The 115,343-nt window shown below is 61.3% G+C and carries 95 protein-coding genes and 1 pseudogene (1 of these 96 running past the window's edge); 43 read left to right on the top strand and 53 right to left on the bottom strand.

The features are described from left to right. A protein-coding gene (locus AD666_RS10940) for a carbohydrate kinase (protein ID WP_053151565.1) crosses the window boundary here: on the top strand, nucleotides 1-37 show its 3' end. The gene continues 902 nt to the left of window position 1, outside the view; only the last 37 of its 939 coding nucleotides appear in the window; its start codon lies beyond the left edge, outside the window; the stop codon is at nucleotides 35-37. Between the two features lie 76 nt (nucleotides 38-113). Here the strand turns inward: AD666_RS10940 and AD666_RS10935 are convergent, their stop codons facing one another. From AD666_RS10935 to AD666_RS10925, 3 genes are all read right to left on the bottom strand, one after another. Beyond that, nucleotides 114-392 (bottom strand): DUF1652 domain-containing protein, encoded by a 279-nt coding sequence (locus AD666_RS10935; protein WP_053151562.1) that lies wholly within the window; start codon nucleotides 390-392, stop codon nucleotides 114-116. Nucleotides 393-794: 402 nt separating this feature from the next. Continuing rightward, nucleotides 795-1,943, bottom strand: coding sequence for a PQQ-dependent sugar dehydrogenase (locus tag AD666_RS10930; RefSeq protein ID WP_053151559.1), 1,149 nt, complete (start codon nucleotides 1,941-1,943; stop codon nucleotides 795-797). A 19-nt stretch (nucleotides 1,944-1,962) separates the two neighbouring features. Beyond that, on the bottom strand, nucleotides 1,963-2,301 hold the full coding sequence (locus AD666_RS10925) for a hypothetical protein (protein ID WP_053151555.1): 339 nt from the start codon (nucleotides 2,299-2,301) through the stop codon (nucleotides 1,963-1,965). Nucleotides 2,302-2,522: 221 nt separating this feature from the next. Here AD666_RS10925 and AD666_RS10920 point away from each other — a divergent pair, with 221 nt between their 5' ends. Then, nucleotides 2,523-3,413, top strand: a complete 891-nt coding sequence (locus AD666_RS10920; protein WP_053151552.1) for a Ku protein — start codon at nucleotides 2,523-2,525, stop codon at nucleotides 3,411-3,413. Nucleotides 3,414-3,446: 33 nt separating this feature from the next. Beyond that, entirely contained in the window at nucleotides 3,447-5,441 is a 1,995-nt protein-coding gene (gene ligD / locus AD666_RS10915) for a DNA ligase D (protein ID WP_053151549.1), read from the top strand. 18 nt (nucleotides 5,442-5,459) lie between these two features. Here ligD and lpxO read toward each other — a convergent pair whose 3' ends face one another. After that, nucleotides 5,460-6,359 carry a lipid A hydroxylase LpxO gene (gene lpxO / locus AD666_RS10910; protein ID WP_053151546.1) on the bottom strand — a complete coding sequence of 300 codons (900 nt, stop codon included), beginning with the start codon at nucleotides 6,357-6,359 and terminating at the stop codon, nucleotides 5,460-5,462. 254 nt (nucleotides 6,360-6,613) lie between these two features. Here lpxO and AD666_RS10905 point away from each other — a divergent pair, with 254 nt between their 5' ends. Together AD666_RS10905 and AD666_RS10900 are read left to right on the top strand one after the other, a co-directional pair. Next, complete coding sequence (locus AD666_RS10905) at nucleotides 6,614-8,200, top strand: ABC-F family ATPase (protein WP_053151545.1); 1,587 nt, start codon at nucleotides 6,614-6,616, stop codon at nucleotides 8,198-8,200. Nucleotides 8,201-8,524: 324 nt separating this feature from the next. Beyond that, a complete protein-coding gene (locus AD666_RS10900; RefSeq protein ID WP_053151541.1) occupies nucleotides 8,525-9,718 on the top strand; it encodes an MFS transporter in 1,194 nt (397 codons plus the stop codon). Here the strand turns inward: AD666_RS10900 and AD666_RS10895 are convergent. Both AD666_RS10895 and AD666_RS10890 read right to left on the bottom strand, forming a co-directional pair. Then, nucleotides 9,712-10,749, bottom strand: coding sequence for a dienelactone hydrolase (locus AD666_RS10895; protein ID WP_053151539.1), 1,038 nt, complete (start codon nucleotides 10,747-10,749; stop codon nucleotides 9,712-9,714). The genes AD666_RS10900 and AD666_RS10895 overlap by 7 nt on opposite strands. 179 nt (nucleotides 10,750-10,928) lie before the next feature. After that, nucleotides 10,929-11,537, bottom strand: a complete 609-nt coding sequence (locus AD666_RS10890; protein ID WP_053151536.1) for an FMN-dependent NADH-azoreductase — start codon at nucleotides 11,535-11,537, stop codon at nucleotides 10,929-10,931. A 130-nt stretch (nucleotides 11,538-11,667) separates the two neighbouring features. Here AD666_RS10890 and AD666_RS10885 point away from each other — a divergent pair, with 130 nt between their 5' ends. Beyond that, nucleotides 11,668-12,576, top strand: a complete 909-nt coding sequence (locus tag AD666_RS10885; protein ID WP_053151533.1) for a LysR substrate-binding domain-containing protein — start codon at nucleotides 11,668-11,670, stop codon at nucleotides 12,574-12,576. Next, entirely contained in the window at nucleotides 12,573-12,926 is a 354-nt protein-coding gene (locus tag AD666_RS10880) for an MmcQ/YjbR family DNA-binding protein (protein ID WP_053151531.1), read from the top strand. Before AD666_RS10885 ends, AD666_RS10880 begins: the two co-directional genes overlap by 4 nt. Nucleotide 12,927: 1 nt before the next feature. Here the strand turns inward: AD666_RS10880 and AD666_RS10875 are convergent, their stop codons facing one another. Then, entirely contained in the window at nucleotides 12,928-13,356 is a 429-nt protein-coding gene (locus tag AD666_RS10875; RefSeq protein ID WP_053151528.1) for a DUF1294 domain-containing protein, read from the bottom strand. Continuing rightward, nucleotides 13,353-14,183, bottom strand: a complete 831-nt coding sequence (locus tag AD666_RS10870) for an undecaprenyl-diphosphate phosphatase (RefSeq protein WP_053151525.1) — start codon at nucleotides 14,181-14,183, stop codon at nucleotides 13,353-13,355. The genes AD666_RS10875 and AD666_RS10870 overlap by 4 nt, the downstream gene beginning before the upstream one ends. Before the next feature lie 237 nt (nucleotides 14,184-14,420). Here AD666_RS10870 and AD666_RS10865 point away from each other — a divergent pair, with 237 nt between their 5' ends. The 9 genes from AD666_RS10865 to AD666_RS10825 all read left to right on the top strand — a co-directional run bounded on the left by AD666_RS10865 (nucleotide 14,421) and on the right by AD666_RS10825 (nucleotide 22,606). Further along, nucleotides 14,421-16,055, top strand: a complete 1,635-nt coding sequence (locus AD666_RS10865; protein ID WP_053151522.1) for a methyl-accepting chemotaxis protein — start codon at nucleotides 14,421-14,423, stop codon at nucleotides 16,053-16,055. A gap of 200 nt (nucleotides 16,056-16,255) precedes the next feature. Further along, nucleotides 16,256-16,819 carry a nicotinamide riboside transporter PnuC gene (pnuC, locus tag AD666_RS10860; protein WP_053151519.1) on the top strand — a complete coding sequence of 188 codons (564 nt, stop codon included), beginning with the start codon at nucleotides 16,256-16,258 and terminating at the stop codon, nucleotides 16,817-16,819. Then, on the top strand, nucleotides 16,816-17,340 hold the full coding sequence (locus tag AD666_RS10855) for an AAA family ATPase (RefSeq protein WP_053151516.1): 525 nt from the start codon (nucleotides 16,816-16,818) through the stop codon (nucleotides 17,338-17,340). The genes pnuC and AD666_RS10855 overlap by 4 nt, the downstream gene beginning before the upstream one ends. Nucleotides 17,341-17,684: 344 nt before the next feature. Further along, nucleotides 17,685-18,131 carry a hypothetical protein gene (locus tag AD666_RS10850; RefSeq protein ID WP_053151512.1) on the top strand — a complete coding sequence of 149 codons (447 nt, stop codon included), beginning with the start codon at nucleotides 17,685-17,687 and terminating at the stop codon, nucleotides 18,129-18,131. A 1-nt stretch (nucleotide 18,132) separates the two neighbouring features. Further along, the gene (locus AD666_RS10845; protein WP_053151510.1) at nucleotides 18,133-18,711 is read left to right on the top strand and encodes a hypothetical protein; all 579 of its coding nucleotides are present in this window, start codon (nucleotides 18,133-18,135) and stop codon (nucleotides 18,709-18,711) included. A 63-nt stretch (nucleotides 18,712-18,774) separates the two neighbouring features. Next, the gene (locus AD666_RS10840) at nucleotides 18,775-19,749 is read left to right on the top strand and encodes a hypothetical protein (RefSeq protein WP_053151508.1); all 975 of its coding nucleotides are present in this window, start codon (nucleotides 18,775-18,777) and stop codon (nucleotides 19,747-19,749) included. Nucleotides 19,750-19,814: 65 nt separating this feature from the next. Next, nucleotides 19,815-20,495 (top strand): C39 family peptidase, encoded by a 681-nt coding sequence (locus tag AD666_RS10835; protein ID WP_053151506.1) that lies wholly within the window; start codon nucleotides 19,815-19,817, stop codon nucleotides 20,493-20,495. Nucleotides 20,496-20,553: 58 nt separating this feature from the next. After that, on the top strand, nucleotides 20,554-21,300 hold the full coding sequence (locus AD666_RS10830; protein ID WP_053151632.1) for a hypothetical protein: 747 nt from the start codon (nucleotides 20,554-20,556) through the stop codon (nucleotides 21,298-21,300). Between the two features lie 46 nt (nucleotides 21,301-21,346). Continuing rightward, complete coding sequence (locus tag AD666_RS10825) at nucleotides 21,347-22,606, top strand: hypothetical protein (RefSeq protein WP_053151504.1); 1,260 nt, start codon at nucleotides 21,347-21,349, stop codon at nucleotides 22,604-22,606. Between the two features lie 43 nt (nucleotides 22,607-22,649). On the opposite strand, the gene AD666_RS10820 is transcribed toward AD666_RS10825, so the two are convergent. Then, nucleotides 22,650-23,975: a sigma-54 dependent transcriptional regulator gene (locus AD666_RS10820; RefSeq protein WP_053151502.1), complete on the bottom strand. Its 1,326-nt coding sequence runs from the start codon at nucleotides 23,973-23,975 to the stop codon at nucleotides 22,650-22,652. A gap of 342 nt (nucleotides 23,976-24,317) precedes the next feature. On the opposite strand from AD666_RS10820, the gene AD666_RS10815 reads away from it, so the two are divergent. From AD666_RS10815 to nhaB, 3 genes are all read left to right on the top strand, one after another. Next, entirely contained in the window at nucleotides 24,318-24,584 is a 267-nt protein-coding gene (locus AD666_RS10815; RefSeq protein ID WP_053151501.1) for a hypothetical protein, read from the top strand. A 185-nt stretch (nucleotides 24,585-24,769) separates the two neighbouring features. Beyond that, complete coding sequence (locus tag AD666_RS10810) at nucleotides 24,770-26,059, top strand: delta-60 repeat domain-containing protein (RefSeq protein ID WP_053151498.1); 1,290 nt, start codon at nucleotides 24,770-24,772, stop codon at nucleotides 26,057-26,059. 82 nt (nucleotides 26,060-26,141) lie between these two features. Further along, on the top strand, nucleotides 26,142-27,644 hold the full coding sequence (gene nhaB / locus AD666_RS10805) for a sodium/proton antiporter NhaB (protein WP_053151496.1): 1,503 nt from the start codon (nucleotides 26,142-26,144) through the stop codon (nucleotides 27,642-27,644). Between the two features lie 128 nt (nucleotides 27,645-27,772). Here nhaB and AD666_RS10800 read toward each other — a convergent pair whose 3' ends face one another. The 3 genes from AD666_RS10800 to gnd are packed head-to-tail and all read right to left on the bottom strand — an operon-like array spanning nucleotide 27,773 to nucleotide 31,088. Continuing rightward, complete coding sequence (locus AD666_RS10800) at nucleotides 27,773-28,549, bottom strand: HAD family hydrolase (protein WP_269802834.1); 777 nt, start codon at nucleotides 28,547-28,549, stop codon at nucleotides 27,773-27,775. Nucleotides 28,550-28,590: 41 nt separating this feature from the next. Next, on the bottom strand, nucleotides 28,591-30,111 hold the full coding sequence (gene zwf / locus AD666_RS10795; RefSeq protein ID WP_053151491.1) for a glucose-6-phosphate dehydrogenase: 1,521 nt from the start codon (nucleotides 30,109-30,111) through the stop codon (nucleotides 28,591-28,593). After that, nucleotides 30,108-31,088, bottom strand: coding sequence for a phosphogluconate dehydrogenase (NAD(+)-dependent, decarboxylating) (gene gnd, locus AD666_RS10790; RefSeq protein ID WP_053151488.1), 981 nt, complete (start codon nucleotides 31,086-31,088; stop codon nucleotides 30,108-30,110). The genes zwf and gnd overlap by 4 nt, the downstream gene beginning before the upstream one ends. A gap of 273 nt (nucleotides 31,089-31,361) precedes the next feature. Here gnd and AD666_RS26620 point away from each other — a divergent pair, with 273 nt between their 5' ends. Next, nucleotides 31,362-31,535 (top strand): DUF6026 family protein, encoded by a 174-nt coding sequence (locus AD666_RS26620; RefSeq protein WP_172679619.1) that lies wholly within the window; start codon nucleotides 31,362-31,364, stop codon nucleotides 31,533-31,535. A gap of 253 nt (nucleotides 31,536-31,788) precedes the next feature. Then, complete coding sequence (locus tag AD666_RS10785) at nucleotides 31,789-33,528, top strand: phosphoethanolamine transferase CptA (protein WP_053151486.1); 1,740 nt, start codon at nucleotides 31,789-31,791, stop codon at nucleotides 33,526-33,528. A gap of 114 nt (nucleotides 33,529-33,642) precedes the next feature. Here AD666_RS10785 and AD666_RS10780 read toward each other — a convergent pair whose 3' ends face one another. The 4 genes from AD666_RS10780 to AD666_RS10765 all read right to left on the bottom strand — a co-directional run bounded on the left by AD666_RS10780 (nucleotide 33,643) and on the right by AD666_RS10765 (nucleotide 36,584). Then, nucleotides 33,643-34,137 carry a GNAT family N-acetyltransferase gene (locus AD666_RS10780; protein WP_053151484.1) on the bottom strand — a complete coding sequence of 165 codons (495 nt, stop codon included), beginning with the start codon at nucleotides 34,135-34,137 and terminating at the stop codon, nucleotides 33,643-33,645. 55 nt (nucleotides 34,138-34,192) lie between these two features. Then, nucleotides 34,193-35,314, bottom strand: coding sequence for a cell division protein ZapE (gene zapE / locus AD666_RS10775; RefSeq protein WP_053151482.1), 1,122 nt, complete (start codon nucleotides 35,312-35,314; stop codon nucleotides 34,193-34,195). 160 nt (nucleotides 35,315-35,474) lie between these two features. After that, nucleotides 35,475-35,816, bottom strand: a complete 342-nt coding sequence (locus AD666_RS10770) for a nuclear transport factor 2 family protein (RefSeq protein WP_053151480.1) — start codon at nucleotides 35,814-35,816, stop codon at nucleotides 35,475-35,477. Between the two features lie 51 nt (nucleotides 35,817-35,867). Then, on the bottom strand, nucleotides 35,868-36,584 hold the full coding sequence (locus AD666_RS10765; protein WP_053151478.1) for a YafY family protein: 717 nt from the start codon (nucleotides 36,582-36,584) through the stop codon (nucleotides 35,868-35,870). A gap of 106 nt (nucleotides 36,585-36,690) precedes the next feature. Between AD666_RS10765 and AD666_RS10760 the strand changes: the two genes are divergently transcribed. Then, the gene (locus AD666_RS10760) at nucleotides 36,691-37,161 is read left to right on the top strand and encodes an LEA type 2 family protein (RefSeq protein WP_053151473.1); all 471 of its coding nucleotides are present in this window, start codon (nucleotides 36,691-36,693) and stop codon (nucleotides 37,159-37,161) included. 1 nt (nucleotide 37,162) lies between these two features. On the opposite strand, the gene AD666_RS10755 is transcribed toward AD666_RS10760, so the two are convergent. Further along, nucleotides 37,163-38,086, bottom strand: a complete 924-nt coding sequence (locus tag AD666_RS10755; protein WP_053151470.1) for a carbon-nitrogen hydrolase family protein — start codon at nucleotides 38,084-38,086, stop codon at nucleotides 37,163-37,165. Nucleotides 38,087-38,171: 85 nt separating this feature from the next. Here AD666_RS10755 and AD666_RS10750 point away from each other — a divergent pair, with 85 nt between their 5' ends. Next, on the top strand, nucleotides 38,172-39,080 hold the full coding sequence (locus AD666_RS10750) for a LysR substrate-binding domain-containing protein (protein WP_053151467.1): 909 nt from the start codon (nucleotides 38,172-38,174) through the stop codon (nucleotides 39,078-39,080). 2 nt (nucleotides 39,081-39,082) lie between these two features. Here AD666_RS10750 and AD666_RS10745 read toward each other — a convergent pair whose 3' ends face one another. After that, nucleotides 39,083-39,337: a hypothetical protein gene (locus tag AD666_RS10745; protein WP_053151465.1), complete on the bottom strand. Its 255-nt coding sequence runs from the start codon at nucleotides 39,335-39,337 to the stop codon at nucleotides 39,083-39,085. Nucleotides 39,338-39,495: 158 nt separating this feature from the next. Here AD666_RS10745 and AD666_RS10740 point away from each other — a divergent pair, with 158 nt between their 5' ends. Next, on the top strand, nucleotides 39,496-39,813 hold the full coding sequence (locus AD666_RS10740; RefSeq protein WP_053151462.1) for a YqjD family protein: 318 nt from the start codon (nucleotides 39,496-39,498) through the stop codon (nucleotides 39,811-39,813). A 165-nt stretch (nucleotides 39,814-39,978) separates the two neighbouring features. Here AD666_RS10740 and AD666_RS10735 read toward each other — a convergent pair whose 3' ends face one another. Next, the gene (locus tag AD666_RS10735; RefSeq protein WP_053151459.1) at nucleotides 39,979-41,010 is read right to left on the bottom strand and encodes an Ldh family oxidoreductase; all 1,032 of its coding nucleotides are present in this window, start codon (nucleotides 41,008-41,010) and stop codon (nucleotides 39,979-39,981) included. Between the two features lie 241 nt (nucleotides 41,011-41,251). Here AD666_RS10735 and AD666_RS10730 point away from each other — a divergent pair, with 241 nt between their 5' ends. Together AD666_RS10730 and AD666_RS10725 are read left to right on the top strand one after the other, a co-directional pair. Continuing rightward, nucleotides 41,252-46,081 (top strand): dermonecrotic toxin domain-containing protein, encoded by a 4,830-nt coding sequence (locus AD666_RS10730; RefSeq protein WP_053151457.1) that lies wholly within the window; start codon nucleotides 41,252-41,254, stop codon nucleotides 46,079-46,081. A 181-nt stretch (nucleotides 46,082-46,262) separates the two neighbouring features. Then, nucleotides 46,263-47,264, top strand: a complete 1,002-nt coding sequence (locus AD666_RS10725) for a FecR family protein (protein ID WP_053151455.1) — start codon at nucleotides 46,263-46,265, stop codon at nucleotides 47,262-47,264. A gap of 69 nt (nucleotides 47,265-47,333) precedes the next feature. Here AD666_RS10725 and AD666_RS10720 read toward each other — a convergent pair whose 3' ends face one another. Beyond that, on the bottom strand, nucleotides 47,334-49,631 hold the full coding sequence (locus tag AD666_RS10720) for an acylase (RefSeq protein ID WP_053151446.1): 2,298 nt from the start codon (nucleotides 49,629-49,631) through the stop codon (nucleotides 47,334-47,336). A 351-nt stretch (nucleotides 49,632-49,982) separates the two neighbouring features. Between AD666_RS10720 and AD666_RS10715 the strand changes: the two genes are divergently transcribed. Further along, complete coding sequence (locus AD666_RS10715; RefSeq protein ID WP_053151443.1) at nucleotides 49,983-50,366, top strand: fe2+ zn2+ uptake regulation protein; 384 nt, start codon at nucleotides 49,983-49,985, stop codon at nucleotides 50,364-50,366. 160 nt (nucleotides 50,367-50,526) lie between these two features. Here AD666_RS10715 and AD666_RS10710 read toward each other — a convergent pair whose 3' ends face one another. Continuing rightward, nucleotides 50,527-50,715, bottom strand: coding sequence for a hypothetical protein (locus tag AD666_RS10710; protein ID WP_053151440.1), 189 nt, complete (start codon nucleotides 50,713-50,715; stop codon nucleotides 50,527-50,529). A 335-nt stretch (nucleotides 50,716-51,050) separates the two neighbouring features. On the opposite strand from AD666_RS10710, the gene AD666_RS10705 reads away from it, so the two are divergent. The 5 genes from AD666_RS10705 to AD666_RS10685 are packed head-to-tail and all read left to right on the top strand — an operon-like array spanning nucleotide 51,051 to nucleotide 58,116. Beyond that, complete coding sequence (locus tag AD666_RS10705) at nucleotides 51,051-52,286, top strand: MdfA family multidrug efflux MFS transporter (protein WP_053151437.1); 1,236 nt, start codon at nucleotides 51,051-51,053, stop codon at nucleotides 52,284-52,286. 29 nt (nucleotides 52,287-52,315) lie between these two features. Further along, nucleotides 52,316-53,443: an acyl-protein synthase gene (locus AD666_RS10700; RefSeq protein ID WP_053151435.1), complete on the top strand. Its 1,128-nt coding sequence runs from the start codon at nucleotides 52,316-52,318 to the stop codon at nucleotides 53,441-53,443. Nucleotide 53,444: 1 nt separating this feature from the next. Beyond that, nucleotides 53,445-55,856 (top strand): acyl-CoA reductase, encoded by a 2,412-nt coding sequence (locus AD666_RS10695; protein ID WP_053151432.1) that lies wholly within the window; start codon nucleotides 53,445-53,447, stop codon nucleotides 55,854-55,856. Between the two features lie 50 nt (nucleotides 55,857-55,906). Beyond that, nucleotides 55,907-57,175 (top strand): phenylacetate--CoA ligase family protein, encoded by a 1,269-nt coding sequence (locus tag AD666_RS10690; RefSeq protein ID WP_053151429.1) that lies wholly within the window; start codon nucleotides 55,907-55,909, stop codon nucleotides 57,173-57,175. After that, nucleotides 57,172-58,116, top strand: coding sequence for a GNAT family N-acetyltransferase (locus AD666_RS10685; RefSeq protein WP_053151427.1), 945 nt, complete (start codon nucleotides 57,172-57,174; stop codon nucleotides 58,114-58,116). Before AD666_RS10690 ends, AD666_RS10685 begins: the two co-directional genes overlap by 4 nt. Nucleotides 58,117-58,230: 114 nt before the next feature. On the opposite strand, the gene AD666_RS10680 is transcribed toward AD666_RS10685, so the two are convergent. Continuing rightward, a complete protein-coding gene (locus tag AD666_RS10680) occupies nucleotides 58,231-58,719 on the bottom strand; it encodes a metallophosphoesterase family protein (RefSeq protein ID WP_053151424.1) in 489 nt (162 codons plus the stop codon). A gap of 95 nt (nucleotides 58,720-58,814) precedes the next feature. Here AD666_RS10680 and AD666_RS10675 point away from each other — a divergent pair, with 95 nt between their 5' ends. From AD666_RS10675 to AD666_RS10665, 3 genes are all read left to right on the top strand, one after another. After that, the gene (locus AD666_RS10675; RefSeq protein ID WP_053151421.1) at nucleotides 58,815-60,383 is read left to right on the top strand and encodes a sensor domain-containing diguanylate cyclase; all 1,569 of its coding nucleotides are present in this window, start codon (nucleotides 58,815-58,817) and stop codon (nucleotides 60,381-60,383) included. A gap of 130 nt (nucleotides 60,384-60,513) precedes the next feature. After that, nucleotides 60,514-62,514 carry a U32 family peptidase gene (locus AD666_RS10670; protein WP_053151418.1) on the top strand — a complete coding sequence of 667 codons (2,001 nt, stop codon included), beginning with the start codon at nucleotides 60,514-60,516 and terminating at the stop codon, nucleotides 62,512-62,514. Nucleotides 62,515-62,758: 244 nt separating this feature from the next. After that, nucleotides 62,759-64,498: a dipeptidase gene (locus AD666_RS10665; RefSeq protein ID WP_053151415.1), complete on the top strand. Its 1,740-nt coding sequence runs from the start codon at nucleotides 62,759-62,761 to the stop codon at nucleotides 64,496-64,498. Nucleotides 64,499-64,550: 52 nt separating this feature from the next. Here AD666_RS10665 and AD666_RS10660 read toward each other — a convergent pair whose 3' ends face one another. Next, on the bottom strand, nucleotides 64,551-64,778 hold the full coding sequence (locus AD666_RS10660) for a DUF3079 domain-containing protein (protein WP_053151412.1): 228 nt from the start codon (nucleotides 64,776-64,778) through the stop codon (nucleotides 64,551-64,553). A 196-nt stretch (nucleotides 64,779-64,974) separates the two neighbouring features. Between AD666_RS10660 and AD666_RS10655 the strand changes: the two genes are divergently transcribed. The 4 genes from AD666_RS10655 to AD666_RS10640 are packed head-to-tail and all read left to right on the top strand — an operon-like array spanning nucleotide 64,975 to nucleotide 68,078. Next, entirely contained in the window at nucleotides 64,975-65,505 is a 531-nt protein-coding gene (locus tag AD666_RS10655; RefSeq protein WP_053151409.1) for an iron transporter, read from the top strand. A gap of 2 nt (nucleotides 65,506-65,507) precedes the next feature. After that, the gene (locus AD666_RS10650) at nucleotides 65,508-65,852 is read left to right on the top strand and encodes a cupredoxin domain-containing protein (protein WP_053151406.1); all 345 of its coding nucleotides are present in this window, start codon (nucleotides 65,508-65,510) and stop codon (nucleotides 65,850-65,852) included. A gap of 22 nt (nucleotides 65,853-65,874) precedes the next feature. Further along, complete coding sequence (locus tag AD666_RS10645; protein ID WP_053151403.1) at nucleotides 65,875-66,729, top strand: FTR1 family protein; 855 nt, start codon at nucleotides 65,875-65,877, stop codon at nucleotides 66,727-66,729. Next, nucleotides 66,717-68,078 carry a 4Fe-4S binding protein gene (locus tag AD666_RS10640; protein ID WP_053151400.1) on the top strand — a complete coding sequence of 454 codons (1,362 nt, stop codon included), beginning with the start codon at nucleotides 66,717-66,719 and terminating at the stop codon, nucleotides 68,076-68,078. The genes AD666_RS10645 and AD666_RS10640 overlap by 13 nt, the downstream gene beginning before the upstream one ends. Nucleotides 68,079-68,260: 182 nt before the next feature. Here the strand turns inward: AD666_RS10640 and AD666_RS10635 are convergent, their stop codons facing one another. The 12 genes from AD666_RS10635 to AD666_RS10580 form a co-directional block, all read right to left on the bottom strand. Beyond that, nucleotides 68,261-69,880: a methyl-accepting chemotaxis protein gene (locus tag AD666_RS10635; protein ID WP_053151397.1), complete on the bottom strand. Its 1,620-nt coding sequence runs from the start codon at nucleotides 69,878-69,880 to the stop codon at nucleotides 68,261-68,263. A 107-nt stretch (nucleotides 69,881-69,987) separates the two neighbouring features. Next, the gene (locus AD666_RS10630; RefSeq protein ID WP_053151393.1) at nucleotides 69,988-70,683 is read right to left on the bottom strand and encodes an anaerobic ribonucleoside-triphosphate reductase activating protein; all 696 of its coding nucleotides are present in this window, start codon (nucleotides 70,681-70,683) and stop codon (nucleotides 69,988-69,990) included. Continuing rightward, nucleotides 70,680-70,841, bottom strand: coding sequence for an anaerobic ribonucleoside-triphosphate reductase (nrdD, locus tag AD666_RS10625; protein WP_053151391.1), 162 nt, complete (start codon nucleotides 70,839-70,841; stop codon nucleotides 70,680-70,682). The genes AD666_RS10630 and nrdD overlap by 4 nt, the downstream gene beginning before the upstream one ends. Nucleotides 70,842-70,872: 31 nt before the next feature. Continuing rightward, a complete protein-coding gene (locus tag AD666_RS10620) occupies nucleotides 70,873-72,888 on the bottom strand; it encodes a ribonucleoside triphosphate reductase (protein ID WP_053151388.1) in 2,016 nt (671 codons plus the stop codon). 258 nt (nucleotides 72,889-73,146) lie between these two features. Then, on the bottom strand, nucleotides 73,147-74,139 hold the full coding sequence (gene moaA, locus AD666_RS10615; protein WP_053151382.1) for a GTP 3',8-cyclase MoaA: 993 nt from the start codon (nucleotides 74,137-74,139) through the stop codon (nucleotides 73,147-73,149). Between the two features lie 25 nt (nucleotides 74,140-74,164). Further along, complete coding sequence (locus tag AD666_RS10610) at nucleotides 74,165-75,133, bottom strand: peptidylprolyl isomerase (protein ID WP_053151381.1); 969 nt, start codon at nucleotides 75,131-75,133, stop codon at nucleotides 74,165-74,167. Nucleotides 75,134-75,143: 10 nt separating this feature from the next. Further along, entirely contained in the window at nucleotides 75,144-75,824 is a 681-nt protein-coding gene (gene narI, locus AD666_RS10605; RefSeq protein WP_053151376.1) for a respiratory nitrate reductase subunit gamma, read from the bottom strand. Beyond that, complete coding sequence (narJ, locus tag AD666_RS10600; protein ID WP_053151373.1) at nucleotides 75,817-76,572, bottom strand: nitrate reductase molybdenum cofactor assembly chaperone; 756 nt, start codon at nucleotides 76,570-76,572, stop codon at nucleotides 75,817-75,819. Before narJ ends, narI begins: the two co-directional genes overlap by 8 nt. 2 nt (nucleotides 76,573-76,574) lie before the next feature. Then, nucleotides 76,575-78,113 carry a nitrate reductase subunit beta gene (gene narH, locus AD666_RS10595; RefSeq protein ID WP_053151370.1) on the bottom strand — a complete coding sequence of 513 codons (1,539 nt, stop codon included), beginning with the start codon at nucleotides 78,111-78,113 and terminating at the stop codon, nucleotides 76,575-76,577. Nucleotides 78,114-78,123: 10 nt separating this feature from the next. Then, nucleotides 78,124-81,891, bottom strand: coding sequence for a nitrate reductase subunit alpha (locus AD666_RS10590; RefSeq protein WP_053151367.1), 3,768 nt, complete (start codon nucleotides 81,889-81,891; stop codon nucleotides 78,124-78,126). Nucleotides 81,892-81,955: 64 nt separating this feature from the next. Next, nucleotides 81,956-83,353 (bottom strand): NarK family nitrate/nitrite MFS transporter, encoded by a 1,398-nt coding sequence (locus AD666_RS10585; protein WP_053151365.1) that lies wholly within the window; start codon nucleotides 83,351-83,353, stop codon nucleotides 81,956-81,958. Beyond that, the gene (locus AD666_RS10580) at nucleotides 83,331-84,632 is read right to left on the bottom strand and encodes a nitrate/nitrite transporter (protein ID WP_053151355.1); all 1,302 of its coding nucleotides are present in this window, start codon (nucleotides 84,630-84,632) and stop codon (nucleotides 83,331-83,333) included. Before AD666_RS10580 ends, AD666_RS10585 begins: the two co-directional genes overlap by 23 nt. A 307-nt stretch (nucleotides 84,633-84,939) precedes the next feature. Here AD666_RS10580 and AD666_RS10575 point away from each other — a divergent pair, with 307 nt between their 5' ends. Continuing rightward, nucleotides 84,940-86,739 (top strand): HAMP domain-containing protein, encoded by a 1,800-nt coding sequence (locus AD666_RS10575; RefSeq protein WP_053151354.1) that lies wholly within the window; start codon nucleotides 84,940-84,942, stop codon nucleotides 86,737-86,739. Then, the gene (narL, locus tag AD666_RS10570) at nucleotides 86,736-87,383 is read left to right on the top strand and encodes a two-component system response regulator NarL (protein WP_053151353.1); all 648 of its coding nucleotides are present in this window, start codon (nucleotides 86,736-86,738) and stop codon (nucleotides 87,381-87,383) included. The genes AD666_RS10575 and narL overlap by 4 nt, the downstream gene beginning before the upstream one ends. Nucleotides 87,384-87,400: 17 nt before the next feature. Here the strand turns inward: narL and AD666_RS10565 are convergent, their stop codons facing one another. The 16 genes from AD666_RS10565 to AD666_RS10490 all read right to left on the bottom strand — a co-directional run bounded on the left by AD666_RS10565 (nucleotide 87,401) and on the right by AD666_RS10490 (nucleotide 109,605). Continuing rightward, on the bottom strand, nucleotides 87,401-88,195 hold the full coding sequence (locus AD666_RS10565) for a transglutaminase family protein (RefSeq protein ID WP_053151352.1): 795 nt from the start codon (nucleotides 88,193-88,195) through the stop codon (nucleotides 87,401-87,403). Then, nucleotides 88,192-89,142 (bottom strand): alpha-E domain-containing protein, encoded by a 951-nt coding sequence (locus AD666_RS10560; protein ID WP_053151351.1) that lies wholly within the window; start codon nucleotides 89,140-89,142, stop codon nucleotides 88,192-88,194. The genes AD666_RS10565 and AD666_RS10560 overlap by 4 nt, the downstream gene beginning before the upstream one ends. 3 nt (nucleotides 89,143-89,145) lie before the next feature. After that, the gene (locus AD666_RS10555) at nucleotides 89,146-90,555 is read right to left on the bottom strand and encodes a circularly permuted type 2 ATP-grasp protein (RefSeq protein ID WP_053151348.1); all 1,410 of its coding nucleotides are present in this window, start codon (nucleotides 90,553-90,555) and stop codon (nucleotides 89,146-89,148) included. A 483-nt stretch (nucleotides 90,556-91,038) separates the two neighbouring features. After that, the gene (locus AD666_RS10550; RefSeq protein WP_053151344.1) at nucleotides 91,039-92,121 is read right to left on the bottom strand and encodes a hypothetical protein; all 1,083 of its coding nucleotides are present in this window, start codon (nucleotides 92,119-92,121) and stop codon (nucleotides 91,039-91,041) included. Beyond that, a complete protein-coding gene (locus tag AD666_RS10545; RefSeq protein ID WP_053151341.1) occupies nucleotides 92,118-93,323 on the bottom strand; it encodes an MFS transporter in 1,206 nt (401 codons plus the stop codon). Before AD666_RS10545 ends, AD666_RS10550 begins: the two co-directional genes overlap by 4 nt. After that, nucleotides 93,320-94,528: an acyl-CoA dehydrogenase family protein gene (locus AD666_RS10540; protein WP_256222590.1), complete on the bottom strand. Its 1,209-nt coding sequence runs from the start codon at nucleotides 94,526-94,528 to the stop codon at nucleotides 93,320-93,322. The genes AD666_RS10545 and AD666_RS10540 overlap by 4 nt, the downstream gene beginning before the upstream one ends. A gap of 5 nt (nucleotides 94,529-94,533) precedes the next feature. Further along, nucleotides 94,534-96,183, bottom strand: coding sequence for a class I adenylate-forming enzyme family protein (locus AD666_RS10535; protein ID WP_053151337.1), 1,650 nt, complete (start codon nucleotides 96,181-96,183; stop codon nucleotides 94,534-94,536). Beyond that, complete coding sequence (locus AD666_RS10530; RefSeq protein WP_053151334.1) at nucleotides 96,180-98,033, bottom strand: CoA transferase; 1,854 nt, start codon at nucleotides 98,031-98,033, stop codon at nucleotides 96,180-96,182. Before AD666_RS10530 ends, AD666_RS10535 begins: the two co-directional genes overlap by 4 nt. 84 nt (nucleotides 98,034-98,117) lie before the next feature. Then, entirely contained in the window at nucleotides 98,118-98,390 is a 273-nt protein-coding gene (locus AD666_RS10525; RefSeq protein ID WP_053151332.1) for a MoaD family protein, read from the bottom strand. 70 nt (nucleotides 98,391-98,460) lie between these two features. After that, nucleotides 98,461-98,868 carry a Mov34/MPN/PAD-1 family protein gene (locus AD666_RS10520; protein ID WP_053151330.1) on the bottom strand — a complete coding sequence of 136 codons (408 nt, stop codon included), beginning with the start codon at nucleotides 98,866-98,868 and terminating at the stop codon, nucleotides 98,461-98,463. Between the two features lie 20 nt (nucleotides 98,869-98,888). Next, entirely contained in the window at nucleotides 98,889-100,061 is a 1,173-nt protein-coding gene (gene moeB / locus AD666_RS10515) for a molybdopterin-synthase adenylyltransferase MoeB (protein WP_053151327.1), read from the bottom strand. Nucleotides 100,062-100,277: 216 nt separating this feature from the next. Then, a complete protein-coding gene (locus tag AD666_RS10510) occupies nucleotides 100,278-102,800 on the bottom strand; it encodes an aminotransferase class III-fold pyridoxal phosphate-dependent enzyme (RefSeq protein ID WP_053151324.1) in 2,523 nt (840 codons plus the stop codon). A gap of 23 nt (nucleotides 102,801-102,823) precedes the next feature. After that, nucleotides 102,824-105,238, bottom strand: a complete 2,415-nt coding sequence (locus tag AD666_RS10505) for a decarboxylase (RefSeq protein ID WP_053151321.1) — start codon at nucleotides 105,236-105,238, stop codon at nucleotides 102,824-102,826. An 11-nt stretch (nucleotides 105,239-105,249) separates the two neighbouring features. Continuing rightward, nucleotides 105,250-106,566, bottom strand: a complete 1,317-nt coding sequence (locus AD666_RS10500; RefSeq protein ID WP_053151318.1) for an MFS transporter — start codon at nucleotides 106,564-106,566, stop codon at nucleotides 105,250-105,252. Beyond that, on the bottom strand, nucleotides 106,563-107,603 hold the full coding sequence (locus AD666_RS10495; protein ID WP_053151628.1) for a methyltransferase: 1,041 nt from the start codon (nucleotides 107,601-107,603) through the stop codon (nucleotides 106,563-106,565). The genes AD666_RS10500 and AD666_RS10495 overlap by 4 nt, the downstream gene beginning before the upstream one ends. Nucleotides 107,604-107,613: 10 nt before the next feature. Beyond that, the gene (locus AD666_RS10490) at nucleotides 107,614-109,605 is read right to left on the bottom strand and encodes a TonB-dependent receptor (protein ID WP_053151627.1); all 1,992 of its coding nucleotides are present in this window, start codon (nucleotides 109,603-109,605) and stop codon (nucleotides 107,614-107,616) included. 157 nt (nucleotides 109,606-109,762) lie between these two features. On the opposite strand from AD666_RS10490, the gene AD666_RS10485 reads away from it, so the two are divergent. Next, nucleotides 109,763-110,731 (top strand): AraC family transcriptional regulator, encoded by a 969-nt coding sequence (locus AD666_RS10485; protein WP_053151315.1) that lies wholly within the window; start codon nucleotides 109,763-109,765, stop codon nucleotides 110,729-110,731. Nucleotides 110,732-110,862: 131 nt separating this feature from the next. On the opposite strand, the gene AD666_RS10480 is transcribed toward AD666_RS10485, so the two are convergent. After that, the gene (locus AD666_RS10480) at nucleotides 110,863-112,983 is read right to left on the bottom strand and encodes a TonB-dependent siderophore receptor (protein WP_053151312.1); all 2,121 of its coding nucleotides are present in this window, start codon (nucleotides 112,981-112,983) and stop codon (nucleotides 110,863-110,865) included. Nucleotides 112,984-113,196: 213 nt separating this feature from the next. Between AD666_RS10480 and AD666_RS10475 the strand changes: the two genes are divergently transcribed. Beyond that, nucleotides 113,197-114,993 carry a methyl-accepting chemotaxis protein gene (locus AD666_RS10475; RefSeq protein WP_053151309.1) on the top strand — a complete coding sequence of 599 codons (1,797 nt, stop codon included), beginning with the start codon at nucleotides 113,197-113,199 and terminating at the stop codon, nucleotides 114,991-114,993. Between the two features lie 104 nt (nucleotides 114,994-115,097). Here AD666_RS10475 and AD666_RS26705 read toward each other — a convergent pair. Beyond that, a pseudogene (locus tag AD666_RS26705) lies at nucleotides 115,098-115,343 on the bottom strand (IS481 family transposase); the annotation flags it as partial.

Genomic DNA, 115,343 nt, shown 5'->3' with positions numbered 1-115,343 from the left:
AGGACCGGACCTGCCGTACCGCCAGCAGCTCGTCTGAGGGATAAAATGAGGAAACGGGACGCTGGGTCTGGGCATGAGCCCAGCCCAACGTCAACGTCACTGACCGGCGTGGCTTAACGTCCGGTCATCCGGTGCTGCTGATGGAAGTAATTACCGGCTCCGTGATTATGCTGGAGTTCGGTGCGTAATTCGGCGATAAGGTCGTTGATTGCCCGGCAGCTGGTGAGCTTGTTGGCATCGATATCGGTCTTGAGCAAAGCCACACGGTCCGTTTCATGGTCGTCGAAGACCTTGATGGTCATCGACAGGTCCGGTGACAAGGTGCATTGCGAGCGCTTGGGCAACAAGCTGCTTTCAATGATGCTTCGCATTTCGAGGGCAGATAAAAACATGGCGACTCTCTCCTGTTGAGGCGTCCAACTTATTTTTTACGGCGACGATACTTCTTCTCCGTTCCTTCCCTGCGGATCTGGGACTACGAAATGTCGTGCCGTTCGTTTTTAGCGTTTCAATCAATAAGTTCTTCAAGTGAACTCTTGGATCATCCCGCAAAAAATATGCCTGCAATTGCCACGTTTCTGCTTGATATAAATCAATCACTTGGCGTGTCAACGCGTAGGCTTCCTCGGGCAAAATGCAAGGAAGCGGCGCGTTTCTCTTGCAAACTGCAACAACGCTGATGCGTCGCAAACTAGAGTAGCCCTAATTGCCACTATGGAAACGGGCATCCGTCGGCTGGCATGAAAAAAGCGATGACAGGTCACCTTTCCGGTGACTTTTCCTACAAACCCTGGTCACTTGAGCCCCACTTTATAGAGCGCTCCCTCGTCTTCGTCCGTCAGCACATACAGGTAGCCATCCGGCCCCTGGCGGACATCGCGGATTCGCTCCTTGAGTTCGCCCAGCAAACGCTCCTCGTGAACGACCTTGTCGCCCTCGAATTCCAGGCGGATCAGGTTCTTCGAAACCAGTGCCCCGATGAACGCGTTGCGCTGCCAGGGAGTGAAACGATCGTTGTCGTAGAACGCCATGCCACTGAGCCCCGGTGAAACCTGCCAGACATGGTGGGGGCCACGTGTTCCTTCGACAGTCTTGCCCTGAGCTTCGGGAATCGGCGCACCAGAGTAGTTGATGCCATGGGTCGCCAGCGGCCAGCCATAGTTCTGGCCGCGCTCGATGATGTTCAGTTCATCACCGCCCCTGGGGCCGTGTTCGTTCTCCCACAACGTACCATTCCAGGGATTGAGTGCAGCGCCCTGGGGATTGCGAATACCGTAGGCCCAAATCTCCGGCCGGACGTCTTTCTGACCGACGAAGGGGTTATCGTCCGGCACCTTGCCGTCAGGGTAGAGACGCACCACCTTGCCCTGCAGCTTGTCCAGGTCCTGGGCCGTCGGGCGGTCGTTGTTTTCTCCCAGGGTGATGAACAGGTAGCCATCACGGTCAAATACCAATCGCGAGCCGAAGTGGTTGCCCGTGGACAGCTTGGGCTGCTGGCGGAAAATCACGTCGAAATTCTCCAGGCGCTTCAGGTCCTCGGACAATTGCCCCCGCCCTACCGCAGTGCCGGCCTTGCCGTCCTCGCCACCCTCGGCATAGGACAGATACACCGTACGATCCTGGTTGAAATCCGGCGACAGCACCACGTCCAGCAAACCGCCCTGGCCATTGGCCCAGACCTCCGGTACGCCGCCCAACGGTGTCGACACCTGCCCGTCGGGGCTGATCAGGCGGAGGTTGCCCGGCCGCTCGGTCACCAGCATGCCACGCTGCCCCGGCAAGAACGCCACCGACCAGGGGTGCTCCAGCCCCTTGGCCACGGTGGTCACCTCCACGGTGCCCTCTTCGCTTTTGAATAACTGGGTCGGGGCGGCAAAGGCCGGCATGGCAAGTGTCAGGACAGCGCTGGCGCCGAGCGCCGTCAGGTATGTTTTACGCAACATGCACATTTCCTTCTGTGGTCTACCGATTGTCGTTCGGGCCCCTGGGAGGCGTATTGGATTCAATGGTCGGCCTGGGCGAACCCGGCGCAGGCCCCGAGCGAGGATAACCGTTGCCGATACCACCGTTTTCCAGGGTGGGCGGCCGGGGCACGGGGACTGTCGGGTTGTTGCGAATCGTCGGTACGTTGGGCTGGGTGCCCTGCATGCTGTTGGGGTTCGCCCGGCGTATCGGATTGCTGTAGGGGTTGTTGTTGCCTGGCAGGTTCTGGGCAACGACCACAGCCCCAGGATCTGGCGCGGCGGCGTGGACGGCGCTGGCCAGCAATAGCGTGAAGATGGCGAGCATCAGCCTGTGCATCGGGTACCTCCTGCGTCACGAAATCGCTCCGATATATCGAAAGCACGCTACGCCGCAGGTTCGCGGTTGTTAAGTAAATGTTAGGCAAATTGTCGGACGCAAATGTTACGAGGCATCTCCGGACCAGCCAGCGCTACCCGCCGGCAGCGTTTTCCACGGAAACTTTTGCCAAGGCGCAAAGGTCACCAGAGAGACTCTTCATCGGTAAGGAAAACCCCACCATGGCACGGGCAATCTGGAAAGGCGCAATCAGTTTCGGACTGGTCCACATTCCCGTGGCGCTGGTGTCGGCGACGTCCTCCCAGGGGGTGGATTTCGATTGGCTGGATAAGCGCAGCATGGACCCGGTGGGCTACAAGCGGGTCAACAAGGTCACCGGCAAGGAAGTGACCAAGGAAGACATCGTCAAGGGTGTCGAGTACCAAAAAGGCCAATACGTGCTGCTCAGCGAAGAGGAAATCCGCTCCGCCCACCCCAAGTCCACCCAGACCATCGACATTTTTTCCTTCGTAGACAGCGAAGCGATCCCGCTGCAAAACATCGATACACCTTACTTCCTGGCCCCCGACAAACGCGGCGGCAAGGTCTATGCGCTGCTGCGCGAGACCTTGATAAAGACCAACAAGGTAGCCCTGGCCCATGTCGTACTGCATACCCGCCAACACCTGGCGGCGCTGATGCCGTTGGAGTCGGCCCTGGTGCTGGTGATGCTGCGCTGGCCGGCCGAAGTGCGCGACCTCGACATCCTGGAGTTGGGCGATGAGGTGACTCACCCGACCCTGGCCAAGGGTGAGCTGGAAATGGCCAAGCGCCTGGTCGAGGACATGAGTGGCGATTGGGATCCCCAGCAATACCGGGACAGTTTCGAGGACAAGATCATGGAACTGGTGGAGAAAAAGGCCAACGAGGGCCGCCTCGAAGCCGTGGAAACCGACCCGGGCGAAGAGCAACGCAAGACCGCCGATGTCATCGACCTCACCGAACTGCTCAAGCGCAGCCTGGGCAGCAAAGGCAAGGCGGCCGACAAGCCCGGCGGAAAAAACGCCGAGAAACCCGCCAAGCCTCGTAAATCCGCGCCTGCCAAAAAAGCCACCAAGGCTTCCCGGGGCTAGTCCCCCGGCGCCAGCACTGCAAGGGAAACTGTCATGGTCATGGCCGAAAATGAACACGCCCGATTGCCCGATACCGAACCGGACGAAACAATGGCTCGACCCGACAATAGACTGGACCGGATCGCAGTACCCGCTCGCTTACCTGAACGCCTGTCCCCGCAACTGGCCACGCCCGTGGAGGAACCACCGCCTGGCGAATGGCGTTATGAGGTCAAGTTCGATGGCTATCGACTGTTGGCCCGCATCAGGGGCGGCGAAGTCCGACTGTTCAATCGCAATCATCAGGATTGGACCGAACGCCTCCAATTACACGCCGATGCCCTGGCTGCTCTGAATCTGGGGGATAGCTGGCTGGACGGTGACCTGGTGCTGCTGGACGACACCGGTCAATCCGATCTTGCCGCCCTGCGGCAAGCCTTTGAAATCGGTCGCACCGTGGACATGGTGTACTTCCTGTTCGACGCTCCGTTTCTCAACGGCAAGGACCTGCGAATGCTCGCGGTGGAAGAGCGGCGTGCGGCGCTGAAAAAAGCCCTGGCGAACAACGCAAGCAAGCGCCTGCGGTTCTCCGAAGCGTTTTCCGCCAGCCAGGATGAGATTTTCGAGAGCGCCGCCGCCCTTTCGCTGGACCGCGTGATCGGCAAACGCCTGGGCAGTCCTTATGTATCCCGGCGCAGCACCGATTGGATCAAGCTCAAGTGCCGGTTGCGCCAAGCCTTCGTCATTGTCGGTTTCACCCGCCCGAAAGGCACGCGCAGCGGTTTCGGTGCGCTGCTACTGGCAGTCAACGGACCGGCCGGGCTGGTGTATGCCGGCCGGGTAGGCACAGGGCTCACCCGATCGCAGCTCAAGCAGTTACATGAACAACTCCAGCGCCATGAGCGTGACGCCTCCCCCCTGGGAAAACCACTCAATGCCAGCCAGGGTCGCGGCGTACAGTGGGTCGAGCCGACCCTGGTGTGCGAAGTCGAGTTCGCCGAATGGACCCGCGGCGGCCTGGTGCGCCAGGCGGCTTTCCTCGACCTGTTGACCGATACACCGGCCAGCAAAGTCGTTCGCGAGCAAGCCCTGCCGATAAAGGCCACGGCACCTGAATCCAAACGCGGCGGCAGAAAGCGCTCGGTGGAAGTCAGCGGCGTGAAAATCACCCATCCCGAGCGAGTCATCGACAGTGTCAGTGGGGTCGAGAAAGTAGAATTGGCGCAATACTACGCCGACATTGCGCCATGGATCCTGCCCCATCTGAAGCTGCGGCCCGTTGCCTTGCTGCGAGCGCCGGACGGCATCGGCGAAGAGCAGTTCTTCCAGAAACACGCCGACCGCCTGGAAATCCCCCATATCAGGCAACTGGATCCGCAACTGGATCCGGGTCATGCAGCCCTGATGGAAATCGACAGCGCCCAGGCGCTGATCAGCGCGGCGCAGATGGGTACGGTGGAACTGCATACCTGGACCGCGACCCACGACCGGATCGAAACACCCGATCTGTTCGTCCTCGACCTGGACCCCGATCCGTCGCTGCCTTGGAGCGCCATGCTCGACGTGACCCGCATGACACTCTCGCTGCTCGATGAACTGGGGCTGCAAGGGTTCCTCAAGACCAGCGGCGGCAAAGGCATGCACATCATCGTGCCATTGGCACGGAGTGAGGGCTGGGACACCACCAAGGCATTCGCCAAAGCCATTTCCCAGTTCATGACCCGGCAGATGCCACAACGGGTCACGGCGACCATGGGGCCAAAAAACCGCGTCGGAAAAATATTCATCGACTACCTGCGTAACGCCCGGGGCGCCAGCACGGTCGCGGCCTATTCGGTGCGCGCCCGACCGGGCCTGCCCGTGTCAGTGCCCATCGCCCGGGCCGAACTCGATGGGCTGCGCAACGCACAGCAGTGGGACATCCATACGGCACTCGAGCGGGCCAGGGGTCTGGGCGCCGATCCGTGGTCAGGTTACAACCATCGCCAACGGATCACGGCCAGGATGTGGGAACAACTGGAAGCAGAGAAACCCGGGATTGAAACGTAGCGGCACAGCGGGAACGGTTCAGATCCAGACGAAGATCGCCAACAGCCCGCCGAAGAACGCCCACTTTTGCAGGTAATACAAGGTGCGGTTGCGTTTCTTCAGCGCCTTGCCTTGAAGACGGATACTGTAGAGTCTGGAAAATGCCCGGTTCAGCCCGCCGGTCTTGTCGCCGGCATCGTTCGGCGCGCCGGCGGCGGCCATCACGGTGCGACTGAACCAGCGATTGAAGGCAGTGGCCCAGCGGTATTTCAACGGTCGTTCCACGTCGCAAAACAGGATGATGCGATTGTCCGACGTCGTGTTTTCGGCGTAATGAATGAACGTCTCGTCAAACATCACCGCCTCGCCATCGCGCCAATGGTACTGCTCGCCATCGACATTGATGTAACAACCGCTGTCGTTAGGGGTTTCCAGGCCCAAGTGATATCGATAGGAGCCGGCATAAGGATCGCGATGACGCACCAGCTTCGAGCCCGGCGGCAACTCGGCGAACATTGCGGCCTTGATCGATCCGATGCCCTGCACCAGCTCGGTGGTGCGGGGACACAGCTTCATGGCCGAGGGATGGCTGTCGCCGTACCACTTCAGATAGAACCGCTTCCAGCCCGTCTTGAAGAACGAGTTGAAACCCACATCGTCGTATTGATTGGAACGTTTGATCTCGCCGGCTTGCAGCAGGCTCAGGCCTTCGGCGCGGATTTCCTCCCAATGTGCCTGCAACGGGCTCAGGTCCGGGAACTGCGCCGGGCTCAGGAAAGGCTTGTTGGGCAATTTCGAACACAGATAAAGCAGGCAGTTGATGGGGGCAAGAAAGGACGAGTGGTCGCTCAACTGGCGCCCGAGCTTGTGCCGTACGCGTCCGCGCAGGTGCACATAGCCAATGGAAAGAATGTAGATCGCAGCAATGATGAGTTTCACGCGATTCGTCACACAACTGGAGTGAAGGGACTGCTCCTTGCCGATCAGGAACCGGAGGACGTTCCTTGGCCAGCCAAGGGGCAAAAAGGGTGGCATCAACAGAGATGGCATTTTAGCCACAGTTTGTAACTGAAAGTTACCCTCAATTGTGAAAAACTGTCATGCCCAGGCAACACCCTATCGTTAACGCGGCCAGATCAGTACAATCGCCGCCCCAATCATGCGCCCCTTTTTCGCCGATTCCGGATAACCCCTTGATTTCTACAGCTAACATCACCATGCAGTTCGGCGCCAAGCCGTTGTTCGAAAACGTTTCTGTCAAGTTCGGCGCGGGCAACCGCTACGGCTTGATCGGCGCCAACGGTTGCGGCAAGTCGACCTTCATGAAAATCCTCGGCGGCGATCTCGAGCCGTCCGGCGGCCAGGTGATGCTCGAGCCGAACGTGCGCCTGGGCAAGCTGCGCCAGGACCAGTTCGCCTACGAGCAATTCAGCGTGATCGATACCGTGATCATGGGCCACGAGGAGTTGTGGAAGGTCAAGGCCGAGCGCGATCGCATCTACTCGCTGCCGGAAATGACCGAGGAAGACGGCATGGCCGTGGCCGAGCTGGAAACCGAGTTCGCCGAAATGGACGGCTATACCGCCGAATCCCGTGCCGGTGAGCTGTTGCTGGGCCTGGGCATTCCGCTGGCCCAGCATTTCGGTCCGATGACCGAGGTGGCGCCAGGCTGGAAATTGCGAGTGTTGCTCGCCCAGGCCCTGTTCTCCGATCCGGAAGTGCTGTTGCTCGACGAACCGACCAACCACCTGGACATCAACACCATCCGCTGGCTGGAAAACATCCTCACGGCGCGTAACAGCACCATGATCATCATTTCCCACGACCGGCACTTCCTGAACAGCGTCTGCACCCACATGGCCGACCTGGACTACGGTGAACTGCGCCTGTTCCCGGGCAACTACGACGAGTACATGATCGCGGCGACCCAGTCCCGCGAGCAGTTGCTGTCGGACAACGCCAAGAAGAAAGCCCAGATCGCCGAACTGCAGACCTTCGTCAGCCGCTTCTCGGCCAACGCCTCGAAAGCCAAGCAGGCCACTTCCCGCGCCAAGCAGATTGACAAGATCCAGTTGGCCGAGGTCAAGCCGTCGAGTCGCGTGAGCCCGTTCATCCGTTTCGAGCAGACCAAGAAGCTGCATCGCCAGGCAGTCACCGTCGAACGCATGTCCAAGGGCTTCGACGGTAAGACCCTGTTCAAGAACTTCAGCTTCACCGTCGAAGCCGGCGAGCGTGTAGCGATCATCGGCCCCAACGGTATCGGCAAGACCACCCTGCTGCGCACCCTGATGGGCGAACTGGTGCCGGACAGCGGCTCGGTGAAATGGACCGAAAGCGCGGAATTGGGCTACTACGCCCAGGACCATGCCCATGACTTCGAAGACGATGTCAGCCTGTTCGAGTGGATGGGCCAATGGACCCAAGGCGAACAGATGATCCGCGGCACCCTGGGCCGCATGCTGTTTTCCAACGACGAGATCCTCAAATCCGTCAAGGTGATCTCCGGCGGTGAACAAGGCCGCATGCTGTTCGGCAAGCTGATCCTGCAGAAGCCGAACGTGCTGGTGATGGACGAACCGACCAACCACCTGGACATGGAATCCATCGAAGCGCTGAACCTGGCGCTGGAGAACTATCCGGGCACGCTGATTTTCGTCAGCCACGACCGGGAATTCGTGTCGTCCCTGGCGACCCGCATCATCGAACTGAGCGCGGACGGCGTGGTGGACTTCAGTGGCACCTATGATGACTACCTGCGTAGTCAGGGTGTGATGTTCTAAGACGATTCAGCGCTGTAATGAAAAGCCCTGTCCAATGTGACAGGGCTTTTTACATCTCAAGTACACAAGTACTTGTGGGAGCGGGTTTGCTCGCGAAAGCGGTGTTTCAGAGTCAGGGTCAGTGTTGGACGTGCCGCCGTCTTCGCGAGCAAGCCCGCTCCCACTCTGGTTCGGAGTACGCCCGGAATCCATACTCACCGCAGCTCCCCACAGGTAATTGATGTGTCTTCAGTGTCTAGCCGCACGTTTAGTTAGCCTGCTTTCTTTTATTGCCACCTCGCGCCATGATGGAGCTCTCTCCCCCGCTGCCCGCGAACGAGCCCCATGTCAAAGCCTCAAGCCGCCCCCAGCTCCCTGTCGATCACTCTGCAAATCATCTCCATCGTGTTCTACACCTTCATCGCTTTCCTCTGCATCGGCCTGCCGATTGCGGTGCTGCCGGGCTATGTCCACGAGCAGTTGGGCTTCAGTGCGGTGGTGGCCGGGTTGACCATTGGCTCACAATACTTGGCGACGCTGCTCAGCCGGCCCATGGCCGGGCGGCTGTCGGACAGCATAGGGACCAAACGGGCGATCATTTATGGTCTGTCGGGGATTTTGCTCAGTGGTGTGCTGACGTTGATCTCGACCTTGCTGCAAAGCCTGCCTCTGATGAGCCTGATCATCCTGATTGCCGGCCGTTTGTTGCTGGGCGTGGCCCAAGGCTTGATTGGCGTGGGCACCATCAGTTGGTGCATGGGCCAGGTCGGTGTCGAGCACACGGCCCGCTCGATCTCCTGGAACGGCATCGCCTCTTATGGGGCCATCGCCATTGGCGCGCCGCTGGGTGTGATCATGGTGGGTGATCTGGGCTTCGCCAGCCTGGGCATCGCCTTGTCGCTACTGGCGGGGGTTGCGTTGCTGCTGATTCGCAACAAGCCGTCCGTGCCGGTGGTGCGTGGCGAACGCCTGCCGTTCCGGGCGGTGTTCGGTCGTATCGCGCCCTACGGGACGAGCCTGTGCCTGGCGTCGATCGGCTATGGCACTCTCACGACCTTCATTACCTTGTTCTACCTGAGTCGCGGCTGGACCGGCGCGGCCTGGTGCCTGACGGTCTTCGGCGTCTGCTTCATCCTGTCGCGATTGTTGTTCATTTCCAGCATCGGTCGTTTCGGTGGCTTCAACTCGGCCATCGCTTGCATGAGCATCGAAACCCTGGGGTTGGTGCTGCTGTGGCTGGCGCCTTCCACGGCGTTCGCCCTGGTCGGCGCGGGGCTGGCGGGTTTCGGGTTGTCATTGGTCTATCCAGCGTTGGGCGTGGAGGCCATCAAGCAAGTGCCGAATACCAGTCGAGGTGCCGGGCTGAGCGCGTATGCAGTATTTTTCGACCTCGCCCTGGCAATTGCGGGCCCCTTGATGGGCGCGGTGGCGTTGAACCTGGGTTATGCCTGGATTTTCTTCAGCGCAGCGCTGCTGTCGATCCTGGGTTTGGGCTTGACCTTGCTGCTGCGTCAGCGCGCCGGAAAAAACGCTTACTGATCCGCTGTCCGCATGCCGGCGCGGGTCGGCTTACCCAGGGCCTCGCTGAAAAAACGGCCCGCTTCGGAAATCATGGTGCGATGAATGTCCTTGCGGTCGACCCCATCGGCATCGGTGCAAAGTGCGGGCATTGCAGCAATCTGCTCGTCGGTGCACGGCGCCAGGAACACGAAGTGCCCTGCCCCGGCCAACGTTTTGAAGTCCGGCGCGGTGGGCAGCTTGCGGGCCAGGGCAGCGGCGTTCTTGTCGAAAGCCACCAGCTTGTCGCCATCGCCGCTGTACAACAACACCGGCACATGGACATCGGCCAGCGTATGGCGACCGAACTTGAGACTCAACGGCGCCATCAGCAATAAAGCCCGGACCCTGGGATCGGCCACCGGTTGCAGGTCGTCGCGGTCGGCAATCAGTTCGCCCTGGGTATTGCAGGCGTCATGGTCGTCCGGCCGTTCCTGGCAATACCGCCGTAGACGATTGAGGTCCGGCGTGGCCCCGGAAAGGATCAGTGCAGTCTCGCCACCGGCCGAATACCCGATGACGCCCACCTGTCCGGCATTGACGAACGGTGACAAGATCGGATCGTTCAGCGTTGCGGTGATGGCTTCGGAAATCTGGATGGGCCGACCGTATAGATTGCTCAAGGTGCCCAGCCTGCTGTGATCCTGGACGTTGTCGCCTGGATGGATCACCGCCACCACCACGAACCCCTTGCGCGCCAGGGACGTCGCCAGGTCATGCAGGGCCAAAGGCGTACCGGTGTTGCCGTGGGACAGCATCAGCATCGGAAAGCGGCCGATGGCGATCTGGGCGTCCGGGGCGGCGTCGATCTGGTAGCCCCCCAACTGGCTGGTTTGCTCCCTGGCGGTGGACGGATAGAAAGCAATGGCACGCATCGGCTGATGGTCCAGCGGATCGAGAAAGCTCAGCTCATGGAAGCCGGCACTCCAATGGGGATGCAACGCCGGTGCAGCCTGCACCGTCACCAGGCTACCGAGCAAACCAAGCAGTAATCCTGCACCAAGACGTCTCATTGACTCTTCCACCTTCACCAGCGAACAGGAACGCCCTGTCGCTCGCCACTCTGGCGTGCATGTCTCGCGCCAAGCATGACGCCGGAAACACGAAAACCCTGCACCCGACCCTCCTCGAAGGATCAGAATACAGAGTTTTACGAAGGTTGCCCGCAGGGGCAGGATTTTTTACCCAAGCCTCACGCAGCGGCGAACTGCGCGCCGATCTGTGCCTTGGCGTTGGACAGGGCCTTGGTACGCATGTCATCACCGTAAGCCAGGCCCTCGGCGCGGACGATCTCGATGTCGGTAATGCCAAGGAACCCGAACATATGCGTGAGGTACTGTTCATGACCCACGCCACTCGGCTGGCCGGCGTGCAAGCCACCGGCCGTGGACACGATCACCAGCTTCTTGCCGCCGCACAAGCCTTGCGGGCCGGCTTCGGAGTAGGTGAATGTCTTGCCGGCCACCGCGATGCGGTCAATCCAGGCCTTGAGCTGGGTCGGAATGGTGAAATTGTACATCGGTGCGGCCAGGACCACCGCATCCGCCGCCAGGAACTCATCCATTGTCGCGGCGCTGAGGTTCGCCTCATGCTGCAAGGCAGCGTCGCGCAGCTCGGCACTGGTACCGGCAGCGACCAGGGTCTGGGCAGAGAAGTGACTGATGGCGTCGGCGGCCAGGTCGCGGTAGGTCACGACCACATCAGGGTCGGCAGCTTTCCAGGCCTCGACCACTTCGCGGCTCAATTGGCGGGAAGCGGAGTTGTCGCCGAGGATGCTCGAATCGATGTGCAGAAGTTTCATGTGCGTGCTCTCCAATGAGGATCGCTACCAGGCGATCGAATGAGGAGAATCCTACCGATGAAACCAATAGCCGATTAGCCGACATTAATGCGATAGTTCGTTCCACTGACAGGACAATCGAGCCCGCGACATGCAAGACCTCAACGATCTGTACTACTTCGCCAAAGTCGTCGAAGCCGGCGGTTTCGCGGCTGCCGGGCGCACGCTGGGCATTCCCAAATCGAGGTTGTCCCGCCGTATCGCCGAGCTGGAGGAGCGCCTGGACGCTCGCTTGCTGCAACGCACCACCCGCCAGTTGAAATTGACCGCCGTCGGTGAACGTTATCTGCGCCACTGCCAGGCGATGCTATTGGAAGCCGAGATGGCCGACGAAGCGGTGGCGAGTATGTCCAGCGCACCGCGCGGACGGCTACGCGTCTCCAGCCCGGTAGGCCTGGCCCATGAAATGCTGGCGGGACTGGTGGCCGAGTTTCTGGAAAAATTTCCCCAGGTTCAATTGGAGATGATTCTGGTCAATCGTCGCGTGGACCTGGTGAGCGAGGGCATCGACGTGGCGTTGCGCGTGCGCGACCTGGGGGACGAGGACCCATTGCTGATGACCCGACGGTTGCGCCAGGCACGATTGATCATGGTCGCCAGCCCGGCATTCGTCGAAGGGCGACGGATCGAGACTCCCGAGGACCTCAAGCAACTGCCCGTGCTGGGGGCGCTGGAAACCGATCGCCTGGTGCATTTGCGCCTGCTCAACGACGATGAGCAAAGTGTCGAAATGGCTCTGGAAGCACGCCTGGGCATCGACGATTTCATCGTTCGCCGCGCCTGCGCCCTCGCCGGCCTGGGCTTTACTCTGTTGCCGAGCATGTATTGCGAAGAGGAATTAAGGGACGGCAGACTGGTGCAATTGTTACCGGGATGGTCATTGCCCGTCGGCTGGCTCCAGGCAGTCTATCCCCATCGACGTGGCCTGCTGCCGGCCGTGCGTGCCTGGATCGACCACCTCGTGGAAGCGTTCAACCGTTGCGGAGACAGGACACTATGAGTTTGAGCGAAGAGGACGTCGCACGGTTCTGCCTGGGCTTGCCCGGCGCCCGGGAAGATTACAAATGGGGCGGCGTACGGGTGTTTTCCATCGCCGGAAACAAGATGTTCGCCTTGCAGGGCCTGCGCAGCGACTCCCTGGCGTTCAAGGTCGACAAGGATTTGTTCCTCGGGCATTGCGACCGGCCAGGGATACACCCGGCCCCGTACCTGGCACGTGCGCAATGGATCATCATGCACACGCCCTACCCCTTGGGCGCCGAGGAACTGCGCAGCCTGCTGCAACGCTCCCACCAGTTGGTGGTCAGCAAGCTGCCCAAGCGCACGCAAGTGGGCCTGCTGCTGCCCTGACTCAGGTCAGCGTCAGCAGACGGCCGCCCAGCAACAGCTGGTCGATCCAGAAGGTCTGGTGCAGCAGCACGATGAACCAGAACACCACTTGGAACGACACCTTGCGGGTCTTGTGCCGAAATACCTGCTGGGCCAGCAACGCACCGGGCCAGCCGCCCGCCAGTTCCATGGCGTGCAGAACGTTTTCCGGGGTACGCCAGGCCTCGGCGCGGGCCTTGCGCTTGTCATTCCAATAAAGCAGGAAGGTCATCAGGCTGACACCCCCGTAAGCCGCCAGCGGCAGCCACGACGCTTCCTGGAGCAGGAGCAACAGCGAACCCGACAGCGGCAAGGTGCACAGCAGCGCCAACACGATCAGTTTAAGCCGCAGGTGCGGCACGGCGCCCCCAGCGGGACGCGTGGCGGGTTTATGGATGGCCGGGCGGCTCATGGCTGCGCGGTGGTCCAGTCGACCCAACCGAACTGCCAGGTCGCCAGGATCAACAGCCCGAATGCGATCCGGTACCACGCGAACACTGCATAGCTGTGACTGGCGATGAACCGCAGCAGCCCCCTGACCGCGATCATGGCAAAAATGAACGCAGTAACGAAGCCGATGGCAAACACCGGGAAATCCGCTGGAACGAACAGCTCGCGGTACTTGTAGCCCGAGTAGACCGCTGCGCCGACCATCGTCGGCATCGCCAGGAAGAACGAGAACTCGGTCGCGGTCTTGCGCGACAGGCCGAACAACAGCCCGCCGATGATGGTCGAGCCGGAGCGGGAAGTACCGGGAATCATGGCCAGGCATTGGGCCAGACCGACCTTCAACGCGTCCTTCCAGGACATATCGTCGACTGTTTCGACGTGCACTTGATGCTGGCGTTTCTCGGCCCAGAGCATCACGAAACCGCCCACCACCAAGGCCGTGGCAACCGTGATCGGGTTGAAGAGGTAATGGTGGATCAAGTCGGAAAGCAGCACGCCCAGGACCACGGCAGGAAAAAAGGCGATCAGCAGGTTTGCGGTGAACCGACGGGCGCCGGGTTGGGTGGGCAGGCCCACCACCACGTCGAAGATCTTGCGCCGGAACTCCCAGACCACCGCCAGGATCGCCCCCAACTGGATGATGATGTTGAACGCCATGGACCGTTCTCCACCAAACTGGAGCAAGTCGGCCACGACGATCTGGTGCCCCGTGCTGGAAATCGGCAAAAACTCCGTCAACCCTTCAACCACGCCAAGAATCAGTGCCGAAAAGGCAGTCCACAAATCCATTCTTCCCCCAAAAAAGACCTTGCCCTGGCAAGATCCCATCAATATTCAAGTGTCATGCAGCGCAGCACAATAACTGCGGCCTTTCAAAAAAAACCAATGAAAAATCAAAGGAAGGCTCAGGTTTTGCGCCGCGGGGCCGAGATCCTATCAGACAAGCCATGATAACGCCGCCGTGTAATGGCCAAGAGCAGCACGGTCGGCGTGGATGACAAGAATAAGAAACCGGAGTGACAGCGTATGAATAGCTTGCGCAGTGTGTCGATCAGCCGACGCTTGTGGCTCATCCTCGTCGTGGCCATCTTGATGGTATTCACGCTGGGCGCGTTGATGCTCAAGCAGATCCACAGCGACCTTTACCAGGCCAAGGTGCAGAAAACCCAACATGTGGTCCAGACCGCCAGTGGCGTGCTGAACTATTACCATGGCCTGGAAACCGCCGGCACCCTGACCCGCGAAGCCGCCCAGAAGCAGGCCCTCAACGCCGTGCGGGGCCTGCGCTATAACGAAACCGATTACTTCTGGATCAATGACCTGACGCCGGTCATGATCATGCACCCCACCAACCCGAAGCTTGAAGGCCAGAACCTTTCCGCGATCCGCGACCCGAACGGTTTTGCTCTGTTCAACGAGATGGTTTCCATCGCCAAGTCCAAGGGCGCCGGGATGGTGGATTATCTCTGGCCGAAACCGGGCGCCGAGGCACCGGTGGGCAAGACCTCCTACGTCAAACTGTTCGAACCCTGGGGCTGGATCATCGGCTCAGGCGTCTACGTGGATGACGTGCAGGCCGAATTCCGCGCCCAACTGATCAAGGCTTCGCTGATCGGCCTGGTCATCGCGTTGATCATGGGCGTGCTGTTGACACTGATCGTACGCAGCATCGTGCGGCCGCTGCAGGAAACGGTGAACGCCATGGCGAATATCGCCAGCGGAGAAAGCGACCTGACCCGGACCCTCGATACCCACGGGCAAGACGAAGTCACGCAATTGGCACGGCACTTCAATGCTTTTACCGCCAAGCTGCGCCAGGTCGTGAGCCAGTTGCAGGCTTCGGCCGGCGCGCTGGGACAGTCGTCCAATGAGTTGGGTAACGATGCCGCCCAGGCCCAGGAACGCAGCCAACAGCAATCGCAACAGATGGAGCTGGTCGCCACCGCGATCAACGAAGTGACCTATGGCGTGCAGGACGTGGCCAAGAATGCCGAACATGCCGCTAGCGAAATGCGCGACGCCGAATCCCAGGCCCAGCAAGGCCAGGTCAACATCGACGGCAGCCTGCAGCAGATCGACCGTCTCTCGCAGACTATCGACCAGGCCGTCGAAGTGATCCGCACCCTGGCGAGCGAAAGTACCCAGATCGGCAGCGTGCTGGAGGTCATCCGCTCCATTGCCGAGCAGACCAACCTGCTGGCCCTCAACGCCGCGATCGAAGCCGCTCGCGCCGGCGAACAGGGTCGTGGCTTCGCGGTGGTGGCCGATGAAGTGCGGTTACTGGCCCAACGCACGCAGAAGTCCACGGCGGAAATCCAGGCGATGATCGAGCGCCTGCAGAATCATTCCGAAGCCGCGGTGAAAGTCATCAGCGACAGCAGTCGAGCCTCGCAACTGACCATTGAACAGGCCGGCCTGGCCGGCGCCAGCCTCAACGCCATCGGCCAGGCCTTGCGCAACCTCAACAGCCTCAACGCTTCCATCGCCAGCGCCACCCTGCAGCAGGCCCATGTGGTGGAAGACATCAACCAGAACGTCACCCAGGCCGCCGGCCTCTCCCACAGCACCGCCCTTGCGGCGGAGCAGTCGAGCCTGGCGAGCGTCCGGCTCAAGGAACTGAGCGAGCAGTTGAATGGGTTGCTCAAGCAGTTCAGGGTCTAGGGCACCCGCCACCTGCTCGCGATAGCGGCGGAACATTCGGCATCGATGCATGCTGGACCACCGTCATCGCGAGCAGGCTCGCTCCCACAGAAGATTTGTAGTGCCTGTCAGCCCTTGGTCCGCGCCAGAATTGAGATTGGAGCTACCCCCACCCTAGCGTTTACAATCCCCGCCCTCTTCCACTCCTCCAAGGAACCGCCATGTCCGGGCTTGAACTGTTTGCCGCAGCCCTCGGCGTGATCGCTGTCTGGCTGACCGTCAAGCAGAACCCCTGGTGCTGGCCGATCGGCCTGGTCATGGTGCTGCTGTACATCTGGATCTTCTTCGATGTGAAGCTGTACTCGGACATGTTGTTGCAAGTGGTCTATGCCGTGCTGCAACTGTATGGCTGGTGGCAATGGACCCGCGCCGGGCAGCACCATGACGGGCGACAGGTCACGCGCCTGGGCGGGCCTTCGGTGTTGCTTGGGCTGATGATTGGCGCCGTGGGCAGCCTCATGCTCGGCGCTGCCATGGCCCACTGGACCGACGCGGCCCAACCCTGGCTCGATGCGGCACTCACCGGCTTCAGTCTGGTGGCCCAGTGGTGGATGGCGCAAAAACGCGTGCAATGCTGGCCGCTATGGATTGTCCTGGACGTGATTTTCGTCGGTTTGTTCGTCTACAAGGGCTTGTACCTGACCGCTGCGCTTTACGCCCTGTTCACCCTGCTGGCCGTGCAAGGCTGGCGGGAATGGCGCGCCGACCCGGCCTTACGCGCATGAAAGTGGTGGTGCTGACCGGCCCGGAATCCGCTGGCAAGAGCTGGCTGGCGAAGCAGTTGCAGGAACATTTCGGCGGCTTGCGGGTGGATGAGTACGTTCGTCACTTCATGGAACAGAACCCTCGCGAGACCTGCCTGGCGGACATTCCCGACATCGCCTCCGGGCAGTTGGCCTGGGAAGACGCGGCACGCGCCCGACAGCCAGCCCTGCTGGTGCTCGATACCCATCTGCTGAGCAATATCCTCTGGAGCCAGACTCTCTTCGGCGATTGCCCGGACTGGCTGGAACCGGCCCTGCTGGCACGCCATTACGATTTGCACCTGCTGTTGAGTCCCGAGCAGGTGCAATGGACCGGCGACGGCCTGCGCTGTCAACCCGAGCTGAAAGACCGCATGGTTTTCCATGATGCCATCAAGGATTGGCTGGTTCGGCACCAACAGCCATTCCAAGCGATCGAAGGTGACTGGGCGCAACGCCGGGAGCAGGCGTTCAGCGCCGTTCGCCAACTGCTCCAGGCCTGACGACCTCCATGCAGCTTCCAGGGAGATTGCAGGCGGCAGTGTTCCAATCCTGAAACACTCCTGCTGTCTAAAACCCGGATCCAAAGCCGCTTCATCGAATCATCACCGCGCCTGTAAAGTTTTTGGAACACCGTCGGGAAAGCTTGGATCCAGAGCCTTCGGGCGACAAGCAGTCGTTTAAATGCTGCCTGCATCGTCTCAGCGATGAAACATGTTCCGCAGCCTTGATTGCTCTGCTCCAATCAACCCCTTGAATTCAATGGGGTTTTCAGTTCCGGCACGACACCTGCTCTTCCTCCCGCAGCGCTGACCAGGGCCAGCGCACCGAGGAAGGAATCGATACCATGGGGATTGTTGACAGGCGTTTGCTCTGTCTGCTGTTGATCGGGTGCGCCGCGAGCACGACGCTCAGTCCGCCGGTACAGGCCGAAAGCAATGGCCTCATTGTCCTCGACCGCGACGTACAGCCCGTCCACATAGGTCGTAATGGCGGTAAAGACCCCTACCCGACCACCGTCAATGCCAATCCCTCCGATCGGATCAAGCAGGCCACCTCCAGCACTGAACTGAGCGACGGCGAATTCGCCAGCGTCGCCAGCGGCTCGTCGATCCGCAACGCCGTCAATACCAATACCGGCGTACAGGGCCTGAACGTGGTGACCAATCCCAACGGCATGCCCGGCATGAGCGCCGGCCACGGTGGCGGCAGTGGTGGCGCAATCTCCGGCACGATCAACCGCTCGCTGAGTTCCGGCCTGGCCCCGCTGGGTCGGCTAGCCGGAGGCCAGTGACATGAAACCTGCCCTGTTGTTGCTCGCCCTGTTCGGTTCTTGTCCTGTTTTCGCCGACTCGGGCGTGGCGGTGATCAACGATGCCAACCTGCAAGACTCCGGCAGCCGTTACACCGGCAACTTCAATGTCAACCAGGCGGCCGGCGACCAGACCCAGCAAACCAACGTACGGGCCATTGCCATCGGCAGCGAGGCACACGCGAGCACCCGCGTTCATCAACAGTTGGATACGCCGGCGAACCCATCCATGAACGCAACCGCCCGCATCGGCGGCCACTCATTCACCAACGGCAACGGGGTGCTGGGCGTCAACCAGTCCGCCGGTGCCAACAACCAGATGGCCAACGTCATGCGCGTGGGCATCAGTGCCCAACCGCAGGGCATGGACGACAGCGCGCTTTCTCAGCAGAACGTGGCGTTGTCATCGAACTCAGGAGCAACTGGCGCCCCAACCGGAAGCCGCCAGGTCGTCACCAGCGACCAGGCATTCACCGGCAGCCGTGGGGTCATCCAGGTGAACCAGAGCGCCGGGGTGGGAAACCGCATGGCGAACACCCTGAGCATACGGGTCGCTGACTGACCCGGAATAAAAACAAGAAACAAAAAACTGACACTTCACCGACGACAAGCAAGGAGAAACACCATGAAACCTGCAATGGCACTCAAACCGATGGTTTTCGCTCTCGCCGCTGTCATGGCAATGGCCGCACAGGCCGGCGGAAACGGTAATGGCAACGGCAACGGCCATGGTCACCATGGCCCTCAAGGGCCGACGCTGGATCAACTGCTGTCCATCAACGCCGGAGCTGGGGCTACGGTGATGGACGAGCAGAACAGCGACGGCAACGTGGTGACCAACCAGGCCACCCGAAACACCGCGCAAGCCACTGACTCACTCAATGGCAGCAACGGCAACATGGGCGCCAACATCGCCGCTGGCGACGGCAACCAGCAAGATAATGCCGCCGCCCTGGCCACCGCCGACGAAAGCTTCATCTTCGGTTCGGCGGTCGCCGCCTCCAGCGCCACGCAAACCAATAACAACAACTACGTCAAGAACAACTCGACCCATAACACCGCCTCGCTCACCAATGCAGGCAACAACGGCTCCGGCAACATCGGCATCAACGTGACCGCCGGCAACTTCAACCAACAGAAAAACAACCTGGCCATCGCTGTATCAGGGGGGCGCATCGCAGAAGCGTCCGCCTCGGCCGATCAATCTTCCACCGGCCTGCAGGTCGACAACAAAGGTGTGCGCACCTATAAGACCGACACCCTCACCAGCACCTACTCCGCCTCCGGCACCTTCAAGGCCAAGGGCACCGGTACCGCCGAAGACGACCATGGTGGTTGGGACAACAGGGGTGGCTACGGCGGCGGCCACGATGACGACAAGTTCAAATTCTCCGCCGTGGGTACTTTCGAACTGGCCGGCAGCAACACTCAGCAAGTGCTGACCCGCGATGGCTGGAAAACCCCTGTGATCAACAACGCCACCATGAGCAATTCCATGAACGGCTTCTCCGGCAACGGCGGGGCCAACGTGTCGGCAGGCGTGGGTAACCAGCAAAGCAACTCGCTGTCCATCGCTGCCGGCTGCAAGGCCTGCATGTAGTCGCGCATGAAACGAAGCCCCGGCAACGGGGCTTCTGTTCCAGGATTTCCATAGGCGTATCCATCATGCGCGCGACTGTCCTGTCCCTGCTGCTGTGCATGGCCTTCGTGGCCGAAGCTGCGCAGATACCCGTCGCCGCCTTGCCGGGCGGCATGCTGGTGTACAAACCGGTACAGAGCCTGCGTGAGCGCAAGTTCCGCGACATCATCGAGCAGAAAACCGATTTCAGTTGCGGTGCCGCCGCCCTCGCCACGGTGCTGCGCCAGGCCTATTGGCTCGATGTCGATGAAGAGCACGTCATCAAGGGCATGCTGGTCAACGCCGACCAGGACCTGGTCCGCATCCAGGGTTTTTCCATGCTCGACATGAAGCGCTACGTGGAAAGCATCGGCATGCGCGCCCGAGGCTACCGGATACCACCGGAAAAGCTGGAAGCCGTGACGATCCCCGTAGTGGTCTTGATGGAGATACGTGGCTACAAGCACTTCGTGGTATTGCAGCGCGCCGACCGGCAATGGGTCTACATCGGCGATCCGGTGCTGGGACACAAGCGTTACGCCCACGATGACTTCGTCAAAGGCTGGAACGGCATCGTCTTTGCCATCGTCGGTCCCGGCTATGACAAGGCCAATGCACTGCGCAGCCCTCCGCAACCCCTGACGGTGCGCAACCAGCTGGACGGGTTCAACCCGGTCAAGGATGCGGAACTGATGGATTTCGGCTTCATACAGAGCGATTTTTTTTAATCGCCGACCACTGCCAACGATAAGTACAAAAAGGAGCAGGATGCTCCGGGAGCAGTACATGAAAACTTCATACTGGCTGTCGCTTGCCTGCCTGGTCGCGACGGCTTCGGGCTACGCCCACGGCGGATTCAAACCCATCGAAGTCAAGGACCAGGAGCTTGCCGAGCTGCGTGGTCGTTTTGTCATGCCCGGGCGAGTCATCAGCTTCGGCATTGTCATGAGCAGTACCTGGCGCAACGCCAGCGGCGACCTGATCGGCGCCACCAGCTCCATGCAGATCCAGGCCGCCACCGTCAAACCCGAGTTCTATGTCTCCACCCTCAAGCAGACCGGCAACGGCGACGCCCCGGCCCCAGGCAAAGGGACCGTCATCGGCGGCGCGGGCCTCGGCACCGGCCAGGGTGTGACCCAGAGCGTACGGGCCGCCGGCGACGGTAACACGGCCTATAACAACGTCAGCATCAACGTGAAGGAAGGCAGCCAGGCACCCGCGCTGCCCCCCTCCCAGGGTCAACTACTGACCAAGGGCCAGACCATCACCGGCAGTAATGCGGCCGGCAGTGTCGCGGTCACGGCCACCGGCAGCGGCGTACAGATGGCTATCCAGGCGAGCCATAACCAGGGCAGTACCCTGCAGCAAGTGGCCCAGGGTGGTTTGCTGCAAAACACTCGCTTGCTGGGCAACAGCAACCTGGTCAACAACCTGACGCAGCTCAACGTGGTGCTGAACAACAACGGCCCGAGTGCCGGAGCGCTGGACTGCAACCTGACCCAGCTGCGTGGTCTTCGCACCCCGGGTTATTGAATGGCGCTGCCTGCGTCCCCTGGCCATAAAGGGATGGACCTGTCTTATGTATCGATCCGTATCGTTAAGCGCCGTCATGTGTCTGAGCACATTGTTCCCGGCCCCTGTGCTGCAGGCGGCACAGGATGCGCAAATCGAAGCCTTGAAACAGGAACTGCTCGAACTGAGGCAGCGATACGAGGTCCAGCAGAAGGCCCTGGCGATCCTCGAACAACGGGTACGCCAGGTGGAGGAACAACCCGTCGCTGCGCCCCCCAAGCGCCTGGTCAAGTCGCCGGCCGATATGAAAGGCAATCAGACGACCGGTGGCAGCGGCTACGGGCAATCCCTTGCAGAGGACTCCCAGCCAGCCCAGAGCGTTTCCAATCTTTATGACGAGGCCAGCGGTTTTTTTGGTGGCGGCAAGTTCAGCTTCGAGACCGGTGTGACCTATTCGCGCTATGACACGCGACAACTGATCCTCAACGGTTTCCTGGCCCTGGACTCGATTTTCCTGGGCAACATCAACCTGGACCGGATCAAGGCCGACACCTGGACACTGGACCTGACCGGTCGCTATAACTTCGACAATCGTTGGCAGTTCGACCTGAACGTGCCGGTGATCTACCGCGAATCCACCTATCAGTCCGGCGGCGCCAACCAGGGCGCTGCCGGGGTGACGAGCGAAGAAACCGTCACCCGCGACCCGACCATCGGCGACGTGAATTTCGGAATCGCCTACAAGTTCATGGACGAATCCGTCGACACTCCCGATGCGGTGGTGACGCTGCGTGTCAAGGCGCCCACCGGCAAGGACCCCTTCGGCATCAAGCTGCGCCAATCCCAGGCCAACACCAACCTGTTCGTGCCCGAGGACCTGCCCACCGGCAACGGTGTCTGGTCGATCACGCCCGGGATCTCTTTGGTCAAGACGTTCGACCCGGCCGTTCTGTTCGGCACCTTGTCCTACACCCACAACTTCGAGGAGTCGTTCGACGACATCAGTTCCACGGTCAACCAGAAGGTGCCGGGCAAAGTGCGGATCGGCGACAGCTTCCAGCTCGGCGCAGGCATCGCCTTTGCCTTGAACGAGAAAATGAGCATGTCGTTCTCGGTATCTGACCTGATCCAGAAGAAAAGCAAGCTCAAGCAGGATGGCGGGGATTGGGAGTCCGTGGTTTCCAGCGACGCCAATGCCGGCTACTTCAACATCGGCATGACTGTAGCCGCCTCCGATAACCTGACCATCGTGCCCAACTTGTCCATCGGGCTGACCGACGATGCACCGGATTTCAGCTTCAGCCTGAAATTCCCGTATTACTTCTGATCGAGAGGTATGCCCCCACAGGGCAATGCACGGGAACCCGGCGTTAGCGGATCTGATGCTTATGCAGCAACCGATAGAAGGTCGGCCTCGACACGCCCAGCACACGGGCTGCGACGCTCAGGTTGTCGCTGTGCCGGTTGAGCACATCGCTCAATGCCTGGCGCTCGGCGCGGGTCTTGTAGTCTTCGAGGGTGCCCATCGGCGCCACGATCGCCGAATGACTGGTCAGGCCCAGGTCCCTGGCTTCGATCTGCCGCCCCTCGGCCAGTACCAGGCCGCGCCGGACACGATTGGCCAGTTCCCGGACGTTACCCGGCCAGTCGTGCATGCCCATCGCCACCAGCGCGTCCTCGCTGAAGCTGCGGGGACGGCGACCGGTTTCCTGGCTGTAGGCATGAGCGAAATGACTGGCCAGCATCGACAAGTCTCCGGGGCGTTCGCGCAAGGGCACCATCACCACTTGCAGCACGTTCAGGCGGTAATACAGATCCTCGCGAAACAACCGGCGCTCGATGGCCGCCTCCAGATCCACATGAGTAGCGGCCAGTACCCGCACATCGACCGCAATCGGTTGGGTGCCACCGACCCGCTCAATGTGCTTTTCCTGCAGGAAACGCAGGAGATTGGCCTGCAATTCCAAAGGCAGATCACCAATTTCATCCAGGAACAGCGTCCCGCCGTGAGCCGCCTCGATGCGCCCGATCTTGCGCTGATGAGCCCCCGTGAACGCCCCCTTCTCATGACCGAACAATTCAGACTGAATCAGATGCTCTGCAATCGCGCCGCAGTTGATGGCGATGAAGGGTTTGTTGCGCCGCTGGGACTGTAAATGCAGGGTACGCGCCACCAGTTCCTTGCCCGTGCCGCTTTCGCCGCGAATCAGGACCGGTGAGTCGGTGGGGGCCAGTTTGCCCAACAGCTTGCGCAGCTCGCGAATCGGCTTGCTGTCGCCCAGCAACGCATGTTCGGGCTGTTCGATATGAATCGAGCCCTGGCCGCGCAAACGCGCCATGCCAAAGGCTCGCCCCAACGTGACCTGGACCCGTGAGACATCGAACGGCAAGGTATGAAAGTCAAAAAACCATTCGCAGACAAAATCACCCACATTCTTCAGGCGCAACACTTCCTGGTTGAGCACGGCAATCCACTCGGCGCCGCTGCGGCTGATCAATTCCTTGACCGCTTCCGGGCGCTCCAGATGATAAGGCTGCAGTCGCAGAAGACCGACATCGCAGGCACGGTCACCCGCGTGATCGAGGGAACAACTGTCCACCTCCCAGCCCATGCTGCGTAACCCCGGTAACAAGCGATGGCAATCATCGCAGGGATCAACCACGAGCAGACGACGCAACGTACTGGCTTCGATCATGACTGATCCTTGGCGCCAAAAGTTAGGAAATATGATTAGAAACAGGTGTTTGGCGAACCTGCATCTAACAGTAGCAAGAAGTTGACGCGCGCTTGTATCGTTTGATTATGGAAATCGCACTAAACCGGTTATAAGCGAGTGTTTCGTTAGTTACCGTCTCCTGAATTCTTTCATAGAGCTTTCAAACAAAAGCGTTTTTACCGGGTCTGAAAGAAAATCGAAATTTATTCCAAGATTGTGTGACCTGGCCCGGGGTTCGGGACATCAGTACAAGTAACCCGCCGCACGGTACGCCCAACCGACGGCACATCATTTGATTGGGCACTTTTAAGAGAAAACGCCATGAACGCCCCGCTCCGTATCAACGAAGCTCTTTTGATTGCCGACCGCGCATTTAAGCCTTTCCAGTGCGTGGCCTGGGCTCCACAAGACGGTAACGGCGAACTGAGCCTGACCGTCGTCGACCGCACCAATACTCATATTGGCCGCACTCAGATCCCAAGCAGTGCCTATACCGATCCAGCCCAATTGGCCGACCTGTTGAAACAGGCCCGTGCCGAACTGAGCCAGGAAGGTTACACACTGCAATCCTGGTCCATGCCCGAATAACTCGGCGGAACAAGCCTGTCATTGTGCGCAGGCTTGGTACTGGGCCGAAAAGTCATTGTTCCGGCACGATTCGCCTCTATATAGGTAGAGGTTGACAGTTGTGTGTCATCCCTTTCAGGGATTGAATGTTGCCCTCATGCAGTCATCGCCCCTTCGGGCCGGTCGACGCGCAAGGAGAGGCATGCATGCTCGATCACTTCGCCCTTGGGCTGCCGAAGCCGGTAGCCCATGCCGGACAGCTTGACGCAGGCTTTGCCGATAACGGCAAGGTGTCGGTTCAGTTCGGCGGCACCACCTCAAGCCTGGCCACGGACATGACCGTCGATCGCAGCGGACGCATTCTGGTGGCCGCCAAGGTCGAGACTGCCCAAGGTAGCCGCTTCGGGCTTGCCCGCCTCAACCACGACGGCTCGCCGGACAAGGGTTTTGGTACCCTTGGCTGCGTCATTGACGCGTTCGAACAAGGTCATGAAGCGACGGCGGGCAAGGTCATCGAGTTACCCGATGGACACATCCTGCTGTCAGGCCTTCATTACGAAAGTGCCGACCGCACCCTTCCCGCCCTGGCGCTATTGGATCAACGAGGCCGTGCGGTCCCTGGATTCGGCAACATCGGAAAAAAAATCATCCGGCTCTGCGGTGGTCTTTCCCTGGGCCTGCGCGACCCGTGGCTGCCCCCCGGCGTACCGGGCCTGGAAGCCAGCGACATGCGGGTGCAGGCCGATGGCAGGATCCTGCTGTTGGCCAACCATCATTTTCAGTTGTCCGACCATGTCGGCATCCTGATCCGCCTGCTGCCGGATGGCAGCCTGGACAGCAGCTTCAATAGCGGCGGTTTCGTGATGGTCCGGCGGTTGCTGAAAAATACCTGGCTGAGCTGTCTCGCGCTTCAGGCCGACGGCAATATCCTGGTGGGAGGCGCCATCGACCTGCCCCAACAGGGATTGATGGCCCGTTATGACCCCAGCGGCAAGCTCGACGACAGCTTCGGTGACAACGGTTTCCTGTCCATCACCACGCAGGAACGCAGCGTGATGATCAGTCAGATCGTCCAGCATGGAAACGGCGATCTGCAGGCATTCGGCAGCAGCCGTGACCCCATGCAGTGCCTGTCACTCAAGGTACGTCTGGACGGTAAACCGGACCCGGACTTCAACCAGGGCCAATGCCGGCTCATTCAGATCGGACGCAGCGCGAGCCAGTGGACCGCCGCGCAGATTCTATCCGATGGAAAACTCGTAACCGCCGGTGCCACCATCGGCGGCATCGAAGCGGATTTCGTCCTGGCACGGCATCTGCCGGAGGGCGACCTCGACCCGTTTTTCGGTCAAGGCAGAGGCTGGACCCGCACACGGCTCGGCTACAGCCTGGACACCGCCACCACACTCGCGGTCCAGGCAGACGGGAAGATATTGCTGGGGGGCTATTCACTCCACGGTACTTACAAGGCCGTCGTGGCACGGTATTGGGCATGAATTGCCAACGTATTTTTTCCTACGCTTGATATTCCCTATTGCTTACGGCAAGTTGCGCGCTTCTAAATAAAAGGAGCAGCCGATGTCCGGTTCAATGGCTGGAGCGTTCGCGCATAACTTTCTTGGGCATTCCCCCCGCTGGTACAAGGCGTGCATCGTCGCGTTCCTGATCCTCAATGCCCTGGCGCTGTGGACACTTGGGCCGGTCGTGGCCGGGTGGATGCTGGTGCTGGAGTTCATCTTCACTCTGGCCATGGCGCTCAAATGCTATCCCTTGATGCCCGGTGGCCTGCTGTTGATCGAAGCCCTGGCCCTGGGCATGACGACCCCCAAGGCGCTGTACGACGAGCTGATCCACAACTTTCCGGTGATCCTGCTGCTGATGTTCATGGTGGCCGGGATTTACTTCATGAAAGACTTGCTGCTCTTTCTATTCTCCCGCCTGCTCCTGGGCGTGCGCTCAAAGGCACTGCTGGCCTTGATGTTCTGCTTCTTGTCGGCATTCCTGTCGGCATTTCTCGACGCACTGACCGTCACGGCGGTCATTATCAGCGCCGCGGTCGGTTTTTATTCGGTATACCACCGTGTGGCTTCAGGCAACGATCCGCGCCAGGACAGCAGCGTTGATGAAGACCATGACCTGCCTGTGCTGCACCACGGGGACCTGGAACAGTTCCGCGCTTTTTTGCGCAGCCTGCTGATGCATGGCGCCGTAGGCACCGCGTTGGGTGGTGTGTGCACCTTGGTGGGCGAGCCGCAGAACCTGCTGATCGGCCATGAGATGGGTTGGCATTTCGTCGACTTCTTTCTGAAGGTCGCCCCCGTATCGCTGCCCGTGCTGGTGGCCGGGCTGGTCACTTGCGTGGCTCTGGAGAAACTGCGCTGGTTCGGCTATGGCACGCTGCTGCCGGACAACGTGCGCGTTGTGCTGGCCGACTACGCGGAGCAGGACAATCGCGAGCGCACCTCACGCCAACGCGCCGCGTTAATCGTGCAGGGTATCGCCGCGCTGATCCTGATCGTGGCCCTGGCCCTGCACATCGCCGAAGTCGGCCTGATCGGCCTGATGGTGATCGTACTGATCACTGCATTCACGGGAATCACCGACGAACATCGACTCGGCAACGCATTCAAGGATGCCATGCCATTCACCTCGTTGCTGGTGGTGTTCTTCGCGGTGGTCGCGGTCATTCACGACCAGCAATTGTTCACGCCGCTGATCCAGTGGGTGCTGGCCCTGCCCTCCGACCAGCAGCCAGGGATGCTGTTCATCGCCAACGGCCTGCTGTCCGCCATCAGTGACAACGTGTTCGTGGCCACCATCTATATCACCGAGGTGAAACAGGCCTTCGTTTCCGGTCACATGAGCCGTGAGCAGTTCGAGACCCTGGCGGTGGCCATCAATACCGGCACCAACCTGCCCAGCGTCGCGACCCCCAACGGCCAGGCTGCGTTCCTGTTCCTGCTGACTTCATCGATTGCACCACTGATTCGCCTGTCCTATGGCCGGATGGTCTGGATGGCACTGCCCTACACCGTCGTGATGGGTGGTTTGGGTTGGTTTGCGGTGACTTACTGGCTGTAATCCATCCGGAAACGCTGTGGGAGCAAGGCTAGCCCGCGATGGCGTCGACAGACCCGACATCACCGCCTCAGGCGGACCGCTATCGCGAGCAGGCTCGCTCCCACAGGTTTTTCCTTTCGTGCGACGGGTTATCGCGGCAGGATATACCGTTCGATCGCCAGCGCCGCCCCGTCTTCGGTACTGGTAGCGGTGATGACGTCGGCCTGGCGCTTGATCGCCTCTTCCGCCTGGCCCATGGCAATCGACAGGCCTGCACGATGAAACATCGCCGGGTCGTTACCCCCATCGCCCATGGCCGCCGTCTGCTCCAGCGGCACATTCAGAAACGCCGCCAGGGTTGCCAATGCCTCCCCCTTGTTCGCCTTCAGCGCCGTGACGTCGAGGTAGATCGGCTGCGAACGCGACACTTGGGCCTGCCCCTTGAGCAGCGGATGCAACCGGGCCTCCAGTTCAACCAGCAGATCGGTATTGGCGCTGGTCGCCACGATTTTGTCGATGCGCTCCAGGTACGGCTCGAAGCTCTCGACCTCAACGGGCGGATAGCCCAGGCCACGGGTTTCCACCGGCACCATCGGGCCATTGGCATCGCGCACCAGCCAGTGGCCATCGGCAAACACCCACACCTCGATGCCGGGCTGATCGGCGTAAAGCGCCAGCGTCGTCAGGGCTACTTCGGGTGGCACGTAGTGCACGGCAAGGAAGCTGCCGTCCGGGTGAACCAGCGTCCCGCCATTGAAGGCGGCGGTAGGCAGATCGACACCCAGGGCTTCGATCTGCTGCAACATCGCCCGTGGCGGTCGGCCGGTGGCCAGGCTGAACAACACGCCCGCCTCGCGCAAGGAGCGCACGGCTTCGATAGTGCGTTGGTTGAGACTGTGATCGGGCAGCAAAAGCGTGCCGTCCATGTCGCTGAGCAAAAACCGGATGGGCCGTTTCAACAAATCACTCACCCCAGGCCATGCCAAACGCGACCGTCGCGAGTCAGCAATTCATCGGCGGCAGCGGGTCCATCCTCCCCGGCCTTGTAAGGCTGGACGGTTGCGTCCTGCCGCCAGGCGTCGAGGAACGGTTGCACCGCGCGCCAGCCATTCTCAATGTTGTCGGCACGCTGGAACAAGGTCTGATCACCGGTAAGACAATCGTAGATGAGGGTTTCATACCCCGTTGACGGCTGCATTTCGAAGAAGTCCTTGTAGGCAAAGCCCAACTCTATATTCGCCATGTCGAGGGCTGGTCCCGGCCGCTTGGCCAGCAGGTCGAACCACATGCCTTCATTGGGCTGGATCTGGATTCTCAAGTAGGTAGGTTGCAATTCATCGACTTCGGTGTCGCGGAACTGCGCGTACGGGGCCGGTTTGAAGCAGATGACGATTTCCGTGTCGCGCACGCTCATGCGCTTGCCGGTACGCAGGTAAAAAGGCACCCCGACCCAACGCCAGTTATCGATCATGACCTTGAGGGCAACGTAGGTTTCGGTGGCACTGTCGGGGGCCACATTGGCTTCCTGACGGTAACCGTTCACGGCATTGCCGCCGATCGTACCGGCGGTGTACTGGCCCCGTACCGAATTGGCGCGCGCCTGCTCCACCGTCCAGGGCCGGATCGCCCCCACCACCTTGGCCTTTTCGCCGCGCACCGCGTCGGCGCCGAAGGCAGCCGGGGGCTCCATCGCCACCATGGCCAGCAATTGGAACAGGTGATTGGGCACCATGTCCCGCAAGGCGCCGGTGTGCTCATAAAAACTGCCACGGGTTTCCACGCCGACGGTTTCGGCGGCGGTGATCTGCACGTGGTCGATGTAATGGTTGTTCCAGAACGCTTCGAACAGACTGTTGGAAAAACGACTGACCAGGATGTTCTGTACGGTTTCCTTGCCCAGGTAATGGTCGATCCGATAGATCTGTTTCTCGCTCATGACCTTGAGCAGGCAAGCATTGAGCGCTTCGGCGGTTTGCAGGTCGGAACCGAACGGTTTTTCGATCACGACCCGGCGGAAGGCATCGCCCTGCTCTTGCAGCAGGCCCGCCGCGCCGAGGCGACGGACCACTTCACTGAAAAAGCGCGGCGCGGTGGCCAGATAAAACACCGCATTGGCGGTACCACTGGCGGCGATTTTCGCCGCCAGTGCCTCGTAGGTGCTGTCATCGAGGAAGTCACCCTGCACATAACCGATGCCCTTGGCCAATCTGGCCCACAGCTGCGGATCGAGCGCCTGGGCGGCATCGCCTCCTTTGCTCGCCGCTTGGTTACGGATGAAATCCTCGAGTTTTCTGGCGAAGTCCACGTCGCTGATCGCGTTGTGGTCAACGCCGACGATCTGCAGGCCATCCCCCAGGAACCCGTCGCGAGTGAGGTGGTAAAGCGCCGGCATCAACAGGCGCTTGACCAGATCACCATGGGCACCGAACAGAAACAACGTGGTCGGCGGCGCGGGCTCTGCCTTGGATTTCCTGCCGATCGCGGTCATTTTTTCGGAGTCTCCACATGGCCGCCGAACCCGAAGCGCATGGCCGACAGCATCTTGTCAGCGTAGGTGCTTTGCTGGCGGGAACGGAAACGGGCGAACAGCGAGCTGGACAGCACGGGTACCGGCACCGCTTGTTCGATGGCGGCTTCGATGGTCCAGCGTCCTTCCCCGCTGTCGGCCACTTCACCGGAAAAGCCGTCCAGCTTCGGATCGCTGGCCAGGGCATCGGCCGTCAAATCCAGCAACCAGGACGACACCACGCTGCCACGTCGCCAGACTTCGGCGATATCGGCCAGGTTCAGGTCGAAACGCTGTTCCGGTGGCAGGCTTTCGCTGGATTTGGTCTTTAGAATGTCGAAGCCCTCGGCGAAGGCCTGCATCATGCCGTACTCGATGCCGTTGTGAATCATTTTCACGAAATGCCCGGAACCGGCCGGCCCCGCATGGATGTAACCACGCTCGGCGCGGTCATCGTCGGACTTGCGGTCGCGGGTGCGCGGAATATCGCCCATGCCTGGCGCCAGGCTGTTGAACAGCGGGTCCAGGCGCGTGACCACATCGGCGTTACCGCCGATCATCATGCAATAGCCGCGTTCCAAGCCCCAGACGCCTCCCGAAGTGCCGACGTCGATGTAGTCCAGACCTTTTTCAGACAGCGCCTGGGCGCGACGGATGTCGTCCTTGTAATACGTGTTGCCGCCGTCGATGATCACGTCGCCGGGCTCCAGCAGCTCGCTCAGCGCGTTGATGGTGTCTTCGGTGGGTGCGCCGGCCGGCAGCATGACCCAGACCGCTCGCGGCGCTTGCAAACCAGCCACCAGGGCCGGCAGATCCGCGACGCCCGTAGCGCCAGCCTGGACCAGGTTTTCGACGAACGCGCCATTGCGATCGTAGACGACGGTGGTATGCCCATCGAGCATCAGTCGCCGCGCAATGTTGCCGCCCATGCGGCCCAGTCCAATGATCCCGAGTTGCATGTGCTGATGCTCCCTACTACAAATAAAGGTATGTCAAAGGTTTAGCTCACGACTATGAGGAGGTTAGTCCAGAGCATTGCTGCATAGTTTCCGGTTAATTCGTGCAATCACAAGGGATAACGCTTCAAATCCGGTCGAAGACACGGCGACCATGAAAAATAAAAAAGTTCCATTCACGAGCAAAAGAAATCAGAATCGGCGCCGATAGTAGAGGTGTCGACCAAAAACTGGCGACATCTCTATAGTTGATGTACGCCATTTGCGAGGTGAGCAATGGACCCAGTCGTTACCGCACGTCCCCCACAGACCCTTTATGTGACCATTCGTCGCGATGAATTACGCTTGCTCAAAGAAGAGCGTGAACTGCTACTCGACGAGGTGACCCAGCTACGCATGCAGCTGCAGCACGCCTCACTGCCCCACCAGCGCCAGGCACTGGCTCGCTGAGATCCAGCCCAATCCGGAAGTGACGCTGAGCAGAATCGGTGTCACTTCCACGAAACCTTTGCAGGAGGCCAGCCGGCGACACACGGTGACGCGCCCCTGTAAGCCCCCCTCGCTACAAGCCCCGCCCTTCACATCCAGGAAAACTCACAAAGTTTTCACACCCTTATCGCGATACTCCTGGCCAGGGTTGGTCGGCGCGCGCCTGCGGGTGGCTTCGCTACCCGGGATTTCTTCGACAGAGGCTGGAGCGCTGATGAGCTTGTTAAAACGCAGCAAAACGACTGCGAAAGGTTTCGATTGGGCCGGATTAGGCTGGCTTTTTCTGTTTTTCTGGTATTTTTCGGGCATTACCCAACTGCTCATCCTGGTAAGCGATACCTCCGGCTTCACCGGATTTCGCCAGGCATTCATCATGAGCGCCGTGTGGCCGGCACCCATGCTGTTGTTCCCCTCCCGGACCCGCTCGCTCGCCGCTCTGATCGGCGTGGTGCTGTGGGCTTGCTCCATGGCCAGCCTCGGTTACTTCTTCATCTATCAGCAGGAATTCTCCCAGAGCGTCATCTTCATCATGTTCGAGTCGAACGTGGCGGAAGCCGGGGAATACCTGACCCAGTATTTTGCCTGGTGGATGGTGCCGGCATTCCTGGCGCACACCGCAGTCGGTTATCTGCTCTGGACGCGTCTGCGCCCGGTGTACCTGCCCAAGGGCCAGGCCATGGCAATCGCGGCCGTGATCATGGTGGCCGTGGTCGGTTATCCGCTGGTCAAGCAAACCCTGCGCACCGGCACCTGGGCCGGCGGCCTGGAGAAATTCGAGGATCGAATCGAGCCGGCTGTGCCTTGGCAAATGCTGGTGGCCTACCGTCGTTACGGCGAACAACTGAGCAACATGCAGGGCATGCTCCACAGCGCCAGTCAGATCCCGCCACTGCGCAACCTCAAGGACGCCACGGCCAATCAGCCCGCGACCCTGGTGCTGGTCCTCGGTGAGTCCACCAACCGCCAGCGCATGAGCCTGTATGGCTATCCGCGGGCAACCACCCCGGAGCTGGACAAGCTCAAGGACCAGTTGTCGGTGTTCGATAACGTGATCACCCCGCGCCCCTACACCATCGAAGCGCTGCAACAGGTCCTGACGTTTGCCGACGAGCAGAACCCGGACCTGTACCTGACCACGCCTTCACTGGTCAGCATGATGAAACAGGCGGGCTACAAGACGTTCTGGATCACCAACCAGCAGACCATGACCAAGCGCAACACCATGCTCACCACCTTCTCCCAGCAGGCCGACGAGCAGGTGTACCTGAACAACAACCGCAACCAGAACGCCGCGCAGTACGATGGCGATGTCATTGCCCCATTCAACAAGGCCCTGGCCGACAGTGCGCCGCGCAAGCTGATCGTGGTGCACCTGTTGGGTACCCACATGAGTTATCAGTATCGGTATCCGCCGACGTTCAACAAATTCAAGGACCGTCAGGGCGTGCCGGCAGGTGTGCGAGACGACCAGGTCCCGACCTATAACAGCTACGACAATGCGGTGCTGTATAACGACTTCGTGGTGTCCAGCCTGATCAAGGACTATGCCAGAACCGACCCCAACGGCTTTTTGCTGTACCTGTCGGACCACGGCGAAGACGTGTTCGACTCGCCGGGCAACGACACCCTGGGTCGCAACGAAGGCAAACCTACCGCGCCGATGTACACCATTCCGTTCATCGCCTGGGCTTCGCCCAAGTGGCGGGAAACCCATGACTGGAACTTCGCTGCCGAACTGTCACGGCCATACAGCAGCTCTCAATTGATTCACACCTGGGCGGACCTGGCAGGCTTGAGCTTCGATGAACTGGACCGTAGCAGGAGCCTGGTCAGTAATGAGTTCATGGCCCGACCGCTGATGATCGGAAATCCTCACCAGCGCCAGCACAAGGCACTGATCGACTTCAGCCTGATTCAGCCCAAGGCCCCTCAGCCTCGGCTCGTACAGCAGTAGGCCAGACAAACGCTGCGGGAGCGGGCTTGCTCGCGAAGACGTCGTAACCGCCGACATTTGCGTCGCTCGACACTCAGCCTTCGCGAGCAAGCCCGCTCCCACAGTACCTCAGGGCTACAGGAATTTGGTCCAGAACAGCATGCGGCCATGCTCCGGGTCGAACATGCCGGCGGAAAAGCCGAACCTGGCATAGCTGGCCTGTGCCACGGCATTGCCTTCCAGCACCTCCAGGGTGATCTTGCAGCAACCTCGCTGGCGCGCAATGTCCTCGACCTTGCGCAACATCTGCTGGCTCAGGCCCAACCCGCGAAAGGCTTTCATCACGGCAACGTCATGAATATTCACCAGCGGACGGCAGGCAAAGGTCGAGAAACCTTCGAAACAATTGACCAGTCCTGCCGGCTCGCCATTGACGAAAGCCAGCACGCTGAAGGCATAGGGGCGCTTGGCCAATTCCTCGGGCAGATGCAGCAGCACTTCGGGCGCCAGCGGCCGTCCGATCCCCATCGGATCCTCGGCATAGCCATTGAGCACATGGCAGATCGCTTCGGCGTGGACCGGATTGGTGTAGCTGGCTTGCAGTACAAGAATGTCCTTGGCTTCTTCCATGAACGTCGATCTCTCTGTGCTGATACCGACGCTTCGGGCCGTCGGCGGATACCGGTCAGACAGGCTGACCAAAACGTTGCAGTTGCATTTCCTGGAGGCGACTGAGGGTACGGCGAAACGGAAATTGCAGATAGCCCTCGGTGTACAACTGTTCCATCGGCACCCGGGCCGAAAGGTACAGCGGCACTTTGCGATCGTAGCATTCATCGATCAGGGCGATGAAGCGCCTCACTCCGTCATCGTGAACCGACAGCTGTGGCAACTCCCGATCTCCCGCCTCGACCCGCTCGACAGCGTCTTCGGTACCTCGGGCGATTCGTCCCTCGCGTTGTTGGGCACTCAGGCTGGGCACGTCGCTGAGCAGAATAACCCTGAAGCGGTCACACAACGCCATGAAATCCAGGGCCGAAAACGGCTGTTCGCACAGGTCCGCGTACCGACTCCAGAGTACCGTGTCGCTGGCCTGGACCGGTTCAAGCGACCGATGGCCCACTTCTATCGGCCCGCTGCCAAGGGCTTGCCCTGCGGTCAATCGGGCAAAAGTTTCAGCCAGGGGGTCGGGCTGCCCGGCTTCCAACAACCAATAACGTTGTTGCAGCGCACCCGGGTGCTGGCGATGGTCTTGCCACCCGTTCACCGGCACGATTTGCATGTGTTGCTTGATCGCCGTGATGGTCGACAGGAACCGCTCACGGTTGTGGCCATTGGCATAAAGTTCTTCGGGCGGCAGGTTGGAGGTGCTGACGATCACCATGCCCCGCTCGAACATCACCTGGAACAGCCGACCGAGAATCATGGCATCACCGATGTCGGTGACGAACAGTTCGTCGAAACACAGCACCCGCACCTCGGCGCTCAACTCACGGGCCAGGGCCTGCAGGGGATCCGGCGTGCCGGTGAGCTGGAATGAGCGCTGGTGCACCCAGGCCATGAAATGGTGGAAATGCTGACGTCGCGCCGGGACCTTGAGACTTTCATAGAAACGATCCATCAACCAGGTCTTGCCACGTCCTACCGGCCCCCAGAGATAGACGCCCTGAATTGATTTCCGACCCTCGTGCACCGCCTTGTGGCATTGCTCCAGGGCCATGATGGCCAACTCCTGGGCTTCGTCCTGGACGAAACCGTGATGCTCGATGGCATGCTGCCAGGCACTCAGGGGAGAATCGAAAGACATGCGGCCCGGGTCCGAAAAGAGAAGCCGGGAGTATGCCACGTGGAAACCCTGTGGGAGCAAGGCTTGTCCGCGATGAAGGCACTGCGGTCGCCTATCAAAAATCCATGCAGACTGACCCACCGCTTTCGCGAGCAGGCTCTGGTCCTACACAATTGCGGCTCTAGACGGAGATATCCAGCCGGCTGATCTTCCCTTGTTCATCGAGCCGGAAGGTGTACCGCAACTCCAGTGGGCTGCCGGGAAAGGTCCCGGAGATCAGGTTGTGTACCAGCACCTTGCCGGTGCGTTGCTGCACGTTCAGGACTTCCACCCGAGGCTGGTAACGTTGGGCGGTGTCCTCCATCCATTGGGCGATGGCCTGGGTGCCTGCCCGGTGTTGGCCCTCATCGAAGACATTGGCGTCCTCGGCGAAAAAACGCACCGCCGCCGAACTGTCACGGGCATTGGCGGCCGCTATGTAGCCGGCGATGGCCGGGGCCAGGGAAGAGACGGGATTGGACATGGTACGGCTCCTTGTTTTATCGATCTGGCCCCATGCTAAAACAGCGCAATGTCAGTTTTTGTCAGGAGTGAAACGTCCGGTTTCATCCAGTTGCATGAGCTTCATCCAGGCTCGCAACAGATCGCTGCGCCTGCCGGGATAGCGCTCTCCCTGCTCGGTGGCGGACGCAATCCGATCGGTGCGAAAGGTCCGGTAGGCACCGCGCAATTCGCACCAGGCCACCACGACCCGCGCCTCGTTGAAAAAGCCCAGGGCGAGCGGCCAGATCAACCGCTGGCTCGGTGTGTTGTTGACGTCGACGTAATCGATGAACAGCTTCGCCTGGGTACGAATGGCCTGGCGGTACACATTCAATTCCACGGTATTCTGCGGGTAGCCATAACCCGGCGGACCGGGCAGCACCGTCGGGTTCTGCAAGGCATCCCGGACGTCAGGGGCCAGCACGGCGGCGACCTTCGCCAAGGCATCGGCAGCGGCCTTGCCCAGCACCTCGTCGCCACGCTGATCCACGTAGCGCAAGCCCAACACAATGGCCTCGATTTCGTCCGCCGTGAACATCAGGGGCGGCAGGAACAAACCGCTACGCAAGACATAACCGATGCCGGCCTCCCCCTGGATCGGCGCCCCAAGGGCGGTCAGCTCGGCGATATCCCGATAGAGTGTGCGCTCGGACACCTTCAACTCGGCCGCCAATGTCGCGGCGGTAACCGGACAGCGCTTGCCGCGCAAGACTTGCAACAAAGTGAGCAGCCGGGTGGTACGCGACACGATGGACTATCCGGAAGGAAAAAGTTGACGCAGATTAGCAGAGGCCGGTGTCAGAAACTGTCAGGAGCCCGGCGTCCTCTGGTTCCCTACTAATCGTGAGAGTCCCATGCGCAGAATCATTGGTTCGTCCATTCTCCTGATGCTCATGAGCCTGAGCGGCTGTACCCTCTTGCAGCGCCATGATCCGCTGAACATCAATGTGGTGGGCATCGAACCCTTGCCCAGCCAGGAACTGGAGATGCGTTTCGCGGTGAAACTGCGCTTGCAGAACCCCAACGACATCGGCATCGACTATAACGGCGTGGCGCTGGACCTGGAGGTCAATGGACGCACGCTGGCGTCAGGGGTGAGTGATCAGACAGGCTCCATCCCGAGGTTTTCCGAGCAGGTGCTGAGTGTGCCAGTCAGCATTTCGGCTTTTTCGGTGCTGCGCCAAACGCTGGGCCTGAGCCAGGCCCAGAGCCTGGACAACCTGCCCTACGTGCTCAAGGGCAAGCTCGCGGGCGGGTTGTTCGGTACCGTGCGCTTCGTCGACCGCGGGACCCTGGACTTGCGGGCCCCCACGACCACTTGGTGACTTACGCGGTAAACCGCACGCCGGGCCTGGCCCGCTCGTCCACCACCAGCTCGAACACATCCGGCCGGGCATAATGCCCGACCACGTCATAGTCGTAGCGCGCCCGCACCAGATCGTCGGTATCGATTTCAGCCGTCAGCAACCCTGCCCTGTCTTTCAGCGGACCGGCCAACACATCCCCCATGGGGCCGACGATGACACTGCCGCCGGCGATCAACGGACGTTCGGTCGGCCAGTTCGCGATCTCGATCCCCAGCGCCTGGGGCGAGGCCTGGACCTGACAGGCGCTGACCACGAAGCACCGGCCCTCATGGGCAATGTGACGCATGGTCACCTGCCACATATCCCGTTCATCCACCGTCGGCGCACACCACACCTCGACGCCCTTGGCGTACATCGCCGTGCGCAGCAGCGGCATCATGTTTTCCCAGCACACCGCCGCGCCCACACGGCCGACCTGGCTGTCGATCACTGGCAATGTCGAGCCATCGCCCTTGCCCCAGATCAGCCGCTCCGTGCCGGTGGGCATCAGTTTGCGATGCCTGGCCACCAGACCTGCCTCGGGTTCGAAATACAGGGCCGTGCAATAAAGCGTACTGCCAGCCCGCTCGATCACGCCCAGCACCAGGCTCGCCCCGGTGCGCGCCGAGAGCCCGGCCAGCGCTTCGGTCTCGACCCCGGGCACGTCGATGGCATTGGCGAAATAGCGGGCGAACGCCTCGCGTCCCTCCGGCAGCCGATAGCCCAGTTGAGTACCGAAACCTTCTCCCTTGGGATACCCGCCCAGCAGGGCCTCGGGCATGACCACCAATCGGGCACCGGCCTGACGTATTGCCTCCTCATAAGAGAGGATCTGCGCCAGGGTTTCGCCCTTGCCGCCGGGCAAGGAACCGATCTGCAGGGCGGCGACGATGGATTTTGGCATGGGTTGCAACTCCTGATTATTAGGGTGTTGCCGATTTTCGGACGCCGATTGATCATGAATAAAGCCCTGAACACTGCTAAATGATATGAGCCATATGAATATCGAAGACGTCGACCTCAATCTGCTCAAGACCTTCGAAGCCCTGCACGACGAGTCCAGCGCCAGCCGGGCCGCCCTGCGCCTGGGTGTGACACAGTCGGCCATCAGCGCTGCCCTGCGCAGATTGCGAGGTCTGTATGACGATCAATTATTCGTGCGCACCGGCCGCGGCCTGGCCCCGACTTTGCGGGCCAACCAGCTCAAACCGGTCATCAGCGATGCACTGGACAAGTGTCGCCAGAGCCTGGCGATGATCGATCCGGATGCCGGTCGCTACGAAGGTCGCTCGGTCATCGTCGGTCTGTCCGATGACTTCGAGGTGGCTTATGGGCGGCGGCTGATCGAAGAAGTGGCCCGACGTGCGCCCGGATTGCGGTTGATTTTCCGCCAGACCCACAGCCAGATCGTTGGCCGTAACCTGATGGAGCGCACCCTGGACCTGGCGATCACGGCGGGAGGGTTTTCGCAGCGGTTGCTCAGTCGCCAGGTATTGGGGGAAGGCGATTATGCGTGCCTGGTCGACCAGGCCAGCCTGGCAGAGGACCAGGTGACCCTCACGCTAGATGCGTTCGTGGCCCGCGAACATCTGCTGGTCTCATCCGGCGGCTTCATCGGTATCACCGACGAGGGGTTGGCCGGGCTCGGGCTGAGCCGGAAGGTGTGCGCGTCGACCACTCATTTTGCCGCATTGCCGTTTCTGCTCAAGGGCAGCCAGGCGGTAGCGACCATTCCGAGGCATGCCGCCAGGGCCATCGCGGCGCTCAGCGGTCTGGCGTTGTTGCCCTGTCCCATTGCATTACCGCGCTACCCTATCGAACTGGGCTGGCGAACCCCAACCCAAATGGATCCTGCGGTGATCAAGGTTCGCGAGGCTATTGTCGCCACCTTTGCATAGACCTATTTATTTGCCGCCATCAGACGATTGACTTCACTGCGCACCATATTGGCGAATTCCGGAGGCGACATGCCGTCCAGTTCCGCACGCACCCACTCGGCCCACTTGCCCTTGCGCTTGGAACGCTCACCGAACAAACGGGCGGCCTCACCCTTGGCCTTGCCCAGATTGTTCTGCCACAGTTCGAACAGTCGGGATTTTTCGTCTTCCAGTGCGGCGCGCTCGGCCAGGGGCTTGTCAGCCAGATTGAAGCTCATGGGGAATTACCTGTTGCGTAAATAGGCGACATCTTACACCTTGCAGGGAAACGTCTTAACCCCGATTGAGTTTGGATACTGCGATGATTGCCCAAGGCTGCAACTTTCGCTCAAGCGTCACACTCAATTGTTCATCGCCATCCCCCAGGAGCCATTCGATGCCTCGTAAAAACACCGAGCAAGCAAACGGAGAGCAAATCAAGGATCAAGTGTTCAGCGAACTGAAGGTCCTGATCGAAGAGTCGGAAAAGCTGCTCAAGAGCAGCACAGCGCTGGTCGGCGAAGACGCCGAGAACCTGCGGGGCCAGATCACCCAGAAACTGCAACTGGCCCTGGATTCGCTTGCCAGTGCGCGTGAACGCACCCGCCCCATGGTAGATGCCACCGAAAATTACATTGGCGGCCACCCGTGGCAAACCGTGGCAATTTCCGCCGGCTTCGGGCTGGTGGTGGGCTTATTGCTCGGACGGCGCTGACCCGCCACACCTGAGGAGCAGGGCTCGCTCCCACAAGGACAGCGTTCTTTCAGACACACCACCAACCCCCGTGGGAGCGAGCCTGCTCGCGATGAGGCCAGTGCCTCCAACATCACCGATTCAGGCAGAACGCTATCGCGGGTAAGCCCAGATCCTACATCCTGGTTATACGCCCGCAAGCTCCCGCAACTGCGCCATCGTCTGCTCATCCAGTGCAATCCCGCTCTCATTGGATTGACGACGCTCGCGATGCCGACGATCCCCTGGCAGCCGTTGCAGGCCCACCCCCTGCATTTGCCTGACCAGTTCCTGGCTGCGCTCGGCGAAGTCCTGCCCGGCGGCCTTGCTCGGGTCGATCACGATCAGTAACTGGCCGGTCCACGGCGTCTTGGCACCCGGGTGGTTGTTCCAGTCGAATTCGAAGGAAAAATTGCCTCCGGTCAGGGCGGCGGCCAGCAACTCGACCATCATCGATAACGCAGAGCCCTTGTGCCCGCCAAACGGCAAGAGGGCGCCCCCTTCGAGAATCGCCTTCGGATCGCATGTCGGTCGGCCCTGGCTATCCACCCCCATGCCCGGCGGTAACAGCTCGCCCTTGCGGGCAGCGATCTGCACGTCACCGTGGGCAATGGCGCTGGTCGCCAGGTCGAAGACAATCGGCTCGCCACCGGCCCGAGGCGCGGCGAAGGCAATGGGGTTGGTGCCGAACAACGGACGATCCGCGCCATGGGGCACCACGCACGTCATGCTGTTCACCACGCTCAGCGCCACCAACCCTTCGTAGGCAAACGGCTCGACATCCGGCCAGAGCGCCGCGAAGTGGTGCGAGTTTCGGATAGCCAGTACCGCGATGCCGGCACTACGGGCCTTCGCCACCAACAATGGACGCGCGGCGGCCAGGGCCGGTTGGGCGAAACCGTTACCGGCGTCCACCCGGACGAACCCTGATGCGATGTCCTCGACCACCGGCACTGCCTGGCCATTCACCCAACCGCTCTTGAGCGTCGAGACATAGCCGGGAATGCGAAAGACCCCATGGCTGTGGGCACCGTCGCGCTCAGCGCTGGCGCAGTTCTGCGCCAGGGTCCGGGCGACTTCGGCCGAAGTGCCATGCCGCAGGAAAATCTTCTCCAGCAAACTCACCAGGGCATCGTAGGACAGGGGGCCGGAAGCGGTGTGATCGGATTGCGCAGACATCTGAAGCTCCAGAGTGATTGTTGGAGGTAGCAACAGCGTTAGAGAAACCAGCCCGGTGATTAACACTGCTTCACGAATACGCTGTCAACCTTCGCGCAGACAGGCCTGAAGGCCCTGCAGCTTGACAGCTCCGGAGCCTGGCGTGCGGTAACTATGTACCACCCTTGCCTGTTCACTCCCCCCTAGCCTGACCGCTTTTCATTGGAGTGCCGCCTCGCGGCGCCTTGACCGAGAAGCGACGATGACCACCGAAACCACGCCACTGCTGTTTCCCGAAGTACTGGGGGCCACCCGCCTGGCCGAACTGATCTCACCCGACGGATTGACACAGCAGGACCTCGACTGGCTGCACCACGCCGCGCTGCCCAGCCACACCCTACGCGCCGCGCAGACGCCCCCGATGACTGCCGAAACCCTTCTGTTCGAAGTCGAGGACAAGGCCCCGATCCCACTGGCCGGCTGCTTTGCCCTGTCCGCCCTGCCAGAAGCCGGTACATCGAACGACAAGCCTGCGTTTCTCTACACGCCCTGGCGTGGTATTGAAAAATTCGACAGCCTGGAATCTCTCGAAACGAAGATCAACGAAATGCTGGCGATCCCCGCCGAGCGAGACGCTTTGTTCCAACTGCTTTCAATCTCTCAACGGGCCGAACTGAACGGCGCGACTACCATCGTGCTGACCCGTAAACCAATTGAAGGTGATGTCTTCAGGTCCCAGGTCGAATCCATCGAGCACACTCAAGCCCTCAACGGGCAGCTGTTGGTGAAGCAGCTGATCGCACTACCCTCGCTGAACCGGATGCTCGACGAGATACTGAACGAAGTAGCCTCGAACTTCGACCATCGGCATACCCGGGTGGCCATCAGCACTCACGGCAGTCCGGGCGAGTCCAAGACCCATAAAGTAACCAGAATCCTGTCATTGGCCGACGCGATCCTGGTCTACTTTCACCATCAGGGACGCCCCTACGGACATGACGTCGAATTCGTGCACCCGGAAATAACGGCATCGCCCGGTAATTCGCGGGAGTGGGAAAGCCTGCTGAGGGTCACCGCCGCAAGCCTGATTCCCCGGCTTGTCGGCTGCATCGAGACGTACTGGGACGCCAGCGGCCCTTTTCATGCGCCACGCCGGTCGTTTCTTTCCCAGGTGCTCAGCGATGCAATGCGAGCGGACATCCTGATCAAGCGGGAACAACGACAACTGACGGCTACGCAAAGCCGGGAGCTGCTGCGGCTGTTCAGGCCTTCCCGCCCGGACGAACCGCTGCAGTTCATCGAAACGATTCGTCTCTGGGAGTACGCCCCGCTGTACGTAGAGCTTGCGGGCTCATTGATGATCAGCGCCAAAGGGCACTACCTCTATACACCCAGCCAGGGCGTGCAGGTCGTCGAGGATTATCTGGGTTTCAAGCACGCGCTGTTCGATACGCCAGCCAGCACCACGCGAAAGGAAGCGTTGTACGGTCTCATGAGCCTGGAGGAGCGCAACCGTTTCTTGCGCTTCGACGAACCACAAGTGTCGGGGCATCCGGTGGCCTTGCCGGTATTCGAGTCCCTGGCGAACTCAATCATTGCCAAACAGATCAACAATCTCCATTACACCTTGGAAATGTCCCGCCAGGACAAAATGAACGTACATGCCCTCGTCGACAAGGCGTTGGACATACGGACCCTGGTCGACAAAAGCCTCCTGAGGCATCAAACCAGCGGTCATTGGGGCACCCGGCCAGCGCTTCATGGAGACTTGCGCCCATCCAGTCTGATGGCCGATCAGTTGGAAAGAAAAATCAAGACTTATGCCAGCGTCGAGGACGCTTTCAACACACTGTTCGGCCAACTGTCGGTCTCCACTGACCTCTCCCTGCTCAAGGAGTTGAGAGGTTTGCGTTCGAAACTCACCAACGTATTCTCCGTCGGAATACGCGCCGAGGCCGAGCTACGGGAGCTTGACGGCACACTGGCGCCGGCTGCCCACGACCTCATCGGCAGCGTTTTCGCCTACGACCCCGATTACCCGGACCGTGATCAACGTATCGGCGTCAAAGGCTTTCGGCCAGATGTCTACGCCTTGAGACTCAGTTGCATCACGGAAGACCAGACGACGTCCCTTCCTGTCGCCAATTGTTTTTTTCTGACCGAACGCGGAGGCCTGGACACGCCTTATTCAGGCCTGGCGATTCTCTGGACACCTTCGGATGGGCTTCAGGTTTTTCCCTCCGTCGAAATCGCCACCCGGGAAATCAACCGGTACCTGCTCGACTCCAGAAAACGCTTCAGCCTGTTGGCCAACCTGCCCCCTGCTCAACGCAAGCCCCATGGCCGATATCAGCTCGAGGCATTTGAGCTGATCGAGGACAACGTCCTGTTGAACCGGATGAACTCCTTCATCCATTTTTTCGAGGCCGAGCAAGGCTACTTGAGCACATTGAAAAGCGGAGACTGGCAACTGACCGGGCAGGCTCTTGCAAAGAGTCTGAAATCCCTGGTGAACAAAGGCGCTCCCACCAACCTTCCGCGCGCGATACGTATTGCCCAGGCCGACAGATGGCGACAGAAATTGCCCGCCTGGCTCGGCTCGGCCTCTCTTGAAGATCAACGCCTGCACGTTGATCTGCTGGAGCAATACAGGAGCAACGTGAGCGACGGCAAAGACTATCTGGACGGCATCGAGCCGCTGCACACGTATGCGTACAAAAAACTGAAAACACTGCTGAATGCGCGCTTTGCCGAAAACGACCTGGACCCGGCCACACTTCAGATCACGCCGAACCTGGCACTCGCAGGCCCTGCCAGTCCGCTGACCGATTTCGCCTTGAATCACCTCGAGTCAACCCAAAGGACCGGATTCACGGTGTCCTCTACTTCCCGGCAAACATTGCCTGAGCGCCTCAACGAAACGACCGTCAAACAGATGCAACTGTCACTCGATATCGCCACCTCGTATAAGCAACACGTCCAGGAAAAGCTTTCCGGCAAGGGCGTGGACGCCCAATCGAGAAGGCAGCGTTTTCGCCGTCAATTACCCTGGCAACTGTTGCAATACGCCCACGCACGCCATTTGCAACAATACCTGTCCCCTTCCGCATTCGATCTGATCCGCCAGGTACTGGACATGCCGGACGCCATCGCGCGTCAGGCCGTGAGGGGGGCGAATGCGCTGATTCGGCCATTGGAGCTGATCAAAACCGACGGTGCCACGGCCATCAAAGCCCTGGGACTGTACCTGATCGGATCGAGCACCGATGCGAAAGCGCCCCACGTGCTGTACTCGCCTTACCTAGCAGGCCCGGCCCTTACCGAGTTCAAAGACGAAGCGAGCCTTATCGCTGCGCTCAACCTGCCGGGAGCGCTTCAGGATCTGGTGATCAATCGGCTTCCCGCGAACCAGCAAAGTCTATTCAGGAACCTGTTCGCCTCTACAATGGGACAGCGCTCGGAGATCACCCTGGCCTCCAATCCAATTCGGGGAAATCTGTTCGATGCGTTGTTTGACGACAATGTGCAGGTGTTATCGGACTTGTTGACTACGCAAACCGACAGCAAGCGTCAATTCGACTGGGAAACGGTCCTGCATGTATTCAGCTCCGGAGTGAAGTTCGCAGGACGGCACCTGCCGGGCAAACTGGCGTTTTTCGAGACCCTGTGGGAGAGCTACCAGGATTTCAAAGCGTCTGCCGAGGCCTTGCAGCAACATGACTGGAAGACTGGCATGCATGATTTTGTCGCCGGTGCGGCAGAAATGGTGTCGCTGGGCTTTCTCAATCGCGACGACACGTTCGGTCTGCTCGATCCAGTCTCGCCAACCGCCTCCGTAGCGGCCCCCGCCAGTTGGCCGGATATCGCGTCCACCGCCCCGACCCGCACCAATCTGCAAGCCTTCGAGGCTACGGACGTCAGCCTGTGCGACCTGCAGCGAAACCTTATCGACGGCACCTACCGCGCCGCCGGGTCCAGCAAAGCGTATGCCTGCCTGGCCGGTAAAGTCTTCCAGGTGGCGAAAGCCAACCAGGTGTGGCGCATCGTCCATGAGAATGGAGAAGGACCGATACTGAAAAAAGCGCCCGGGGGCCAGGAATGGCTGATTGACCCAAATCGACAAACCATTCGTTACGGCAAGGTGATGTCGACCCTGGCAAACTCATATAGCGACTACAAGGCGACCATCTCGCTCAATATCGAAGCCAAAGGTATGACGCAGATACGCAGAAAATATCCTCACTGTGCCAATGCAATCGTGCAGGCACTGGAGACCGCAAGGTTCTATTCATCGAATGCACTGCATAATCTTGGGCAAGCTCGGCGACAACTGACACCGGGCTCCAGGCTGGACACTTTCCTGAAGCTTTTCTTCGGCGTCAGTCGTGTCGATGCGAACCTGATCGAAAAAATCAATACCGCGATTTCGCCGATCTGCAAGGCATTGGCCGATCCTTCCTGGGAATCGCAGAACGCCGACCGCATCGTGATCGGAAACCTCAAGGACATCGACGACACATCGACTGCATTCGTCCTGGGGGCGAAGGCAGAGGGAAGAATCTATTTGACCCAACTGTTCTTCGAGGTGGGGCTGGATCAATACAAGGAGCTGGTCCCGGAGACGTTCAATGTCGATGCTCATGCGCAGGGAGCGACCCTCATCCATGAAATAACCCATCAGCTTTTCGATACGTACGACATTGTCTACCTGGACGCGGCGCTGCCGTTCTACGACCTCATCTCGACAGACTCCGAGCTAGGCCGATTCAAGCAGGGTGACCTGAAAGCCCGTCAACTCCACGGATTGTCGCTGACCACGCCAAGGTCCAAGTTATTCATGGCATGGGATCACATCGCTGGCGAGCTCAAGAGCCTGGAACTGTTGCGGCCCTTCAAAGACATGGCCAGCGAAATCCTCAAGGTCACAGGCGCAAAAACCCTGAGCGAAGCCCGTGATATTTTTCTGGACCCCAATTCAGCGGACAAGCGCATCGACGTCATACTCCGAAACGCCGACTCCATGACGTTGCTCATCTGCATGCTGGGGCGTCAGCTCGACCCGCCCGCTCAGAGCCCTGCCGGGGCGTCTTAGCCCACGCCCTGTGGGCACAGTTGATCTTTTTTTCACGGGAACCGTGAGATGCTTCGACGGCACCCTACCGGCGTGGACGCTTTGTGCCAAAAAAACAGGCTCATTTGGCGTGCAAACGTCATAACGACTGTTCTCGACAGGTCATACCGAAGGTTAGAATGCGGCAAACCAGGAAGAGTCAATGACCGAACGAACACTGTCGGAAGCCGAATACGACGCCATTACCGATGCGGCCGCGCACTGGTGCATGCGCATGCATGCTGCCGACTGCACCGATGCCGAACGACTGGCCTTCAGGCAATGGCACGATGCCGATCCCCTGCACGCCTTCGAATACGAAGCCATGCTGGAAATCTGGGATGTCGCCGATCACCTGCCCCGCGTCGAGCCTGCGCCGCCGCCCCCGATGCCCCGGCCTCGGTCGCGCTGGCGTTCGCTGGCCACCGCCGCCGCGGTGCTGGTGGTGGGCCTGCCACTGGCTGCCTACACAGGCTGGAACCTGGGCTGGCTTGCCAATTCCTATGAGCGATTCGAAGCCGACGCAAGCGTTCGCCGCATCACGTTGGGCGACGGCAGTCAGGTCGAGCTCAACCTGGGCAGCGAGCTGGTGTTCGCCAACTACAAGAATGAGCGGCGGGTTACGTTGAAAAGGGGCGAGGCCTTCTTCGAAGTCAGCCATGATACCCAGCACCCATTCATCGTCCGGGCCGGCCAAGGCCAGGTACGGGTGACCGGTACCCGCTTCAACGTATGGATGTATCAGGATCAGGTACGGGTCACACTGGTGGAAGGCTCGGTACTGGTCGCCAGCAACCAGGCACTGACCCAGAACGGTTCGCGGCTCACACCCGGCATGCAGGCAAGTTACAAAGCCGGCGACTTCCAGGCGCAGGTCCGCGAGATCCCCGCCGACGACAACTCATTGGCGTGGCGCAACGGCAAGCTGGTGCTGAATAACCTCACCCTTACCGACGCCCTGCCATTGATCAACCGCTACCTCGACCATCCCGTCATGCTGGCCGATAACAACACCGGAGCCCTGCGTATCGGCGGTATCTACAACATCAGCGAAGTGAAGAACCTGGTGCCTTCGTTACCAAAGGTGCTACCGGTCTACCTGACGCAGAACAAGGATGGCAATCCGGTCCTCAACACCGTCGGTCAACGACCCGCCAATCAGTGAAGAAGCCGCCGTCTCTCCCAACAGGAGCGAGATGGCGGCTTCCGTGCCGATAAGTCCGGCGCCCTCGGCCTACTGCGTAGCCACCCTTCCCGCCTCATCCCGTTCACGGATAATCAGTGCCTGATAGTACGGATCGGCCTTGATCTGCTGTTCGGTAAAGGGCAACACGCTCCATTGTTTCCTGGAGAACGCTTCGGTCTGGTCTGCCGCATGGGGGGATGCGGGGTCGCTGGAGACGGAAAACGCCAGTAATCCTTGAGCCTGAGGGCCTTTGTCATCAAAGGTGACCACTTGCAGGTAACTGGTACCGCCGACCACTTCCCGCTTGCCATTCGCGCGCGGCACACTCTGGATTGCGTTGTAGATCCCCAGTTCCCCCGGCCCTCCATGGATTGGCGTCTGTCGACCACGACTGCTGGCAACCTGGACGTCCTGCCAGCGACTGTCCACTGACAACCCGGCCGCCTTGACCGCATCCGCCGAAGCGAGCATGGCCTTGCGCAACGCCTCGATAACCGCAGGCTGCTCGATCGCCAGGCCTCGCGGGGTCTGTTGCGGGTCTTGGGGATCGAAAGGTACGCGCCAGAAGTCAGGGACAGCCTGCAAGCCCTCCATGATGTGCTGGAAATGAATGAACCCCAATCCGCTATCCAGGCCAGCCGTACGGTCCCAGGCCTTCAGGCGGGTACACACCTGCGCGAGTGCCGCAGCCTCGGGTCCCGGATCAGCGGAGCAGAACCGGAGCAGGTCCGGCATGACCTGATCAGCCAGATAAACCTGATCGTCCATGACCATGCGCTGCAGGTCCTCTACGCGTACCGGCCCTTTCCTGGCCAGCTTGTCGAGTCGGTCCAACGCAAAACGTGCCCGTGGGCCCAGCGGCTGGCCTTGTTGGCTGATCAAGGGCGAATAGCCTGACAAGGGCTGCGAAGGGTTGGTCATCCAGGCCGAATCGTTGGAATTCTGCACGTAGTCGCGGCGCAACAGCTGTGGCTGCCTTTCGGCGGCATAAATGCCTTGCTGCGCCGCTTCGGGATCGATGTCCCAGGCACACTCGCTGCGCGAGCCATCCAATACGATCAGCTTCGAACCGAGCCGAGGGTCACTGCAGCGAGCCAGCTTGTCAGCATCCACGTTCGGCACCACCGACAAGTTCATGTACAGACTCTGCCCGTGGTCGTCAACCGCCAGGGTATTGACCCAGGGAATGCCCTGGATCTCATGGACGGCCGTTTGCAGGTCCTTGAGCGTGACCGCCCGATTCATGGCGTACCACTGTGCCAGTACCCGGTCGTTCTCCAGATTCGCGTCCCGCAGGCTGTAGGCGAAGCGTCGATCCCAATCCAGCCGCCCCGGCCATTGCACGACCGGACCGAACTGCGAGCCGTAGACCACCCGTGAAATCGTCTTCACCTGCCCATCGGGTTGTTTGATGTCCACCGTGACCGCCTGTTGGCTCATCGGAACGGATTTGCCATCGAGCAAATAGCGGGTCGGGTCCTTGGGGTCGAGTTGCAGACGGTACAGAGTGAAATGCTTGGACGTATCGACCGTGTGGGTCCAGGCCAGGTGCCGGCTGAAACCGATGTTGATCATCGGTAATCCCGGCAAGGCAGCCCCCATGACGTCCAGCTTGCCGGGAATGGTCAGGTGCATCTGATAAAAGCGCATGCCCCCCACCCACGGGAAATGTGGGTTCGCCAGCAGCATGCCGCGTCCGTTGAACGAACGCTCGCTGCCGATGGCCAGCCCGTTGCTGCCACGCTCCAGGGCAAAACGCTGCTGCTGCAGCGCTGCGACTGAAAAATCGGCCGGGCCACCAATGCTGGCGGCCGCCTGGGGCGGTTGCGCGCCAGCCAGGGCTTCGGCGAACTGGCCAACGCCCCCTTCCACCAGCAGGCGGCGGGTCAACTTGACCAGGTCCAGCGCCGTGATGGGCCGCACCCAGTCGCTCGCGCACTGCTCGGGCAGCCCTTTGGCCCGGCGCTCGGCCAGGGCCCGGTTGTAACCGGTCACATAGCCCTCGACCAGCTGTTGGACCTGGGGTGTCTGGGCTTGCCAGAAACCGGAAACCGCCTGCGGGGTGTTGAGCCAGTTGAAGAACACGTCGCTTGCGCTGTTTTTGCGCTGTTCCACCGTGACCTGCTCGGGTCCGAAGTAGCGGGAGCGCTGGCCGTTGACTGTGACGATCTCGTTGGCGAGCAGGCAAAGATTGTCCTGGGCATAGGCATAGCCGATGCCGTAACCCAGGCCGCGTTCATTCTCGGCCCGGATGTGGGGGACGCCAAATTGGGTTCGACGGATCTCAGCGCTGGCCTGGCCTGCATCGCCTTGAGCGTTGGCGACCGAAGTGAGCGCCAGGCCCATTCCTAAACATGCGCCTGCAAGACGCAATTTCGATAACTGCCCGGACTTTCTCACGTTCACTCCTGATCGAAAAAACTGCAAGAACCAGGACCGCTCTCCCGATATGACAACGGGGAAAAACATCGGATCCGGCCTGGCCATCCGCATTCACCGTGCACGACCGGGAATGCGCCTCCCCTGGAAACGAACCGGATGAAAAAAAATTAATAGCCTCGCGGTCGCTGGAACACGGGGCTTTGCCGGCATCCCGGTTTTTTTTCACATCCAGGGCTTCATGATTGATCGCCTTCGTTCGTCCTATACAGGAGAGCGTTTGTGACCTTTTCTGATCAGGCTGGTAAGGAGTTTTGCATGCATGACACGCAACTACCCATGGAGGGTAAAAAACCAGGGCCGACCGGCGTCCCGATGACAGCTGCCCAGCGCGTGTTCGCCAGGCCAGCGGAACGAGGCAACAATGAGCACATCAAGCGTTTGCTCAAGAGTTTCGGGCTCAGGACCAGCCTGATTCGCCTCAAGGTCATCGATACGTTACTCACCGCAGCTGCGCAGAACCGGGGCCTGGGTGTGCGAGGCATCCACAGTCAACTGGCGGGACTGGACATTCCATTGTCCTTTCTCAGCGTGCGCGAAGTCTTGAAACGACTGTGCAGCGAGGGTGTGCTGACGCTGAACCCCGACAAGAGCTACAGCTTGCATGCCAGGGCAATCGCCGTGCTCGAGGCCGGGGAATGACAGTGCTTCATACAACGCCTAGGCTCTGTACGAAAAGTCTTGAGACGAAGGTCAGGCAAGGCGAAAACAGCCGAGCAAGCGCAGTGTACTGGAGTACATGAGCATTGCGAGGCTGTTTTCAACGCAGCATGAACGAGTATCAAGGCTTTTCGTACAGAGCCTAAGGCTTGACCTTTCGACGCATCACACCATTGACCACCACCACGACGACCGCCACGGCAATGGCGATGTACTGAAACAGCTGTTCGCTGATCATGCCTTTGTTCTGCATCCAGGACAGGCCCAGCATGATTGCAAGGACGACGAGGACGATCAGAATCGAGTATTTCAAACGTTGCGAATGGGTCATTGCCAGTTCCTGAATGTATCCGTTGTATCCGACTGCTTGCCCGATGCATTCCCGATGGCGGGGACAAGAGGCACAGGCGGGGCCCCATGGTACAGCCGAAGGCGCACCTGTGCGCAACCAGGATATTCGGTCGGTTCAATACGGCCTTTCTGCCAGCTATCGGATTAATTCCCTTCATCGCGGCGACACGTCCGCCATTTACGAGCGTTGTTCGTACGACCTTGGGTCCGGTTTCCTTCGCAAACTGAGGCCAGGGCTTATTTCGACCCTGAAACTCCCCCACGTATTCTCGAAAAGAGGCACCTACCTCCTTATGGAAAATAACGTTGGGAACCATGCAAAACTCGCTGACAACCTTCTCGTCACATCGATTGACAGGTTTTTGCCTGGCTATCGCGCTTTTTGAACTGCTGACCTATCTGGCCAGCGACCTGGTCATGCCCGCCATGCCTGGTGTCACCGAGGAACTGGGTGCCGCCGCGGATCAAATTCCCTATGCGTTCAACCTTTACCTGTTGGGCGGCGTCGTGTTGCCGTGGCTGATCGGCCCGTTATCGGATCACCATGGGCGCCGGCTGTTCATGCTCGCCGGCTGCGCCGGCTTTGCGCTGGCTTGCGCGGCAATCACGCAGGTCAGCCACATGCTCGGATTCAATGCCCTGCGCCTGATCCAGGGCATGGGCCTGGGCTTCGTGATTGCCGTCAGCTATCCCGCCATACAGGAAATGTTCAGCGAATCGGACGCCGTAAGAGTCATGGCGCTGCTGGGTAACCTCGCGCTTCTTTCTCCCCTGCTGGGGCCGTTGCTCGGTGGGGTGCTGTTGCAATGGTTGTCCTGGCGCGAACTGTTTCTATTGCTCGCGGGCCTCGGGGCGGTGAGCTGGCTGGCCCTGTGGTGGTTCATGCCGCAAAACGCGGGGACCGGGCAGACGGACGGAAAACCACCGCCCCTCGAACCCTTCGAATTGCGCTCCCTGCTCAAGCGTTATGGCGCATTACTGGGACATGCAGGATTCATGGCCGCCAGCGTAGCGCTCGGCCTGATGAGTCTGCCGCTGATCGCCTGGATAGGACTGTCGCCCCAGTTGTTGATCCAGGGCCAGGACCTTTCACCGCTCCTGTACGGGCTGTGGCAGATGCCGGTCTTCGCCGCGGTGATCCTTGGCAACCTCCTGCTCAACGGGCTGGTGGAACGGGCCGGTGTCCACGGGGTGCTCCGTTATAGCCTCTGGCCCTTGTGCGCCGGCCTGATCGCACTGGTCATCGCCAGTCGGTTCGATCTTGCGCTGCCGATACTGGTCAGCGGTCTGTCGCTATATGCCCTTGGACTCGGCATGGGCAATGCGGCGCTGTATCGATTGGCGCTATTCGCCAGCTCCGACAGCAAAGGACTGGTCTCGGCCATGGTCGGGATGATTTCCATTGCGGTGATGAGCGCGGCAGGTTCGCTGCTGGCTCTGCTAGGCGCCGGGGCCAGCCTGGAGTCCTTCGCCCTGATGGCCGGCATCGCCGGGCTCAGCTGTCTTGTTGCATTGCGCCTGTTCCAGTCGCAACCGCCGGCCCACGTTTGAAGTTCTCGTCCCTGAGGAACCTTGCCCAGATGATTCATTTTTCCCACGCCGATGCGCTATGCGCACTGCCCCACCCCTACGATCCCGACTCGGTACCTTCCGGACTGTTCGATCGTGCCATGGCGCAGATAAGCCTGTTTCATTGCCACCATACCCCAGGCTATGAAGCCTGGCTCAACGCCAATGATCTTGACGCCGCAGACCTGGAGCACATGACAGACTGGTCGCGGCTGCCACCTATCTATGCCAACTACTTCAAACAGCGACTGCTGCTCAGCCCAACCGCCGCAGATGCCCTGGAACTTACGTCGTCCGGCACCAGTGGGCAGAAAAGCCGCATGCGCTACGACGAACGCAGCATGGCTGCGGCCCAGGGCATGGTGGCGCGGATCTTCGAGCATTACGGCTGGTCCACCCCGGATACGCCCTGTAACTATCTGCTGCTTGGGCATGAACCCGAACCGGACAATCGACTGGGAACGGCGTACACCGATCAGTTCCTGTGTCGCTTTGCCCCGGTCAATCGCGTTGCCTATGCCTTGCGGCGTACCGGGAGAGGGCACGAATTCGATGTGTTCGGCGTTATCCGCGCCTTGCAAGCGTTCGCCGGGCAGGGCTTGCCGGTCAGGATCATCGGCTTCCCGGCCTTGCTTTGGCACGTACTCGAACGCATGCGCGAAACAGGCCTTGCGGACCTGGAGCTCGCGCCTGGCTCCCTGGTATTCCTGGGAGGCGGCTGGAAAAAGCAGGCCGCCCAGGAGATTCCCCGCCATCAGGTCTACGAGCGCATCACCCGGCAGTTGGGGATTGCTCCCCATCGATGCCGTGACGGCTACGGTGCCGTCGAGCATGCAGTGCCTTATGTCGAATGCGAACACCACCGCTTTCATGTGCCGGTCTATTCGAAAGTCTTTGTGCGGCATCCATCGGACTTCAGTGTCCACCCCCTCGGCGAGGCCGGTCTTCTGTCCTTCGTTTCACCCTACATCTCCTCCAGCCCCGCCCACGCCGTGGTGATGAGCGACCTCGCGACGCTGCATGGCGCCGATTGCGAGTGTGGCTCCAGCACCCAGTGGTTCGAACTCCACGGCCGTGCCGGCACCAGCGCCAGCAGAAGCTGCGCCATGGCTGCCGCCGAATTGATCAAGGAAAACTGATATGTATCTCATCAATGGCCAACTGCACGAGAGCCTGCTCCTCGACCAGGTCCTCGAACGTTTGCAGGCGCAATTGCCCGCCCTGCTGGCCGAGCCCCCGTCCATCGACAGCGTTCTCGATTGCGCCGAGGCGTTCACCCACGCATTGCGCTCGGCGGGGCAGGATTTCTTCCTTGACGATGACCAGCGTCAGGCATTGATCGCCTTCTGTACGAGGGAGCATCTGAGTCTAAAATTGACGCGAGAACTGGGTGCGGAGCCTCGCTCGATCAGACGAATCGACTACAGCGACGGTCCCTTCGAAAGCTGGCAACCCCTGGGCCTGGTGGTGCATGTCACACCGGGCAACGCACCGCTGCTGGCGTTCTGCGCCGCCCTGGAAAGCCTGTTGGCGGGGAATATCAACTGGCTGCGGCCCAGCACACGGGATGGAGACCTGACGGCCCGGACACTGAAGGCCTTTCTCGATTGCGACCGCAGTGGCAGGCTTGGCGGTTATCTCGCGGTTCTACCCGTGCCTCACCATGAAAGCGGACGGCTTTTCGCGTTGGCTCAAGGCGTCAGCGCCTGGGGCGGCGAAACGGCGCTCAAGGCCCTGCGCGAGCAGATCCCGAGCGGCTGCCGCTGGATCGACTGGGGCCACCGCATCAGCTTCGCCTATGTCACGCCTCGCGCCGCTACGCCACAGGCGCTGGACGCGCTGGTGGATGAAGTCTGTCGTCTCGATCAGCAAGCCTGCTCCAGTCCCCAATGGCTCCTGGTAGATCATGACGAGCCCGCTGCGCTGCAGGCACTGGGCAATGCATTGGCCGCTGCGTTCGAACGACGGGCAGGCCATTGGCCGGCGCTGACCGCCAGCACCGCCGAAGCCTGCGAGATCACTACCCGGACCGCCCTGGCCCGGCTGGACCAGAGCTTCGCGGGGCAGACCGGCCAGGTCTGGGTCGGTAGCGGCTGGCGCATTCTCTGGGAACATCACCGCGACCTATCGCCGTCGCCGCTGTTCCGCACGCTGCTGCTGCGGCCCGTCCCCCAGGATTCGCTGATCGAAACCCTGCAGCCGTGGCGCAACGTCCTGCAAAGCTGCGCACTGATCTGCGAAGCGGAACGGGTGCCAGGGTTGGCACATAGCCTGATAGCCGCTGGCGTGACCCGTGTCTCGACAACCGCCGACATCCAGCAAGGCTATGACGGCGAGCCTCACGATGGGGTCTATGCGTTGCAACGGTTGAGCCGTCGGGTGTCGATCGGTCTTGCAGCGGATGTCGCAAGCCTGCGCGTCACCCTGGATACCCAGCCTGCCCCCATGCGGATACCTCCCTCGACGCCGATCATGGACAAAGCCGCCTTCCTGGCGCTGGCCACCCCAGCACAGGCACAGCTTTTTTTCCGCTCCGGTGGCAGCAGCGGTGATCCGGTGTTGTCGCCCTACAGCCATCGGGATTTCGATCGCCACATGCGTGCCGCCGCCGATGGAGTGCGTGCAGCCGGCCTCGACCCGGCGCGGGATCGGGTGATGAACCTGTTCTATGGCGGCAGCCTCTACGGCGGCTTCTTCAGCTTCTCGAAAATACTGGAGCAGATGAACGTCGTGCACTACCCGATGGGGGCTCCCTCGGGCGATGACTTCGAAGAAATCGCAAGGCTGATCGTCAGCCAAGGCATCAACACCCTGGTGGGCATGCCCAGTACAATCCAGCGCCTGTTTTCGAGCCAGCAGTCACTGCTCAAAGACTATGCGGGCGTTCACAAGGTGTTACTGGGTGGCGAACACCTGGGGAAAGGCAGCCGGCAACTGCTCCGGGAGTGTGGGGTCAGCCATATCCGCTCGGCAATCTACGGTACGGTGGACGCAGGCCCCCTCGGCCATGCCTGCACTGCCAGTGACGATGGCGTATTCCATCTGATGACCGACATCCAACACCTGGAGATTGTCGATCTGGACCAGGACAGGCCGGTCAGTCCCGGGGAAACCGGGCGCCTGCTCTTCACTTCCCGCCTGCGCCAGGCCCAACCCCTTCGCCGCTACGAAGTCGGCGATTGCGGCCGCTGGGTAACGCCGCCCTGCCCCTGTGGCCTGGAGTCGCCCCGGTTCGAGCTGCGCGAACGCCACGGACGCCTGATACGCATCGGCACGGAATTCATCAATACCCGCGAGCTGACCGAACGTGCACAAGTGGCTATTCAAATCGTCCTCGACCATGACCGCAGCGGCTGTGAACGCCTGTCGATTCGCGCCGACGGCGATGTCGAAACAGTCCGGCGCGCAGTGTTGAGTCTCAAATCCGTCTTCACATCGGTCGAGGGAGCCTTGTTGGTCCTGGACGTCCAATCCTGTCCGGCCGAACGCTTCGAACATAACAAACACAGCGGCAAAGTCCCGCTGGTGATCGATTCCAGAAGAGCCGGCTGATTGTTCCGTCGCAAACCATCCAGCGGACTTCATAGCCAGAGAAAATCCTGATGAGTACTTCTTCAACAATCGAACAATGGCTCGGTCATGTCCGGCTGCATTCAAGGTATTACCAGAGGCACTGGAGGCATTTGCCAGCGCAAGGATACGCCTTGCAGGACTTGCCCGTGACCGACGTCAACCAATTCTGGGCCGACAGCCATGACCTTGACGCCTGGGAAGTACTGACCGCCCCCCTACAGGACGCATTGATCTTTAAAACCGGTGGCACGACAGGCCAGGGAAAGCTGTCGGTCTACACCCAGGATGAATGGCACCAGATGGTCGACTGCTTCGGTCGTGGCCTGTCCACCCAATTGAGTGCAGGCGACCGCATTGCCAATCTGTTTTTTTCGGGCGACCTGTATGCCAGTTTCCTGTTCATTCATGGTGCCCTTCGCCGCGCTGAGGTCCCCATTACCGAGTTTCCATTCACGGGCTCGGTCGATCCCGACACGCTGGCGGAAGCGGTCATCGCGCATCATATCAATGTGCTGGCCGGGGTTCCTGCGCATCTGCTGGCCATTGCCAGCCACCTGGAGCAACAGGGGCGAACGCTGCCCGGCATTACCACGATACTGTTTGGTGGAGAACACTTGTTCGAGAGTCAACGACCCCTGCTGCAGCGCGCCTTTCCACAGGCACGCTTCACATCGATCGGTTATGCCAGCGTGGACGCCGGCCTGGTGGGAGCCAGCACCCCGGACTGCGATCCTGGCGAACACCGGGTTTTCGATGAACAGACGCGCGTGGAGATCATCGACGAGCTGAGCGGCGAGGTCATCGAGGCCTGCGATCGGCCCGGTAACCTGGTGGTCAGCAACCTCAGCCGCAGGCTGATGCCCATCGTACGGTATCCGGTCGGGGACCGGGCCTGTTGGCGTGAGCCGGTCGGCACACCGTGGCGCAAATTCGCCCTACAAGGCCGCAGCGCGCAGAGCCAGCGCGTGCGGGTGGGGGTGATTTCGCTGTTCCCGCAACAGATCAGCGAGATCATCCGACACGTTGCCGTTGACCTTCAATGGCAACTGATTCTCGAGCACGTCGAAAACAAAGATCGCCTGGTATTCAAATGGGTTTCAACGGCTCCTCGAAAGGCGCACGGGTCGCTTTCCCTTGAACTGAAAGCCACGTTGTCCCGCCAATACCCGGGCATAGAACGTCTTGGCCTGGAGGTCCAGGAATGCAGTGCCCTGGAGCTGGAGCGCCATCCACGCTCGGGCAAGCATCTGCCGATTGTCGACCGGCGCCTCTATGGCCCGGCGGGGCTTGCGCGATGATCGCCCCGGTTATCCGGCCGTTCACACCCGCGGATGCCGTTGGAACAAGTGAATTGTTCCGCCGGGTATATGGCGACCACTACGTTTCGCCGGATGTCTACGTACCGCACATGATCTGCCAACACAACCAGCACCGACATTGGCACTCCATGGTTGCCATGGTGGATGATCGTGTGGTTGGCCACGCCGCGTTGTGCCTGCCTTCAGCCAACCATGGTGATGCAGAGCTGGCCTTGATGGCAGTGGACCCCGCCCTGCAAGGCAACCAGATAGCGATGCGCCTGGGCCGGCAACTGCTGGACCATTGTGAGGCTCTGGGGCTCGTCAGGCTGTCGATCAAACAAGTCACCAGCCATCCCTATAGCCAGCGTTTGGCACGACGACTCGGTTTCCAGGACACCGGCCTGATGCCCGATCATGTGCCTTCGCCGTTCGACATTGCCCTGACCGAAACCATTGTGGTGGGCTGCCAGATGATCGGTAGCCATCACCGGCCATTACCCGCGATCCAATGGCCCAAGGCATGCCAATGGCTCATGGTTCCGATTGCGTCGCGATTTGGCGTCACCGATGACGATATCCCGACGTCCATGCAACCGCTCCAGCTCAGGCAACTGCCCGGGCGCGTCGACGTCGGAGCCGGTCAGATAAGTCGTCCCCTGGCCAGACAACTGCAACGCCTGCCCGCCCATTGGTCCATCTCGGTACGACTCGGACTTCGTCGCCAGTTTACCGACGATTATCGTCGCCTGATGGCCGCCGGGTTCGTCTTCACCGGCGTGATGCCCGCCGGGAGCGAAGTCGGCTGGCAGGCGCAGTTTCACCGTGGAGCGCTTGCCCGACCGCTGAAACTGCACTCGTCCTCGATGCAACGGCTGCACGACGAATTGCAAGCCCATACTGAAAACTGGAGGGACGCACTGGCAAGCTCGGCAGCCTGATGAGTGAAGCTGCTTTAGCGCAAATACCTTCGAATATTCGCAAGATCACCGCCGATCAGCTGCATTTTTTGCGACCGACGGCTTCCCTCGCAAGGTCGGTGATCGCAGCCAGGTTCAAGCTGAGCCGATAACACCATCGGGTGGACTTTCCAGCAAATGGACAATCCTCGGCTTGATTCCGTCGGCCCTTACCTCAAGCAGGGCCAGCGTCACCGGTAGTTTGAAACGCCGGCGACCGGCACTGCCGGGGTTGAGATAGAGCCTTTCGCCACGCCATTCGACGCCCGGTTTGTGGGAGTGGCCCGTAATGACCACCCTCACGCCCGGGTCGAGCGATACCGGGACATCGGCGATGTCATGGACCAGCAAGACCTGCCATCCGCACAGGTCGAACTGCAAACAGTCCGCAAGTTGCCCTGCCCAGCCGGCGGCCAGATCGTTGTTGCCGCGCACAACCCGCAGCGCCGCGATGGCGGCCAGCCGTTCCAGAATATCCGGGCTACCGATGTCCCCAGCGTGAATGATCTGCTCACAGCCCTCCAACGCTGCGAGGGCTTCAGGCCGGAGCAAGCCATGGGTATCGGAAATGACACCTACTTTCACGGTGGCTTCCTCTTCATAGTCAACTAACGCATGGTTTTCGGATAAGGTAGGCTGCGTACCGCATAAGACGCAGAATAGTCGCTAAAGGAAGCGTAATGCTCGGAAGCAAACAGTCGGAGCCAATAACGGAAAGCGCCGACAAGGCCTTTTCCCCTCAAGTCGTGAGGGCTGGCGCCGCATTGCGGCTCACGGTCAGCTTCATGTTGGTGGTGGTTCTGGCGTTCATCAGTATTGAAGGCTGGCGAACGTGGCGTGACTACCGTGCTGCTTTCGCGTCCGCGCGCGACTCGGTGACGAACCTGGCGCGAGCGACGGCCCAGCACGCCGAAGACACCATCCGACAGGTGGATGTGGTGACCGCTGCTCTCAGCGAGCGCGTGGAAGGCGACGGGCTCCAGAACATGGACATCCCGCGCATCCATAAGCTGCTGGTGCAGCAATCCGCCATCATGCCGCAACTGCATGGACTGTTTATCTACGGTCCCGACGGGCAGTGGCTGGTCACCGACAAGGAAGTGACCCCCGAGACTGCGAACAACGCAGACCGCGATTATTTCCAGTATCACCGTACCCACCAGGACCGAAATGTCCGAATCGGCGAGGTGATCAGGAGCCGATCCACCAACGACCTGATCATTCCCATTTCCCGTCGTCTGAACAATCCCGACGGCTCATTTGCCGGTGTGCTGCTCGGTACGGTCAAGGTCAGCTATTTCGTGGATTATTACGGCGACTTCAAGATCGACGACAAAGGCGCGCTGGTCCTTGCCACACGCAGTGGCACCATCTTGGTCAGACGCCCCTTCGTTGCCTCGGTGGTGGGCAAGAGTCTGGTCAACAGCGTGATTTTCAAGAACTTCCTGCCGAACTCGAACCAGGGTATCGCAGAAGCCCGCGCCGTCATTGACGACACCGAACGCCTGTATGGCTACCGCGCCCTCACGACCTATCCATTGGTGGTGGAAGCCGGCCTGTCCCGCGAATCCATCATCGCACCCTGGCGCCGTGACTTGTTCAAGACCGGCTTCGTGCTGGTCTTCCTGATCCTGGCGCTGGTCAGCTTCGGCCTCATCGTATTGAGCCAGTTGCGCTACCGGATGGCCATGGAAAAGCAGATTCTCGAAGCGCATCAGACCATGCGAGCCATGGCGCTGACCGACAGCCTGACCGGACTGTATAACCGCCGGAAACTGGACATCACCCTGGCCGATGAACTGCGACTGGCCCGGCGCCAGGCTTCGTCGCTGGCGCTGATCATGCTGGATGTCGATTATTTCAAGCGCTTCAACGACAAGTACGGGCACGCCGCTGGCGATGACTGCCTGCGGGCGATTGCCGGTGCGATCCAGCAAGCGGTCAAGCGTCCGGGCGATCTGGCCGTCAGGTATGGCGGCGAAGAGTTCACCGTCCTGCTCCCCAATACCGACAGCGTGGGTGCCGCCAAGGTCGCCCAGACAATACTGGAATCCATCCGGGCACTGAACATCGAACATGGCGACCATCCGTTGGGAATCGTCACCGCCAGCGCGGGCATCACCAGTTACCGGCCAGCCACCGAGGACGTGACGCCCGCGATGCTGATCAAGGCCGCCGACGCCTTTTTGTACCTGGCCAAGAACACCGGGCGAAACCGCTGGTGCAGTGCCGACGCATCGCCACGCTGACCTGCGGGACGACCTTGCGAACCGCCGTGCATCGGTCCGGCGCATGTAAATCCAAGTCCACAGGTGCCGGGCAGGCGTCTGGCGGCTACAATGCGCGCTTCGACCGTGACCAGCCTGATCAGAAAAATACATGTCCTTGCCCAAACATCACCTGGAATTGCTCAGCCCTGCCCGCGACGTGACCATCGCCCGCGAGGCCATCCTGCATGGCGCCGACGCCGTGTACATCGGTGGCCCGAGTTTCGGCGCCCGTCACAACGCCTGCAACGAGGTGGGCGATATTGCCCGGCTGGTGGAGTTCGCCCATCGTTACCACGCCCGGGTGTTCACTACCCTCAACACCATCCTGCATGACAACGAGCTGGAGCCGGCCCGTCAACTGATCCATCAGCTGTACGATGCCGGTGTCGACGCGCTGATCGTCCAGGACCTGGGAGTGATGGAGCTGGACATCCCGCCGATCGAGCTGCATGCCAGTACCCAGACCGACATCCGTACCCTGGCACGGGCGAAATTCCTCGACCAGGCCGGTTTCTCGCAACTGGTCCTGGCCCGTGAGCTGAACTTGCAGGAAATCCGCGCCATCGCCGACGAAACCGACGCCGCCATCGAGTTCTTCATCCATGGCGCACTGTGCGTGGCGTTCTCCGGACAGTGCAACATCTCCCACGCCCAGAACGGCCGCAGCGCCAACCGTGGCGACTGCTCCCAGGCCTGTCGCCTGCCCTACACCCTCAAGGATGACCAGGGCCGGGTGGTTGCCTACGAAAAGCACCTGTTGTCGATGAAGGACAACAACCAGAGCGCCAACATCCGCGCCCTGGTGGAGGCCGGCGTGCGCTCCTTCAAGATTGAAGGACGTTACAAGGACGTGGGCTATGTGAAAAACATCACTGCCTACTACCGTCAGCGCCTGGACGATGTGCTCGAAGACCGCCCCGACCTGGCCCGGGCATCCAGCGGCCGTACCGCCCACTTCTTCGTACCCGACCCGGACAAGACCTTCCATCGCGGCAGCACCGACTACTTCGTCAGCGAACGCAAGATCGACATCGGCGCCTTTGACTCACCGACCTTTACCGGCGTGCCGGTGGGTGTGGTGGAAAAGGTCGGCAAGCGCGACCTGCAAGTGGTGACAGTCGACCCGTTGTCCAACGGCGATGGCCTCAATGTACTGGTCAAGCGCGAAGTCGTGGGTTTCCGGGCGAACATCGCCGAACCCAAGGGCGAATTCGAGGAGGACGGCCAGAAGCGCTACCGCTACCGTGTCGAGCCCAACGAAATGCCGGCCGGGATGTACAAGTTGCGCCCCAACCACCCCTTGAGCCGCAACCTGGACCACAACTGGCAGCAAGCGCTGCTCAAGACCTCCGCCGAGCGTCGGGTGGGCCTGGCCTGGATCGCTCGCCTGCGTCAGGAGCGTCTGGAACTGACCGCCACCAGCGAGGAAGGTATCAGCGCCAGCGTCACCCTCGAAGGGCCATTCGGCCTGGCGAACAAGCCGGAACAGGCACTGGACCAGTTGCACGACCTGCTCGGCCAGTTGGGTACCACCGAATACCACGCCACCGACATCGAACTGGACGCGCCCCAAGCGTTCTTCATTCCGAACTCACAGCTCAAGACTCTGCGTCGCGAAGTCATCGAAGCCCTGACCGCTGCCCGCATCAAAGCTCACCCCCGCGGCGGCCGTAAAGCCGAGACCAACCCACCGCCTGTGTACCCGGAGTCGCATCTGTCGTTCCTCGCCAACGTCTACAACCAGAAGGCCCGCGACTTCTACCACCGGCATGGCGTGGAACTGATCGACGCGGCATTCGAGGCCCACGAGGAAACCGGCGAAGTACCGGTGATGATCACCAAGCACTGCCTGCGCTTCTCGTTCAATCTCTGCCCCAAACAGGCCAAGGGTGTCACCGGCGTGCGCACCAAGGTTGCCCCGATGCAACTGATTCAGGGGGACGAAGTGCTCACCTTGAAGTTCGATTGCAAGCCGTGCGAAATGCATGTGATCGGCAAGATCAAGGGTCACATCCTTGACCTGCCGCTGCCGGGCAGCGCCGCAGAGCCGGTGGTCGGCTACATCAGCCCCGAAGACCTGCTCAAGACCATTCACCGCGCGCCGCATTGACCGGGCCTGCTCTTCTGGGAGCGGGCTTGCTCGCGAAAGCGGTCGTCCAGTCTATGAAGATGTCGACTGGCGTGGCCTCTTTGCGAGCAAGCCCGCTCCCACAGGGTTCCGGGGCGCCTGTTGGAACTTGACCCTTCACTCAACATTTGCCTTTGTGCGGACTTCCCGAGGGTGCTAGGTTGTAAGTGTTTGTTTCTTTGAACAGACACTTACTCCAATCCTCCGCAAAGGAATGCCTCCTGCAATGGACTTTTCCCTCAAGCACCTGGCCGTGGCCACCCTGATGCTGTCCAGCCTCACCTCGATCACCACGCCAGCGTTCGCCAACATCACCGCGCAACAGAACGCAACCCTCGTCAAATCCTTCGCCGACACATCAGTTACGGATTTCAGGCAATTCCTGGGACGCGTGGCCAAGAGCGATGTGGCCAAGAGCGCCAAGCTGGGCCCGGCCATCGACGCCTTCCTCGACAACAAGCCCCTTTCGGCTGAACAGCAGAACGAAATCCATCGTCTGCTCGGCCTTTATGCACGGGTGAAGTATGGCGCGGCGGCCACTGAAACCCTGCGCGAACTGGTTGCCATCCCGACCTTCCGCAAAGATGGCGTCGCCCAGCACGAGAACCCGGAGTTCCTAAAGATCGCCGACAAGATCAAGGGCCTGGCCCAATCCTTCAACCTGAACTTTCGCAACGTCGACAACCGCGTCTATGAAATTTCCCTCGAAGGCAGCGGCAGCGAAGTCGTGGGCATTCACGCCCATGCCGACGTGGTACCGGTAACACCGGAAAACTGGGTTTTGAAAGACGGCACCCGCCTCGACCCGTTCAAGGTCACTCTCGTGGGCGACCGCATGTATGGCCGGGGTACCGAGGACGACAAGAACGGCATCGTCGTGGCGCTCTATGCGATGAAAATCATCAAGGAAGAAAAGCTGCCCTTGGCGAGAAACTTCAAGCTGCTGGTCGATACCACCGAGGAAACCAGCGGTGACGCTATCCCTTACTACTTCGAACGCAACCCGACGCCCGACTACAACCTGGCGCTGGACGGCGGCTACCCCGTGGTGATCGCCGAAAAGGGCTACGGCACGGTCATGGCCAACTTCGCCCGGCGTACCGCACAGGGCAAGGGTGCCGAAATCACCGGATTGACGGGGGGCCTGGCCACCAACCAGATTCCGTCGACCTCGGTAGCCACCTTTGCCGGTGACAAGCCTGCCGAACTGGCTGCCGAGCTGCTCAAGGCCGGTACCGACTATGCCAAACGCAACGGTGGCAACTTCGAGGTGGCGTCCAACGTGATCGGCAAGGACGTCCAGTTGACTTTCACTGGCGTCTCCGCCCACTCCTCCGAGCCCGAGTCCGGCGTCAACCCGGTCGCCCGGATGCTGGACTTCATCAACGGCCTCGACGGTAAAGTGGCACTCAAGCACAACCACATCACCGACGCCGCCCGCTACGCCGCCGAGAACTGGGGCCTGGACTATCTGGGCAACACGCTCGGGATCGGTTTTTCCGACACCTTCATGGGTCCGCTGACCGCCTCGCTGACCTACGTCGGGATGGACGATAAGGTCTTCAAGCTTGCGGTGAACCTGCGGGTGCCGGTGGGCAAGCCCACGGAAAAACTCAAGGCAGAAATAGCCGACAAACTGGCGGCCTGGAGCAAGAAGTCCCACGTAACCGTGGCCTTCGATTACTCCATCGACGAGCCGATGTACCGCAATCCCGAGGGTGAATGGGTCAAGGCGCTACTGGCCGTGGCCACCGAGAACCTGGGCATGGAACACAAGTTCGGCACGTCTGCGGGCGCCACGTCGGTCCACGACTTGCCCAATGGCGTGCAATTCGGCCTGGCCATGCCTGACGTGAAGTACACCGGTCACAACGATAACGAGTTCAAGACAGTCGAGCAGTTCATGTTGGACTTACAGATCGTGACCGAGATGATGGGACGGGTCGGGCAGTTACCGAAGTTGTAGGCTGCCTGATTCACCATGACGAGGGAGCTCGCTCCCTCGCCATCGCTCTACCTCATTCCTTCACCTGACTTGCGCTTGGATCGATCACCTTTGCGGTGACATCGACCAGCTCCAGCCCCCAATCCCCATGCAGATACCAATCGTCGCCGATCATCTCGGCCGGGTGCATTGTCCGATCGGCGCCGTTGCCGCAGGCCAGGGCGCTTGACGCACAGTACCGGTCACAGCCCCAGCAGATTCGTTCCGGGTGTTTGGGACTCAGAGGAAAGGGCTTGGCCATGGGAACCCCGCTGACAATGGGTGTATCGGCACCCTACCACGCCCGGTCGAAACCACCTTGATTTCAATCAAGAACACCCGGAGGGAAACCCGATCCCGCCTCGCCAGAATCACGCTGAAAATTGACAATAATCATTATTATTCGCAGCGAAGCTCCCTAGACTCCGGCCAACTCTAACGTTGCCCAGGAAGTCATCATGCGCACGCTCGCTCCCCTGTCCCTCGCCCTGCTCGCTCTTGCACCGTTGGCCCAGGCCAAGGAATACCCCATTGGCGAACCGCAAATGTGTCCCGGCCTCGAAGTCGCAGCGGTGTACCTGCAACCGATTGAAATGGCCCCCGCCGGCATGATGCGCCCTACCGCCGATTCGGATGTTCACCTGGAAGCCGACATCCGCGCCACGGCGGACAACCGGCAGGGCTTTCAGGAAGGCAGCTTCGTGCCCTACCTCAACGTGTCGTTCCAATTGAAGAAACAGGGCAACGACACCCCTATCAAGGGGGATTTCCACGCCATGGTTGCCAACGACGGACCGCACTACGGCGACAACGTGAAACTGCTCGGTCCCGGCAAATACCAATTGACGTTCACCCTCCTGCCCCCCGGCGGCCATGCATCCCTGGGCCGTCATACCGACAAGGAAACCGGCGTGGCGCCGTGGTTCGAACGCTGTGAGCTGCACTACGAATTCGTCTACGCCGGGATTGGCAAAAAAGGCGGGTATTGAGGATGGGACGTGCAACCGGCGCACGGCCCCTGGCCTGGTTGATGCTGGCTGGCCTGGCGTTGCCTTCGGTGGCCCAGGCCGAACTGCCGACCTATGAGCTGAGCATACGTGACGGACATTTCAGCCCCCCGTTGCTGGAAGTGCCGGCGGGCCAACGCTTCAAGATCGTCTTGAAAAACATCGGCCAGGGCCCGGCGGAGTTCGAAAGCACACCCTTGCGGGTGGAAAAGGTGCTGTCCCCCGGCGTCACCACCTTCGTCGTGATCCACCCGTTGCGTCCGGGTCAGTACCCGTTCTTCGACGAATTCAATCCGCAACTGCCCGAGGGCGGCATCCTGGCCCGGTAAGCGGCCAGCAGGAGGCGTTTGCATGACCCAATCGATGTTTATTGTCTGGCGCGAAAGCGTCGAGGCGTTGTTGGTGATCGGGATTCTCCAGGCCTGGGTCAGCCGCCAGCCACAGGGCCGGCAACTGTCCCGCTACGTATGGGGCGGCGCGGTGTCGGGCCTGCTCCTGTCGGCGGTGCTGGCTGGTCTGATCCTGCTGGCGGGCGAAGCCATGAGCGGCTCGGCCAACGAATGGTTCCAGGCCTCGCTGGCTATGATCGCAAGCCTGCTGATCGTGCAGATGGTGGGCTGGATGCACCGCAACGCACGCACCCTCAAACAAGACCTGACACGCGATGCCAGCCATCGCCTGGACCGCCAGGGGGGCCTGGGGCTGTTGCTCCTGGCGCTGCTGGCCGTCAGCCGCGAAGGCAGTGAAACCGTGGTTTTCCTGTATGGCGCCGGTGCCCGCCTGCAGGGGACCTCGTTGGGCCTGTTCGCCATTGGCGCTGTGGCTGGACTGGCAATGGCGTTGCTGACCGTCTCCGTGCTGCACGGCAGTCGCCGGTTCATCTCATGGCCGCGTTTTTTTGCCATCAGCGAAACGATCCTCTTGCTGCTCGGCGCGGCGCTGCTGGTCAGCGGCATCGAGCGGATCGGCGGGCAACTGCTCGCGATGGATTGGCCCGAGACGGTGTATCGCAGCATCGGTGACGCCCTGTGGGACAGCAGCGCGATCCTGGATGACGGCCACGGGTTCGGCGGTTTCCTGGCTGATTTTGCCGGGTATCGGGCGAGTCCCAGCGCGCTGACCCTGCTCGTGTGGATCGGCTACTGGCTGGCCGTCATTGGCTGGCTACGCCCGCGCAAGGCGGAACACCTGCCATGCCCCACCTGAATAACTGGCTCCAGCGCCTGGGCGACAGCATGCGGCGCCACGGCGCAACCATTCGCGCCGTGCAATGGGCGGTGGTGCTGTTCTATGCCGTGTTGCTGGTGGTGCCCGCCCTGCTGCCGCTGCCGGACAGCCAGGCACGGATGGTCGATAACCTCACCCTGCTGGCGCAGTTTCTGTTCTGGGGCCTCTGGTGGCCGTTCGTGTTGTTGTCGATCGTGTTGTTCGGACGACTCTGGTGCGGCGTGTTATGCCCCGAAGGGGCCCTGAGCGAATGGGCCAGTCGCTATGGCAAGGGCCTGGGGATGCCAAAAAGCTTGCGCTGGGCCGGTTGGCCGACCCTGGCGTTCTGCCTGACCACAATCTATGGCCAACTCATCAGCGTCTACGACTATGCCCAGGCAGCGTTGCTGATCCTGGGGGGGTCGACCATCGCGGCGGTGATCGTCGGCCTGCTATTCGCCCGTGGCAAGCGGGTCTGGTGTCGGTACCTGTGCCCGGTCAGCGGCGTCTTCGCCCTGCTCGCCCGTCTGGCGCCGGTGCATTTCCAGGTGGATGAACAACGCTGGCTGGCGAATGCCGGCCCTCGCCTTCCGCCCCCCAACTGCGCGCCGCTGTTGGACATTCGCCGTCTGCGCGGCGCCGCCGATTGCCACGCCTGTGGTCGCTGCAGCGGCCAGCGTGATGCCGTTCGCCTGATTGCCCGTTCCAGCAACCAGGAGATTCTTCAATCGACCAGCAGCAGTGTGTCGTCCTGGGACGTCCGCTTGTTGCTGTTCGGCGTCATCGGCCTGGCCATGGGCGCCTTCCAGTGGACCGTCAGCCCCTGGTTCATCGCCCTGAAGCAGGCACTGGCCCAATGGCTGGTGGCCCATGATTGGCTATGGCCCTTGCAGGACGACGCGCCCTGGTGGCTGTTGACGCACTATCCTCAGGCCAACGACAGTTTCAGTTGGCTCGACGGTTTCTGCATCCTCGCCTACCTGGGCCTGAGCGCCTTGCTGCTGGGCACTTCTTTGACGCTGCTGATGCGCCTGGCGGCCAGAATCTCGGGCGACCCTGCACAATATTGGCCCTTAGCTATCACCCTGACGCCCCTCGGCGGTGCGGGGCTGTTCCTCGGTTTGTCGGCTACCACGGTGAAGCTGCTGCGTTATGAAGGGCTGCTGCTCGACTGGGTACAGCCCGCCCGGGCCGCTTTGTTGATCGCGGCCATAGGCTGGAGCCTGTGGCTCGGCTGGAAGCGACTGGAGCAGATGGCGCCGACTCGCAGGGTACCCGCCATGGCGTGCCTGGCACTGGCCTGCGGCCTAGTGGGATATGGTTGGTGGCTGCAGTTCTGGGGGTGGTGATCGATCCCCGCCCCAACACCCTTTCCTGAAGGAGTGAGTGTCAGGGTGAATATCTGTGGGAGCAAGGCTTGCCCGCGATGAAGATTATGCGGTCCCTGACAGATCGAGGTGTCTGCATCGCGGGCAAGCCTTGCTCCCACAGATCCCACAGATCCCACAGATCCCACCCATCAAGCATCCGGCTACACCTTGAACCGCGCCACCGTCTCATGCAGCGAGCCGGCCATCTGCGCCAGGTCCTGGCCGGCCGTGTCGGTATGCCGGGCCCCCAGCAGCACCTGTTCGGACAGGTTGCGGATGCCCACCAGGTTGCGATCCACCTCCCGGGCCACCAAGGCTTGTTGTTCCGTGGCGCTGGCGATCATCAGGTTGCGTTCGTTGATCTGCGAGATCGAACGGGCGATTTCATCCAGGGCATCGCCCGAGCGCTGGGCCACTTGCAAGGTGGTCTGCACCCGTTCGCTGTTGCTTTGCATGGCGGTCACGGCATGGCCGCTGTCCTGACGGATGTTGCCGATCATGTCCTCGATTTCCCGGGTAGAATCCTGGGTGCGATGGGCCAGTGCCCGGACTTCGTCGGCCACCACCGCAAAGCCACGCCCGGCATCGCCGGCGCGGGCTGCTTCGATAGCCGCGTTCAAGGCCAGGAGGTTGGTCTGCTCGGCGATGCTGCGAATAACGTCCAGCACCGAACTGATGTCCTCGACCCGTCCGGCCAGTTGCTGAATGCGCGCCGACGTGTCCGTCACGCCATCGGCCAACGCAAAGATGGAAGCGACCGTCTGCTGGACCTGCTCACGACCACGCTGGGCAGTCTGCTCGGAAACGCGCGATGCCTCGCTGGTGCTCACGGCGTTGCGCGCCACTTCATCCACCGCGGCGGTCATCTGGTTGACCGCCGCCGCGGCCTGCTCGATCTCCATGCCCTGCAGTTGCAAGGTGCTGTTGGTCTGGCTACTCACGGCGCTCAGTTCTTCGGATGAACTGGCCACCCGGTCCACCGACGCCGCGATGTGGCGGACCATGGCGTTGAGGCTCTGCTGCATATCGTGCATGTTGCTCATCACGCTGTCGTTGGCACCGCCACTCACCGGCACGCGGATGGTCAGGTCACCCTGGGCGATGTGGTTGAGAACCCGCGCCGCGTCGTCGGGCTCGCCGCCCAAGGGACGGGTCACGCTGCGAGTCACCAGGATCGCGACCGTGCTCACCAGGGCCAGGCACGCCAACACCAGCGCCAGCATGTTGCGCCGCGCATCGTTGTAGCGTTCCTGGGCCAGGCGTTCGCGCTCGGCAAACAGCCTGCCCTGCATCGCCATCAGCCCTTCGAGGCTTTTGTATACCTCACGCTCCGCCGGGATCACGCCTTGCCGCAGCTGCGTCATTGCCTCATCCGTCGCCCCCTGACGGATCAACGCCTGCACCTGGACGAACGCGGCCACGTAGGCCTCTCGACGCTTCTTCAGTTCGGCATAGGCCGCCTTGCCCTCGGGCTGGAACAGCAGCGGCTCCAGCGTGGCGAAGGCCTGGGTGATGCGTTGTCGGGTGGTGTCGATGGATTGCTGGACCTGGCCGTTGTTCTTGTCGATCAACAGGTCACGGGTGTTCCTGGCGTTATCGCGCACCCCCGTGGCGATCACCATGATCGGGTCGATCTTCGGCCAGTCCTGGCGAACGATCTGCTCGGCCTGATCGCGCAGCGCCGCCAGGTCGTGCAAGGCGTACAACGCCAGGGCGATCAACGCCAAGGGTGCGATGGCAAAGCCGATCACGATACGTTGGGCAGTGGTGAGTCTGGTCATATCAAATGCTCCCTGTTCAACTACCTGCCGATCCGGCAGCGCATTTGAAAACCTTGGAAAGAAAATGGCCCGGTCAGGCCGAGCCGCTGTGCCTCATCGCGCGGTGATCAACTGCGCAACACGAACGAGGGGAATAATTCGCGCAGGGCGCCCCACAGCTCGGGCTGCAAGGCGTGTGCCGAAACGCTGGAGAGATGGGGATCGAGCATCCGAGCGGTGCGCACCAGTTGCACGGCAAACCGCGTCACGCCGCGCTCGCTCAGGCGCCGGGCCAGGCTCAGCAAGCGCTCAGGGTCGAACAGATGCCAATGAACCGTGGTGCGAACTTCATAATCAACGCCGCTGTCCAGCAGGTGGTCCAGGCTGCGCCAGTTGGCGGCGCCGCTGCCTTCGACCCGGGTCACGTCCAGCGCGTCTTCGGGCAGGGCCTTGATGTCGAAGCCGACCCAGTCGGCACGACCAACCACCTTGGCGAAGGCCGCCGGCTTGATGCCGGCACTGTGCAAGCCGATGCGAAAATCCATCTGCCGCACCTCCTCCATGGCCGACGCCAGGCCGTCCTGCAAGGTCGGCTCACCACCGCTGAACACCACGGCATCGAGCAGGTCCTGGCGGCGCTGCAGGAACGCCAGCACCCGGCACCAGTCCACCTCTTCGCTGCCACGCGGCGCGATCAACTGCGGGTTATGGCAGTAACGACAACGCCAGGCGCAACCCTGGCAAAACAGTACGCAAGCCAACTGGCCCGGATAATCAAGGGTGGTCAGGGGCACCATGCCCCCGACCCGCAGCACTCGACTCATGGACGCCCGGCCGCGCGTTCGGTGAAGTGCACCCGCTCGCGGTGTTCGGACTGCTTGCCCGGATTGAAGGCCGCCACCGGACGGTGATAGCCCATCACGCGGGTCCAGACTTCGCAACGTTGACGCTGTGCCTGTGGAACGGTGTGTGATGCGTTCATGGATGAAGCTCCTTGCGGTCGATGGATCGAATCAGTGAACGGTGGCCTGGCGCTGTTGTTGCAGCAGCAGGGCCTCGTCACATTTGGGGCAGAACTCATGCTCGCCGGCCAGGTAGCCGTGAACCGGGCAGATGGAGAACGTCGGTGTCACGGTGAGGTACGGCAGCCGGAAACGTCCGAGGGCCTTGCGCACCAGTTGCTTGCACGCTTGCGTGGAGGAAATCTGCTCGGCCATGTACAGGTGCAACACGGTGCCGCCGGTGTATTTGCATTGCAGCTCGTCTTGCAGCTCCAGGGCTTCGAACGGATCGTCGGTGAAGCCCACCGGCAGTTGCGAGGAGTTGGTGTAATACGGAGCGACCGGGCTACCGGCCTGCAAGATGTCCGGGAAGCGCTTGAGGTCCTCCTTGGCGAAACGGTAAGTGGTGCCTTCGGCGGGGGTGGCTTCCAGGTTGTACAGATGGCCGGTTTCTTCCTGGAAACGCAGCAGCGTGGCCCGAACGTGATCCAGCAGCCGGAGGGCAAACGCCCTGCCCTGTTCGGTGTGCAAGCCCTGCTGGTCATCGGTGAAATTGCGCAGCATTTCGTGCAGGCCGTTCACGCCGATGGTGGAGAAGTGATTGCGCAGGGTACCCAGGTAGCGCTTGGTGTAAGGGTACAAGCCGGCATCCATGTGATGCTGGATGACCTTGCGCTTGACCTCCAGACTCTCCTTGGCCAGTTCCATCAGGGTATCGAGGCGTTGCAACAACGCGCTGGTGTTGCCTTTGTACAAATAGCCCAGGCGTGCGCAGTTGATCGTCACCACACCCAGGGAGCCGGTCTGTTCCGCCGAGCCGAACAACCCCCCGCCGCGCTTGAGCAGTTCGCGAACGTCCAGTTGCAGACGGCAGCACATCGAGCGCACCTGGTTGGGCTGCATGTCCGAATTGAGGAAATTCTGAAAGTACGGCAAACCGTAGCGGGCGGTCATCTCGAACAGCCGGTCGGCGTTCTCGCTGTCCCACGGAAAGTCATGGGTGATGTTGTAGGTCGGGATCGGAAAGGTGAACACTCGCCCTTTCGCATCGCCGGCTTGCATCACCTCGATGTAGGCGCGATTGAGCAGTTCCATTTCCGCTTGCAGGTTGCCATAGGCGAACGGCATTTCCTCGCCACCGATCACCGGGATCTGCTCACGCAGGTCCTGAGGGCAGACCCAGTCGAACGTAAGGTTGGTGAAGGGGGTCTGGGTGCCCCAGCGTGACGGCACGTTGAGGTTGTAGATGAACTCCTGCAACGACTGGCGGACCTCATCGTAGCTGAGGTTGTCCTTGCGCACGTAAGGGGCCAGGTAAGTGTCGAACGAGCTGAACGCCTGGGCGCCGGCCCACTCGTTCTGCAGGGTACCGAGGAAATTCACCATCTGCCCCAGGGCACTGCTCAAGTGCTTGGGCGGCCCGGCCTCGACCCGTCCCGGCACGCCATTGAGGCCTTCGTGCAACAAGGTGCGCAGCGACCAGCCGGCGCAGTAACCGGCGAGCATGTCCAGATCATGGATATGCAGGTCGGCCTCGCGGTGGGCCTCGCCGATGGCCTGGCTGTAGACCTCGTCGAGCCAGTAGTTGGCGGTGACCTTGCCCGACACGTTCAGGATCAACCCACCGAGGGAGTACCCCTGGTTGGCGTTGGCCTGCACGCGCCAGTCTTCGCGGTCCAGGTATTCGTTCATCGACGTGGCGACTTCCACCAGGGTACGGCGGTCCCGGCGCAGGCGACCATGTTGCTCGCGATAGACGATATAGGCGCGCATGGACAGGAAATACCCGGCGTCCATCAGAACGCGTTCGACGCGGTCCTGGATCTGCTCGACGTTCAAGCGTGTCTGTCCTTCCAATCGAGCCAACACGGCTTCGAGCAATTGTTCGGCCTCGGCTTCGGCGTATTCGCCAGTGGCCTTGCCAGCGGCGATCAACGCCTGGCGGATCTTGTCCGCGTCGAAGGCAACCACACTGCCGTCGCGCTTGTGCAAGCGGTTACATCCTACTGAGATCAATGTGCTCTGCATTTGGGCTCCAGACACTACATATAGATATATTTAGCTATAAAGACACAATATGCAGTGATGTTAGGCCCGATAGGTTTAATTGAAATTGATTGATGTCAAGAATTGGGGGTGGTCTGAAAGCTAACTCATCAACATTCCCTGTGGGAGCGGGCTTGCTCGCGAAGGCGTCAGATCAGTCAACATCTTCAGCGACTGACCCACCGCCTTCGCGAGCAAGCCCGCTCCCACAGGGTGTTTTGGTGTCTGCCAGGTAAATGCCTAACCCCCACTCATGTTCATGAACCGCACAATCTGCACCTCGCCACCGGGGTTGAAGTCATGGCGCAGCGGTTTGCCGCGCAGCGCTTGTTGCACCGCGTGGATCACCGGCTGGTCATCCAGCGGATAGCGCCGCAGCAAGCCCCGCAGGTCCAGGGAATCTTCCTGACCGAGGCAGAGCAGCAGCCGCCCTTCAACGGTCATGCGCACCCGGTTGCAACTGGCGCAGAAGTTATGGGTATTGGGGGAAATGAAACCGATGCGGGTGTCCGGATGCTGTTCCAAACGCACATAACGCGCCGGCCCGCCGCTGTTTTCGGTGCTGTCCAGCAGCCGGTGATGGTGAGCGATCTCGGCCCGGACCTCATCGCTGGAACAGAACGCCTCGCCCCGGGAACGCCCCACCTCCCCCAGGGGCATTTCCTCGATGAAGCTGATGTCGATGCGCTGTTCGATGGCGTATTGCACCAACGCCGGGACTTCATCGAAGTTGCGCCCCTTCATCACCACGCAATTGAGCTTGATCCGCTCGAACCCCGCCGCCTTCGCCGCCTCGATGCCCGCCAGCACCTGATCCAGGTTGCCGTTACGGGTGATCGCCCGAAAGCGCTCGCCATCGAGACTGTCGAGGCTGATGTTCATGCGCTTGACGCCAGCGTCCGCCAGCGGCCGGGCCAGGCGGCCCAACTGCGAGCCGTTGCTGGTCATCACCAGTTCCCGCAAGCCGGGCAATGCCGCGATGTCGCGACACAACCCGACGATGCCGGGACGGATCAGCGGCTCGCCACCGGTCAGGCGAATTTTCTTCACTCCCATCCCGACGAACAACCGCGCCAGCCGCTGCAATTCCTCCAGGGTCAACACTTGCTGACGCGGCAGGAAGGTCATGTTTTTCGCCATGCAATACACACAGCGAAAATCACAACGATCGGTCACCGACATCCGCAAATAATCGATCTGGCGCCCAAATCCGTCCTGCAACACCGCGTTCATGAATACCCCCTGATTGACCCGGTGCTCACTGCACCAGCGGTGAGTCGGCGCCCTGGAGATGAATGCCACGGATGTCCGCCGCACCAATCAGGGTTTGCAGGTACTGCACCAACGCCTTTTGCCACACCCCCTGCTGCAACTGGGTCCGGATCGCCGTCGCTACCGCCTCGTAGGGCAGCGGCTGACCTTCGATACGCTGGTCGATGCTGATCACATGCCAGCCGTAGCGGCTCTCCAGCGGTTTACCCGCCAGGCCTGCTGGCAGGGTGAACAGCTGACGCTCCAGCTCCGGCACGGTCTGGCCCTTGCTGATCTGCCCCAGCGACCCGCCCTGCTCCTTGGAGGGGCACGCCGAGTACTTCTGGGCCAGCTCGGCGAAGCTGCCCGGATGCTGATCCAGGCGTTCCAGCAACAGCTCGGCCTGCACGTGAGCCAGGCTGCGGGCCTCGGCATCGTCCGGCGCGCATTCGAGCAGGATGTGCCGCACCGCCAGCAACGGAGCACTGTGGAAACGCGCCCGGTTGCTCTCGAAGTAACGCCGGCAGGTGGCCTCGTCGCATTGCGGCACCTGCACCTCCCGTTCGAGCAGCAGCCGGGTGGCCGCTTCCTCTTCGTTTTCACCGGCGGCGACCTGCAACGACAGGCCCAGCTCGGCGATACGTTGCTGCAACAGCTCACGGATCACCAGGGCTCGTGCGGCCTGATAGACCGCCTCCTCCCGGCTTTCGGCCGGGTGGTATTGCAACTCCAGCGCCATCGACTGGGGACTGATAGCGACCCCGTTGACACTGATGATCGGCCACTCCTGCTCGCTGCTGGCGATCAACTGCGGCGCTTCGTCGACTGCCGCCGGGCCGGCCTGGGCCGGCTCGAACTGCACCGCCCGCGCCGGATCGGCATCGGCAACCGGCGCAACCGCCGGTGCCGCTTTAGCCGAAGAACCACAACCACCACCGCCGCCGTTACCGCCACCACATCCGCATCCACTTGCCATGATCGTCTCCTCAGAACTTCTGCCGAACGATTTGATAACGACGTCCCAGGTACCAGACCGGCGCGCTGACGATGTGGACCAGACGGGTGAACGGGAACAGCACGAACAGAGTCAGGCCCAACAGCACGTGGAGCTTGTAGACCAGGCCGACCGGCGCTATCGAAGTAGCGGCTTGCACCGGACGCAGCAGTACGGTGTTCTGGGCCCAGTCGGCCAGCATCACCATCACCGAGCCGTCCATGTGCGCCGTGGAGGCGACGATGGTCATCAGGCCGAGCACCAGTTGCACCAGCAGCACGACGAGCACCAGGATGTCCGAGGTGTTGGACGTGGCGCGAACCCGTGGGTCAGTGAGGCGGCGGTTGAGCAGCATCAGCAAACCGATCAGGCCCAGCACACCGAAGAAACCACCGGACAGCATCGCCAGCAATTGCTTGTTCTCGGTGCTCAGCACGTGGTGGTAGATGGCCGAAGGCGTCAGCAGGCCGACGAAGTGGCCCGCCAGTACGAACAACACGCCGACGTGGAACAGGTTGCTCGCCACACGCATGCCGCCCTTGCTGAGCATCTGGCTGGAGCCGGCCTTCCAGGTGTACTGGGACAGGTCGAACCGCGCCCAGCTGCCAATCAGGCAAATCGCCAGGGCGACGTAGGGATAAACCCCGAACAACAACAGATCCCACTTAGACATTGCCTACCTCCCCGGCAGGCGCAGCGGCCCGCCCTTCATGCTGAAAATCCACCCAATGCAGCGGCACCGCGCTTTCTTCCCGGGCCTTGCCCGGCGCGTTCGGCAACCCGCCGCAGCGGTCCTGCTGCTCGGCCTTCATGAAATCCACCGCCTCTTCTTCCCAGACCCGGTCCAGGGCTTCGAGGGAGTCGTCCCGGGGCTCGGCCTTGACTTGCTCACGCAGTTCGGCGACCGCGCCCTGGGGTTCGGCCCCGGCAATCTGCAACAAGGCCCGGAAGCAACTGGCATAAACGCTTTCGCGCTCCTCCAGGCGCGCCGCGAGCAAGGCCAGCAAGTGCGCGACATCCGCCAAGCCCTCGCGGGCCTCCAGGTCGTCGCGGGTGGACAGGAATTCCAGGTACAGCGGAATGTAATCGGGCAGTTCCTTGACGCCGATGGCGAAACCGGCCTCCTCGTACTGGGCCATCATGTCCACCATGGCCTGGCCGCGGTCGCGGGACTCGCCATGGACATGTTCGAACAGCAACAGCGACAACGAACGGCCACGGCCAAACAGCGCGCCGTAGTGTTCCTGGCCGTCCATCAGGTCCTTGCTGCAAATCACTTCCAGCAGCTCGAACAACCCTGCTCGTTGATTCGGACTGATTTCCCGCGCCTGGAGAATCGCCTGTTCCAACTCGTCACGACCGGCCACCAGGGTCTCGGTCGGGTAATCGAGCAGCAACGAAATCACCTTGAGAATTCGCATGCTCAGTCCTCCCACAACTGCACGGTCTTGATCACGTCGCGACGGTTGGCCTTCTTGCCGCCGAACATGTTGGTGTCGGAGCTGCCGCTGCAACCACTGCCGAAGCTGAAGCCGCAACCGGAGCGTTCGGCGAACGCGTCGCTCATGGCTTCTTCGCGGTGGGCGCTTGGCACGACGAAGCGGTCCTCGTAGTTGGCGATCGCCAGGTAGCGGTACATCTCGTTCACCTGGTTCACGTCCAGCCCGACATCGGCCAGCACCTTGAGGTCCTGCACACCATCGACCTGTTCGGAACGCTTGTAGGCGCGCATCGCCAGCAAGCGTTTGAGGGCCAGCTTCACCGGTTTCTCGTCGCCGGCAGTCAGCAGGTTGGCCAGGTAGCGCAGCGGGATACGCAGGCTGTCGACGTCCGGGATCACCCCGTTCATGCCTACGGTGCCGGCTGCGGCGGCGTTCTGGATCGGCGACAGCGGCGGCACATACCAGACCATCGGCAAGGTGCGGTATTCAGGGTGCAATGGCAGCGCGAGCTTCCAATCCACGGCCATTATGTAGACCGGCGAGCGTTGCGCCGAGTCGATCACCGACTGCGGCACGCCATCGGCCAGGGCCTGGCGGATCACCGCCGGGTCGTTCGGGTCGAGGAAAATCTCCAGTTGCTTCTCGTACAGGTCCTTTTCATCGGCGGTGCTCGCCACTTCGCTGATACGGTCGGCGTCATACAGCAGCACGCCGAGATAACGGATGCGGCCGACGCAGGTTTCAGCGCAGACCGTCGGCATCCCCGCTTCGATGCGCGGGTAGCAGAAGATGCATTTTTCCGACTTGCCGCTTTTCCAGTTGAAATAGATCTTCTTGTACGGGCAGCCGCTGATGCACATGCGCCAGCCACGGCATTTCTCCTGATCGATCAGGACGATGCCGTCCTCTTCGCGCTTGTAGATCGCCCCGCTCGGGCACGATGCCGCGCACGCCGGGTTCAGGCAGTGCTCGCACAGGCGCGGCAGGTACATCATGAAGGTGTTTTCGTACTCGCCGTAGATGTCCGCCTGGATCTTGTCGAAGTTCTTGTCCTTGCGCCGCTTGGCAAACTCGGTGCCGAGGATTTCCTCCCAGTTCGGGCCCCACTCGATCTTTTCCATGCGCTTGCCCGACACCACCGAGCGCGGCCGTGCGACCGGCTGATGCTCACCCAACGGTGCGGTGTGCAGGTGCTGGTAGTCGAAGTCGAACGGTTCGTAATAGTCGTCCAGGCCTGGCAGGTCCGGGTTGGCGAAGATGTTCGCCAACACACGGAACTTGCCGCCGATGCGCGGGTTGATCGAGCCGTCTGCATTGCGGATCCAGCCACCCTTCCACTTGTCCTGGTTTTCCCATTCCTTGGGGTAGCCGATGCCAGGCTTGGTCTCGACGTTGTTGAACCAGGCGTACTCCATGCCTTCGCGACTGGTCCAGACGTTCTTGCAGGTGATCGAGCAGGTGTGGCAGCCGATGCATTTGTCCAGGTTCAGGACCATGCCGATTTGTGAGCGAATCTTCATATCAATCTCCTCAATCCAGCTCGGTCGGCAGTGGACGTGGCAGGTCATCACTGCTGGAACCGTCGAGCCAGTCGACCTTGGCCATCTTGCGCACCACGACGAATTCGTCGCGGTTGCACCCGACCGTGCCGTAATAGTTGAAGCCGTAGGCCTGCTGGGCGTAGCCGCCGATCATGTGGGTCGGCTTGAGCACGACGCGGGTGACCGAGTTGTGGTGGCCGCCGCGGGTCTTGGTGGTTTCCGCGCCGGGCACGTTCACGATCCGTTCCTGGGCGTGGTACATCATCACCATGCCATCCTTGACCCGCTGGCTGACCACCGCACGAGCAGTCAACGCGCCGTTGGCGTTGAAGCATTCGACCCAGTCGTTGTCCTCGATACCGGCGCGCCGGGCGTCGATTTCCGAGAGCCAGATGATCGGGCCGCCACGGCTCAAGGTGAGCATCAGCAAGTTGTCGGTGTAGGTACTGTGGATGCCCCATTTCTGGTGCGGGGTGATCCAGTTCAGGACGATCTCGGTATGGCCATTGGTGCGCTTGCCCTTGACCACCTCGATAGTGCGGGTGTTGACCGGCGGCCGATAGCTCATCAGTTGCTCGCCGAACGCCTGCATCCAGGGGTGATCCTGGTAGAACTGCTGGCGACCGGTGATGGTGCGCCATGGGATGGACTCATGCACGTTGGTGTAGCCGGCGTTGTAGCTCACGTGATCGTCTTCCAGGCCGGACCAGGTCGGGCTGGAAATGATCTTGCGCGGCTGGGCCTGGATGTCGCGGAAGCGAATCGCTTCGTGCTCCTTGGACACCGCCAGGTGGCTGTGGTCGATGCCGGTGAATTCCGACAGCGCCGCCCAGGCTTTCACGGCGACGTGGCCGTTGGTTTCCGGCGCGAGGGACAGGATCACTTCGGCGGCGTCGATGGCGCTGTCGATCTTTGGCCGGCCTTGGCTGATGCCGGAATCGACTTCGCGGTGATTCAGTTCACCGAGGAATTTCACTTCGGTGTCGGTGTTCCAGTTGATGCCCTTGCCGCCGTTGCCGAGTTTTTCCAGCAGCGGACCCAGGGACGTGAACTGCTTGTAGATGTTGGGGTAGTCGCGCTCCACCACTTGCAGATTGGGCGCGTTCTTGCCCGGCTGCGGTGCCACGCCGGCGGTTTTCCAGTCGGTGCCACCGAAGGGCTGGGCCAGTTCGCCGACGCTGTCGTGCATCAGCGGTACGGTGACCAGGTCTTTCTCGACACCCAGGTGCCCGACGGCCATGGCCGAGAACGCCTTGGCGATGCCCTTGTAGATTTCCCAGTCCGAACGCGACTCCCAGGCCGGGTCGATGGCGGCGGACAGCGGGTGGATGAACGGGTGCATGTCCGAGGTGTTCATGTCGTCTTTTTCGTACCAGGTGGCGGTCGGCAAGACGATGTCGGAATAAACGCAGGTCGAGGACATGCGGAAGTCCAGGGTCGTCACCAGGTCGAGCTTGCCGATGGCGCCCTCGTCCACCCATTCGGCCTCGGTGGGCTTGCAGTGGCCGACCTTGCCGATGTCCTCGTTCATCACGCCGTTTTTGGTACCCAGCAGGTACTTGAGCATGTACTCGTGGCCCTTGCCCGAGGAGCCGAGCAGGTTGGAGCGCCAGATGAACATGTTGCGCGGGAAATTCGCCGGGTTGTCGGGCTGTTCGCAGGCAAAGCGCAGGGAACCGTCCTGCAGCGACTTGACTACATAGTCCTTCGGTTCCAGGCCTTCGGCGGCGGCTTCACGGCAGATGTGCAGCGGGTTGGTGTTGAGTTGCGGCGCGCTGGGCAACCAGCCGGCCCGCTCGGCGCGGATGTTGTAGTCCAGGGCGTGTTCGGGGAACTGCGACTTGTCGGCCAGGGGCGAGAGCACGTCGTGCATGTTCATCTTCTCGTGGCGCCACTGGGAGCTGTGGCCATAGAAGAAGCTGGTGCCGTTCATTTGCCGTGGCGGCCGGTTCCAATCCAGGCCGAAGGCCAGGGGCAGCCAGCCGCACTGCGGACGCAGTTTCTCCTGGCCGACGTAGTGGGCCCAGCCGCCACCGGTCTGGCCGATGCAACCGCAGAGCATGAGCATATTGATCAGCCCGCGGTAGTTCATGTCCATGTGGTACCAGTGATTCATCGCCGCACCGACGATGATCATCGAACGTCCACGGGTCTTGTCGGCGTTGTCGGCGAACTCGCGGGCGATCTGGATGGCCTTCTCGCGGCTCACGCCCGTAATCTGTTCCTGCCAGGCCGGCGTGCCGGGTACCGAAGCGTCGTTGTAGTCCTTGGCGACGTTGGCGCCCCCCAGGCCACGGTCGATGGCCAGGTTGGCCGCCGACAGGTCGAACACGGTCGCCACTTTCGCCACGCTGCCGTCGGCCAACACCACGCTGTGCACCGGCACCCGGCGGAACTGCACCGCGTCGCCCGCCACGTGCTGGAAATGCTCCTGGGATTCACCGGCAAAGTACGGGAATGCCACTTCGGCCACGTCGCCACCGATCAGGCTCAGCTTGAGATCGACCTCGCGACCTTCGCCGCCTTCACGGGGCAGGATGTTCCACTTGCCCTGCTCGCCCCAGCGATAACCAATGGAGCCCTGGGGGGAAACCAGTTGGCCGTCGGCGTCCAGGGCGATGGTTTTCCATTCCGGGTTGTTGTCCTGGCCGAGGTTGTCGGTCAGGTCGCTGGCGCGCAGGAACCGATCTGGCTGGTAGCCTGAGCCGGGCGCTGCGCCGAGCATCGGCTTGAGCATGACCAGCACCGGCAGGTCGGTGTAGCGCTTGGCGTAGTCGGTGAAGTAGGCGCTGGGCTTGTCCAGGTGGAATTCTTTGAAGATCACATGGTTGAACGCCTGGGCCAGCGCGGCGTCGGTGCCCTGTTTGGGGTTGAGCCACAGGTCGGTGAGCTTGGCGACTTCCGAGTAGTCCGGGGTGATCGCCACGGTCTTGGTGCCCTTGTAGCGCACCTCGGTGAAGAAGTGGGCATCGGGGGTCCGGGTCTGCGGGACGTTGGAACCCCAGGCAATGATGTAGTTGGAGTTATACCAGTCGGCCGATTCCGGCACGTCGGTCTGCTCGCCCCAGACCATCGGCGAGGCCGGCGGCAGGTCGCAGTACCAGTCGTAGAAGCTCAGGCACGCGCCGCCGATCAGCGACAGGTAACGGGCACCGGCGGCATAGCTGACCATGGACATGGCCGGGATCGGCGAGAAGCCCACCACCCGGTCAGGGCCGTGCTGCTTGACGGTGTAGACGTTGGCCGCGGCGATGATCTCGTTGACTTCTTCCCAGCTGGAGCGGATGAAGCCGCCCATGCCGCGCTTGCTCTTGTACGAGTCGGCCTTGGCCTTGTTCTCGACGATGCTGGCCCAGGCTTCCACCGGTGGCAGGGTCTGACGGGCCTGGCGCCACAGCTTGAGCAATGGCTTGCGCACCTTCGGGTACTTGAGCCGGTTGGCGCTGTAGATGTACCAGCTGTAGCTGGCGCCACGAGGGCAACCGCGGGGTTCGTGGTTGGGCAGGTCGTTACGGGTGCGCGGGTAGTCGGTCTGCTGGGTTTCCCAGGTGATCAGGCCGTTCTTGACATAGATTTTCCACGAGCAGGAACCGGTGCAGTTCACCCCATGGGTGGACCGCACGATCTTGTCGTACTGCCAGCGGGAACGGTAGACGTTCTCCCAATCCCGGGACTCCTTGCGGGTCTCGCCGTGCCCCTGCGAAAACTCGCCTTGCTTGCGGTTGAAGAACCGCAGTTGATCCAGTAAATGACTCACAGTGTCTTCCTCTCAGGCTTGCTCCGCGGGGTCTTCGCCCCGCCCACGCAATAATTGATTCGTCTTAGCAGGGTGTGGCCGCGCCTTTGCGGGCGTACCACCACCAGGTCACCAGGATGCAGCTCAGGTAAAAGCCGACGAACATATAGAAGGCCATCTCCGGGCCGCCGGTCAGGGCCATCGAAGTGCCGAAGGATTTGGGGATGAAGAACGCACCGAAGGCGCCCATGGCCGAGCTGAAACCCAGCACCGCCGCCGACTCCTTGCCGGCGTCCTTGAGCGCCTGCTCGCGCTGCTCGGGCTTCTTGCCCAGGGCGGCTTTCTCATGGAGGGTGCGGAAAATCACCGGGATCATGCGAAAGGTGGAACCGTTGCCCACGCCGGTGGTGATGAACAGCAGCATGAACATGCCCAGGAAGCCGTAGAAGCTGCCGCCCTGCCCGCCTTGTGGCAGGAAGTGCATGACACCGAACACCATGACGATCATCAGCACGAAGTTCCACAGGGTGACCTTGGCGCCACCAAGCTTGTCCGCCAGCCAGCCACCCAAGGGCCGGACCAGCGCGCCCACCAGCGGGCCGAGGAAGGCGAATTTCAGGGCGATGACTTCGGGAAACGAGGTCTTGATCAGCAGGGGAAACGCGGCGGAAAAACCGATGAACGAGCCGAAGGTCGCCAGATACAGCCAGCACATCAACCAGTTGTGCTTGCGCTTGAAGATCACCGCCTGCTCGCTGAACGAAGCGCGAGCGCTGGACAGGTCGTTCATGCCGAACCAGGCAATCAGGGTCACGGCCAGGATGAACGGCACCCAGATGAAACCGGCGTTCTGCAGCCACAACGAGCTACCATCGGCCAGTACTTGCGGATGGCCGCCCATAAAGCCGAACACACCGAAGGAGATCACCAGCGGCACGCAGAACTGCATCACCGACACACCCAGGTTGCCCAGGCCGGCATTCAGGCCCAAGGCGGTGCCCTGTTGGGATTTAGGGTAAAAGAAGCTGATGTTGGACATGCTCGAGGCGAAGTTGCCGCCACCGAAACCGCACAGCAGTGCGATCAGCACGAACACGCTATAGGGCGTGGCCGGATCCTGTACCGCGAAGCCCATCCACAATGCTGGCATCAGCAGCGAGGCGGTGCTCAGGGCCGTCCAGCGCCGGCCGCCGAAGATCGGCACCATGAATGAGTAAAAGATTCGCAAGGTGGCCCCGGACAGCCCCGGCAGCGCCGCCAGCCAGAACAACTGGTCGGTGCTGAAACTGAAACCGATGGCGTTCAGGCGCACAATCACCGTGCTCCAGACCATCCACACGGCGAAGGCCAACAGCAGCGCCGGGATCGAGATCCACAGGTTGCGCCGCGCGGTCTGTTTGCCACTGCGGCCCCAGAAGGCCGGGTCTTCCGGGCGCCAGTCATGAATGACCGGGCCTTTGTCAGGCGTTTGCAGAACGGACATGTTCTTCTCCTTGGGCAATGCTGGAAAACGGGGATTGGCTGGCAGGCGGTTGCTTGCCCAGCAGCGGGCGCTTGCGCATTTCGCTGAAATACATCCAGGTCAAGGAGACCCAGACCACGCCGTACAACAACATGAAGCAGGACGAGCGCACGCCGGTGAGGTCCACCAGGGCGCCGAACATGATCGGCAGCACGAAACCGCCCAGGCCGCCGGCCAGGCCGACGATGCCGGACACCGCGCCCATGTTTTTCGGATAGTCGTTGGCGATGTACTTGAAGACCGAGGCCTTGCCGAACGCGAAGGCGATGCCCATCACGAACAACAGCACGGTGAACAGCGTGGCGTTGAGGCCGATATGGAAATCGATGATGCCGTTGACGGTCTGCACTTGCAGTTGGGTCTGGGGGTAGGACAGCAGGAACAGGCAGATCCAACTCACCCACAGCACCCACCAGGTCACACTCTGGGCGCCCCAGCGATCCGACATCCAGCCACCGACCGCCCGCAGCACACCGCCGGGCAGGGAGAAACATGCCGCCAGCAGCGCCGCGCTTTGCAGGCTGAAGCCGTACTCCTGCACGTAGTACTTGGTCATCCACAGCGCCAGGGCCACGTAGCCACCGAACACGATCGAGTAGTACTGGCAGTAGCGCCACACGGCTGGCTCTTTCAAGGCCCTGAGCTGTTCAAGCAGACCGGCGCCACCGCTGCTGCGGTGTTCTTCCTTCTCGGCGGTGAGGAACCAGAACAACAGCGCGGTGATGAACAGAATGGCGCTGAACACCTTCGGCACCAGGTGCCAGGAGCCGAGGGCAATCAAGGCCGGGGCCAGGAACTTGGTCACCGCGGAACCGGCGTTGCCGGCACCGAAGACGCCCATGGCAAAGCCCTGGTTCTGTTTGTCGAACCACTTGGCGACGTAGGCGATGCCGACCGAGAAGGAACCACCGGCCAACCCGACGAACAGGCCCAGCACCAGGAACTGCCAGAACGCGGTCGCCAACGTGATCAGGTAGAGCGGCAGGACGCAGGAGAGCATCAGCAGGAAGAACACGATCCGCCCGCCGAAACGGTCGGTCAGAAGCCCCAGGGGCAAACGCACCAGCGAACCGGTCAATACGGGCGTGGCGGCCAGCAGGCCGAATTGGGTTTCGTTGAGGGCGAGCATCTCCTTGATCGGAACGCCCAGCACGGCAAACATCATCCAGACCATGAAGCACACGGTGAAGGCCAGGGTACTCATCCCCAGTACCAGCCCTTGTTGCACTTGCGCTCGCATTACGCTGCACCCCAGTCAGTTCGATGAGCGCAGACTAGTGATGCCTACCCCGCAAAAACTTGACGTGAGTCAAAGAGCCACTTGGGGGTACTGGCCTATGCTTGGCCCGTCTACCTCCAAGGTGGTAGATCGGGATTCAGATAAAACCCTTTGTTTATCAATATCCTGGGCAATTTGGCCGAAGCTTTTACAGAAACGGAACGGCCGAGAACTCTTTAGAGGTAGTGCGCCAGGATCGGCTGCCATACCCCCAGTCCAGGCGCCCTACCATGTCCGGGTTGCACATTTTCCTGCCGGGTCAGCCGCGATGATGAGCTGGCTGCGCAGCTCCCTGCCCGCGCGCGCGGGGGTGGCGGTGATCCTGATCGCCATTCTGGCCCTGGCCAGTTCCCTGAGTGCCGGGCTGATCGCCTGGTTCAGCCAGGGCGACGCGGCGGCGATCAACACGGCCGGCTCGGTACGCATGGAAACCTACCACCTGAGCTGGAAACTGGCGGCGGGCGATACCGCCGCCATCCCGGCCATCGTCGAGAGCCTGCAGCAACGCCTCAATAGCCCTTCCCTTCGCGCCGTGCTGGAAGACGGTCCGACTACCGCGTTGCATCAGAGCTATCGCGATCTCCTGCAACGCTGGAATGGAGCGCTGCGGCCCGCCGTCGAGCGCGGCGATTCGGCTTTCTTCCAGACCAGCGCGGACGCTTTCGTCGCACAACTGGATCAGTTCGTCACGTTGTTGCAGCGCCAGAGCGAGCACAAACAGGGCTGGCAACAGACGATCCAGGGCATGGCGCTGTTCAGCACCATGATCATCCTGCTGATCGGCCTGTATGAATTGCAGTACAGCGTAGTCACACCGTTGCAGGAGCTGGTGGACGCGACCCAGCGCTTTCGTCGGAGCGAGTTCCAGGTGCGGGTCAATCATCAGTCCGAGGATGAACTCGGCCAGTTAGCGACCAGCTTCAACACCATGGCCGAAACCATCGAGCAATCCCACCGCACCCTGGAAGACCAAGTTCGGCAAAAGACCTTGAACCTGCAACAGGCCAATGCCGCCCTGGAGCTGCTCTACCAAAGCAGCCGCAGCCTGGCGACGCGCCAGGCCAATGCCGAGGGGTTGGATGAATTGATCCGACGCTTCCAGCAACGACTGCCCGGCCTGCGCCTGTCGCTGTGCCTGCAAGGGCAACTCCAGGCACCGGCACGACAACTGCTGGCCTTGCATGGCGCCAACAGTCGCCAGGTGTGCGCCAGCAGCGACTGCGCCACGTGCGAGAAACACCACTCTGCCCGGCCACAAACGTTCAGCATCAGCAACCAGGGCAACGAGCTTGGCGAACTCAAGGCGCATTTTGTCGACGGCCACCTGCCGCAACCCTGGGAAACCGAGTTGATCCAGGCCCTGGCCAACCTGATCGGCACATCGCTGTCGCTCAAACGCCAGCGTGAACAGGACCATCGCCTGTTGTTGCTCGACGAGCGCACGATCATTGCCCGGGAGTTGCACGACTCGCTGGCCCAGGCCCTGTCGTACATGAAGCTGCAAGTCAGCCGCATGCAGACCCTGATGCGTCGCGGCGAACCGGTGCAAACCCTGGAGACAGTGACCGGCGAGTTGCGCGAAGGGCTCAACAACGCCTACCGGCAGTTGCGCGAATTGCTGACAACCTTCCGTTTGCAGATCCACGACGACGGTCTGGTCCAGGAGCTCAAGGACACCGCCGAAGAGTTCTCCAACCGTGGGGATTTTCAGGTGCATCTGTTCATCGACACGCTGGCGTTCGAGCTGTCGGCCAGCGAACAGATCCATATCCTGCAAATCACCCGCGAAGCGTTGTCCAACTGCCTGCGCCATGCCCATGCCGAGAACACCTGGCTGGAATTGCGCCAGGAAGGCGAGACGGTGCGGCTGTCGATCGAAGATGATGGCCGGGGCTTCAGCGGCGAGGTCGACCAGCGCGAGCATCACGGCCTGAACATCATGAACGAACGGGCCCGCAGCCTGCGCGGCCAACTGCAGATTCTCTCCCGAACACCCCAGGGCACCCGTATCCAGGTGCATTTCCAACCGGAATTCCTGGGCCAACACTCCGAAGGCATCGCAACATGAACGCCCCCCTGCGCCACACCCTGCTATTGGTCGACGATCACCCGATGATGCGTCGCGGGATCCGCCAGATGCTCGAGCTTGAAGACGATCTGCAGATCGTCGGCGAAGCCAGCCACGGTGAAGAAGCGCTGACGCTGGTCGAACCGCTCAAGCCCGACCTGGTGCTACTGGACAACAACATGCCGCAATTGAACGGCATCGAAACGCTGCGTCGGTTACGCGCGATGAACTACACCGGCAAGGTGTTGCTGTTCACTGTGTCCGATGCCGAGGACGACATCCGCGACGCCCTGCGCCTGGACGCCAACGGATACCTGCTCAAGGACATGGAGCCTGAATTGCTGATCCAGTACATCCGCGACGCCCTCCACGGCGCCCTTGTGATCAGCCCCGGCCTGACCCGCGTCATGGCCCAGGCCCTGCGCTCCCCGCCGCGCCAGGCGGACGTGGAACTGACCGAGCGCGAACGCCAGGTACTCAGGGCCATTGCCAGTGGCTTCAGCAACAAGGTGATCGGGCACAAACTGGGCATTACCGAAGGCACGGTCAAGGTCCACGTCAAGAACCTGCTGCACAAGCTTGGCCTGCGCTCGCGGGTCGAGGCCGCCGTCTGGGCCATGGAGCACCTGCGCAGCGCCGGCTAGCCGGCAGCCCGCGACCGTTAATGTTGGACCTGGACCATGGAGTTCACCTGCACCCGCGCCTGCATCTGCTCCGCCCCGCCACCCCGACGCATGCCCCGCACCGGGCAGGCATCGAGATAGTCCAGGCCGACCGCCAGTTTCAAGTGCCGGTCGGGACGGATCAGGCGGTTGGTCACGTCAAAGCTGTACCAGCCATCGTCCAGCCAGGCTTCGGCCCAGGCATGACTCGCCAGGTGGCTTTCATCCTCGGTACACAGATAACCGGAAACATAGCGCGCCGGAATGCCCAGGCTGCGGGCGCAGGCCAGGAACGCATGGGTGTGGTCCTGGCAAACGCCCGAACCGCCGGCAAACGCCTCGGCGGCCGTGCTGCTGACCGCAGTGGTACCGGGACTGTAGGGCATGCGTGCAACCAGGCCCTCCATCAAGTCCGTCAGCGCCACACGATCACGTCGCCCTGCGCATTGCTCCTGGGCAAAGGCGCTGAGGGCATCGTCCGCCTGGGTGAGGCGGCTGGTGCGCAGAAACGGCAGCGGCGACTGATGGTCCGGCTCCATCTCTACCGTTTGATTGATTTGCACCTCGCCGTATGCGGTGAGCACCAGCGCGCCGTGGGGCTCGTCCATGGTCATCACATGCAGGATGTTGCCGTAGGGATCGAGCTGGCTGCGCACCAGGCGCGGCAGTTCCAGATGCCATTGCAGCACACGCTGGCGCGGACTGTCCTTGGGCGTCAGGCGCAGGAACTGGATGCTGGTGCACACGTCATCGGTGTAACGGTAAGTGGTGTCGTGGCGTATGGACAGTTTCATACGACCTCCAGATAAGACTCGTGAACGGTCTGGCCCAAGTGACGGATCTGGCCAATGAGATCGGTCAGCCATTGATGCAGGCCCGATGCGAGGATCTCGTCAATCCCGGAATAACGCAGGCGTGCGTGCAGCTCGGCGGCCAGGCGCTGGGCCGGTCGGCCGTTATTACCGGGCAGGCTGGCGAGGATGTTATCGAGTTCCTCGATGCAGGCGAGCAACGAGCGCGGGACGTCGGCGCGCAGCAGCAACATCTCCGAGACCTGCTCGGCATTCGGCGCGTTCCGATAGATCTCGTTGAACGCCTCGAACGACGACAGCGCCCGCAGTAATGCGCTCCACTGGTAATAACCGCGGGCCGATTTGTCGCTGACCTCCTCCGACTCTTCGCCGAACATTTCGTAGCGTGCATCCAACAGGCGCAGGGTGTTGTCCGCACGCTCGATAAAGGTGCCCAGGCGAATGAAACAGTAGGCATCGTTGCGCATGATGGTGCCCGATGTCGCGCCACGGAACAGGTGCGAGCGCTCCTTGACCCATTCGCAGAAATGGCTGATGCCATAGCGGCCCAGGCCATTGCTGGCGATATTACGCATCTCCAGCCAGGTGGCGTTGATGTTCTCCCACATGTCGGCGGTGATGCGTCCGCGCACGGCATGAGCATTGGTGCGTGCCGCTCGCAGGCAGCTGTAGATGCTGCCGGGGTTGGTGTCGTCCAGGGCGAAGAAATGCAGCATATGTTCGCTGTTGAGCGCGCCATAACGGGCGTTGTAGTCGTCCAGCGTGCCGGCCGCCAGCAGTGACATCGCCAGCTCGGCATGGCCGTCGCTGCGCCCGGCCTGGGGCATCAGCGACAGCGAGTAACTGACTTCGAGCATGCGCGCCAGGTTCTCGGCGCGCTCCAGATAACGGGACATCCAGTAGAGGTCCGAGGCGGTTCTTGAAAGCATGTCTTAGTCCTCCACTACCCAGGTGTCCTTGGTGCCGCCGCCCTGGGACGAGTTCACCACCAACGAGCCTTCACGCAGGGCCACGCGGGTGAGCCCGCCGGGCACCAGTCGGGTTTCCTTGCCGGACAGCACGAATGGACGCAAGTCGATGTGACGCGGGGCGATGCCGTTCTCGACGAAGGTCGGACACGTGGACAGGCTCAGGGTCGGTTGGGCGATGTAGTCTTGCGGGCGGGCCTTGAGGCGTGCGCGAAAATCCTCGATCTGCGCAGCGGTAGCCGCCGGCCCCACCAGCATGCCGTAGCCGCCGGAGCCCTGGGTTTCCTTGACCACCAGGTCCGGCAGGTTGGCCAGCACATGGGACAGGTCCTGGGGCTTGCGACATTGCCAGGTCGGCACGTTCTTCAGGATGGGTTCTTCGCTGAGGTAGAAGCGGATCATCTCGTCGACATAAGGGTAGATCGACTTGTCGTCGGCCACGCCGGTGCCAATCGCATTCGCCAGCACCACGTTGCCGGCGCGATACACGGCAACCAATCCCGGCACGCCCAACATGGAATCGGGGTTGAAGGACAGCGGATCGAGGAAGGCATCGTCGAGGCGACGATAGATCACGTCCACCTGCTGGGGACCGGCCGTGGTACGCATGTAGACATGGTCGTCGCGCACGAACAGGTCGGCGCCCTCCACCAGCTCCACGCCCATCTCACGGGCCAGGAACGCATGTTCGAAATAGGCGCTATTGAAACGGCCCGGGGTCAGGACCACCGCCGTGGGGTTTTCCAGGGGGCTCGAGCTTTTCAGGGTGTCGAGCAGCAGGTTCGGATAATGGTCGATGGGGGCCACACGCTGGGCCGCGAACAACTCGGGGAACAGGCGCATCATCATCTTGCGGTCTTCGAGCATGTAGCTCACGCCGCTGGGGGTGCGCAGGTTGTCCTCCAACACGTAGTAGCTGCCATCGCCATCGCGCACCAGGTCGACCCCGGCGATATGGGCGTAGATACCCCGGTGCAGGTCAAGGCCCTGCATCGCGATCTGGTAACCCTCGTTGGCCAGCACCTGCTCGGGGGGGATGATCCCTTCCTTGAGGATGTGCTGCCCGTGATAGATGTCATCGAGGAACATATTCAGGGCCTGGACCCGTTGGATGCAGCCTCGCTCGACTGATTGCCATTCACTGGCCTTGATGCTGCGCGGGATGATGTCGAACGGAATCAACCGCTCGGTGCCCTGTTCATCCCCGTACAGGGTGAAAGTGATACCGGCCCGATGGAACAGCAGGTCGGCTTCGCGACGGCGTTGGTCGAGCAACTCGACCGGTGTGTCCGCCAGCCAGCGTGCGAAGGCTTGGTAATGCGGGCGGCAGTCACCCTGGGCATCGTACATTTCATTGAAAAAAGCTCGGGGCATAGCCAACTCCCAGCCGCGTTCTACACGGCATTTCTTATCACTTCGTCATTCCAATAGTCCGGCCTTGCCTTGTTTTGATGAGCTCTGTTTGCTGAACACCTCGATGGATGTCGGTCTCTGTTCTGGCCTTTGCGTCTGGATGACGTGCGCCCCCTGATAGAATCTGCGTGGTCGCTCCTGTACTGGATCAAGCGGTTGGATGGGTGTCGCTGTCGAGTCGTAGCAAAGGCTGTGCCTAAGCGCGATGGATCAAGATTGCGCTGGAAAAACCGTTACGAAGTTGTTTAAAAGCGAAATTTGTTTTTATTTATACGACAAAACACCGTGGGAAAGCTGAAACGCTTATTGCAGCTTTCCCCAGCGACTCCTGGAACGGGTCGAATAGGTGCAAAAAGGCAGGGGACAGGGATTCAGTGCCCTGAAAGGGGGAAATTTATACTCACTGCTCGATGCCGGAGCTGGGTGTCGGCGGGAAGCGACCTTCTAAATAACGCCTGGATCAAGCTCACCGGTCCAGGCCAGCAAGGCCGCCAGGAGGAAAAAACTGCCGCAGGCCGACTCGACCTTCTGCTCCCCGGCGGCGCCGATTCGGTAGCAATGGCCGAGAAACCGCCCCTCTTGAAAATCGTCACTGCGAATAATCGCCGCCAGTTGCGCAGCGGCGTGCTGTCGCAACACATCGCCATCAGGTATCCGTGAGGCCAATCCTTGCAAGGCCAGCGCAGCCATTGCCGCCGCGCAGGGATCGTCCGGCCCCTGGGGCTCGGACAAGCGATTGAGCGGTACCTCCAGGCCACGACTACGCTGCCAATACTGGCATGCCTGCACAGCGTCCTGAGTGTAAGGCGCGCCGTACAACCTGGCGCCGACACCCAGGCCAAGCATCGCCCAGGCCTGGCCCCGGGACCAGTTGCCCGGCCTGTCGTCGGCACGCCAGTCTCCGCTTTCATGGCAAGCCTGGCTGCTCCAGGCCCCGTCGCGACCGGCACAGGCACGAAAAGAAGCCTGCAATTGCTGCCGTCCGAGACTCAACAGCCGAGGGTCGGCCCGGTGCGCGAACAGCTGCAGCGTGGCCGCCAGCGGGTCGATGCTCAAGCACTGGTCACCCCGCTCGCCGCCGCCCATGTCACGGCCCAGCGCGATGCAGCCCAGCAAGGGGTCGAAGGCCCGAACCAACTGCTGCACGGCCTGTTGCGCCAACTCATCAGCCAAGGCGTCATCCAGCAGGCAACGGCCCAGCCCTGCGCCGTAATGAAAGATCAGGCTGCGGTGGTGCGTGGCTGTGGCGAGCTTGTCTCGCAGTCGTTCGGTAATCTGCCGGGCCTGCCGACGATCCTCCAAATGCGCGCTGCGATAGGCGCGCAGCCACCACAGCCCGGACCAGAATCCGCCCAGCCAGGAGCCGCCCGCCGAGACTTTCCAATGGCTGTCAGGTCCGGCGCAATACAACGGGAACCCGTCGCCACACGAAGCCTGGATCTGATCCATGCGTTTGATCATCGCCGCAATGGCGCGATAGGCCTCGTCGAGCCGCAATGGCGCTTGCCATACCAGGAAAACGCTCATTTGATGGCCCTCAGTCCGGTAATGGCAGGTGTCTTGTGCCGTTGACGCAAGCGAATCAACAGCAGGCTCGACAGACCGCCCAGCACCAGTACGCCAATCAGCAACAGCCACGCATCGGCAAAACCCCAAGGCCCGCGCAGGAACAGACCGAACAACGGCGGCCCCACGGCAAACCCGCCGAAAAAACCCGCCGACAACAGTCCGGCCGCCGACGCCGGGCTGCCAAACCCTGGATCGCGCAACACCATGCTCATGGCGATGGCGTTGGTCGCCACGGCGGTCAGGCCCATGCCCAAGGCGCCCGCCCACAGCGGCCAGTGACGCACGGGCAAAGCCAGCGAGGTCAGCCACAACGCCACGCCGGACAGCAGCAGCAGAACCAGCAACAACCAGGACTCATCGGCCATCCGAGCCCCCAACGGGGTGAGCAGGATCCGCGCGGCGATGCCCATCACGCCGAAACCGGCAATCAACGCACCGATCCATGGCCCGGTCATGCCTTGCTGGGCGGAAAAGACCCCCAGGAACGTCACGAACGACGACAAGACGATGCCTACGCACAGTTGCACGCTCATCAACAGTGCCAGGCATGCATTGGGTCGATTCAAGGCATACCCCAGAGGTTTGCCCGCCCCCTCGCGAGCCGCCACGCGCGGCCCCAACAAGGCCAGCAGCAGCGCCGGCAATAGCAGCGTGGCCAAGGCCCCGCGCCAACCCAGGCTCAGTGCCAGACTGGGCAACAATAATCCGGCGAACAACGCCGAAACCTGTACGCCGGACTGTTTCAGGCCGACCACCGCCGCCTTTTGCCGAGGTTCGACGCGCTCGGCGATCAACAGATTGGTCGCCGGATTGGCCAGCGCCTGAGCAATGCCGCACACCGCCAGTGCCAGCACAACCCCGATGAACCCCGGCAAGCTCGCCAGCAACCCGTACGCCGCCACCGTGCTCCAGAACAGCAAAGCCAGGGAACGCTGGGTTCCGAGACGATTGACCAGCGGCCCGGCCCATAGCGATAACAAGGCAGCGAAACCGAATGCGCTGGTGATCAGCCAGCCCAGCCAATGGGTCGGCACACCAAGGTCGGCGAGCATCAACGGGCCGAGGGTGCCGACCGCATAGAAAATCAGCATGGGCAGTGCCATGGCCGCGGTGAGCACCAACCGCAGCCATACGCCTCGAGAAGAAATGTGCCCGATCATCGCTCCGCCTCCGTCATCACGGATGGCCAATCGAAGTCCAGCCCTGCTTCGCCGTGGCTGTCGAGCAATTGCCTGCCCACGGCACTCACCAGTGCATCGTCGGTGCCATCCAGGATATGGGTGGTGCGTGCCAGTCGATAGATGCCCGACAGCGGCGACAGATCGCTCAAGCCTTCGGCGCCCATGATCTGGATCGCCGAATCAGCCGCCTCGCTCAAGGCCTGGGACGCGGCGACCTTGGCGATATTCACCTCGATGCTGTTGGCAACGCCGGCGTCATATTTTTCGGCGGCGTCGTGCAGCAATGCGCGAGCGGCGGCTATGCCCTGGTAAACCCGGAACACCCGTTGACGCACCAGTTGCTTGTCCGCCAGCCGTGCCTGCACGCCTCGGGCAGAGTGAATACGTGCACACATCAGATCAAAACAGCGTTGGGCCAGACCCAGCCAATGCACCGAGCGCAGGACGCGCCCCAACGCCAGGCGCTCCTGCATCAATGCCAGGCCCTGCCCCACCTCGCCCAGGACATGACTGGCCGGGACCTGGACCTGATCGAACGACAGCTCGCCTTGCCCGGAAAAACGCCCGAGAACCGATAAAGGTCGCTCGACGCGAAAGCCGGGCAAGTCGCTGGGCACCAGCAGCATCGATAACCCACGCTCCAAGGGACCTGGCGCGGTACGGGCAATCACCGTGACCAATGCCGCCCGCTCGGCGCGGCAAATGAACCACTTGCGCCCGCTCAATCGCCAGTGACCGTCGACGAGTTCGGCATGGCTGCGCAGGGTCGCCGGGATCGAGCCGATGCTGTCCGGCTCGGACATGCCATAACTGGAAACGATCGCACCCGCTGCCAGCGGAGCGAGAAAGCGCTGGCGGATCTCCTCGCCGGCATGCCGGCTCAACATGTGCAGATCCAGCGTGGCGTCGTCGCCGAAGATCGCTGGCGCATACTCCGACCGCCCCTCCTGCTCGGCCACCGACAGATAGGCCCGCAAGCTGGCAATCCGACCGCCCAGGGCCTGGGGGTAAAAGGTGCCCCACAATCCGGCGGCCCGGGCCTGGGCACTCAACGCAGCGATGCGCTCGGCGGCTTGTACGGGGTCAGCCGCCAGCTCGGTCTCCAGGGGGATGATGCGTTGGTCGACAAAGCGCCGGACCTGGCGCGCCAGCTCAGCCGCGTCCAAAGGGCGGTCAGTCCTCATTGTGCTCAACATGCGATGCCCGCCCCGCTCTCCAGGAACGCCACTTCGGCGGCCAGAGACTTCTTGTCGATTTTGCCGGCCGGGGTCAGCGGTAGCTGTTTATAGAAACGCAGGTACTCGGGCAATTTATTGACTTCCAATCCTTGCTCGCGCAGGTAGTCGGTCAACTCATTCAGGGTGAAGCGCGGGGCTCCCTCGCGCAGGGTCACGCAGATGCACACCCGTTGCCCCAGGTCCTGGTCCGGCACGGCCACGCAGGCGACACTGACCACATCGGGATGACCGGTGGCCAGGGTTTCGATCTGCACCGGGCTGATGTTGGCGCCGCCACGGATAATGATGTCCTTTTTGCGCCCGGCCAGAATCAGGTAGCCGTCGGCGTCGATGTAACCAAGGTCGCCGGTTTTGACCCAGCCTTCAGCGTCTCGATACTGCGCGTCGAGTTCCGGGGCGTTGACGTATTGCATCGGGCTCAGGGGGCCGCGCGCGCGGATTTCGCCGACGCTGCCCTGAGGCACTTCCTGGTCTTGCTCGTCGAAGATCTTGATTGCGCATACCGCCGGGTTCGGCCGGCCGACACTGTAGAAGACCACCTCCAATGCATCGTCCAGGGTGTTGTGGCAATTGACCCCGTCCGCCGAACCGTAAAGGCTGATGAAGCCACAGCCAAAGGCATCGACACAGCGGCGCACGGTGACTTCGTCGATCAGCGAACCACCGCAGATCAACCCCAGCAGGCTGGATTTGTCGACGTCGGCCAGACGGGCATCGGCGGCGATGCGCTGAAGCATCGTCGGCACCCCGAGGATATGGGTCGGGCGCAGCCGTTCAATGGCCTCGATGGCCGCCGCGACATCGAACTGCGGCAGGACGGCAATCGATCCGCCGAGCCACGACAGGCTACCAAACGTGGCGGTGGAACCGAACGAAGAGCCCAGCGGCACCAGATACAACCCACGAAAGCTGGCGCCCTCGGGATGAATGCGTTGCAGGAAGCGGCCGCGCCCGCCTACCAGGGCATTGTGCGAATAGGCCACCAGCTTGGGCTCCGACTCGGTGCCGGACGACACCAGCAGGCGCACCGGTGAATTGGGGCAAACCCGGGGCAGTTGCCCTTCATCGAGCGGCTCGGTCTCGAGCAGGTCCTGCAGGCTCAGCCAGCCGTCCCGGGTGGCCCCTTCGACGATCAATATCCGCAATGACAACAGGGTCGGACGCAGTGCTTCGACGACCTGGCAGAGATCGATCCCGGCGTACTCGGCCGGAACGATGACCGCGCGCGCGTCGCAGCGTCGGACCAGTGCCTGGATGTCCAGGCTGCCGCGCCCCGGCGGAAACGGTGCAACCACCGCGCCCAGCGCGGCGGCGGCGAGGTCGATGGCACAGCAACGCCAGCTATTGGTGAGCTGGTAGGCCACCACATCACCGGGCATGATCCCGGCTGCCCGCAAACCGGCGGCCATACGCAAGGCATAATCATGCAGCTGGCCATAACTCAGGGAGCCTTCGGGCGAGAGCACGGCGGCTTTTTCCGGCTCGCGCTGAGCGTGCTCGCGAAACAATTGATAGACCGAGCGGTTGGGGTAGGTCCCGTCACGTTCCCAGACACTGCGAACCTCAACGGGGACCAGATCAATGATGCCTGCGTTATTCATCGAAAACTCCAGTGGGCGTTGACCGAGGTATAGGCATTCAGGTTTAGGCACGGCTTCAATCGCCTGTCTTGGCTCAGTTGCGACAGGTCTTGTACGACCACACAGGCCGGTATCGCGGCGTCATCCAGCATGCGTTGCCAGGTCTCGGCCGATTGCGCCGATAAGGCTCTGCCCAACGATGCATCCAGCTCTTGGGGATCGGTGCGTGGGTCCAAAGCCAGGATCAGGCTCAGCTGTTCAAGCTGGGTCGGGGTCTGGCAATCGATCGCCAGCCAACCGGACAGGGTCGGGTACACCCCCTTGAGCAGGCTGTCGTGATTCGCCTGTGGGGTCTGCAATGCGGGGGCACAGAGCAACGTGGCCGCACCGAGCAAGGAACTGTCGACCCGTACCGATTGGCCGCTGAGGGCGCGGTGAACCAGGGCAGCGGTCACGCCTTGGGCAGCGACCGCACCGCCCAGAACATCCAGCACCGTGAACAGCGAACCGCCCGGCGTACCCGAGGCCTGGCCGATCTGCTCGCCGACGCCGGACCACGCCTGAACCACAAAATCAGTGCCCGGCAACGGTTCGCCCGGACGGTCGTGCCCCCAGCCACCGGCATAGGCATACACCAGGCCCGGGTTGATCCGTGCCAGGTCGGCGCGGTCCAGCGCCAGTTCGGCGGCCTTGCCCGGCGCCCAGTTGTGCAGAAACACGTCGGCATGCCGCACCCGTTCGTAGAGTTCGGCGCGACCGGCAGCGGATTTGATATCCAGTTCGCGCACCTGCTTGAGGCGATTGAGCGCATCAAAACGCACCGATACGCCGTCGGCGCAGGGCGGCATGGCCCGTAACGGATCGCCGCCGGGCAATTCGATACGCAGCACCTCGGCGCCCAGCATCGCCAGCAAGTGACCGGCCAATGGCCCCTGGATCCGGCGACAGGACTCAATCACCGTCAGGCCGCTCAACGGCAATTCACCCGGCGTCAGCGCAGGCAATGCCCGACCATCGGCAGCGCCGCGTTCGAAGGCCCAAGGGCCTTGAATCAATTGCCGTGGCAGGTCTGCGTCGGCACGCCGCTCGGCGAGGCTGCGCAGCGGACAAACCGCCATGCCGCTCAAGGCGCACAAGGCACGGATGCGGTCCATGGACAGCCGCGCCAGGGCCTGGCGAAACACCGTCGGCATCGGCGCCACCGCCTTGGCATAGCGCAACAGGAATGCCTTCCAGCCCTGCCCGGCCTGTTCGGCATCGACCCCCACCGCCGCCCAGAAACGGCGCCAGGGCTCGGCGTCAAGGGTTTCCAGTTCGAACACCACGCCGTCGGCGGATACGAAGGGAGGCCGATTCTTCGAACAGGTCGCCCCGGGAAGCAGCCGTTCCGCCTCATCAGCGGCCGTGGCACCGGCCAGGTATTGACCGATGGCCAGCACCCCGGCGGCGCCCACGGAGCTGCTGACGTGCTCGAAACGACCGCCGCGCAGCTGACCGAGGGCGGCGGCCAGCGCGCCTTGAAGGGCCAGGCTGGCACTCAGGGTCGAGACATAATCGAGGCCCAGCCCCTGGGCCTTGCCACTGGCCCGGCCATGCACCGACATCACCCCGCAGGCCGCCTGCACGGTATGTTCCGTGATGCCGTGGGCGCTGCCGTCAGGCCAGCCGTGAACCCTCCCTTCGATGGGCGAAAGGTCTGGATGATGAAAGGAAAAACCCAGCCCGCAGGCCTTTGGGTCACCTTGGAACTCACGATGCTCCAGGCCCAGCGCCGTCGCCTGGTAGCGCAGTGACGCGGCCAGCGCGGCAAAGCCGGCGGGCACCGATTCGACACAGCCGCGCAGGCTGCAACCTTGTAGAAGACGCGACATAAGACCTATACCAGCAGGTTTCCATACCGCCACACGCGGGCCTTTAGTGAGGTACCGCGCGCAGCCCCAGGTCAACGTCGGCCCTCAGCCTCCGGCAACCGCAGGGAGAATGGTGAGGCTGTCACCGGCCTTGAGCGCGGTGCCGAGGTTGTCGGCAAAACGGATGTCATCATCGTTGACATAGATGTTCACGAAACGATGCACCTGACCGTCGCCTATCAGTCGCTCCTTGACGCCCGGATACTGTTTTTCCATGTATTCGATCACTTCAAGAACAGTCTGCCCTTGAACTTCGACGCGTTTCTGATCTTGGGTAAAAGTGCGCAACAAAGTGGGCACTGTGACAAATATCGACATGCAGAACTCCCTGAGCCTTTAATAAGCTCTTTGGCCATGAATATTATTTGAACCGCGCCACCGACAAGTTTCAGTCAACGACGCAAATACGCTCTTCAGTCACTTTGTTATTGATGATGCGATAACTTCGCACCCATTCATCAATATCCGGCAGAGTTGAAACAATGACGTAATGCAGCGAGGCATCACCGGCATAACGCACGTCTTCGGCGCTCGGATAAGCGACACTGGCGGTATGCGAGTGATAGATCACCCTGCACTCTTCGTCTCGTTCGTCCAGCGCTCGCCAAACCGCTAACTGTTGCCTGGGATCGAACGTGAAGAACGTTGGCGAACGGGCGGCGTTGTCCATCGGCACCAACCGCTCGGCGGTACGCACGCCTGCCGGAGCAACGACAATGCCGCAGGTTTCCAACGGATGATCCCGTCGCGCCTGCTCCAGCATGGCTTCCAGCAGGCCGGCACGAATACTCAACATCCTCGCTCCTCCGTTCAGGCTCAGTAGGCCGGCAACGATGGTTCGACATCCCGGACCCAGGCCAACACCCCACCTTCGAGGTTGCGTACATTGCTGAAACCGCGCGCCTGAAGTTCAAGCAATACCGCCCTGGAACGTGCGCCGGTCTTGCAGTGCAGGACCAGGTTGGCGTGCTTGCCGAAACGGCTTTCGATCAGTTCCGCGGTCTTCGGCCCCTTGGGCATGTGTTGGGCGCCGGGTATCCGCACGATGTCCCATTCGGCGCGTTCACGTACATCGATCAGCAGCACTTGCTCGCCGCTTTGGCGCAACGCCTGCAGTTGCCGGGCGCTGATCGAGGGTATGTCCGAACCCTGCACACCGTGGGGCACGTTCAAGCCGCAGAAAGCCTGATAGTCGCTCAAGGCCGTGATGGGCTGACGGCCCGGGGCTCGGCGCAGCGGCATCTGCCGGTAAGACATCTCCAGCGCGTCGTACACCATCAGACGCCCCAGCAAACTCTCGCCAATGCCGGTGATCAGCTTGATCGCTTCAGTGGCCATGATTGCACCGATGGACGCACATAAAATGCCCAGCACCCCGCCTTCGGAACACGAGGGCGCCAGTTCCGGCGGAGGCGGCTCGGGGTACAGGTCGCGGTAGTTGAGGCCGACACCGCCCGGAGCGTTTTCCCAGAACACCGAGGCCTGGCCTTCGAAACGGAAGATCGAGCCCCAAACGTAGGGTTTGTCGGCCAGCACACAGGCATCATTGACCAGGTAACGAGTGGCAAAATTGTCGGTACCATCGAGGATCAGGTCGTACTGGCTGAACAACTGCACGGCGCTTTCCGGTTCCAGCCGCTGTTCATGGCGCTCGACGTTTACATAAGGGTTCAACGCGTTGATGGTTTCGGCGGCGCTGTCGACCTTCAACTGGCCAACCGTGGCCACCCGGTGGATCACCTGGCGTTGCAGATTGGATTCGTCAACACGGTCGAAGTCGATGATCCCCAGGGTGCCGATACCGGCCGCAGCCAGGTAAAGCAATGCCGGCGAACCGAGGCCTCCGGCGCCGATAACCAATACTTTGCTGCTCTTTAAACGGCACTGCCCTTCCAGGCCCACATCGGGAATCAACAAGTGTCGACTGTAGCGGGTTATTTCTTCGTTACTTAGACTCGAAACAGGAGCGACAAGCGGAGGAAGTTTCATGTTTAATACCTGTTGCTGAATGTAAGTAATTCTCAGGCAGGCCCTTTGATTAATCAATTCGAAGGGCTTTGAATTTCATATGCACAAGGTCCGTTTTCGTATGCATTCAGGAGTTACCAATGCGCGATAACGGCCCTTCGATAGTCAGGATCAGTTGGAAATCCAACCCACAGACAAAAGCCCTCTTTCGAGGGCTTTCACAGGGCACTCGATCCGTCAGGCGAGGAAGGTCGACATGTCCTCGCATACGGCCCTGAAAGCGTCGACAAAATGCTGTGCTTCAAGGTCATTGAGTACCAGTGGCGGCTGGATGCGCATGACCCGGTTGTTGTTGGCCGTGACGAAGGTCAATACACCGTGGTCCTGGGACAACTTGCTGACGAAACGCAAAACGAACATCTCCTCGAAGTTTTTCTCCACCTCACAGATGGCCTCTTCGATATGCCGCTTGGCCTTGCCGGAAAGCATGCGATAGGTGCCTGCGGCGTTGCCTGGGATACGACTGGCGAACTCACGCACGAAAGCCTCGACGCCGCCTTTGAAGCTGTACTCGAACTCAATGGCAATCATCAACCCGACGCCGCGCACTTCACGTATGAACGGGTATGGACTCACCGCCTCCCGCAGGGCCTGCTTCAGTTGCCCACCCACCCGGGCGGCATTGCCGGCCAGATCCTGAGCGGTGATGACGTCGAGCGTTGCCAGCGCCGAAGCCGATGCGAAATTACCGCCGCCGAACGTCGAAGTGTGCAACGCAAACGTGTCGATGCTGCCATAGGCTCGATCCCATAACGCCGCGCTGGACAGCGTCGCGCCAATGGGCACGGCCCCGCCGGACAATGATTTGGACAGCACCAGGATATCCGGCACCACCGCCTCCCACTCACAGGCGAACAACTTGCCGGTGCGGCCCAGGCCGGTCTGGATTTCATCGACGATCAACAGGCAATCGTAGGCACTGCAGAGCGCGCGAACCTGCTTCAGATAACCCTCCGGCGGCACGATCACCCCGCCCTCGCCTTGAATCGGTTCGAGGATAAAGGCGCCGACATCGCCCTGGCGCAAGGCATTCTCCAGCGCGGTCGGATCGCCGAAGGGGATCGAGTCGCAGCGTGCCAGCAAAGGCTTGAAGGGATCGCGGTGTTTGTCCCGGCCCGTGACCGACAAGGCCCCTAGCGTCTTGCCGTGGTAGCCGTTCTCGCAATACAGGATGCGGGGGCACTGCATGGCCGCCATCGCCAGCTTCAATGCCGCCTCGATCGCCTCGGTGCCCGAGTTGCTGAAGAACACCCGTTCCAAGTTGCCGGGCGCCAGCTCGCTCAGGCGCTGGGCCAGCAGGCTGGTCTGCAAGGGCACCGACACGTACTGGACGAACGTCGGGTATTGCTGTTGCAGATACGCCTGTAACGCCTGATTGATGAGCGGATGATTGTGCCCGGTATTGAGGCAGCCGTAGCCGGCGACAAAATCCAGGTAACGGCCGCCGTCCAGGTCCGTCAACCAGCAACCACTGCCGTGGTTGAACACCCGCTCGATGTGGTTGAACCGGTAGAACTCACGCAGCACCGGGTTGATGTGCTGGTCGAAGCAACGCAAGGCCTCGGCACGCAGGGCTGTCGGCTGGTCGGTTTGCTGTTCGACGGGCGCGATGTGCTTCGCCGTCCGATGGAAACGCCGCAGCGCCTGGAAATCCGGCTCGTCCAGGCGTTCGCCATACGACGCCATGGGCGACGGTGAGAAACCGTGCAATTGGGCGATGCGGCCAATTTCCAGTACTCGCTCCTCGGGCAGTTCGCGGCCGATGGAAAACGCCTCGGCACGCCCCTCCAATGCCAGCACCAGGGTTTCCGCCAGGCAGCCATTCATGAATTTCTTTGGGGTCAGCCCCAGGGTTTCGGTGCCGAAGCGTACCTGCGTGCTGGCCGACACCAGGCCACCGTCAATGATCAGGATGTCCTGGCGGTCTTGGCGAAACGGCTGGACATCGCGAGGCAGCGCGGCGTCCACCACCACCGCCCCCGGCATCAACCGGTAAGGATCGATCACCCCACCGCTGGACGTCGCCGCCACATAAAAACGCACCGAGTCGTAGCAACTGTCAATATCCGCCGTCAGCCGCACCTGTCCATGGAATTGTGCCGGCAGCCAGGACAGGCTTTCACGGCCCTGCTCGGCGCTGCCCCGGTGCACCAGGCGCAGGCGGCAGCCGTCGCGGGCCAGGAGTTTGGCGATGACCAAGGCAATCGAGCCAGGATAGCCGACCACCGCCACTTCAGTGTCCGCCGGTGTCACCTCAAGTCGGGCCATGGCCTCCAGCACATTCTGGTAAGCGGCGTAGGCGGTCAGCGAATTCCCGGTGGTCACCGGTACGCCGCTGCGCTCCAGTGTCTGCAGCCCCCGGTTGCCGACAATCGCGGTGAAACCACCCAGCCCCACCAGTTGCGCGCCCCCCTGCTGCAGGCTCTGAACGCCTTCAAGTACCCGGGCGGCAATGGTTCGTGGCTGGCTGAGCATTTGCTCGGCGGTCAGCGGCAGATAATGCAAGATGCCTTCGCACACCGCGCCACTGGCGCTGACGATGCGCCCGAAGTCCGCGAACGGCACCAGATTACGTGACTGCCACAACTGCGCTTGATAGCCGCGATCCTGTTCAATCAGCGTGCGATCCAACAAGTCGATGATTTTCACCTGGCGCTGCAGGGCAATGGAGGTCGGGTGGGCGATGAAGCCGAATTTCATGGGAGTATGTCCTTGGCAAGGGTTCATTGACGGTTCCAGGCGGTTTCGGAGACCAGGCTCAAACCGTCGCCCTCCGAGTTATGGGCCAGCAATACGTCGAAGATGTTCAGTCGTCCGGGTTGCGTCAGGGCCTGGCGCAAAGCGGCTTCGTCGAACGAGACCAGGCGCTCTCGGTGTACGCTGATGGCCCCGATCCGTTCCAGCGGTGCACTCATTGCCCCGACGCCGGTGACGGCGACTTGCTGGGCGCCGTTGTGGGCATAGCGTTTGTCGAGATACGTCTGGATCAGCGACAGCATGCCGTTGGTCAGGTAGAACAGAGTGACATTGCGCAGGCCCGCCGACGGCGCGTGGGCCAGTCCTTCAGCGAGGCGCGCTTCGATATCCGGCACCAGGGCGCGGGCGCCATCGCCGACGAAGGCCAGGACATTGCCCTCGCTGGTCATGGCGATATAGGGCAAGGCCATCAGCGCATCCCCCATCAACGCCCGCCCATACCACCCGGAAAACCCCGGGTCGGTGCGAGGCACGTTACGCACCGCCGAAATACCGCAACGGCCGACATCGTAGACACCGGTGTAGCGATAATCCTGGCGCTCGATCAGCTCGCGCACCAGGTGACCGAGCCGATGGAAAAAGTAGTTGGCGGTCATGGGCAGGGTCTCGATGTGATCCACCGCGACGGTTTCACTGCGTTGCGCCATTTCTCGCAGCTTGTCGCGCCGCAGCGCGAGCACCGGCGGCTCGACCTGCATCCCACGCTCGATATGGGAGAGGAATTCGTCCAGCGGTACATCCAGCGCCAGGTCGGTGAACGGTGAAAGATGCCGTGGTTCATGATTGACCTGTACCACCCGCAACTGACGCTTGAGCTTGCCTTCGGAAAACGGCGTGGCCGCCTGGTCGACCTTGCTTTTGAGAAAGAACACGCAGTGGTCCCGGGCACCGTTCAACTCGTGTTCGCAATGCATGAACTGGTACACCCGCCGACTGAACCCATAGAGGGACAACGGCCCAAGGTACTCCGGCACTGCCCGCCCCTCGTAGTAAGGACCGACACTGCCGGGTTGGGTAATGCTGTCCGCCAGCCCGATGGCACCCCGTTCGGCCAGGGCATGTATCCGCCGACGTTGCTCGGCGTTGAGCTTGCCGCATTGCCATAACACGTGCACCGGCTCGTGATTGATCAGATGCAGCGCCTGGTCCAGCGCCTTGGCCTGACGTGTGTCGGGGCGCCAGGCTGGCGTGGGAATGATGTCGGGCAGGCGTACCTCCAGCGGCACCTGGGGCCGGGATTCGAGCACCCCCTGGGTCGCCAGGATGAATACCGGCTCGGGCCGCTCGGCGAGCATGGCGAAGGCCTCTTCCAAGCGCGGGCCGATCTCTTCGACCTTTCGGATGAACACTTGGCGCAACCCCCGGGCCTCGATCACCCGACAGCCGTTATTGTCCAGGTCATGGGTGCCCTGGAAGGCAAACCAGACGTTCTCCGGGCTATCCGCACACACGATCAGCCCCGGGGCACCGAGACGCTTGAGGTTGGCCAGGGTGCCGCGAAACTCATCGATCATGCCTGAGGTCACGGTAATCACGTAGGCGCGGCCAAACAGTTGCCAACCGGCCATGGCGCTGACCGCCAGGCTGTGCTCGTTGCAACCGCTCAGGCAACGCACGCCGGTGCCGGCGAGGTTTTGCTGCATCGACTGGATCAGCCCCGCCACCATCGACCCGGTGTAGGCATGAAAGTCCCATCGTTGCTGCCAACGGCTGCACATGAAGCGGGTGATTTCCGTCGCCAGACTCACCGACAGCAACGGACCGCTGATGGAACGTGCGAGCAAACGGTTGAAGTGAGCGTGTTCCAAGTGATCGAGGATGATGCGCAGCAAGTCCGCCCGGCGCGCCGCCCGGTCCTGCCCTGCCACTCGCAGATGACGGTTACCGCCGACCCGGTTCATCCATCCGGGCAGCGCCGGCAACGCGCAATACAGCAGCGCCGAATGGGGTGATAGACGTGAACCGGGCGCGGCGGCGATCAATTCGTCAAAAGGGTCTTCGTCCCCGGCCTCGGTTTGCTGACAAAGATCGAGTATGAACAACTCGTTGGACAACGCGGGGGGCTGCCGTTGCAGGCTTTGTCGGGCAGCCTGGGGCGAGTCGAAAGTCAGCACCCACAAATCGGGCAGTGCCGCCGCGGCACATGGGCTGCCCTGTAGATACTGCTGGGCCTGGACCATCAGAGTCTCCAGCACAGCTTCACCGTGGGGCCTGACGCCCAAGGCGCGATGCATCGATTCATTGCCCCTGATGGAGAGCGGCCAGTCGGGATTATTGGCCGGAGGCTGCAAGCAGGCCTGCAAATACTCGACGACAAACGCCACATCCTCGATCAGAGGCTGCGCCTGGGTAATCAAACAGATGCCTAAGGTTGCCTTCATGGACTCCATTCCTATTGGATCGAACTGATTTGAGGGGAGCTGTTGCTTTGAGGGGGAGTTGATGCAGTTGCCGTTGGCTCGGTCAGTCTGCCCAACGAACCACCGGCATACGCGGTGGCCTGGGCAATCGAACTTCGCGCAGCCACCGCCAGGACACACACGCCGAGCATCGCCAGGCACAGCCCGGCAAGCATGGCCGCCGGGCCACTGTGATCGAGCAACGCGCCGGCGCCGATCGGCACCAGGAGACGGGTGAGTACAAACAGGCTGGCCTGGAGACCGTAGTCGTGGGCCTGTTGGAGGCGTCGGGAGAAAAACATCATCAAGCCGAACATCACGCTCGACACCGCGCCCATGGCCGTGGCCAATAGAAAAGCCGCCGTCACCAGCCATGGCGTCGAGGCCTGGAGCCAGACAGCGCTCGTCAACACCAGCAGCGCCGACAAGGCACCGATCATGAACCATGGCGTCACCCTTGCGGGCCCCAGGTGTTGCACCAGCCTTGCGCCCAGTACGCTCGCCAGGGCACCGACCACTCCGCCGCCGACCCCGGCAATCCAGGCCACCTCTTGCATGGGCATTCCCTGGTCCAGCAATAGCGGCTTGAGGTAAAGCCACGCGGCGCCCAGGAACGGAAAACCGCTGAGCAACAACCCGATCCAGAGAGGTGCGCCGGGCTGCCCGAAAAACCCCGACCAATCGACCGATGACCGCCGGGGTGCTTGAAGACCGTCGTCGTTGACCTCTCCCTCATGCAGTAACCCGAGGAAGACCAGCGCCACCAACAGCCCGACGGCCATCAACAGAAACGGCGCCTGCCAGCCCCAGCGCGCCTGGACCAATAACATGACGCCGGCGCCCACGATGGCGGCGAGAAACAGCGCGGCCGAACGAATCCCCCCGGCGCGTGATCGCTGTGCCTGTGGCAACAATTTGATGGCCAGGGCATTGACCGGGATATCGGCCCAGGTCGCCAGTACACCGGCGGCGAAAGCCAGGCCGAAGAGGAACAGGCGATTGGCGGTGATCGCCTGCTGGCTAACCAGCACCAGCAGCAGCGTCAGCAGCAGGCACAGCACCAGCGCCCAAAGACGGTAGTGCCCTTGGACTGACCGATAACGCTGCACGGGCAACGCCAACAGGAACTTGAACACCGCCGGCAACCCCGTCAGCTGGAACAGCCCGATGTCGGTGCCGGACCAGCCGTGTTCACGCATGATCAGCGGAAGGCCCAGCAGCAGATAGATGCCGGGGACCGCGAGGACGAAGTGGAGCCAGCCGAACAACCACTGAAGACGCCACATATGGATGCTGTCTTCGCCTTTCATGAACGGCTCCGACGCGCCACTTGCACCGCGACCGGCGCGACCGCAAAGGCCACCTCGGGGTAAGGGTCGATATCGACGAACCCGGCGCGGGTCAATGCCTCGCTCAGGCCGCCAGAATGGGTAACCTGACGCCCGAGCATTTGCATCGACAGGTAATAAGGCATGACTCGCCGGGCCAGGTCGGGATCAGACGGGACCTCGGCATGGGCACTGACCAACACGCCGCCAGGGCGCAATGCGGCGTGGATTTTCGCCAGGCTCGCTGCCAGGTCAGGGACAAAATGCAGCACCGAGGAACACCAGATCAGGTCATACCCTTCACCGATGCAATCGCTCGCCAGATCCCCACCACGTACCGCCAGACGCTGCTGGAGACCGGCCTTGCTGATATTTTCCGCCGCCACGCTGACCGTCTGGGGGAAATCGAACACCTCGCCGCTCAACAGCGGGTTGTCCCGGGCCAGGGCAATCGCCACCAATCCTGGCCCTCCTCCCAGGTCCAGGAATCGGCGGGCATGGGCGAACTCGGGGATCCGGGCCATCAAGCGCAACGCCACCTCCACCGTGACAGCCCTTTGCTCCTGGGCCAGTTGCAGACGCGCCGCGGCCGTCCAGTTCTCGATGGTGGTCGCCACGTTCGGCGCCTGCCCACTGGGCTGACCCGCCCGTACCTGATCGCCCAACTGTCCACCGAAATGGCGAAGCCCGCGCAGACGGAACGTCCATGCATCGCCGCAATAGTCCGGCGCCTCGGCGCGCAAGTAGTCGTGGGCCACCGCGGCGTTGTGGTAACGCGGCGGTTGTTGTTGATCACGCACCAGCAACTCCATACTCCACAACGCTTCCAACCAGTAACCGGTGTTAACGGGGTCGAGTTGTAGTTGTCGGGCAATGGTCTGCGCCGTCACGGGCACTTGCAGCAGGTTGAACAGCTTCCATTCCAGGGCAATGCGCAGGACATCGGCACGCACGCCGGCCAGGGTCAGGTCCCAGTAGGGTTGCAGGGGGTGGGGTGTTGCCAGGTCGATTCCGTTCATCATTCGCAGCTCACAGTTCATAACTCATACGCAGGCCGATTTCCCTCGGCGGGCTGTAGACACGGGCGGTGCCGTTCAAATAGCCGACAGCGTCGTAACGCTTGTCAGCGGCGTTCTTTACATAGGCACTGATGCCGTACTGGCCAATGTCGTAACCGGCATTGAGGTTGATCAGGCCGTAGCCGCCCCGTTTGTACTGGTTGGCCGAGTCCAGGTAGGTCTCGCCGACCCCATCCACACCGCCCTGGGCCCACCAACCGTTGGAGGCGTCGTAGCGCAGGCTCAGATGACCGGTGAAGTCGGGGGCATAAGGATTGCGATTGCCCTGGTAATCGCTGTTGCCTTCACTGAAGCGCTCGAAACGGGTCCGGTTCAGGCCCACGGAACCGACCAGCGTCCAGTGGTCGGCCAGCTGGTATTCGGCTTCCAGCTCCAACCCCGTGGAGCGGGCCGACGCCGCGTTGGTGATGTACACCAGGCCCGGCTGGACCAACTGCTGCACCTGCATGTCTCGCACGTCCATCCAATACAGGGCGGCCGAATAACGCAGGCGCTGGTCGTCCAGCCAGCCTTTGGCGCCGACTTCATACGTCTTGGCCTTTTCCGGGTCGTAGCCGGGGTAATCGGCGGCACTGGCGAAGGCGTTGAAACCTCCTGCGCGGAAACCTTCGGCATAGCTGGCGTACAGGTAGGCATCCGGTTGCCACTCGTACTGCAACGACACCTTCGAGGTGAAACGTTGCCACTGCTGGCTCTGACGACTGCCGCCCTGAGGATCGATGTGCACCTTGTCCTGTTCGGCACGGGCACCGAGAGTCAGGGTCCAGCGTTCGGCCAGGGGCATCAGCCATTGACCAAACAGCGCCGTGGTATTACCCCCCAATTGCACGTCCGTGCGGGACAGGCCAACGGGCAGTTTCTGTTCGTAGGAAAGGTCATGGTCGTCGCGATCGGCATAGACGCCGAGCAGCCACTGGCTCTGGCGCCATTGGCCTTCCAGGCGAAATTCCTGGGACATGGTGTTGAAGTGGTAATCGCGACCAACATGAAACAGGTCGGCAGGCTGGAAATCGGTGTCTTGACGCACCCGGTCATAGAAGTCGTTGCGGGCTGTGATCGAACGCAGCTTCAAGCCGGAGTCGAACTCATGCAGCACGTCCACGGACAGGCTGCGACCGCTGGAATGGTTCCAGCTCGAGGTACCGGAGCGCACCTGGCGACGGGATGAATCCGCCGGCCCCCACTGGGACCCACCATCGCGATAATCCTGGCGGCTGTAGCGCAGGTTGACGTCAGTGGCCAGCGTGGGTGTCCAGCGCAACACCATGCGGGCACTGTGACGTTCGCGATCATCGGCCTGCCCGCCGCGCCAATCGTCGTCAATGTAGCCGTCCTGCTCCCGCCACTGCCCGGAAATCCCGGCGAACAGCGTCTGCGGGACCAGCGCAGTACTGGCATCAACGCCCAGGATCCGACTGTCGCGACTGCCGCCACCGGCTTCGACCCGAGCGTATGGCCGGGCATCGGGCTGGCGAGTGTGGATGCTCAGCACGCCGGCTTCGGCGTTACGGCCATACAGGGTCGACTGCGGTCCCCGCAGGATCTCGATACGTTCCACGCCCAGCAAGTCATGATCGAACCCCTGCCCCATCAGGGTCGGCACACCGTCGACCAACATCAGCATCGAGGAAGAAAACGCCGTCGGGCTGGCGGTCAGGCCGCGCACCACCGGCAGGTTGGTGCCCGACTGGCCAAATGGCTGGAAGGTGAAGCCGGGCGTGGCTCGCGCCAGGTCTTGCAGGTCATGGATCGCGCCCTTGCGCAAGTCCTCGCCCGTCAATACCGACAGACTGGCGGGAACCGCCTCCTGCGGTTGTTCGATCTTGTTCGCCGTCACGGTAATCGGCGCCAATTCGGTCTGGGCCGCCACCTTCATGGCCACGCCCAGACAACAAGCGACGCTCCACGTGTAAGCGCTGGCTTTCAATACAGACTTGACCATCGCAATCCCCATCAATGAATCCGCGACTGCCTCGTTCTGGCGATGGCAGTTGAGATACAAACATGGTATTGATTAATGCGAATAGTTATCATGTAGTTCATATGGAATCCGGATCAATCCATATGCAAGCCAGAGTCAACCAAGGAGGACCCTAAAAGTGGCGGCCCTACAGAAGATTTCCCAGTCGTATCGAGTGGCGCCAACGCATTCGCGGCTGATCAGCAGCGATGCCTGTGGCTGGACACGCCAGCAACTGCCGGGGGAACTGGGCGAGTGCTACTCGGAGCGCTATTTGGTCGACAATGACCTGATGGTGGTTCGTTCGCGTTATCGCCCCACGCGTCACCTGATCGAGGAAACCGCCAGCCCTCACAATCGTCACATGCTGGTCATCACGTTCGGCATGCAAGGCGACTCCGGCTACAAGGGGGCCGACGGTTCGACGGTGTCATTCCGTGCCGGCTATACCACCATCACCTCGTTTCAATTGAGCCTGGGCGAACGTTGCTACGAAGCCGGGACGACGGTGTCCCAGCTCCGGCTGCTGATCGGTGAAAGCATGCTCAACCGATACATCGGCGAGCAGCGCACCCGCCAGTTACTGGGCAACGGCAATGTGCGCCAATTGGCCTTCCAGAAGACCTCGGCCACCAGTGCCAGCCACGCCACCGCCCTGGCGCGTTACCTCAACCAGGGCGCGACCGGCGCGCTGGATATGCACATCCACACCCTCAGTCTGCTGTCCGAACAACTGAAACTGATAAGCCCGCCCACCCCCTGCATCCAGAATCCGCAATTGAGCGCCAGCGATATCGAAAAACTCGACCGGGCGCGGGACATCATGCTCGAACAAATGGACCAGCCGTTGACCATTCCCTACCTGTGTGCAGCCGTCGGGCTCAATGAATTCAAGCTCAAGGAAGGCCTGCACCACCGCTTCAATTCCACGCCCCATCGCATGCTGCATGAGATGCGCATGCGCAAGGCCTATACCCTGCTGGAAAGCGGATGCCAGGTTGCGCAGGCGGCCTATCAGGTCGGCTACAAGTTTCCGAATAATTTCAGTGCGGCATTTACCCGGTTCTTCGGCAAATCGCCGAAAACGGTATTCGGCAAGCGTCGCTGACATTGCGCGGGCGCCTGGGTGATTCCGGGCGTCAAACCTGATCTGCCGTCTTGGGGTCGCCCAGGCTCAAGGCTGAACCGATGGAAAAAAATGCCCGGATCCAAGGTCCGGGCATTTTTTATTGAGCGCGATCAGAACGTCACGCTGGCACTCAGCCGTGCGGTACGCGGCTCCCCTACCGCGACCTGCAACTCGCTGCCGGTGGAGGACGGGTAGTATTGCTTGTCGAACAGGTTATCCACGTTCAACTGCAGCGAGGTCTTGTAGCCCAAGACCGGCGACTCCCAGCGCAGGAAGGCGTCGGCCACGGTGTAGCTGCTGAGCCAGAAACTGTTGTCGTTGTTGGCGGCGCGCTCACCGACGTAACGCGCACCGGCACCGGCGTGCCAGGCGCCGAATTCGGCTGGAATGTTCAGGTGGTGAGTGAGGTACAGGCTCGCGGTGTGTTTAGGAGCGTCGGGTAGGCGATGACCCTCGTCGTCCGGATCGTCGAGGATTTCAGTGTGGGTGTAGGCGTAAGTACCGATCAAGTCCCAACGGTCGGCCAGACGTCCGGTGATGTCGAGCTCTAGCCCCTGGGAACCGACCTTACCGGCGGCTTCGGCTATGGTGTTTTCACCTACAAGAGTACTGGTCACTACATTCTTTTTAACGATATCGAACAGAGCAAGATTGATGTTCAAGCCGGGTAGCGGATCGTACTTGGCGCCAATTTCGTAGCTACGGCCTTCCTCTGGATCGAAAGTATTACCGGCATCATCCACATCATCGTTCGGTTTGAACGAGCGACTGTAGTTACCATACAGCGACAGTTCTTCGGTAGCCTTATAGACCAGCCCCAGGAACGGAACAAAGGCATCGCCATTATCGTCGCGGACATTGACGCGTTTGATCATGCCTTGGTTGGCGTATTGATCGTAATGCTGGTAACGCCCTCCAAAGACCAGGATCCAGCGGTCATCCAGATGCCAGTTGTCCTTTAAGTACATCGAGCTGGAGGTCAGCTTGTTGCTCAAGTTACTTTGCGGCTCATTTACCCGGCTTGGCTCCCCTAGACCACCGTAAACCGGTGCCGCAGGGTCGAAGCCTGATTGATAAGCTCCGCGATAGGTTTTGCCACGAAATTGATCGGACACCTGATTATCGACACCAATCAACAGGTCATGACGCTGGCCAAACAGTTCCTGCTTACCCATGAAATCCCAACTGGCGTAGCGGGTTTCATCGTCATAGTGCGCGCCGTTGGCGGCACGCTGGAAAACTCCGTTCGACAGCCGCGGCTGCGCAATCGAAAGACTGTACCGGTCATTGTTCCACCCGTAGGTCACACGAGTTTTCCACGCTTCACTTAATTCATACTCGAACCGGGCGGTGGCCGTCTCACGAATTCCCACACTCTTGGCCCACGGCTCATCGAGGCGCTTGTCGTAGTCAATGTCAGCTGGATGCCCATCAATGAATATCGTTCCACGATCAAACGGATTGGAATATTCGTTGTACTCATAACTCAAATTCAACGAAGCCCGCTCCCCCGTCCAAGCCAGCGAAGGCGCGACCAGCGTGCTCTCGTTGACCCCATAGTTGCGCCAGTAGTCCTCATGCCCACGTTCGGCGATCAAGCGATAGGCCAGGCCGGTGTCCCCCAATGGCCCGGTCGTGTCCAAGGCCATGGTGCCGCCGCCTTCGCTGTAGGCCGAGCCGCTTAACGTGGTGCTTTGTGTGTATTCCGGTTTCTTGCTAATGACGTTGACCAGGCCGCCGGGCTCCAACGCGCCGTACAGCATCGAGGCCGGGCCCTTGAGCACTTCGACCCGTTCGGTGGTGGCGCTGAAGTTGTGTCCCAGGTTCGAGCGCACGCCATCGCGCAGGATCGAGCCGTCGTCGTTGGTGCCAAAACCGCGCTTGACCAGCGAATCCCGCGAGCCGCCCAGGGTGTTGCCCTGGCTGACACCGCTGACGAATTTCATCGCATCGTTCAGCGAGCGCACCTGATAGTCATCCAGGGTCTGCTGGGTGACGACATTGATGGACTGCGCCTCTTCCTTGATCGGTACATCGCTCTTGCTCGCCGTGCTGGCTTGCGATGCCGTGTAACCCTCGTCCTGAGTGATGCGAGTGCCTTGGATATCCGTGGTGGGCAGCTCAAGGGAATCCTGTGCCCACAAGGGGCTGGCGATGAGGCAGCAGGACAGCGTGGGCAGCACACGCTTGAAGAATGCGCTGCGGTTAGCGAGGGGGATGGAACGCTTCAAGAAAGGGCACTCATGGGAGGGACGTTAATGAGAGCGAATATACTTTGAGAATAATTCCCAGTAAATCTTTTCATCAAGCCCATCGCCTACCCAACCCTTTGAAACGGGCCGATTTTTGCAAAGTGATATCAAATAGCCCATCCCCGCCTAAAGCTTTGACGCTTTCGGTCGAATGTATTCCATTAAAAGATTTTTCCGCCCAGGAGCGACGGCATGCAGACGTTAAAGGACTTGTACGAGTCTATCGAAATGCGTTTTTTCGATACCCTCACTAAAAAGCTGTCGAGCCTTTTTCTACTGGTCGTGGTCAGCGGGTTGCTGTATTGGGTCGCCCTCAGCGCCCGTGCGGACATCGTGCTGCAGTTGCGCAACGCCCAATTGGATGCTGCCTTGTTGGGACAGATCGAGGGGCGACTCGACAGCCTGACCCACGCGCTGCTGTTCGGTACGTTACTGACAGCGGGCATGATCAGCTTCATGGTCTGGTACTTCCGCCATCTCATCGTGCGCCCGGTCACCGCCATGACCAAGGCTCTTGAGGAAATCGCCAACGGCGAAGGCGACCTGTCCAAGGACTTGCCCCTGGTGACCCACGACGAAATCCGCGTACTGGCAGGCACGTGCAACCGTTTCCTGGCCAAGCAGCGGGAAATCATCAGCAATGTCCAGGCACTAACCGTGCACATCGCCGTTGAATCGGCGCGTTCGCTCAAGAACATCAGCGATTCCAGCGACAGCGCTACCCACCAGGCGCGCTTCGCCAAGGAAGTGATGGACCAGAGCAACAGTGCCGTGGGCCGGATAGAGGAAGTCTCGCGCCAGACCCAGGGCATCTCCAGCACCACCGCCCAGAACCTGAGCATGGCACGCGATTCCTACGCCGAGTTGCTGGAAGTGACCGGCAACATCAGCGAAATTTCCAGCAGCCTCGGCGAATTCGCCACACTGGTGAGCGCCTTGAACCAGCGCTCCTCCAGCATCAAGTCCATTGTCGGGTTGATCCAGCAGATCTCCGCCCAGACCAACCTTTTGGCGCTCAACGCCGCCATCGAAGCGGCCCGGGCCGGCGAAAGTGGCCGAGGCTTCGCCGTGGTGGCCGACGAGGTGCGGACGCTGGCGCAGAATGTCAGTCGGGCGACGGACGATATTTCCCGCAATATCGACGCCATGCTCGAGGAAGTCAGTTCCACCCACGAGCAGACCACCCAGATCAGCCACAGCGCCCGGGAAACCCAGAAAGTCGTGGAGCGCGCTTCCGGCCATTTCGAAAGCATGATCGGCGACTTCGAATCCACCAACGGCAAGCTGGCCGACATCGCCGAGCATATCCAGCAGTTCGCCGATGCCAACACCGGTATCAACGAGCGGGTCACCCAGATCCACGCCGACAGCCAGTCGATCGATCAGCGCATGCAGCATTCGGCAACGGCCACCCGTGATCTATCGGGCGTCGCCGAACGGGTGCAGGCGCTGTTGGGTCGGTTCGTGCTTGGCCATGGCAAGCTCGACGCGGCCATTACCCGAGCCAGCGAGTGCCGCGACACCCTCCAGGTCCGGTTGCAGGCATTGCTGGATGAAGGGCTCGATTTGTTTGACCAGAATTACCAGTTGATCCCGGGCACCGACCCCAAACAGTACGTGACCCGCTACACCGAGCGCTTTGCCCAGGTCTGCCAGGAAGCGTGCGACACCCTCACCCGCAGCACGCCGGGCGGCAAGGTTTCGTTCATCGTCGATACCAAGGGTTACTGTCCGGTAAACAACAGCTGGGTCTCGAAACCACCCACCGGCGACCGCGCCGTGGACTTGCCGGTATGTCGCAACAAACGGATCTTCAACGACCCCATCGGCCTGCGCGCGGCGGGCAACGTCCAGCGCTTCCTGCTCCAGACCTACCTGCGCGATACCGGGGAAATCATGACCGAGATCGACGTTCCGTTCTTCTTGAGCGGCCGTCACTGGGGCAACTTGCGTGTGGGCTTCGATGCGGCGGTGTTGTTGGCGGAGTGATCTGTCAACTCAACAGCTGCACTGACTGATCCATCGCCATCGCGAGCAGGCTCGCTCCCACAGGGGGTATACGGATCCCCCACATGGGTTACAAAAAAGTGCACTCACATCGGTAACACCCGAAGTGTCACGTAGCCATCAATGGCGTCTCTTACGTCAATCCGTCCAAGGATGATTGGACCGAAGATAACATCCCAGACCCCGTCCTCTATTTGCTCCAGTCCAATGGTCTGGTGCTTGAGTACATAGCCGACGTAGATTCTTAGACCACGACGATTGACGATGCCCGAGCAGTCCGCTTGGAGGCTATCGATATGGCTCGGGTAGGTCATCTCAGGTAGCTTCTCAGG

This window comes from Pseudomonas sp. Pf153 (assembly GCF_001269775.1).
Classification (GTDB): domain Bacteria; phylum Pseudomonadota; class Gammaproteobacteria; order Pseudomonadales; family Pseudomonadaceae; genus Aquipseudomonas; species Aquipseudomonas uvaldensis.
The sequence above is the reverse complement of the archived record's forward strand: the minus strand, read 5'-3'. Positions and strand labels throughout refer to the sequence as shown.

What these genes read in the sequence shown, in the direction of transcription:
- AD666_RS10835 (WP_053151506.1), top strand. Translation starts at nt 19,815, where the DNA reads ATGCGCGCGACTGTCCTGTCCCTGCTGCTGTGCATGGCCTTCGTGGCC.
- AD666_RS10495 (WP_053151628.1), bottom strand. Translation starts at nt 107,603, where the DNA reads ATGAACGGAATCGACCTGGCAACACCCCACCCCCTGCAACCCTACTGG.
- AD666_RS10810 (WP_053151498.1), top strand. Translation starts at nt 24,770, where the DNA reads ATGCTCGATCACTTCGCCCTTGGGCTGCCGAAGCCGGTAGCCCATGCC.
- AD666_RS10660 (WP_053151412.1), bottom strand. Translation starts at nt 64,778, where the DNA reads ATGGCCAAGCCCTTTCCTCTGAGTCCCAAACACCCGGAACGAATCTGC.
- gnd (WP_053151488.1), bottom strand. Translation starts at nt 31,088, where the DNA reads ATGCAACTCGGGATCATTGGACTGGGCCGCATGGGCGGCAACATTGCG.
- AD666_RS10745 (WP_053151465.1), bottom strand. Translation starts at nt 39,337, where the DNA reads ATGAGCTTCAATCTGGCTGACAAGCCCCTGGCCGAGCGCGCCGCACTG.
- AD666_RS10580 (WP_053151355.1), bottom strand. Translation starts at nt 84,632, where the DNA reads ATGCGAGCGCAAGTGCAACAAGGGCTGGTACTGGGGATGAGTACCCTG.
- zapE (WP_053151482.1), bottom strand. Translation starts at nt 35,314, where the DNA reads ATGTCTTTCGATTCTCCCCTGAGTGCCTGGCAGCATGCCATCGAGCAT.
- AD666_RS10585 (WP_053151365.1), bottom strand. Translation starts at nt 83,353, where the DNA reads ATGTCCGTTCTGCAAACGCCTGACAAAGGCCCGGTCATTCATGACTGG.
- AD666_RS10855 (WP_053151516.1), top strand. Translation starts at nt 16,816, where the DNA reads ATGAAAGTGGTGGTGCTGACCGGCCCGGAATCCGCTGGCAAGAGCTGG.
- AD666_RS10725 (WP_053151455.1), top strand. Translation starts at nt 46,263, where the DNA reads ATGACCGAACGAACACTGTCGGAAGCCGAATACGACGCCATTACCGAT.
- AD666_RS10500 (WP_053151318.1), bottom strand. Translation starts at nt 106,566, where the DNA reads ATGAAAGGCGAAGACAGCATCCATATGTGGCGTCTTCAGTGGTTGTTC.
- AD666_RS10785 (WP_053151486.1), top strand. Translation starts at nt 31,789, where the DNA reads ATGAGCTTGTTAAAACGCAGCAAAACGACTGCGAAAGGTTTCGATTGG.
- AD666_RS10780 (WP_053151484.1), bottom strand. Translation starts at nt 34,137, where the DNA reads ATGGAAGAAGCCAAGGACATTCTTGTACTGCAAGCCAGCTACACCAAT.
- nrdD (WP_053151391.1), bottom strand. Translation starts at nt 70,841, where the DNA reads ATGAACGCATCACACACCGTTCCACAGGCACAGCGTCAACGTTGCGAA.
- AD666_RS10920 (WP_053151552.1), top strand. Translation starts at nt 2,523, where the DNA reads ATGGCACGGGCAATCTGGAAAGGCGCAATCAGTTTCGGACTGGTCCAC.
- AD666_RS10525 (WP_053151332.1), bottom strand. Translation starts at nt 98,390, where the DNA reads ATGTCGATATTTGTCACAGTGCCCACTTTGTTGCGCACTTTTACCCAA.
- AD666_RS10540 (WP_256222590.1), bottom strand. Translation starts at nt 94,528, where the DNA reads ATGAGGACTGACCGCCCTTTGGACGCGGCTGAGCTGGCGCGCCAGGTC.
- AD666_RS10875 (WP_053151528.1), bottom strand. Translation starts at nt 13,356, where the DNA reads ATGAGCCGCCCGGCCATCCATAAACCCGCCACGCGTCCCGCTGGGGGC.
- AD666_RS10840 (WP_053151508.1), top strand. Translation starts at nt 18,775, where the DNA reads ATGAAACCTGCAATGGCACTCAAACCGATGGTTTTCGCTCTCGCCGCT.
- AD666_RS10930 (WP_053151559.1), bottom strand. Translation starts at nt 1,943, where the DNA reads ATGTTGCGTAAAACATACCTGACGGCGCTCGGCGCCAGCGCTGTCCTG.
- AD666_RS10740 (WP_053151462.1), top strand. Translation starts at nt 39,496, where the DNA reads ATGCCTCGTAAAAACACCGAGCAAGCAAACGGAGAGCAAATCAAGGAT.
- nhaB (WP_053151496.1), top strand. Translation starts at nt 26,142, where the DNA reads ATGTCCGGTTCAATGGCTGGAGCGTTCGCGCATAACTTTCTTGGGCAT.
- AD666_RS10820 (WP_053151502.1), bottom strand. Translation starts at nt 23,975, where the DNA reads ATGATCGAAGCCAGTACGTTGCGTCGTCTGCTCGTGGTTGATCCCTGC.
- AD666_RS10705 (WP_053151437.1), top strand. Translation starts at nt 51,051, where the DNA reads ATGCAAAACTCGCTGACAACCTTCTCGTCACATCGATTGACAGGTTTT.
- AD666_RS10650 (WP_053151406.1), top strand. Translation starts at nt 65,508, where the DNA reads ATGGGACGTGCAACCGGCGCACGGCCCCTGGCCTGGTTGATGCTGGCT.
- AD666_RS10545 (WP_053151341.1), bottom strand. Translation starts at nt 93,323, where the DNA reads ATGATCGGGCACATTTCTTCTCGAGGCGTATGGCTGCGGTTGGTGCTC.
- AD666_RS10560 (WP_053151351.1), bottom strand. Translation starts at nt 89,142, where the DNA reads ATGCTTTCAAGAACCGCCTCGGACCTCTACTGGATGTCCCGTTATCTG.
- AD666_RS10555 (WP_053151348.1), bottom strand. Translation starts at nt 90,555, where the DNA reads ATGCCCCGAGCTTTTTTCAATGAAATGTACGATGCCCAGGGTGACTGC.
- AD666_RS10695 (WP_053151432.1), top strand. Translation starts at nt 53,445, where the DNA reads ATGTATCTCATCAATGGCCAACTGCACGAGAGCCTGCTCCTCGACCAG.
- AD666_RS10830 (WP_053151632.1), top strand. Translation starts at nt 20,554, where the DNA reads ATGAAAACTTCATACTGGCTGTCGCTTGCCTGCCTGGTCGCGACGGCT.
- AD666_RS10640 (WP_053151400.1), top strand. Translation starts at nt 66,717, where the DNA reads ATGCCCCACCTGAATAACTGGCTCCAGCGCCTGGGCGACAGCATGCGG.
- narL (WP_053151353.1), top strand. Translation starts at nt 86,736, where the DNA reads ATGAACGCCCCCCTGCGCCACACCCTGCTATTGGTCGACGATCACCCG.
- AD666_RS10730 (WP_053151457.1), top strand. Translation starts at nt 41,252, where the DNA reads ATGACCACCGAAACCACGCCACTGCTGTTTCCCGAAGTACTGGGGGCC.
- AD666_RS10715 (WP_053151443.1), top strand. Translation starts at nt 49,983, where the DNA reads ATGCATGACACGCAACTACCCATGGAGGGTAAAAAACCAGGGCCGACC.
- AD666_RS10750 (WP_053151467.1), top strand. Translation starts at nt 38,172, where the DNA reads ATGAGCCATATGAATATCGAAGACGTCGACCTCAATCTGCTCAAGACC.
- AD666_RS10880 (WP_053151531.1), top strand. Translation starts at nt 12,573, where the DNA reads ATGAGTTTGAGCGAAGAGGACGTCGCACGGTTCTGCCTGGGCTTGCCC.
- AD666_RS10635 (WP_053151397.1), bottom strand. Translation starts at nt 69,880, where the DNA reads ATGACCAGACTCACCACTGCCCAACGTATCGTGATCGGCTTTGCCATC.
- AD666_RS10575 (WP_053151354.1), top strand. Translation starts at nt 84,940, where the DNA reads ATGATGAGCTGGCTGCGCAGCTCCCTGCCCGCGCGCGCGGGGGTGGCG.
- AD666_RS10735 (WP_053151459.1), bottom strand. Translation starts at nt 41,010, where the DNA reads ATGTCTGCGCAATCCGATCACACCGCTTCCGGCCCCCTGTCCTACGAT.
- AD666_RS10475 (WP_053151309.1), top strand. Translation starts at nt 113,197, where the DNA reads ATGCAGACGTTAAAGGACTTGTACGAGTCTATCGAAATGCGTTTTTTC.
- AD666_RS10755 (WP_053151470.1), bottom strand. Translation starts at nt 38,086, where the DNA reads ATGCCAAAATCCATCGTCGCCGCCCTGCAGATCGGTTCCTTGCCCGGC.
- AD666_RS10890 (WP_053151536.1), bottom strand. Translation starts at nt 11,537, where the DNA reads ATGAAACTTCTGCACATCGATTCGAGCATCCTCGGCGACAACTCCGCT.
- AD666_RS10490 (WP_053151627.1), bottom strand. Translation starts at nt 109,605, where the DNA reads ATGGTCAAGTCTGTATTGAAAGCCAGCGCTTACACGTGGAGCGTCGCT.
- AD666_RS10870 (WP_053151525.1), bottom strand. Translation starts at nt 14,183, where the DNA reads ATGGATTTGTGGACTGCCTTTTCGGCACTGATTCTTGGCGTGGTTGAA.
- AD666_RS10850 (WP_053151512.1), top strand. Translation starts at nt 17,685, where the DNA reads ATGGGGATTGTTGACAGGCGTTTGCTCTGTCTGCTGTTGATCGGGTGC.
- AD666_RS10815 (WP_053151501.1), top strand. Translation starts at nt 24,318, where the DNA reads ATGAACGCCCCGCTCCGTATCAACGAAGCTCTTTTGATTGCCGACCGC.
- moeB (WP_053151327.1), bottom strand. Translation starts at nt 100,061, where the DNA reads ATGAAACTTCCTCCGCTTGTCGCTCCTGTTTCGAGTCTAAGTAACGAA.
- AD666_RS10895 (WP_053151539.1), bottom strand. Translation starts at nt 10,749, where the DNA reads ATGAGACGTCTTGGTGCAGGATTACTGCTTGGTTTGCTCGGTAGCCTG.
- AD666_RS26620 (WP_172679619.1), top strand. Translation starts at nt 31,362, where the DNA reads ATGGACCCAGTCGTTACCGCACGTCCCCCACAGACCCTTTATGTGACC.
- AD666_RS10665 (WP_053151415.1), top strand. Translation starts at nt 62,759, where the DNA reads ATGGACTTTTCCCTCAAGCACCTGGCCGTGGCCACCCTGATGCTGTCC.
- AD666_RS10520 (WP_053151330.1), bottom strand. Translation starts at nt 98,868, where the DNA reads ATGTTGAGTATTCGTGCCGGCCTGCTGGAAGCCATGCTGGAGCAGGCG.
- narJ (WP_053151373.1), bottom strand. Translation starts at nt 76,572, where the DNA reads ATGCGAATTCTCAAGGTGATTTCGTTGCTGCTCGATTACCCGACCGAG.
- pnuC (WP_053151519.1), top strand. Translation starts at nt 16,256, where the DNA reads ATGTCCGGGCTTGAACTGTTTGCCGCAGCCCTCGGCGTGATCGCTGTC.
- AD666_RS10770 (WP_053151480.1), bottom strand. Translation starts at nt 35,816, where the DNA reads ATGTCCAATCCCGTCTCTTCCCTGGCCCCGGCCATCGCCGGCTACATA.
- AD666_RS10800 (WP_269802834.1), bottom strand. Translation starts at nt 28,549, where the DNA reads ATGGACGGCACGCTTTTGCTGCCCGATCACAGTCTCAACCAACGCACT.
- AD666_RS10865 (WP_053151522.1), top strand. Translation starts at nt 14,421, where the DNA reads ATGAATAGCTTGCGCAGTGTGTCGATCAGCCGACGCTTGTGGCTCATC.
- AD666_RS10565 (WP_053151352.1), bottom strand. Translation starts at nt 88,195, where the DNA reads ATGAAACTGTCCATACGCCACGACACCACTTACCGTTACACCGATGAC.
- AD666_RS10645 (WP_053151403.1), top strand. Translation starts at nt 65,875, where the DNA reads ATGACCCAATCGATGTTTATTGTCTGGCGCGAAAGCGTCGAGGCGTTG.
- moaA (WP_053151382.1), bottom strand. Translation starts at nt 74,139, where the DNA reads ATGAACGCGGTGTTGCAGGACGGATTTGGGCGCCAGATCGATTATTTG.
- AD666_RS10690 (WP_053151429.1), top strand. Translation starts at nt 55,907, where the DNA reads ATGAGTACTTCTTCAACAATCGAACAATGGCTCGGTCATGTCCGGCTG.
- AD666_RS10935 (WP_053151562.1), bottom strand. Translation starts at nt 392, where the DNA reads ATGTTTTTATCTGCCCTCGAAATGCGAAGCATCATTGAAAGCAGCTTG.
- AD666_RS10885 (WP_053151533.1), top strand. Translation starts at nt 11,668, where the DNA reads ATGCAAGACCTCAACGATCTGTACTACTTCGCCAAAGTCGTCGAAGCC.
- AD666_RS10700 (WP_053151435.1), top strand. Translation starts at nt 52,316, where the DNA reads ATGATTCATTTTTCCCACGCCGATGCGCTATGCGCACTGCCCCACCCC.
- narH (WP_053151370.1), bottom strand. Translation starts at nt 78,113, where the DNA reads ATGAAGATTCGCTCACAAATCGGCATGGTCCTGAACCTGGACAAATGC.
- AD666_RS10510 (WP_053151324.1), bottom strand. Translation starts at nt 102,800, where the DNA reads ATGAAATTCGGCTTCATCGCCCACCCGACCTCCATTGCCCTGCAGCGC.
- ligD (WP_053151549.1), top strand. Translation starts at nt 3,447, where the DNA reads ATGGTCATGGCCGAAAATGAACACGCCCGATTGCCCGATACCGAACCG.
- AD666_RS10845 (WP_053151510.1), top strand. Translation starts at nt 18,133, where the DNA reads ATGAAACCTGCCCTGTTGTTGCTCGCCCTGTTCGGTTCTTGTCCTGTT.
- AD666_RS10710 (WP_053151440.1), bottom strand. Translation starts at nt 50,715, where the DNA reads ATGACCCATTCGCAACGTTTGAAATACTCGATTCTGATCGTCCTCGTC.
- AD666_RS10620 (WP_053151388.1), bottom strand. Translation starts at nt 72,888, where the DNA reads ATGCAGAGCACATTGATCTCAGTAGGATGTAACCGCTTGCACAAGCGC.
- AD666_RS10675 (WP_053151421.1), top strand. Translation starts at nt 58,815, where the DNA reads ATGCTCGGAAGCAAACAGTCGGAGCCAATAACGGAAAGCGCCGACAAG.
- AD666_RS10550 (WP_053151344.1), bottom strand. Translation starts at nt 92,121, where the DNA reads ATGAGCGTTTTCCTGGTATGGCAAGCGCCATTGCGGCTCGACGAGGCC.
- AD666_RS10825 (WP_053151504.1), top strand. Translation starts at nt 21,347, where the DNA reads ATGTATCGATCCGTATCGTTAAGCGCCGTCATGTGTCTGAGCACATTG.
- AD666_RS10720 (WP_053151446.1), bottom strand. Translation starts at nt 49,631, where the DNA reads ATGGGCCTGGCGCTCACTTCGGTCGCCAACGCTCAAGGCGATGCAGGC.
- AD666_RS10925 (WP_053151555.1), bottom strand. Translation starts at nt 2,301, where the DNA reads ATGCACAGGCTGATGCTCGCCATCTTCACGCTATTGCTGGCCAGCGCC.
- AD666_RS10760 (WP_053151473.1), top strand. Translation starts at nt 36,691, where the DNA reads ATGCGCAGAATCATTGGTTCGTCCATTCTCCTGATGCTCATGAGCCTG.
- AD666_RS10610 (WP_053151381.1), bottom strand. Translation starts at nt 75,133, where the DNA reads ATGGCAAGTGGATGCGGATGTGGTGGCGGTAACGGCGGCGGTGGTGGT.
- AD666_RS10535 (WP_053151337.1), bottom strand. Translation starts at nt 96,183, where the DNA reads ATGAATAACGCAGGCATCATTGATCTGGTCCCCGTTGAGGTTCGCAGT.
- AD666_RS10530 (WP_053151334.1), bottom strand. Translation starts at nt 98,033, where the DNA reads ATGTCGCGTCTTCTACAAGGTTGCAGCCTGCGCGGCTGTGTCGAATCG.
- AD666_RS10505 (WP_053151321.1), bottom strand. Translation starts at nt 105,238, where the DNA reads ATGAAGGCAACCTTAGGCATCTGTTTGATTACCCAGGCGCAGCCTCTG.
- AD666_RS10655 (WP_053151409.1), top strand. Translation starts at nt 64,975, where the DNA reads ATGCGCACGCTCGCTCCCCTGTCCCTCGCCCTGCTCGCTCTTGCACCG.
- narI (WP_053151376.1), bottom strand. Translation starts at nt 75,824, where the DNA reads ATGTCTAAGTGGGATCTGTTGTTGTTCGGGGTTTATCCCTACGTCGCC.
- AD666_RS10630 (WP_053151393.1), bottom strand. Translation starts at nt 70,683, where the DNA reads ATGAGTCGAGTGCTGCGGGTCGGGGGCATGGTGCCCCTGACCACCCTT.
- AD666_RS10900 (WP_053151541.1), top strand. Translation starts at nt 8,525, where the DNA reads ATGTCAAAGCCTCAAGCCGCCCCCAGCTCCCTGTCGATCACTCTGCAA.
- AD666_RS10670 (WP_053151418.1), top strand. Translation starts at nt 60,514, where the DNA reads ATGTCCTTGCCCAAACATCACCTGGAATTGCTCAGCCCTGCCCGCGAC.
- AD666_RS10685 (WP_053151427.1), top strand. Translation starts at nt 57,172, where the DNA reads ATGATCGCCCCGGTTATCCGGCCGTTCACACCCGCGGATGCCGTTGGA.
- zwf (WP_053151491.1), bottom strand. Translation starts at nt 30,111, where the DNA reads ATGACCGCGATCGGCAGGAAATCCAAGGCAGAGCCCGCGCCGCCGACC.